This is a genomic window from bacterium, from assembly GCA_035380285.1.
Lineage (GTDB): Bacteria > Auribacterota > Erginobacteria > Erginobacterales > DAOSXE01 > DAOSXE01.
The window spans coordinates 1-115,343 of sequence record DAOSXE010000002.1 but is presented as its reverse complement, the minus strand read 5'-3'; the positions used below and the strand labels follow the sequence as shown (position 1 = coordinate 115,343).

Annotated in this window: 96 protein-coding genes and 1 tRNA gene (1 of these 97 running past the window's edge); 57 read left to right on the top strand and 40 right to left on the bottom strand. The window is 64.5% G+C overall.

What is annotated here, in order from left to right:
- The 3 genes from PLZ73_01620 to PLZ73_01610 all read right to left on the bottom strand — a co-directional run.
- Nucleotides 1–672, bottom strand: partial view of a M48 family metallopeptidase gene (locus PLZ73_01620; protein ID HOO76568.1) — the 5' portion only. The gene continues 225 nt to the left of window position 1, outside the view; the window shows 672 of its 897 coding nt (coding positions 1–672); the start codon lies at nucleotides 670–672; the stop codon falls past the left edge of the window.
- Between the two features lie 38 nt (nucleotides 673–710).
- The gene (locus PLZ73_01615) at nucleotides 711–1,265 is read right to left on the bottom strand and encodes a LemA family protein (protein HOO76567.1); all 555 of its coding nucleotides are present in this window, start codon (nucleotides 1,263–1,265) and stop codon (nucleotides 711–713) included.
- 100 nt (nucleotides 1,266–1,365) lie between these two features.
- Nucleotides 1,366–2,544 (bottom strand): SGNH/GDSL hydrolase family protein, encoded by a 1,179-nt coding sequence (locus PLZ73_01610; protein ID HOO76566.1) that lies wholly within the window; start codon nucleotides 2,542–2,544, stop codon nucleotides 1,366–1,368.
- A gap of 124 nt (nucleotides 2,545–2,668) precedes the next feature.
- Here PLZ73_01610 and PLZ73_01605 point away from each other — a divergent pair, with 124 nt between their 5' ends.
- The 5 genes from PLZ73_01605 to waaF are packed head-to-tail and all read left to right on the top strand — an operon-like array spanning nucleotide 2,669 to nucleotide 8,125.
- Nucleotides 2,669–3,739, top strand: a complete 1,071-nt coding sequence (locus tag PLZ73_01605; protein HOO76565.1) for a glycosyltransferase family 4 protein — start codon at nucleotides 2,669–2,671, stop codon at nucleotides 3,737–3,739.
- Nucleotide 3,740: 1 nt separating this feature from the next.
- A complete protein-coding gene (locus PLZ73_01600; GenBank protein ID HOO76564.1) occupies nucleotides 3,741–5,027 on the top strand; it encodes a 3-deoxy-D-manno-octulosonic acid transferase in 1,287 nt (428 codons plus the stop codon).
- 8 nt (nucleotides 5,028–5,035) lie between these two features.
- A complete protein-coding gene (gene lpxK, locus PLZ73_01595; GenBank protein HOO76563.1) occupies nucleotides 5,036–6,208 on the top strand; it encodes a tetraacyldisaccharide 4'-kinase in 1,173 nt (390 codons plus the stop codon).
- Between the two features lie 13 nt (nucleotides 6,209–6,221).
- Nucleotides 6,222–7,079 (top strand): lysophospholipid acyltransferase family protein, encoded by an 858-nt coding sequence (locus PLZ73_01590; protein ID HOO76562.1) that lies wholly within the window; start codon nucleotides 6,222–6,224, stop codon nucleotides 7,077–7,079.
- A gap of 20 nt (nucleotides 7,080–7,099) precedes the next feature.
- Complete coding sequence (gene waaF, locus PLZ73_01585; protein HOO76561.1) at nucleotides 7,100–8,125, top strand: lipopolysaccharide heptosyltransferase II; 1,026 nt, start codon at nucleotides 7,100–7,102, stop codon at nucleotides 8,123–8,125.
- Here the strand turns inward: waaF and PLZ73_01580 are convergent.
- Nucleotides 8,089–8,898: a hypothetical protein gene (locus tag PLZ73_01580; GenBank protein ID HOO76560.1), complete on the bottom strand. Its 810-nt coding sequence runs from the start codon at nucleotides 8,896–8,898 to the stop codon at nucleotides 8,089–8,091. The two genes, waaF and PLZ73_01580, sit on opposite strands and share 37 nt — an antisense overlap.
- A gap of 94 nt (nucleotides 8,899–8,992) precedes the next feature.
- Here PLZ73_01580 and PLZ73_01575 point away from each other — a divergent pair, with 94 nt between their 5' ends.
- Entirely contained in the window at nucleotides 8,993–9,844 is an 852-nt protein-coding gene (locus tag PLZ73_01575; protein ID HOO76559.1) for a glycosyltransferase family 2 protein, read from the top strand.
- Here PLZ73_01575 and hflK read toward each other — a convergent pair.
- From hflK to PLZ73_01550, 5 genes are all read right to left on the bottom strand, one after another.
- On the bottom strand, nucleotides 9,822–10,808 hold the full coding sequence (gene hflK / locus PLZ73_01570; protein ID HOO76558.1) for an FtsH protease activity modulator HflK: 987 nt from the start codon (nucleotides 10,806–10,808) through the stop codon (nucleotides 9,822–9,824). The genes PLZ73_01575 and hflK overlap by 23 nt on opposite strands.
- On the bottom strand, nucleotides 10,805–11,716 hold the full coding sequence (locus tag PLZ73_01565) for a protease modulator HflC (GenBank protein HOO76557.1): 912 nt from the start codon (nucleotides 11,714–11,716) through the stop codon (nucleotides 10,805–10,807). The genes hflK and PLZ73_01565 overlap by 4 nt, the downstream gene beginning before the upstream one ends.
- A complete protein-coding gene (locus PLZ73_01560; protein ID HOO76556.1) occupies nucleotides 11,713–13,410 on the bottom strand; it encodes a cation diffusion facilitator family transporter in 1,698 nt (565 codons plus the stop codon). Before PLZ73_01560 ends, PLZ73_01565 begins: the two co-directional genes overlap by 4 nt.
- A gap of 108 nt (nucleotides 13,411–13,518) precedes the next feature.
- Nucleotides 13,519–14,529 carry a hypothetical protein gene (locus PLZ73_01555; protein HOO76555.1) on the bottom strand — a complete coding sequence of 337 codons (1,011 nt, stop codon included), beginning with the start codon at nucleotides 14,527–14,529 and terminating at the stop codon, nucleotides 13,519–13,521.
- Between the two features lie 2 nt (nucleotides 14,530–14,531).
- A complete protein-coding gene (locus tag PLZ73_01550; GenBank protein ID HOO76554.1) occupies nucleotides 14,532–16,319 on the bottom strand; it encodes a glycosyltransferase family 39 protein in 1,788 nt (595 codons plus the stop codon).
- Nucleotides 16,320–16,415: 96 nt separating this feature from the next.
- Between PLZ73_01550 and PLZ73_01545 the strand changes: the two genes are divergently transcribed.
- The 6 genes from PLZ73_01545 (at nucleotide 16,416) to PLZ73_01520 (ending at nucleotide 23,969) form a co-directional block, all read left to right on the top strand.
- Entirely contained in the window at nucleotides 16,416–17,186 is a 771-nt protein-coding gene (locus PLZ73_01545; GenBank protein HOO76553.1) for a glycosyltransferase family 2 protein, read from the top strand.
- A gap of 118 nt (nucleotides 17,187–17,304) precedes the next feature.
- Nucleotides 17,305–18,432, top strand: coding sequence for a glycosyltransferase family 4 protein (locus PLZ73_01540; protein HOO76552.1), 1,128 nt, complete (start codon nucleotides 17,305–17,307; stop codon nucleotides 18,430–18,432).
- Nucleotides 18,433–18,451: 19 nt separating this feature from the next.
- The gene (locus PLZ73_01535) at nucleotides 18,452–20,323 is read left to right on the top strand and encodes a sulfatase-like hydrolase/transferase (GenBank protein HOO76551.1); all 1,872 of its coding nucleotides are present in this window, start codon (nucleotides 18,452–18,454) and stop codon (nucleotides 20,321–20,323) included.
- Between the two features lie 102 nt (nucleotides 20,324–20,425).
- Nucleotides 20,426–21,688, top strand: coding sequence for a hypothetical protein (locus tag PLZ73_01530; protein ID HOO76550.1), 1,263 nt, complete (start codon nucleotides 20,426–20,428; stop codon nucleotides 21,686–21,688).
- A 37-nt stretch (nucleotides 21,689–21,725) separates the two neighbouring features.
- A complete protein-coding gene (gene deoC, locus PLZ73_01525; protein HOO76549.1) occupies nucleotides 21,726–22,418 on the top strand; it encodes a deoxyribose-phosphate aldolase in 693 nt (230 codons plus the stop codon).
- A 9-nt stretch (nucleotides 22,419–22,427) separates the two neighbouring features.
- Complete coding sequence (locus PLZ73_01520; GenBank protein HOO76548.1) at nucleotides 22,428–23,969, top strand: glycosyltransferase family 39 protein; 1,542 nt, start codon at nucleotides 22,428–22,430, stop codon at nucleotides 23,967–23,969.
- 490 nt (nucleotides 23,970–24,459) lie between these two features.
- Here the strand turns inward: PLZ73_01520 and PLZ73_01515 are convergent, their stop codons facing one another.
- Entirely contained in the window at nucleotides 24,460–26,604 is a 2,145-nt protein-coding gene (locus PLZ73_01515; GenBank protein ID HOO76547.1) for a tetratricopeptide repeat protein, read from the bottom strand.
- A 79-nt stretch (nucleotides 26,605–26,683) separates the two neighbouring features.
- Here PLZ73_01515 and thpR point away from each other — a divergent pair, with 79 nt between their 5' ends.
- The 12 genes from thpR (at nucleotide 26,684) to PLZ73_01455 (ending at nucleotide 42,732) form a co-directional block, all read left to right on the top strand.
- Entirely contained in the window at nucleotides 26,684–27,751 is a 1,068-nt protein-coding gene (gene thpR, locus PLZ73_01510) for an RNA 2',3'-cyclic phosphodiesterase (GenBank protein HOO76546.1), read from the top strand.
- Between the two features lie 2 nt (nucleotides 27,752–27,753).
- Complete coding sequence (gene recA / locus PLZ73_01505; GenBank protein HOO76545.1) at nucleotides 27,754–28,767, top strand: recombinase RecA; 1,014 nt, start codon at nucleotides 27,754–27,756, stop codon at nucleotides 28,765–28,767.
- Nucleotides 28,760–29,239 (top strand): regulatory protein RecX, encoded by a 480-nt coding sequence (locus PLZ73_01500; protein ID HOO76544.1) that lies wholly within the window; start codon nucleotides 28,760–28,762, stop codon nucleotides 29,237–29,239. The genes recA and PLZ73_01500 overlap by 8 nt, the downstream gene beginning before the upstream one ends.
- Entirely contained in the window at nucleotides 29,236–31,890 is a 2,655-nt protein-coding gene (gene alaS / locus PLZ73_01495; GenBank protein ID HOO76543.1) for an alanine--tRNA ligase, read from the top strand. Before PLZ73_01500 ends, alaS begins: the two co-directional genes overlap by 4 nt.
- Nucleotides 31,891–31,896: 6 nt before the next feature.
- Entirely contained in the window at nucleotides 31,897–33,612 is a 1,716-nt protein-coding gene (locus PLZ73_01490; protein HOO76542.1) for a glycosyltransferase, read from the top strand.
- Nucleotides 33,609–35,105: a radical SAM protein gene (locus PLZ73_01485; GenBank protein ID HOO76541.1), complete on the top strand. Its 1,497-nt coding sequence runs from the start codon at nucleotides 33,609–33,611 to the stop codon at nucleotides 35,103–35,105. The genes PLZ73_01490 and PLZ73_01485 overlap by 4 nt, the downstream gene beginning before the upstream one ends.
- A 16-nt stretch (nucleotides 35,106–35,121) precedes the next feature.
- Complete coding sequence (locus PLZ73_01480; GenBank protein HOO76540.1) at nucleotides 35,122–36,408, top strand: oligosaccharide flippase family protein; 1,287 nt, start codon at nucleotides 35,122–35,124, stop codon at nucleotides 36,406–36,408.
- Between the two features lie 83 nt (nucleotides 36,409–36,491).
- On the top strand, nucleotides 36,492–37,754 hold the full coding sequence (locus PLZ73_01475; GenBank protein ID HOO76539.1) for a hypothetical protein: 1,263 nt from the start codon (nucleotides 36,492–36,494) through the stop codon (nucleotides 37,752–37,754).
- A complete protein-coding gene (locus tag PLZ73_01470) occupies nucleotides 37,751–38,584 on the top strand; it encodes a glycosyltransferase (protein ID HOO76538.1) in 834 nt (277 codons plus the stop codon). Before PLZ73_01475 ends, PLZ73_01470 begins: the two co-directional genes overlap by 4 nt.
- Nucleotides 38,581–39,714: a glycosyltransferase gene (locus PLZ73_01465; GenBank protein HOO76537.1), complete on the top strand. Its 1,134-nt coding sequence runs from the start codon at nucleotides 38,581–38,583 to the stop codon at nucleotides 39,712–39,714. The genes PLZ73_01470 and PLZ73_01465 overlap by 4 nt, the downstream gene beginning before the upstream one ends.
- On the top strand, nucleotides 39,702–41,501 hold the full coding sequence (gene asnB / locus PLZ73_01460; protein HOO76536.1) for an asparagine synthase (glutamine-hydrolyzing): 1,800 nt from the start codon (nucleotides 39,702–39,704) through the stop codon (nucleotides 41,499–41,501). Before PLZ73_01465 ends, asnB begins: the two co-directional genes overlap by 13 nt.
- The gene (locus PLZ73_01455) at nucleotides 41,494–42,732 is read left to right on the top strand and encodes a glycosyltransferase (protein ID HOO76535.1); all 1,239 of its coding nucleotides are present in this window, start codon (nucleotides 41,494–41,496) and stop codon (nucleotides 42,730–42,732) included. The genes asnB and PLZ73_01455 overlap by 8 nt, the downstream gene beginning before the upstream one ends.
- Nucleotides 42,733–42,738: 6 nt before the next feature.
- Here PLZ73_01455 and PLZ73_01450 read toward each other — a convergent pair whose 3' ends face one another.
- Both PLZ73_01450 and PLZ73_01445 read right to left on the bottom strand, forming a co-directional pair.
- Entirely contained in the window at nucleotides 42,739–43,857 is a 1,119-nt protein-coding gene (locus PLZ73_01450) for a glycosyltransferase family 4 protein (GenBank protein HOO76534.1), read from the bottom strand.
- Complete coding sequence (locus PLZ73_01445; GenBank protein ID HOO76533.1) at nucleotides 43,851–45,590, bottom strand: radical SAM protein; 1,740 nt, start codon at nucleotides 45,588–45,590, stop codon at nucleotides 43,851–43,853. Before PLZ73_01445 ends, PLZ73_01450 begins: the two co-directional genes overlap by 7 nt.
- A 78-nt stretch (nucleotides 45,591–45,668) precedes the next feature.
- Here PLZ73_01445 and PLZ73_01440 point away from each other — a divergent pair, with 78 nt between their 5' ends.
- From PLZ73_01440 to PLZ73_01300, 29 genes are all read left to right on the top strand, one after another.
- Nucleotides 45,669–46,598, top strand: coding sequence for a class I SAM-dependent methyltransferase (locus PLZ73_01440; GenBank protein ID HOO76532.1), 930 nt, complete (start codon nucleotides 45,669–45,671; stop codon nucleotides 46,596–46,598).
- Complete coding sequence (locus PLZ73_01435) at nucleotides 46,555–48,600, top strand: DUF2079 domain-containing protein (protein HOO76531.1); 2,046 nt, start codon at nucleotides 46,555–46,557, stop codon at nucleotides 48,598–48,600. The genes PLZ73_01440 and PLZ73_01435 overlap by 44 nt, the downstream gene beginning before the upstream one ends.
- 126 nt (nucleotides 48,601–48,726) lie before the next feature.
- Complete coding sequence (locus PLZ73_01430; protein ID HOO76530.1) at nucleotides 48,727–49,869, top strand: hypothetical protein; 1,143 nt, start codon at nucleotides 48,727–48,729, stop codon at nucleotides 49,867–49,869.
- Nucleotides 49,870–49,884: 15 nt separating this feature from the next.
- Nucleotides 49,885–51,297 carry a hypothetical protein gene (locus PLZ73_01425; GenBank protein ID HOO76529.1) on the top strand — a complete coding sequence of 471 codons (1,413 nt, stop codon included), beginning with the start codon at nucleotides 49,885–49,887 and terminating at the stop codon, nucleotides 51,295–51,297.
- Entirely contained in the window at nucleotides 51,297–52,193 is an 897-nt protein-coding gene (locus tag PLZ73_01420; GenBank protein HOO76528.1) for a glycosyltransferase, read from the top strand. Before PLZ73_01425 ends, PLZ73_01420 begins: the two co-directional genes overlap by 1 nt.
- A gap of 19 nt (nucleotides 52,194–52,212) precedes the next feature.
- Complete coding sequence (locus PLZ73_01415) at nucleotides 52,213–53,658, top strand: radical SAM protein (GenBank protein ID HOO76527.1); 1,446 nt, start codon at nucleotides 52,213–52,215, stop codon at nucleotides 53,656–53,658.
- Between the two features lie 68 nt (nucleotides 53,659–53,726).
- Nucleotides 53,727–54,833 carry a glycosyltransferase gene (locus tag PLZ73_01410; GenBank protein HOO76526.1) on the top strand — a complete coding sequence of 369 codons (1,107 nt, stop codon included), beginning with the start codon at nucleotides 53,727–53,729 and terminating at the stop codon, nucleotides 54,831–54,833.
- The gene (locus PLZ73_01405) at nucleotides 54,830–56,380 is read left to right on the top strand and encodes a radical SAM protein (GenBank protein HOO76525.1); all 1,551 of its coding nucleotides are present in this window, start codon (nucleotides 54,830–54,832) and stop codon (nucleotides 56,378–56,380) included. Before PLZ73_01410 ends, PLZ73_01405 begins: the two co-directional genes overlap by 4 nt.
- Complete coding sequence (locus PLZ73_01400; protein HOO76524.1) at nucleotides 56,361–57,530, top strand: glycosyltransferase; 1,170 nt, start codon at nucleotides 56,361–56,363, stop codon at nucleotides 57,528–57,530. Before PLZ73_01405 ends, PLZ73_01400 begins: the two co-directional genes overlap by 20 nt.
- On the top strand, nucleotides 57,527–59,233 hold the full coding sequence (locus PLZ73_01395) for a glycosyltransferase family 39 protein (GenBank protein HOO76523.1): 1,707 nt from the start codon (nucleotides 57,527–57,529) through the stop codon (nucleotides 59,231–59,233). Before PLZ73_01400 ends, PLZ73_01395 begins: the two co-directional genes overlap by 4 nt.
- Nucleotides 59,234–59,354: 121 nt before the next feature.
- Complete coding sequence (locus tag PLZ73_01390; GenBank protein ID HOO76522.1) at nucleotides 59,355–59,936, top strand: SIS domain-containing protein; 582 nt, start codon at nucleotides 59,355–59,357, stop codon at nucleotides 59,934–59,936.
- Entirely contained in the window at nucleotides 59,933–61,222 is a 1,290-nt protein-coding gene (hisD, locus tag PLZ73_01385) for a histidinol dehydrogenase (GenBank protein ID HOO76521.1), read from the top strand. Before PLZ73_01390 ends, hisD begins: the two co-directional genes overlap by 4 nt.
- Nucleotides 61,219–62,289 (top strand): histidinol-phosphate transaminase, encoded by a 1,071-nt coding sequence (gene hisC, locus PLZ73_01380; GenBank protein HOO76520.1) that lies wholly within the window; start codon nucleotides 61,219–61,221, stop codon nucleotides 62,287–62,289. Before hisD ends, hisC begins: the two co-directional genes overlap by 4 nt.
- The gene (gene hisB / locus PLZ73_01375; protein HOO76519.1) at nucleotides 62,286–62,876 is read left to right on the top strand and encodes an imidazoleglycerol-phosphate dehydratase HisB; all 591 of its coding nucleotides are present in this window, start codon (nucleotides 62,286–62,288) and stop codon (nucleotides 62,874–62,876) included. The genes hisC and hisB overlap by 4 nt, the downstream gene beginning before the upstream one ends.
- A gap of 60 nt (nucleotides 62,877–62,936) precedes the next feature.
- Nucleotides 62,937–65,198 carry a PAS domain S-box protein gene (locus PLZ73_01370; GenBank protein ID HOO76518.1) on the top strand — a complete coding sequence of 754 codons (2,262 nt, stop codon included), beginning with the start codon at nucleotides 62,937–62,939 and terminating at the stop codon, nucleotides 65,196–65,198.
- A 161-nt stretch (nucleotides 65,199–65,359) separates the two neighbouring features.
- Nucleotides 65,360–67,018 carry a UDP binding domain-containing protein gene (locus PLZ73_01365; GenBank protein HOO76517.1) on the top strand — a complete coding sequence of 553 codons (1,659 nt, stop codon included), beginning with the start codon at nucleotides 65,360–65,362 and terminating at the stop codon, nucleotides 67,016–67,018.
- 27 nt (nucleotides 67,019–67,045) lie between these two features.
- Nucleotides 67,046–67,765, top strand: coding sequence for a 1-(5-phosphoribosyl)-5-[(5-phosphoribosylamino)methylideneamino]imidazole-4-carboxamide isomerase (gene hisA / locus PLZ73_01360; GenBank protein HOO76516.1), 720 nt, complete (start codon nucleotides 67,046–67,048; stop codon nucleotides 67,763–67,765).
- 101 nt (nucleotides 67,766–67,866) lie between these two features.
- Entirely contained in the window at nucleotides 67,867–68,277 is a 411-nt protein-coding gene (locus tag PLZ73_01355; protein HOO76515.1) for a phosphoribosyl-AMP cyclohydrolase, read from the top strand.
- Nucleotides 68,278–68,318: 41 nt separating this feature from the next.
- Nucleotides 68,319–68,642: a DUF4282 domain-containing protein gene (locus PLZ73_01350; protein ID HOO76514.1), complete on the top strand. Its 324-nt coding sequence runs from the start codon at nucleotides 68,319–68,321 to the stop codon at nucleotides 68,640–68,642.
- A gap of 55 nt (nucleotides 68,643–68,697) precedes the next feature.
- Nucleotides 68,698–69,615 carry a sugar ABC transporter permease gene (locus PLZ73_01345; GenBank protein ID HOO76513.1) on the top strand — a complete coding sequence of 306 codons (918 nt, stop codon included), beginning with the start codon at nucleotides 68,698–68,700 and terminating at the stop codon, nucleotides 69,613–69,615.
- Between the two features lie 66 nt (nucleotides 69,616–69,681).
- Entirely contained in the window at nucleotides 69,682–70,926 is a 1,245-nt protein-coding gene (locus PLZ73_01340) for a carbohydrate ABC transporter permease (protein ID HOO76512.1), read from the top strand.
- Between the two features lie 7 nt (nucleotides 70,927–70,933).
- The gene (locus PLZ73_01335; protein HOO76511.1) at nucleotides 70,934–72,211 is read left to right on the top strand and encodes an ABC transporter substrate-binding protein; all 1,278 of its coding nucleotides are present in this window, start codon (nucleotides 70,934–70,936) and stop codon (nucleotides 72,209–72,211) included.
- A 108-nt stretch (nucleotides 72,212–72,319) separates the two neighbouring features.
- Nucleotides 72,320–72,547, top strand: a complete 228-nt coding sequence (locus PLZ73_01330) for a hypothetical protein (GenBank protein ID HOO76510.1) — start codon at nucleotides 72,320–72,322, stop codon at nucleotides 72,545–72,547.
- Nucleotides 72,544–73,620, top strand: coding sequence for a sugar phosphate nucleotidyltransferase (locus tag PLZ73_01325; protein HOO76509.1), 1,077 nt, complete (start codon nucleotides 72,544–72,546; stop codon nucleotides 73,618–73,620). Before PLZ73_01330 ends, PLZ73_01325 begins: the two co-directional genes overlap by 4 nt.
- Before the next feature lie 4 nt (nucleotides 73,621–73,624).
- Nucleotides 73,625–74,056 (top strand): Holliday junction resolvase RuvX, encoded by a 432-nt coding sequence (gene ruvX, locus PLZ73_01320; GenBank protein ID HOO76508.1) that lies wholly within the window; start codon nucleotides 73,625–73,627, stop codon nucleotides 74,054–74,056.
- Entirely contained in the window at nucleotides 74,049–75,320 is a 1,272-nt protein-coding gene (locus PLZ73_01315) for a pitrilysin family protein (protein HOO76507.1), read from the top strand. Before ruvX ends, PLZ73_01315 begins: the two co-directional genes overlap by 8 nt.
- 2 nt (nucleotides 75,321–75,322) lie before the next feature.
- Nucleotides 75,323–76,375, top strand: coding sequence for a signal peptidase I (gene lepB / locus PLZ73_01310; protein HOO76506.1), 1,053 nt, complete (start codon nucleotides 75,323–75,325; stop codon nucleotides 76,373–76,375).
- 10 nt (nucleotides 76,376–76,385) lie between these two features.
- Nucleotides 76,386–78,377: an ATP-binding protein gene (locus tag PLZ73_01305; GenBank protein ID HOO76505.1), complete on the top strand. Its 1,992-nt coding sequence runs from the start codon at nucleotides 76,386–76,388 to the stop codon at nucleotides 78,375–78,377.
- Nucleotides 78,374–78,586 (top strand): hypothetical protein, encoded by a 213-nt coding sequence (locus PLZ73_01300; GenBank protein HOO76504.1) that lies wholly within the window; start codon nucleotides 78,374–78,376, stop codon nucleotides 78,584–78,586. Before PLZ73_01305 ends, PLZ73_01300 begins: the two co-directional genes overlap by 4 nt.
- Nucleotides 78,587–78,890: 304 nt before the next feature.
- On the opposite strand, the gene PLZ73_01295 is transcribed toward PLZ73_01300, so the two are convergent.
- The 9 genes from PLZ73_01295 to PLZ73_01255 are packed head-to-tail and all read right to left on the bottom strand — an operon-like array spanning nucleotide 78,891 to nucleotide 85,440.
- Complete coding sequence (locus PLZ73_01295) at nucleotides 78,891–79,337, bottom strand: hypothetical protein (protein HOO76503.1); 447 nt, start codon at nucleotides 79,335–79,337, stop codon at nucleotides 78,891–78,893.
- A complete protein-coding gene (locus PLZ73_01290; protein ID HOO76502.1) occupies nucleotides 79,334–79,780 on the bottom strand; it encodes a zf-HC2 domain-containing protein in 447 nt (148 codons plus the stop codon). The genes PLZ73_01295 and PLZ73_01290 overlap by 4 nt, the downstream gene beginning before the upstream one ends.
- Before the next feature lie 5 nt (nucleotides 79,781–79,785).
- Nucleotides 79,786–80,403 carry a sigma-70 family RNA polymerase sigma factor gene (locus PLZ73_01285; protein ID HOO76501.1) on the bottom strand — a complete coding sequence of 206 codons (618 nt, stop codon included), beginning with the start codon at nucleotides 80,401–80,403 and terminating at the stop codon, nucleotides 79,786–79,788.
- Complete coding sequence (locus PLZ73_01280; protein ID HOO76500.1) at nucleotides 80,396–81,283, bottom strand: diacylglycerol kinase family lipid kinase; 888 nt, start codon at nucleotides 81,281–81,283, stop codon at nucleotides 80,396–80,398. The genes PLZ73_01285 and PLZ73_01280 overlap by 8 nt, the downstream gene beginning before the upstream one ends.
- A 1-nt stretch (nucleotide 81,284) precedes the next feature.
- Nucleotides 81,285–81,911 carry a HEAT repeat domain-containing protein gene (locus tag PLZ73_01275; protein ID HOO76499.1) on the bottom strand — a complete coding sequence of 209 codons (627 nt, stop codon included), beginning with the start codon at nucleotides 81,909–81,911 and terminating at the stop codon, nucleotides 81,285–81,287.
- Nucleotides 81,889–83,004: a tetratricopeptide repeat protein gene (locus PLZ73_01270; protein ID HOO76498.1), complete on the bottom strand. Its 1,116-nt coding sequence runs from the start codon at nucleotides 83,002–83,004 to the stop codon at nucleotides 81,889–81,891. Before PLZ73_01270 ends, PLZ73_01275 begins: the two co-directional genes overlap by 23 nt.
- 30 nt (nucleotides 83,005–83,034) lie before the next feature.
- Nucleotides 83,035–83,352, bottom strand: a complete 318-nt coding sequence (locus PLZ73_01265) for a tetratricopeptide repeat protein (protein ID HOO76497.1) — start codon at nucleotides 83,350–83,352, stop codon at nucleotides 83,035–83,037.
- 2 nt (nucleotides 83,353–83,354) lie between these two features.
- A complete protein-coding gene (locus PLZ73_01260; protein ID HOO76496.1) occupies nucleotides 83,355–84,041 on the bottom strand; it encodes a TrkA family potassium uptake protein in 687 nt (228 codons plus the stop codon).
- Nucleotides 84,042–84,093: 52 nt separating this feature from the next.
- Entirely contained in the window at nucleotides 84,094–85,440 is a 1,347-nt protein-coding gene (locus tag PLZ73_01255; GenBank protein HOO76495.1) for a potassium transporter TrkG, read from the bottom strand.
- Nucleotides 85,441–85,656: 216 nt separating this feature from the next.
- On the opposite strand from PLZ73_01255, the gene PLZ73_01250 reads away from it, so the two are divergent.
- Nucleotides 85,657–87,342 (top strand): PD-(D/E)XK nuclease family protein, encoded by a 1,686-nt coding sequence (locus PLZ73_01250; GenBank protein ID HOO76494.1) that lies wholly within the window; start codon nucleotides 85,657–85,659, stop codon nucleotides 87,340–87,342.
- Between the two features lie 30 nt (nucleotides 87,343–87,372).
- Here PLZ73_01250 and PLZ73_01245 read toward each other — a convergent pair whose 3' ends face one another.
- From PLZ73_01245 to PLZ73_01200, 10 genes are all read right to left on the bottom strand, one after another.
- Nucleotides 87,373–88,749 (bottom strand): tetratricopeptide repeat protein, encoded by a 1,377-nt coding sequence (locus PLZ73_01245; protein HOO76493.1) that lies wholly within the window; start codon nucleotides 88,747–88,749, stop codon nucleotides 87,373–87,375.
- A 34-nt stretch (nucleotides 88,750–88,783) separates the two neighbouring features.
- Entirely contained in the window at nucleotides 88,784–89,191 is a 408-nt protein-coding gene (locus tag PLZ73_01240; GenBank protein ID HOO76492.1) for a 4Fe-4S dicluster domain-containing protein, read from the bottom strand.
- A 12-nt stretch (nucleotides 89,192–89,203) separates the two neighbouring features.
- Complete coding sequence (locus PLZ73_01235) at nucleotides 89,204–90,409, bottom strand: homocysteine biosynthesis protein (GenBank protein ID HOO76491.1); 1,206 nt, start codon at nucleotides 90,407–90,409, stop codon at nucleotides 89,204–89,206.
- 68 nt (nucleotides 90,410–90,477) lie between these two features.
- A complete protein-coding gene (locus tag PLZ73_01230; protein ID HOO76490.1) occupies nucleotides 90,478–94,887 on the bottom strand; it encodes a lamin tail domain-containing protein in 4,410 nt (1,469 codons plus the stop codon).
- A gap of 44 nt (nucleotides 94,888–94,931) precedes the next feature.
- The gene (locus tag PLZ73_01225) at nucleotides 94,932–97,262 is read right to left on the bottom strand and encodes a C1 family peptidase (GenBank protein ID HOO76489.1); all 2,331 of its coding nucleotides are present in this window, start codon (nucleotides 97,260–97,262) and stop codon (nucleotides 94,932–94,934) included.
- Nucleotides 97,263–97,377: 115 nt separating this feature from the next.
- Nucleotides 97,378–98,106 carry a UPF0280 family protein gene (locus tag PLZ73_01220; protein ID HOO76488.1) on the bottom strand — a complete coding sequence of 243 codons (729 nt, stop codon included), beginning with the start codon at nucleotides 98,104–98,106 and terminating at the stop codon, nucleotides 97,378–97,380.
- Nucleotides 98,103–98,555, bottom strand: a complete 453-nt coding sequence (locus PLZ73_01215; GenBank protein ID HOO76487.1) for a helix-hairpin-helix domain-containing protein — start codon at nucleotides 98,553–98,555, stop codon at nucleotides 98,103–98,105. The genes PLZ73_01220 and PLZ73_01215 overlap by 4 nt, the downstream gene beginning before the upstream one ends.
- Complete coding sequence (locus PLZ73_01210) at nucleotides 98,552–98,995, bottom strand: tetratricopeptide repeat protein (protein ID HOO76486.1); 444 nt, start codon at nucleotides 98,993–98,995, stop codon at nucleotides 98,552–98,554. The genes PLZ73_01215 and PLZ73_01210 overlap by 4 nt, the downstream gene beginning before the upstream one ends.
- A gap of 99 nt (nucleotides 98,996–99,094) precedes the next feature.
- The gene (locus PLZ73_01205; protein HOO76485.1) at nucleotides 99,095–99,940 is read right to left on the bottom strand and encodes a hypothetical protein; all 846 of its coding nucleotides are present in this window, start codon (nucleotides 99,938–99,940) and stop codon (nucleotides 99,095–99,097) included.
- 50 nt (nucleotides 99,941–99,990) lie between these two features.
- A complete protein-coding gene (locus tag PLZ73_01200; protein HOO76484.1) occupies nucleotides 99,991–102,798 on the bottom strand; it encodes a hypothetical protein in 2,808 nt (935 codons plus the stop codon).
- 148 nt (nucleotides 102,799–102,946) lie between these two features.
- On the opposite strand from PLZ73_01200, the gene PLZ73_01195 reads away from it, so the two are divergent.
- Nucleotides 102,947–104,797 (top strand): tetratricopeptide repeat protein, encoded by a 1,851-nt coding sequence (locus PLZ73_01195; protein ID HOO76483.1) that lies wholly within the window; start codon nucleotides 102,947–102,949, stop codon nucleotides 104,795–104,797.
- On the opposite strand, the gene PLZ73_01190 is transcribed toward PLZ73_01195, so the two are convergent.
- The 4 genes from PLZ73_01190 to PLZ73_01175 are packed head-to-tail and all read right to left on the bottom strand — an operon-like array spanning nucleotide 104,794 to nucleotide 107,879.
- Nucleotides 104,794–105,525 carry a hypothetical protein gene (locus PLZ73_01190; protein HOO76482.1) on the bottom strand — a complete coding sequence of 244 codons (732 nt, stop codon included), beginning with the start codon at nucleotides 105,523–105,525 and terminating at the stop codon, nucleotides 104,794–104,796. The two genes, PLZ73_01195 and PLZ73_01190, sit on opposite strands and share 4 nt — an antisense overlap.
- Before the next feature lie 30 nt (nucleotides 105,526–105,555).
- Nucleotides 105,556–106,743, bottom strand: coding sequence for a PQQ-binding-like beta-propeller repeat protein (locus PLZ73_01185; protein ID HOO76481.1), 1,188 nt, complete (start codon nucleotides 106,741–106,743; stop codon nucleotides 105,556–105,558).
- Nucleotides 106,740–107,039 (bottom strand): acylphosphatase, encoded by a 300-nt coding sequence (locus PLZ73_01180; GenBank protein HOO76480.1) that lies wholly within the window; start codon nucleotides 107,037–107,039, stop codon nucleotides 106,740–106,742. Before PLZ73_01180 ends, PLZ73_01185 begins: the two co-directional genes overlap by 4 nt.
- Nucleotides 107,040–107,075: 36 nt before the next feature.
- The gene (locus tag PLZ73_01175) at nucleotides 107,076–107,879 is read right to left on the bottom strand and encodes an NUDIX domain-containing protein (protein HOO76479.1); all 804 of its coding nucleotides are present in this window, start codon (nucleotides 107,877–107,879) and stop codon (nucleotides 107,076–107,078) included.
- A gap of 81 nt (nucleotides 107,880–107,960) precedes the next feature.
- Between PLZ73_01175 and PLZ73_01170 the strand changes: the two genes are divergently transcribed.
- Nucleotides 107,961–109,319 carry an NCS2 family permease gene (locus tag PLZ73_01170; GenBank protein ID HOO76478.1) on the top strand — a complete coding sequence of 453 codons (1,359 nt, stop codon included), beginning with the start codon at nucleotides 107,961–107,963 and terminating at the stop codon, nucleotides 109,317–109,319.
- Between the two features lie 12 nt (nucleotides 109,320–109,331).
- Here the strand turns inward: PLZ73_01170 and smpB are convergent, their stop codons facing one another.
- Nucleotides 109,332–109,787 carry an SsrA-binding protein SmpB gene (smpB, locus tag PLZ73_01165; protein HOO76477.1) on the bottom strand — a complete coding sequence of 152 codons (456 nt, stop codon included), beginning with the start codon at nucleotides 109,785–109,787 and terminating at the stop codon, nucleotides 109,332–109,334.
- Nucleotides 109,788–109,806: 19 nt separating this feature from the next.
- On the bottom strand, nucleotides 109,807–110,235 hold the full coding sequence (locus PLZ73_01160; protein HOO76476.1) for a hypothetical protein: 429 nt from the start codon (nucleotides 110,233–110,235) through the stop codon (nucleotides 109,807–109,809).
- Between the two features lie 176 nt (nucleotides 110,236–110,411).
- Between PLZ73_01160 and PLZ73_01155 the strand changes: the two genes are divergently transcribed.
- Nucleotides 110,412–110,495 (top strand) — tRNA-Leu (locus PLZ73_01155).
- Nucleotides 110,496–110,512: 17 nt separating this feature from the next.
- Here PLZ73_01155 and PLZ73_01150 read toward each other — a convergent pair.
- From PLZ73_01150 to PLZ73_01140, 3 genes are read right to left on the bottom strand one after another with little or no spacing between them, the layout of a single operon-like run.
- Complete coding sequence (locus tag PLZ73_01150) at nucleotides 110,513–113,632, bottom strand: efflux RND transporter permease subunit (GenBank protein ID HOO76475.1); 3,120 nt, start codon at nucleotides 113,630–113,632, stop codon at nucleotides 110,513–110,515.
- Nucleotides 113,633–113,662: 30 nt separating this feature from the next.
- Entirely contained in the window at nucleotides 113,663–114,778 is a 1,116-nt protein-coding gene (locus PLZ73_01145; GenBank protein HOO76474.1) for an efflux RND transporter periplasmic adaptor subunit, read from the bottom strand.
- Nucleotides 114,779–114,806: 28 nt separating this feature from the next.
- The gene (locus tag PLZ73_01140; protein ID HOO76473.1) at nucleotides 114,807–115,223 is read right to left on the bottom strand and encodes a TolC family protein; all 417 of its coding nucleotides are present in this window, start codon (nucleotides 115,221–115,223) and stop codon (nucleotides 114,807–114,809) included.
- Nucleotides 115,224–115,343 lie beyond the last annotated feature (120 nt).

The following is a 115,343-nucleotide window of genomic DNA, read 5'->3' as shown; positions in this document are numbered from 1 at the left end:
ATACTCACGCTGCCGCGATATCGCCAGCTGGATCAGCTTGGCCGCGATCGGGGCCAGGACCGCCAGGACCAGGGCGGCGACGAGAATGAGGGTGTTGCCTCCGCCTCCGCCCCCGGATCGGTTCCTCCGGCCGCCGCCGCCCCAGAAGGTATAGCGCAGGAAAAAATCGCAGAGCAGGGCGATGATTCCCACCAGAACGCCGACCAGGGTGGCGAAAAGAATGTCGCGGTTTCCGACATGGCTGAGTTCGTGAGCCAGGACGCCCTGGAGTTCCTCGCGGTTGAGCCGCTCCAGCAGAGCGGTGGTGACCGCGATGGAAGCGTGCTCCGGATCCCGGCCGGTGGCGAAGGCGTTGGGGGCGTCGTCGTCCGCGATAATGTAGAGTTTGGGCATCGGCAGCCCCGAGGCCAGGGTCAGTTCCTCCACCACGTTGTAGAGCTGGCGGTACTGTACGGGATCGGCCTCGCGGGCGCGGCTGGCCAGGAGAACCATCCGGTCTCCGAAATAGTAGCCGTTGAGGGAGAAAACCACCGCGAAGACGAACGCCGCCGCCAGAAACGCGGGCGAACCCGTGGCGGCGCTCACCAGGTAGCCGATGCCCATCACCACCAGGCAGAAAACGGCGATCAGGAGCAGGGAATTACGCTTATTCCGGGAAATTTCCTCGTACATGAACGTTGTCTTTCGATGTTTGCCCGAGCTCGATTGAATTAAAAAGAGACCTTCACCGGTTCTTTTTCGGCGGCGGCCTCGGTTTCGAAGAAAGGCTCCCTGGTGAAACCGAATTTTCCGGCCACGAGGTTGCTGGGGAACGTTTCAATTCTGGTGTTGAGGATCATGACCTGGTCGTTGTAGTGCTGTCGGGCGAACGAGATCCGGTTTTCGGTGGAGGTGAGTTCCTCCTGGAGGCTGAGGAAATTCTGGTTGGCCTTGAGCTGGGGATAGTTCTCGGCCACGGCGAAAAGGCTTTTCAAGGTCTGGGTGAGCATGTTTTCGGCCCGCGCCCGCTCGTCCACCGAACCGGCCTGCTGAATGGCGGCCCGGGCCTCGGTCACCCGGGTAAAAACCTCCTTTTCGTGGGCGGCATACCCCTTGACCGTCTCCACCAGGTTGGGGATGAGGTCGAAACGGCGTTTAAGCTGGACGTCGATCTGGCTCCAGGCGTTTCTGACCCGCTGGCGGAGGCGGACCAGGCCGTTGTAGGCGCCCACCACCCAGATAGCGATTACTACGATCAACCCCACGATCACCCAGAGTGCGATCATCTCGTTTCCTCCTGTCGGACGGTTGAACCCGCTGCGCGAGCAGCCGGAAAAAGTTCCGGGAAAAGTATGTACCCGTTCCCCTCTCCTCTGGCAAGCATCTTTACAGGCCCTCGGCTCTACGTCTCCACGGGGGTCCCTGGAGAAGATACCCGGCGACGATCCGGGCCACCAGGTCGGCTCCCTCGACGGTGAAATGACAGTCGTCGTAAAAATGGCCGAGATCGCGGGGAAAGCCCTGAGCCAGATCGATGCATTCGACCCCCCTCCAGAGACAGTAATCCCTGAGAAGACGGTTGTAGCCGTCCAGCCCCCGGGCCAGGGCGGCGGGTGTATAGTAAGGCTGCCCCGGCGACTGTTTGAAGTTGCCGACGCCCCCCATCCAGAGGGAAGCCGTTTCCTCCGCGGGCATATTCGCTTTCCATAGGGCGGGCTGGGTGACGAGGATGAGCCGGTAATCCTTGCGGGCGGCGTAGTGCACGATCCGGTCGAGGTTGGCGATGAACTCGCGATGGGCTTCCTCCATCGGCGGGAGCGCGTCGAGGTATTCTCCGGCTTGTGCCCGCCGCTCCCTCCAGAACCGGACCACTTCGCCGTGGGGGTCCTGGGGCGGCGGTTGAAAGATCCGGTTGCGGATCCGTTTGGCCGCCCGCCAGAGCGCCGTTCTCCTCCAGAACGGGGGGGGAGGGATGGAATAACTGGGGGGCACCATCAGAAAAGCGTGGTCGATCTGGGTCTCGGCCGAATCGGGGTCGCGCAGATAATCCGGGTCGTAATACTCTCCGCGGCGCAGACGCAGGAGCAGGTCGTTGACCCCCGCCATGATGACGATGGCGTCGATGTCCATCTCCTTGAGGGGAAGGTATTCCACGTGGAAGATGTGGTCTCTGGTGGTCTGGCCCGACCTTCCCCCGTTGCCGACCCAGGTCCGGATTCCGGGTCTGGCCTGATGGAGCAGGGTCACCATGCGCCGCGGCCAGGTGTCGCGCTGGGTCAGGTAAAGACATTCGGCCGCGCTCCCACCCAGAACCAGGACACGATAATCGTCGTTGGGAGCCGGTTCGTAGGAACGCAACCCCAGGGAATTGGTCCGGAACCAGGCCTGCGCAGAGGTTCCGGGCATGATCTTCTGGTCGGGGAAAAAAGTTTCCTCCAGAAACGGGGGCCAGATGAAAAAACCGGGCGCCGCCGGGAAGAGCGCGCCGGCCGCCCCTTCCAGCACCGCCACGCAGAGCGCGGCCGCGCAGAGGAGAACCGCGAACCTGGCAAAAAGCTTACCCATCTTATTTAGTATAGCATCCGCGGTTACGTATTTCCCCTCTTTCGGGGCGCCGGGGAGATTTACCGGTTTCCAGAAAATCCCCTAAACGCCATAATGTCCCGGCGGAGACTCCCGAGACGTCCGTATGAAGATTCTCATGGCCAATTCGATCCGCCCCGAGGTATGGGGCGGGGGAGAAAAATGGTTTTTGACCGCCGCCGCCGGCCTGCGCCGCCGCGGGCACGAGATCACCGCGGCCGGGCGTCGGGGCTCTCTTTTCCTGGCCCGGATGGGCGCCGCCGGCCACAGGGTCGAAGGAATCCGGATCCGGTTGGATTACGGCTGGGGGAGCATTCGGCGGGTCCGGCGGATCATCCGTCGGGAAGGGATCGAGCGGGTGCTGCTCAACGTCAACAAGGACCTCCGGACGTTCGGCGTGGCCGCGCGCCGGGAGAGGGTGCCCCTGGTCGCATGCCGGCATGGGGCCAGGGTGTTCTCCGACCGCTGGAAGGACCGTTTCAGCGCTCGTTTCGTCGACCGGATCATCGTCAACAACCTGGCGCTGCGCGACGAGTACTCCCGCTACCCCTGGCTTCGGGGGAAACCGGTTATTCATCTCCCCAACGGAATCGATCCGGCTCCTCCGTCCCCCGCGGCGCCGCTCCGGGAGAAGTTTTCGATTCCCGAAAGCCATCTGCTGATCCTGGCGGCGGGAAGGCTTTCCTTCGAGAAAGGGTTCGACCTCCTCGTCTCCGCCGCCGCCCGTCTCGGATCAGATCCGCCTTTTACCGTGATCCTGGCCGGCGAGGGCCCGGAAGAAGAACGGATCCGGCGGGCGGCCTCGGACTTGAACCTGGGAAAGAAACTTCGGCTGGCGGGATTTCAGGAAGATGTCCGCCCCTGGATCGCGGCCGCCGACCTGGTGGTGTTGCCTTCCCGGCACGAAGGGATGCCCCATATCCTCATGGAGGCGATGGCGGAGGCGAAGCCGACGGTCGCTTTCCGGGTGGGCGGGGTCGAGGAACTCCTGGGGGAGGGGGCGGGCTGGCTGGCCGACCCCGGCGATCCCGGCTCCCTGGCCGGCGCCCTGCAAGCAGCGTTCGCTTCCGCCGTCGAGCGCTCTGCCCGCGGCCGCCTCGCCCGGGAGCGGGTCGCGGAGCGCTATTCCATGGAACAGATGCTCGACGGGCTCGAAAAAGCCTTGGAACTGGTATGAGATGATCGTCGTTTTCTATAACCTGCTCGGGTTGTGCGGCCTGCTTTTGGCCTTGCCGGTACTGGCCCTGAAAATGGCCACCACGGTCCGGTTCCGCCGCGGATTGGGCGAACGGCTGGGCCGCTATCGGATCGGCCCCTTGCCCCCCCCGGCGCGGGCGCCCCGGATCTGGATACAGGCGGCCTCGGTAGGAGAGGTCAACGCCGCGCTTCCCCTGGTCGCCGCCATTCGCCGCGACCTTCCCGAAGCCGAGCTGGTGGTCACCACCCAGACGGCCGCCGGCCGGGACACCGCCCGGGAAAAAATCGGGCAGGGGGCGCTCTGCCTGCTCTGCCCGCTGGACCTGTGGTTTTTCGTGAAAAAATTTGTCGACCGGTTCCGACCTTCCCTGTTGATTCTGATCGAGACCGAGATCTGGCCGGCCCTGATCGCCGAGACCTCCCGGAGAGGTATTCCCATCTGCGTCTGTAACGGCCGGGTTTCCGAATCCGCCTTTGCCTGGTACCGGCGCGGGAGGTTTTTTCTCCGTCCCTTTCTGCGCCGGATCGACCGTTTCTGCATGCGCGGGGAGGAGGATGCGCGCCGGGCGCGGGCAATGGGGGTTCCCCATGAGCGGATCCGGGTGACCGGGAACCTCAAGTACGACGTGCTTGACCGTGCGGCCGGAAACGGAGGGCCGGCCCCTGGCCTGAACCTCCGTATCGAGCCCGGCGACCGCTTCCTCGTGGCCGGGAGCACTTTTTCGGGAGAGGAAGAGATCGTCGGGGAAGCTTTTTCCGGATTGAGGAAACGCCATCCCCGGCTGCGGCTGATCGTGGCCCCGCGCCACCTCGAGCGGGTCGACGAAGTCGTGAAAAAACTGAGGCTGGCGGGGCTGGAACCGGTCCTTTATTCCGCGCTCGGCGACGCCCGGCCGCATCCGCCGGTTGTCGTCCTCGATCGTTTCGGTATACTATACCAAGCCTATGGCCTGGCGGATCTGGTCTTCGTCGGCCGCAGCCTGCGGGGAGGGGGAGGGCAGAATCCGATCGAGCCCGCATCGTTGGGGCGGCCGGTGGTATTCGGTTCGGGGATGAAGAACTTCAAGGCCGAGGCCGAGTTGCTGGTGAGCGCCGGCGCCGCGGCCGTGGTCGAACGGCCCGAAGATTTTGCCGAGGAGGTGGAAGCGCTTCTGAACGCCCCGGAGCGGCTGGAAGCGATGGGCCGCGCCGCCCGCCTGGCGGTGGAAAGCTGCCGCGGAGCCTCGGAGCGGAACCTGCAGGCGGTGCGGGAACTGCTCGAGGGCTGAAGGAAACTATGAGAGACAAGGTCGAACAGTTTTTCGTCGAGGTGGTCGAGGGCAGCCGCCAGGGGCCGGCCGCCGCCGCCGGGAGAGCATTTTTCCGGATATTATCCTGGATCTACCGGATCGTGGTTCAAGCCAGGTTTCTGTTCTATCGCCTCCGGATATTCAAGAGCCGCCAGGCCACGGCCTGGGTGATCAGCGTGGGGAATATAACCCTGGGGGGGACCGGTAAGACCCCGGTGGTGGAACGGGTGGCGGCGCTGCTGCATGAACGGGGGCGCAAGGTGGCCATCGTCAGCCGCGGCTACCGGCGCAAAACCGGGCCGTTGCTACGGAGGGTCAAGGAGAAAATCGCCGGGGCTCCGACCACGCGGGTGGTCTCGGACGGGGAGCGGGTGCTGCTGCCGGCGCGGGTGGCGGGGGACGAGCCCTACATGCTGGCCGGAAACCTGGAAGGGATTCCGGTGCTTATCAATCGAAAACGCTACAAGGCCGTCCAGTACGCGATCAAGCGGTTCAAAGCCGATACCATAATTCTCGACGACGGTTTTCAGCATATCGGGGTAAAAAGGGACCTGGATATCGTTCTGGTCGACGGGGGGAATCCCTTCGGCAACGGCCACATTTTCCCCCGGGGGATTTTGCGCGAACCCCGGGGCAACCTCGCCCGCGCCGATCTGATCATGATCACCAAGGCCGACGAAGCCGACCTCCCGAGGTTGCGGAAGCAGTTGGAGGCCATAAATCCCTCGGCCGAGCTGATCGAATGCCGGCACCAGCCCGTTTTTCTCAGGGACGTCAGAACCTCGATCCGGGCCTCCCTCGACTTCATTCGGGAAAGCCGGGTGGCGACTCTCGCCGGCATCGCCCGCCCCGACGGGTTCGAAAAAACCATCGAGAAACTGGGAGTCGAGATCACCAGGAGATACCGTTTCGCCGACCACTATTTTTACCGGCCCCAGGAGATCATCGATATTCTCGGCGGCGCCGCGGCGTCCGGGGCCCAGTTGCTGATCACCACCGAAAAAGACGCGGCCCGGCTTCCGCGGCTCCCTCGGGGAGGGCTTCCCGTCTATTCCCTGCGCGTCCGCATCGAGGGGCTGGAGGGAGAGCCCGAGTTCGACCGCCAGCTGCTGGATTCCCTGCGCCAGCGAGACCGCCAGCGACGCCGTCAGCCGGGGTGAGCGCGGAGGAGGTATGGCGGCCTATTGGGGAATCCTGGTTCTTCGCGCCCTGGCCTGCGTTCTCCCCGGGGCGCTGGTACGGGAGTCGGGGCGGTTGGCGGGCGAAGGAGCGTATTTCATTCTCGGTCGCCATCGGCGGATAGCCCTGAAAAATCTGAAGATCGCGTTTCCCAAGCAAGGCCCGCGCCGCCTCCATCGACTGGCCCGGAAATCGTTCGGAAATCTGGGGGTATCGCTGGTGGAGTCGCTGAGGCTCCGGGTGTTTTTAAAGGGGAGATGGCGCGACCGTTTCGATGTGGCGGGAGCCGATATCCTCCGCGAGTCCCTGGCGGAGGGGAAGGGGGCCATTCTTGTCCTGGCCCATCTGGACGCCTGGGAATACCTGGCGCTGGGCGCGCGCCTGCTCGGCGTGCGTACGGCCGCGATCGGCCAGGACATCAAGAACCCGGCTTTGGACGGCATGGTGAAAGATACCAGGGAAGCGCTGGGTCTGGAGCTTTTCCCCAAGTATGAAGTGGCTCAGGCCATCATCGATTATCTCGCCTCCGGCGGCGCGGTCGCGATTCTGGCCGATCAGCGGGCTCGGACCATGAGCGTCTCCGTTCCCTTCTTCGGAAAGAAAACCGCCACCACCGCCGCCCCCGCAGTGCTGGCGCTGAGAAGCGGCGCCCCCCTGATTCCCGTCTTCATCGAATCCGGAAAGGGCCGGTTCCTCGTCCGGATCCGGGAGGCGGTGGAAACGGAGGCCGGCGGGGGATTCAAGGAAGCGGTTCTGGCCGTCACCTCCCGGATCAACGGCATTTTGGAAGAAGAGATCCGGAGCCGTCCGGAACACTGGCTGTGGGCGCACCGGCGCTGGAGAGAAGCGTGAAGCGGGGAGCAAAAAAGCCGGTGCGCGCGATCCTGGTGAGGGAGCCCAACTGGGTGGGGGACAACATCTTCACGCTCCCGGCGGTTCGGGAGTTAAAAAAACGTTTCCCGGCAGCGGCCATTTCGATCGTCACCCGGCCCGGGATCGTCCCGTTCTGGCAGCTGGTTCCGGAGGTCGACCGGATCTTTTCCGCTCCCGAGCGCGGCGGCCTGCGCGATCTTTCCGGAAAACTGCGGTTGATCAGGAAACTGCGCCGGGAGCGTTTCGATCTGGCGGTCGTTTTCCCCCGTTCTTTCGAATCGGCGCTGCTGGCCCGGCTGGCGGGGGCTCGCGAACGCTGGGGCTACGCCGAGGAAGGGCGTTCGCCGCTGCTCACGCGCCGGGCCCGGTGTCCCCGGGGCTACCGGCATACCCACCGCATCGATTATTACTACCGCCTTCTGGACGGAGGCCGCGGCGAGACCCCCGCTCCCCGGGAGATCCTGTCGATCCCCGGCGCCTTGAGCGCCCGGGCCGGGAAGTTGCTGCAGGAGGAATTCGGTCCCCCCGACGGCTCGCCGTTGATCGGCTTCCACCCGCGCGCCAGCCATGGCCCCGCTAAATGCTGGCCCCTGGAGCATTTTCAGGAGTTGGGCGGGCGCCTGGCCCGGGAGCGGGGGGCGCGGATCGCGGTTTTCGGCACCGCGGTGGAGAATGAACTGGTGGAGCGGGTCGTCGCTGCCGGCGGCGACCGGGTGAGGAGTTACGCCGGCAAAACCTCCCTGGGCGAACTGGCGGCGCTTCTCGCCGCCTGCGACGTCGTCGTCGCCAACGATACCGGGCCCCTGCATCTGGCGGCGGCGGTGGGAACGCCGGTGGTCGCACTCTTCGGTTCCTCGGATCCGGCCGCCACCGCTCCCCGCGGCGAGCGGGTGACGGTTATGTTCCGGGGCTTGTCCTGCTCGCCCTGTCTCCGTCAGGTCTGTCCCGAAGATACCGCTTGTTTGCGGGATATATCCCCCCGGGAAGTCTACGAGCGGGTGGTCGAACTCCTGCCGGAGCGCTGACCGGCTCCATCCCCGCCGCCGTCGGTTGCCCCTGGATCTCCGCTCGGATGGGAAGACCCTTCGACCGGCACCGCCACCGGGTCGCCGGGCCTCGGCGGAGTCTTGAAGATGAAAACGTAGAAATACGCCAGGAACAGGTAGTAGATCAAAAGCTCCCGGAATTCGGATATCCGGTATTCCAGGGGGTTGGGGTGGGGGGGAAAATGGTTGTTGAGCCAATGGGCGCCCTTGGAGAACACGAACATGAGCGCCATGCCGGCCACGATCATCCGGTCGGGGCGGAGAAAGGCGACGATCCGGTTCCGGCTCCGGAAGAAAAACAGCGGGAAGACGACGAAGAGGACGACCATCAGGGTGTCTCCGACATGCTTGAAGCGCGAGGTGTTATCTCCGATGTTGTGCAGGTTGAGTGCGGGTCCGGCAACGGCGTCTTGAAGAGGAGCCCGGAAGAAGAAATAAAAATAATGGGTCCCGTAATCCAGTTCTTCGAGGAGGACGAAGAGTGCCCCTAGAAAGATCGCGGCGACCGTGGCTTTTCTGATCCGCGTGGACTGGAGTTTCCAGCCTACGGCCGCCGTTACCGCGATCCCCGCCAGAAAGAGGGCCTGGAGGTTTTCCAGCAGCCCGTATTCCCGGTTGAAGGGCGGGGCGATAACCGCGGAGAGGGCGGCGCCTCCGAAAAAATAGCCGAAGATCGTGAAGGCTCCCAAGGCGGCCGGAACCGCGGTGTAGACCGCGATTCTCCACGGCAAGGTTTCTTCGTTCGGCTTCACTCCCCGGCGCGCTTTCTAAAACAGGTTGAGGTCGGAAACGATCGGGGATAGAGTATCGTGTTTAAAAATCAATTGCAACGCGGGAACCCTCTCTATGGAGAAGATCAGCGGCATCGTCACCTGCTTCAACCGCGAAAACGAAATTGCGGACTGCCTGGCCAGCGTGGACTGGGTCGACGAACTGGTGGTGGTCGATTCCTTCAGCACCGACCGGACCGCGGAGATCGCCGGCCGCTACGCCGACGTCCTCCTCCGGCATGAATACCGTTCCGCCGCCGCCCAGAGGAATTGGGCGATGGAGCGCACGTCTCACGATTGGACCCTGATCATCGATTCCGACGAAGTCATGCCTCCCGAACTTCGGGACGAGATCCGGGAAGAGATGGCGGCGCCGCGTTACGACCGTTACCGGGTGTTCAGGCGGGGGATATTCCTGGGTAAAGAGATGCGCCACGGCGGCTGGCCCCGCGATACCAACAACATCCTTTTCCGCAAGAGCGTGTATCGCTTCAACGACGACGAGGTTCATCCCCTGCTGCTGCCGGAAGGCGCATGCGGCTGCTTCACCAACCGGCTGATCCATTACACCCACCGCTCGATCGACGAGTTCGTCTCCAAATCCCACACCTATGCCGGTTGGGCCGCCCGCAAGTACCGGCGCCGGGGGCGCCGGGGGGCGTTCGGGAAGATCTTCACCCACCCGTTCTACAATTTCGTCAAAATATACCTGCTGCGAGCCGGTTTTCTGGACGGAGCCCGGGGCCTGGTCAGCGCGGTTCTTTCCTCGGCATACGTAGCCGAAAAATACGCCAGGCTCTGGGAGTTGGACCATTGCCGGTTTCCCGACGGCGCCGGAAACGGGGGAGAAGGCGCTGGTGAAAATCTCGCCCATCCATCCCCCCCCGGGGGAGCGGAACCGGAACTCAGGGCGGGGAAAGAATCCTGAGCTTGGCGGCGGGGCGCCCTTCCTCCCCGTCGACCACGCACAGGGAACCGATCCGGGCCAGGATTTCGCGCGCGGCCCGAAGATACAGCCGCCGCCGGCTGATGTCGGGGGCCTTGGAATACTCGGCCAGCCTGGCGGCGAACCGTTCCGTTTCTCCCTGGGCCGATTTGACGGTGGTGTCGCGATAGGCCTCGGCCGAGCGCAGGAGCCGCTCCCGTTCCGCCCGGGCGCCGGGGATTTGCTCGTTCCGGTAGGATTCCGCGCGGCTGATCATCTTGCGTTTGTCCACCTGAGAATTGATGACGTCGTCGAAGTAAGGCTGCACCGTCAGCGGCGGCCTGATCTCCTTGATTTCCACCAGAGCCACGGAGATGCCGGTCAGGTTTCGGTCGAGGTCCTGCTGCGCTCCCGCTCTGAGCTTCTGCCCGATTTCCTTTTTGCCGTAAGTCAGAATCTCGTCGATGGGTCGTTCCGCCAGGAGTCCGATCATCCGGCGGCAGACGATGCTGCGCAGGAGTTCCTCTTTGTCCGCGCAACCGTAGAGATAGGCGTAAGGATCGCTGATGGTGTACTGAATCACGGCGGCGATCTCGACCGCGTTATTATCCCCGGAGAGGCAATACGATTCCAAGCCGGTGAGACGGTAGAAAAGGTAGGAACGCGATTCCTCGCCGGAATCCTGGAAAAACGTGTCCACCATCATCCGCTGCACTTCCTTGGCCGGAACCCGGTGCACCCGGCTCAGCGGCCAGGGCCAAGTCAGATGCAGTCCGGGGAGAACCCGGCGGTTGGCGACGGTCCCCATGAACTCCACCAGCCCCAGCTGGTTGGGTTTGATCGAATACAGCATGGTGGAAAGTTCGTAGAGAAGCAGCAGCGCCGCCAGGGCTCCCGCCACCAGGGCGGAGAACCGCCGGGCGTGCCGCCAGGCATCGCGCAGTTCTTGTCCCAGGGAAGTGCTCATGGCGTCGGGGAGGCTTCTGGGGGCGCGGGGGAGGGGAGAGGGGCCAAGTAGCGGAAGAGTTCCGAACCGGTGGATAAAATAAGAGTGGTCTCCTTGCCCAATATTTTCTTATACGTCTCCATGGTGTCGAGAAACCGGTAAAAGTCCGGATCGCGTCCGTAGGCTTCGGCGTAGATGCGGATGGCTTCGGCGTCTCCCTCCCCCTTGACGATCTCCGCCTCCTTGTACGCCTGGGCCCGGACCTCCGCCGCCTGTTTATCCGCGTCGGCTTCGATCGCGGCCGCTTCTTCCAGGCCTTCCGCCCGGTATTTTTTCGCCTCCTTTTCCCGCTCCGCCTTCATCCGGTTGTAGACGGCGTTGGTGACGATGCTGGGGTAGGAGAGACGGCAGATGCCGACGTCGACGATTTCCAGACCGTATTCCCGGGCGGCCTGGCCGCCGGCTTCGGTCAGAATCAGTCGCTCGATCTCGCCCAACTCCACTTTCTCGGGGTCGACGTTGATGATCTGGGAAAGGGTGAAATCGCCGAGGACGCTTCCCAAACGGGCGTTGATCATGTCTTCGAGTTTCTGGCGGGCGGTTTCCGCGGTGGTTACCGATTGAAAGAATTTCAGGGGGGAGGCGATCCTCCAGGTGACGTAGCAGGTCATGATGATCGGGTTTTTGTCTCCGAGGAGGAGCTGGATGGGCAGGGTCTTGAACACCTGAATCCTCCGGTCGAGTCGGTTGACCGTATCGATGAATCCGGGCAGTTTGAGGTGCGGTCCGGCTTCCGAAACGGGTTGGCCGATCGGTCGGCCGAAGCGGGTGATGATGACGATTTCGCGTTCGCTGACGGTGAAGATGCAGAGGCTGACCAACCAGACCGCCAGAGCGATGACGATCAGAACGACAAGGGTTTTTCTCATGGATACATGTTCTCCAAAGTAGCGCCGACGAGCGGCGGCCGGCCCGTCGCTCCCAGCCAGATATCCGGGGGTTCGACTTCGGGCGAAACCAGGATCAGGCGTTTTCCCCCCAGGGTTTCGCGCACGGTTCTCAGGTAGAGCAGGGTCCGGGAAAGGGCCGGCCGCATGGAAGCGGCCAGGCTGATCTCCCGGAATTTTCCGGCATCGCCGTCGGCGGTATCGACCTGGGAACGCACATAGGATTGGGCCTCGGCCCGGGTCCGGGAAGATTCGCCCCGGGCCTGGGGAAGCACCGTGTTCCGGTAGCCGATCGCCTGGTTGACGCTCTGCACCTTCTCCTGCATGGCGGCGATGACTTCCTCGAACGCGCCCGCGATCGAAATGGGGGGGTGGATATCCTTGGTGTTGACTTCCACCACCTCCAGGCCGGTTCCGAACCGGTCGAGGTGCCGCTGAAGCCGGCCCCGGATCTCTTCTTCGATCGGGCGCCGGGAAACGGTGGCGATGTCGTAGAACGTCCGCCCGGCGTAGATCTCCGTGATCAGGGAGTCGGTCAGGAGCGCCAGGCATTCTTCCGGCGCGGCTTGGCGGTAGAGGTAATCACGGACGTTTTTGACCCGGTAGTGGACGGTCAGGTACGGGTAAAAAAAGTTGTTGTCTCCGGAAAGAAAGGCCTGATCGACGCCGTGCTCCCTGGTCCAGATCAGCGCCGGCACCTGGGGGTTGCTGACGTTGCCCACGTCCATGGTCCTGATGCCGGTGGTGTCGACCTTGAGCACTCTTTCCAGGGGCGGGGGGAGTTTTAGGTAAAACCCCGGTCCCAGGGGCGCGTCGACATCCAGCGGGGTTCCCAGGCGCTCCCGGACGGCACGTTCGCGCGGTCCCACGGTGAAGAAGCACAGGGAGAAGAGCCCGACGGCGGCGACGGCGGCGAGAACGGCGCCGGCGGTTCTTTTTACCGCCCTGCGCCTTGGCTCCAGCCAGCTCCGCCAACCGGTTCCGCCTTCGGCTTCGGGGCGGCCGCGGGCTACGCCCTGGAAGATGTTCTCGATCAGTCTCAGGGAGGCCCGATCGGTCCACTCCGTTTCCCCGCGCAGCGCCCGCACGAAGTTGACGAAGGTATCGAGCGCGAAGGAGACAAGAAAGACGCAGATCACGATCGCCGCCGGTTTGTCCGCGTTCACGCCCAACTGCAGAAGGATGAGGGCGAACCCGGCGATCAGAGAACCGAGCATGTCGGCCTTGGAGTGAAGTCCGTCCGAGACCAGACCCGGCGACCTCGTCTGCTTTCCCACCCTGGTTTCGAACTGGTAGACGAAGAAGGAGCCGAGGGCAAAGAGGATGAAGAAGAGCCCGGAGATCAACGGATAGGTCACGGACGCGGCGGAGCTGCCGACGATCTTTTTAACCACCATGACGGCCGCGGCCAGGATGAAAAGGCCGATGACGAAGGAGATTCTGGCTTCCAGGGGCAGGCGGCTCCAACCGCGTCGGCGCCCTTCCGGCCCTTCCGGGGCGGGGCCCGACCCCAGCGAGAACAGCACCAGCAGCGAGGTGACGATGTCGGAGAGACTGTGCCAGGCTTCGGCCAGAACCGCCAGGCTGCCGGTCAGGAAGTAGATGGCAAACTTGAGAACGGTGAGGACCACGTTGAAGAGGGTGGAGAGGGCGGCGGTTTTTTTCTTGGCGTTCATGGCATCAGCACCGAAAATTCCGTTTCAGGGCCTTTGGCATCCCGGCCCGGGCCGTAAAAGGAACATAGACCTCGGCGGATTTTCAAAGCAAGGGCTAATTTCCGGCGATTACCGCTCAAGCCGCGGGGCCCGGAGACCTGGGCCGAAACCCGCTACGATCGTTTTGGTCCGCCGGGGGTATCCGTCCACCGCCGCCAGCCACCGGCCCGGTTCGGTTTCGACGGCGTCGACCTGATGCATGCCTTCCTGGTTCCAACCGTGCCCGGTCCCGCGGACGACGGGGCTCAAGGCCGATTCGTGTTCCCGGTACTCGTCCGGAGTGAGCCGGTCGACGATGAAGACCCTCACCGAGTTCCCGTAGACGGGGTCGCCGTCCTGGGCGAACCGGATAACGCGTCCCCGGTAATGGATCATTCTTCCTCCCGGCCGGGTGATGTCGTCGTCGCCCGCGATCAGGGGGCTTTTCGGGTGCTCGCGCCACGGACCCCGCGGCGCCGGTGCGGTATAGAGCAGTAGATCCTTGTTCGAGCCCCGGGCGAAGATATACCAGGTCCCGTCGTGGCGGATGATCGACGAGTCCTTGAGGGGACGCGGGATCAGAACCGTATCCCGCACCCAGCCTCCGGGAAAATCCAGGGCCCGATAAAGGAAAACGGCGCCGGCTTCGGCGCTTTCCGGGATCATGAACCACTCGCCGCCGTCGGAGAAGACGTAAGGATAGGAGAGGTGAAAAGGCTCGTTCAGAACCACGCGTTCGTAATTCCAGGACAGACCGTCGCTGCTGGAAGCCACGGCGATATCTCCCTGATCCGAACGGCGGTCGATGACCTCGAAAAAGAGGAACCAGCGGCCTCCGTCGCGGGCCAGGAAGGGATCCGCGACCATGGTCGCGGGGATATCGTCGACGTCGTTCGCGGTCAGAACGGGGATGTCGGCATCGGTGAGGGGGGAGAGCCGGAAAGGATCGGGTCCCCGGTAGATGGAGATCGACCAGATGCGACTGCCGGTGACGAGGTCGAGATAGGGGAGGGAGTAAGCGAGGCCGAAGATCGCCCGCACCCCGTAGGGCGCGGCCGCGGCCGCCAGGAGCAGGGCGATAAACGAAGCGGTTTTTTTCATGTTCACCGGTGTTCGGAAACAGCATGGTATCCCGCCGGAACGGCGGAATCAATCGGCTTCCCCGGGAGCGGCGGCGGTTCCGGGGACGCCGTTTTCTCCGTTTCCGGGGGACGGGGGACGAACTCGTAGATATCGTAGGTTTCGTGATGGGAGTCGATCCCGGCGTTGACTTGATAACGTCGATGCGAGACGAATTCATACTCCTCGGTCGTCGTTTCCAGCCAGTTCCGCCAACGCACTTCGTCGAGGGCGGCGTAGGGCTCGAACCGGTCGGGCACGCTGAATACCACGACGCGCAAGGGGCGCAGGGACCGCGTCGCCCCACCTCCGCCCGGGTCGTCGCGGAAGATTTCCTGGTGGCAGAGGTAGCGGGAAGAGTGGCCCCACTGAAACAGGCGTGGGAAAAATTCGATCCCCAGGTCGCGATAGACGCACACCGTTTGAACGTCCCGCGGTTGTCCCCGCCAGAACTTCCGGGCGAAATCGCGGGCGCGGACGTCTTCGATGTTCTTGTAGGGGTGGAAAAGGTCGACAGCCGCCGTCGCCGTTCCGGTTAGAGCCAGCAAGCCGAGAGCGGCTCCGGTGACGGGTTTCCGCAGCCGTGGCGAGGAGATCAAAGCGATGAGCCTGGCTCCCCCCAGGCCGGCGAGCAAACAGATGGCGGGGGCCAGATAGAGGTTGAAACGCGCGCTGTAGCCGTAGGGGTAGCGGTGGAGGATGGCGGCGATGAAGGTGAAGAGAAAGGGTGAGAGAAGCAGGGCGAGGGGCAGGCGCCGTCCCCGCCGGAAGAATACCGCCGCCCCGACCGCGAAGAGGACGAACGTCGCCGCGGATCCTCCGTTGTGGCCCCCGTTGGGGTAGGCGAAAAGCAGGCCGGTGTGCGTGCGCAGGAGCCACGCCGCCAGGCGCCCGGGGTGCCCCAGGGGCGGGAAGGTTCTTGTCCAGGCCTGGTCCTGGTTGAAGGAGCTGGTGGCGGGGTCTTCCTTCCGCAGCCAGCTCTCGCGCTCCAACTGGGGGCCGGTGGAAACGGCATAGACGACGAGAAAGCCGGCAATCAACGTCAACGGCAGGCAGCACCAGGCGATCCGGGAGCGGAGCCGGCCCCAGGCCGCGGGCAACAGGGCGACGACAATCCCCCCCCCGGTGAAAGCGGCGGGAAAGGAGAGGCCGACCGCGATCGGGGCAAAAACGACCAGAGCCCACAACGGGGCGGTTTTCTCCGGGTTCCGCAGCCACGCGACCGCCCCGAGGGTGAGGAGCAGGGATACGGCGAGGTCGACGGAATAGGGTTTGATTTCCACCGCGTGACGGATGGGGTAGTAGGAAACGGCGAAAAGGGCAACGGCCAGCAGGGCGGGCAGCCCTCCCAAAAGATTTCGGGCCACCCGGACGAACAGAAACACGGCGCCGATGCCGCAGAGGAAAGGGAACACGCGGAGCGCGTACTCGTTGAAGCCGAGAAGCTTGACCGCGGCCGCCTCCGTCCAGAGAAAGAAGAGGGGTGCAACCTGATGGTAGGCCAGGGGGCCGAGCAACCCGTCGAAGCGGGCGCAGATGAAATTGGCGGCGAGGAATCCTTCGTCGGGCCAGAGGGGGAAACAGAGAAGATAGCGGATGCTTCTGGCGGTTACGGCCAGGACGACGAAGAACGCGATCAGTCCGGCGACCTTCCGTGGCCCGATCTCGGGAAGGAAGATGTTCAGAGGAAGCAGCGGAGTCCGTTCATCGGGGCGACGGCTCCCCCCCGCCGCGGGGGCGCCGGATAATGGCTTGTCATTTTCATTTGCCATAGTAAACTATTATCCATATCGAGCGGGCGTTGGCAAGACTGCCGCCGTACGGCATATGAACTCCTCCTCGTAGATAAGAACAATGAGATAATAACAATGGTCGATATCAGCGCCATCGTTACCTGCTGCGACAATATGCCCTACATCGAGAGCTGTCTTCGCTCCCTGTGCTGGGCGGATGAATTGATCGTGGTGGATTCCGGCAGCCGCGACCGGACCGATGAAGTGGCCCGCCGCTACGCCCACCGCTTTTTTCGAAGGGAATACACCTCGGAATCGGAGCAGCGCAACTGGGCCATCGATCAAGCCACGCACGCCTGGATCGTCATCATCGATTCCGACGAAGTAATGCCGGAAGCGCTCCGGGACGAGCTGCTCGAGACGGTGCGCGACCCGCTTTACGGGCGTTATTTCGTCTTCCGCCGGGGAATTTTTCTCGGGCGCGAAATGCGCTACGGCGGTTGGAACCGGGATTTGAACAATATCCTCTTCCGCAAAGACCGCTACCGGTTCGACGGAGCCCGGGTCCATGCCCGGCTGGTGCCGGAAGAACCGGCGGGAGTGTTGAAAAATCGTCTGATCCATTACACCCACCGTTCGATCGACGAGTTCGTCCGGAAGTCCAGTCGCTACGCCGCCCTTCAGGCCGAAGCCTATGCTCGAGGCCGCCGCGGCGCCGCGGCGGCCCGGATCGCGGCCAATCCGGTTTTCAATTTTTTAAAAAACTACGTTTTCCGCCGCGGGTTTCTCGACGGCGCGCATGGCCTGATCAGCGCCGTCCTGTCTTCCTGCTATGTGGCGGAAAAATACGCGAGGCTCTGGGAGCTGGAAAATTCTACCCGGCGGTTTCCGGGCGCGCCGGAGTGATCCGGAGCGCGGGAGAAGCCGTTCCCGTCTCGCCGCCGCCGGTATGATGCCATGCCGGGAAGTCGGCCCCCGGCCGGACGGGTCTCGAACCCGCCCAAGAGGAGTTCGGCCGCCGGGAATGAAGATATTGCTGCTCACATGCCAGGGGGACATGGCCGGAGCCACCAACTCGATCGGGTGGCTGGCCGAGGGCCTGGCCGGCCGCGGCCACCGGGTGTGCGTGGGCTGCCGGAAGGAATCCGCACTCTATTCCCGGCTCGGCTCGGGACCGGTCGAACCTATTCCCATGACCTTCCGGGGCAAGTTCGACCGGCGCAACATGGGGCAGATCGCCGCCGCGGTGAGGGAGCGGGGGATCGAACTGATCAACGCCCAGGCGGGAAGAGACCGCTATACCTCGGTGCTGGCCCGCTGGCGCTACCGGCTTCCCGTTGTCGTGGTTCACACCCGCCGGACGATGCCCAGCAGCTCCGGAAATTTTCTGCAGGTGCGCTTCTACACCCGCGGGACCGACGGCATCGTCGCGGTCAGTTCCGGCGTGGCCGAGGCCCTGGCGGGGATGGGGATCCCCCCGGGGCACATCAGGACGATCCATAACGGGACTCCGCCCGAACGGTATCGGAATCTGGCTGCGGACGCCCCGGCCCGTCTGCGCGCCCGGTGGGGGATCGGAGCGGAAGAGACCGTGATCGGGTGCATATCCCGTCTCAAGCTGCAGGCCGACGTCCTCCGGGCCGCCGCCCGGCTCCCCGAGAAAAAACTGACCCTGGTTTTTTGCGGTTTGGAGGAAAACCCGGAGCTGGCCCGGCTCCGGGCCGGGCTTCCTCCGGGACGGAGGGTGATCTACGCCGGCCGCGTTCCCATGGACGACGTCCTCGATTATTACCGGATTTTCACCGTCAACGTGCTGCCTTCCGCCCGGGAGGGGTTTCCCCAGGCGCTTCTCGAGGCCATGGCCCTGGAAGTTCCGGTCATAGCCACCGATATCCCGGGAAACCGGGAATTGATCCGCGACGGCCGCGAAGGTTTTCTCTATGCGCCGGGCGACGAGGCCGGGTTGTCGGAAAAAATCGCCCTGGTCATACGGGATCGGCGCCGGCGCGCCGGCCTGGTCGCCGCCGCCCGTCGACGCGCGCTGAACGAATTCGGCATCGACCGCACCCTCGCCGGCCACGAGTCCTACTACCGGGAGCTGATGCGGCGGCGAACGAGGCCGGGGCTTGATTCCGGGCTCCGAAGCCGGTAGATTGTCTCTCCGGTGACCGATGACCGCGAAACGGGACAAAAAGCGCGCGCTCTACCGGGCGCTGTTCGTCGCCGGCGTGCTCAACGCCGGCTTTCTCATGCTCAGCGGAATGCCCTACCTCTCCACGGCTCCGTCGCAGGGGTGGGTGACCGTCTATAAATACTGCGCTTTTTTCTCCAATTTTCTCTTCATGGGGCTGGCCGCGTCCGGGGCGGCGATGCTGGTTCTCCTGGTCTTCCGCTCCCGGGCGGCGTCGGCGGCCGCAGGGGTCCTGTTCTTCACGCTCATCCAGGTGTACGTCTTCGTGGACGTGCGCGTGTTCCTCTTTCATCATTTTCACCTCAACAGCCTGGCGATCGAAGCCATGCTCACCCCCGGATACTGGGACTCGGTCCGCTTCGATTCCTCGGATCGCGCCGTCGCCCTGCTGGGCCTGGGGGGGGTGGTAGCCGTCCAGGGCCTGCTCCTCTGGCTCCTGGCCGGGGTCCTCTTCCGGGGGGGGAGGCGCGCCGGGCTGACCCGCCCCCTTCCGGTCGCGGGTTTCTTCGCGGTCTTCCTGCTCGCTTTTCTGGCGGAAAAAACGGCGTTCGGGTTGGCCGATTTTTACTCGTACGTGCCCGTCATCCGCTACCGGAAAGTCCTTCCCCTCTACCAACCCCTGACCTTCAAGCGGTTTCTGGAAACGTTCCTCGACCGTCCCGCCCAGGAAACCCTGCCGCGCGTGTCTCTCGAGTACTCCAGCCTCGATTACCCGCTTCCGGGATTCCGCTACGGCCGGCTGCCGCGGCCTCTGAATGTCGTCATTATCATGGTGGAGAGCATGCGGTTCGATATGTTCGCCCCCGAGACCACCCCCAACCTCTGCGCTTTCGCCTCCGACGCCCTGGTTCTGACCGATCATTATTCCGGAGGAAACACCAGCCGTTTCGGGGGGTTCGCCCTTGTCTACGGGCTTTACGGAACCTACTGGCACCCGGCTCTGGCCAGCCGCCAGGGCCCGGTCCTGGTCAAGCTCCTGCAGGAAAACGGGTACGACTTCAAGGCCTATTCCAGCACGGATATGGATTACCCCGAATTCCGCCAGACCCTTTTCGTGGACGTTCCCGAGGCGATCGAAGACCGGATGGGCCCCAAAAAGGCCAAGGACCGCGACCGGGTGCTGGTTTCACGATTTCGGGAGTGGCTGAAGAACCGGTCCGGCGCCCGGCCTTTTTTCTGCTTCGCTTTCCTGGACGCCCCCCACGCCCCCTACTCCTTCCCCGAAGATTCGGCCCACTTCACTCCCTTCTGCCGCGAGGTAAGCTACGTCAAGACCGACCTCAGGGACCAGCGGGAGGAAATATTCAACCGCTACCGGAACGCCGTCCGCTGCGCCGACGGGTCGCTGGGAGAGATGCTGGAAGCCCTGCGCGCCGAGAACCTGCTCGAAGACACCGTCGTGGTCGTGACCGGCGACCACGGGGAGGAATTCTGGGAAACCGGTTATTTCGGCCATAATTCGGCCTATACCGACTACCAGACCAAGGTTCCCATGGTTATCCGGATTCCCGGCCGGGCGCCCGGCGTCTTCTCCGAGCCCACGAACCACTTCGATATCGTTCCCACCCTCCTGGGGGTCTTGGGCGACGACAACCCTCCGGAGTTGTACAGCAACGGCAAAAACCTGCTGGCGGACGGAGGCGAGGATTTCATGGTCCTCGCCGGCTGGGACGATTGCTGTCTTTTCACGCCCCACGTCAAAATGAGGATGGCGTTGGAGGCCTATAACTTTTTCGAGGGCGGGGTAACCGACCGGTCCGACCGGTCCCTGGAAGACGGCGCCGCGGTGTCGGCCGCGAAACAAAGTTATCTGATGGCCGCCTTGAAGGGGATAGGCAGATTCCTGAGATGACGGAGCGCCGGCGCCCGGGCCGGCCGCGCTCCATCGTCTCCGGTCGGCGGAAGCGCACGGTTCCTGCGTCCGCCGGGGAGAACGGATTCGGATGGGTTCACGGTGATCGAAGGCGGCCTTAACTTCGAGGGGGCCTGGCTCTACGGCCTTCCCTGGTACTATATCCTTCCGCTCGTCACCGCGGCGTTGCTGCTGGCCCTGTCCCGGAGGGTGGCCGCCCGGGTCGCCCGTGCCTATCCGGGGAGGTTGGCCGCCGCTTGGTCGGTCTATCTGCCTCTGGCCGTGGTTTTTTCCCTGGGGATGGCTTCGCTCGACGATCTCAGCACCGGGACGCTTTTCCTGGTGGCTCTGATCTTTTACGGGCTCATGGTCATGAACCCGGTTCTCGATCTTGTCCTCGCGTTCCGCCGCCGCGGTCCGCGCGGGCGCCGCCTCGGTGCCGTTTTCAATATCTGTCTGCTCGCCCTCGCCGCGTATTCCTTTTTCGTCGAGCCCTACCGCATCGAGGTGACGTTCCACCGCCTGGTTCTGCCCGGCGCTCCGGCCCTGCGCCTGGTCCAGATCTCGGATATCCAGGCCGAGCGCTGGACCGGGCGGGAGGAGGCGGCAGTCGAGATCGTATCGGGTCTCTCTCCCGACCTGATCGTCGTCACCGGCGACTATTATACCGGTCTCCTCAGTTACCAGGCCCCCGGCGCCGCCGCCGCCCGGAGGCTGTTGGCTTCTCTGCGGGCCCCGCTGGGAGTCTACGCCGTTTCCGGCAGCAGCAACCCCGCCGCCGAGGATCCGGAGCTGCTTCGAGGTACCGGCGTCGAGTATCTTTCCAACCGGTCGGCGGTCGTGAACCGGGACGGAGGGAAGCTGGTGGTGGCGGGCCTGGATTACGTCGCTCCCGATCTGGACCGCGCGCTCGCGGGGGTCTCTACCGATCTTCCCATCGTCCTTCTGTATCACAGCCCGGCTTTCGGGTTCGACCCCCGGGGAGGGCCTCACGGTTGGACCGAAGCCCTGCCCCGTCTCTTTTCTCCGCCCCCGCCCCCCAATCCCCGGCTTAAGGCCCGGGGCGTCGATCTCCTGCTCACCGGCCACACCCACGGAGGCCAGGTCCGTTTCCCCCTCGTGGGAGCGGTGATGACCGGGACCCGGTTGGGAAGCCGCTTCACCAGGGGTTGGCACGACGTAGGGGGATGCCGCCTCTATATCAACCGGGGGTTGGGGATGGACGGGCGCTTCGCTCCCAAGATACGTTTCCTCTCCCGGCCCGAGATCGCGGTTTTCGACATCAATACCGCCGCGCCCGCCGGGACCGGGGGAGGGGCGGAAACGGAGTTAAAAGCCGTTGCCGGGCGGCCGCCCAACCGTTAGTATGCAGGCGAACCGGGCGGAACCCGAGGAGGTGCCCATGAACGAAGCCGCCTATGACCGCAAGCTGGCGTCGATCATCGATCATACCCTGCTCAAACCGGAGGCGACCAAGGAGGATTTCGACCGTCTGGTCGAGGAGGCGAAGAAATATCATTTCCGCTCGGTCTGCGTCCATTCCAGCAACGTCGAATACGTCGCCAGGCTCCTGGAAGGCTCCGACGTGATCCCCATAGCGGTGGTGGGTTTCCCCCACGGCCAGATGACTCCCGTCGCCAAGGCCTTTGAAGCCCATGACGCCATCGTCAGCCGCGGCGCCCAGGAAATCGATATGGTGATCAATATCAGTTCGCTTAAATCCAAGTACTACGTCATGGTCCTGGAGGACATCAAGCAGGTGGTAGGCGCCTGTGAAGGGAAACCGGTCAAAGTCATTCTCGAAACCGGCTTGTTGACCCGAAACGAAAAAATCTGCGGCTGCTGCCTGGCCAAGGCCGCGGGAGCCAAATTCATCAAGACCTCGACCGGCATGGTCGAGGGAGGGGCGACGGTCGAAGACGTGCGCCTGATCCGGGAGATCGTCGGGGACGAACTCCTGATCAAGGCCAGCGGCGGGGTCAAGACCCGCGAATTCGCCTACGAGCTGATCCGGGCCGGGGCCAACCGGATCGGAACCAGCCGCTCGGTGGAACTGGTCTCGGGGGACGGGGTCGCCCGGGCCGAAGGCTACTGATTGCCGGGAATGAGTCCCCGCCGGTTCCTCCTTCTCATCGCGCTCCTGGCCGCCGCCGCCGGGGTTCTTCGCGTAACCGGACTCGGTTTCGGGTTTCCCTATTTTTTTCACCCCGACGAGGCCACCGCCATCCGCCGCGTGCTCGTCATGCAGCGCGGCGATCTCAACCCCCATTGGTTCAGCATGCCCTCGTTCTATCTTTACCTTCTCTACTTTTCCCGGATCCCGGCGGAGAAGTTTCTGCCCGCCGGGCCCCAGGGACTGCACCTGCTCGGCCGGATCTGGGCGGCGGCGCTGGGGACCCTTACCCTATTTCCGGTTTACGCCGCCGGCCGGCGCCTCTACGGGCGCCGCTGCGGTCTGCTGGCGGCGGTGCTGCTGGCGACTGTGCCGCTGCACGTGCTGCTTTCCCACTACGCCACCGTGGACGTCCCCGCGACGTGTATGGTGGCGTTTTCTCTCTGGGGCGCGGCCGCGATCCTGACCGGCGGGGGGGGAGGGTGGTATCTGGCGGCGGGGGCGGCGGCGGGCCTGGCCGCAGGGACCAAATACAACGCCGGCTTCGTGCTGCTGCCCGTGATCGCCGCCCATTTCCTGGCGCCGCCGGCGCCGGGGCGCCCCCGTCGTCTGGTCTTCGCCCTGGGCGCCGCCGCCGGCGTTTTTCTTCTCTCCACTCCTTTTCTCGTCGGCGATCTTCCGGTGTTCTGGCGCGACCTGGCGGGCCAGTCCGCTTATCTGATCAGCAAGGGCCACGGCCCTATCTTTATCGACACATCTCCCGGCATCGCCTACCAGGTTTTCTACAATTTCTACTACGCGGGCGGGACCGGCTGGTGGCTTCTGGTCGTTGCCGGGGTGACGGCGGCGGCCATCCGCCGGCGGCGTTCCGACCTGGTGTTGCTGGCGTTCGTCGTTCCCTACCTGGTCCTGATATCGATCCCCACCGTCAAATTCATTCGGTTCCTGCTCCCCCTTGTCCCCGCGCTCTGCGTCGCCGCCGGCGGCGTGGCCTCCTCCTTCCCCCGGAACCGTCGCTTCGGCCGGGTTTGGACCGCTGCCGTGCTGGGGGTGGGGGCCTGGATGCTGCTCATCTCCGCCGCCTACGCGCGGATGCTGGCCGGCCCCGATCCCCGCGAGGCCGCTCTCGAATGGATGTTGAAGAACCTCCCCGCCGGAGCCGATATCGGCTTCATCAAGACCGAAACCGGGCTGGTTTACCTGGATGACCCCCCCCTGGAGCCCGGCGACACCCGCTTCCGCCTCCGGCGGTACGATCGCCTGATCCGGGCCCTGGCTCCGGGGGCCCGGCCCCGTTATCTGGTGGTGACGGACTTCGATTACCGGCAGATCCTGCGCCTGGACGAGCTCTACGACGACAAGCGTTGCGCTCTCTGGACCTCGTTTCTGGGCGAAAAAGAGGGTTACCGGCTGCTGCGGCGGTTCCGGGCCACCCCGGCGCTGGGGCCGCTGGTATTCGGGACGGGGTTCCCTCCCCACGACCTCAAATACAACCGGCCCGAGATCTCCGTCTTCATCAGGGAGAAACAATGAAGGGGGGCGAAGCCGACCGCTGCGCGCGGGCCCTGCGCTTGCTGAGCCGGGGAGGGTGGGAAGAAGCGGCGGGGATTTTCCGGGAGATCCTGGCGAGGGACCCGGTCGCGGCCGGCGCCCATGCCGGTCTGGGATTGATTCTTTTCCATCAGGCGGACTGGCGGGGCGCCCGGTTTCATCTGAAGCGCGCTCCCGACGCCGCCTTCCCCCCCGGCGACCGGCGGGCCATGCTCGCCATCGCGGGGCTCCATTCGAGCCGTCTCCGCGGTTCCGCCGGCTTGCCGGCGGCGTTGCTCCGGTCCCGGCGTCTGGCCCGGGCGGCCGACTACGCCGCCGCCGCCGAGCTTCTGGCGCTGCTCGACGCCCGGGAAGCCGCCGCCCGCCGGGACCTGCTCCTGATCCTGGATATCGTCCGGCCCGAGTCGGACCTGGGAGCCTTTATCCGCGGCCGCCTGGAAAAGGGAGCGGGAGCGGGCGGGAGCCGGGAAGGTCAGGGGAGGGCGGCTTCCGGGCGGTCGAGTCGTTCGCGGAAACGGGGGTCGTCGGGAGCGAGCGCGGCCCCTTCTTCCCAAAGAGCCCGGGCTCGTACGGCCCGGCCGGACGCGGCCAGGAGGTCTCCCAGCCAGAGGCGGGGGAGGGGGTCTGCGGGCCGCAACCGCACCGCCCGCTCCAGATAACGGGCCGCCAGGTTGGGATCCCCGCCGGTTTTCAGGATCAACCTCCCGGTTTCCCCCTGGAGCAGGCCGGAATCGGGGAGGGCCGCCGTTCCCCGTTCGACCGCGGCCAGGGCGCCGGGGAGATTCCCCTCCCCCTCCCGGGCCAGAGCCAGGTAGAGGAAAAACAGCTCGTTGCCGCCGTGGCGTACCAAGCCTTCTTCAAGCAGCGCCCCCGCCTTCCCCGGTTCTCCTTCCCGGATCAGGAGCCGGGCCAGTTGCAGCCAGGCCGAGGGGCTGCCCGGGAGGTTGGCGATGATCTCGCGGTACTTCGCTTCCGCCGCCGCCGTATCTCCGGAGACTTCGAAAATGTATCCCAGGGACAGGTGGGCGGATTCGTAGAAGGGGTTGATTCTGACCGCCTCCCGGAAATACGCTTCCGCTTCCCGATAGCGTTTCATTCTCAGCAGGGTCGACCCCAGGTTGAAGTTGGCTTCGGCCCGGTACGGTTCCAGCCGCCGGGCTTCGGTAAATTCCTTCAAAGCCCGTTCCAGATCTCCCTGCTGGGTATACCACGATCCCAGGTGGTTGTGGCCCGCGCCCATGTTCAGGTAAAACCGCGGGGAGGAGATTCCCAGCACCTGCGGGTTGACCACCCAGGTCAGGAAGGCCAGGACGGGAAGAGAAAGCAGGACGGGAACGAACCGGCCGCGCCTGAGGTTCGTCCAGCCCCGCTCGAGGGCGAAGCCGGCGAAGAGAAGAAGAAAAGGAACCAGGGGAAGGCGGTAGCGGGAGTTGATGAAATAGAGCACGGCCGAGAGATAATAGGCGAGAACGAAGGCGTAAAGCAGCCTCCGCTTCCGGCTGCCGGGCAGCGCGACGAACAACCCCAGAAGGCAGAGGGGAGCCACCGCCGAGAATACCAGGAAGGGAAAGGAGAGGATGGGGGCGAACTCCCGGTAGAAGAAGGGGTGGATGACGTCGGCGATCTCCAGGCCGTCCCAGAAGATGAGCGCTTTTTTCCCCATCAGCAGCAGCGCGGCCCCCGGGGAGGAACGGAAAAACGAGAGGCTCTTATCGAACCAGAACGAGGAGACCTCGGAAGGAGTGAGGCGCCGCCCCGTCTCCTTCTCGGCCACCCGGCGGGAATCTTCCTGCAGGGTGGCCCCTCCCGTGCGCAGGATGGGAGGGGGTTCGAACACGCCCCGGGACCCGGGGTTGTTGCCGATGTAGAAATTGATTCCACCGTGCGCTGTGAGGGGGACGAATTCGCCGCCGACCGCGTAGTTTCTCCAGGTGACCGCGCCGAGAACCAGGCCGACGCCGAGAAGGAACGCCCCGGCCGCGGCCGTCTTTCTCCCCCGGCTCTCCGGCCCGGGCCCGAAAGCCGTAAGCAGGGCGGCCGCGGGCAGGAAAAGAAGAACATGGGCGCCGGCGGTGCCCGTTATGCCCCCCACCAACCCGGCGCCCGCCCATCCCCAAAGGTTTCCCCGCGGTTTGAGGGCGCCCAGCAGGAGGAGGAGCAGGGCGGAAAGCGTGACGACCACCGTCGGGGACAGGACCGAGGAATCGTACACCACCAGCCACCCGTAGACGGCCATGATCGCCGCCCCGATCACGCCGGTGACGGCGGAGAAGAACCGTTTTCCCACCAGGAAGATCAGCCAGCAGTTGAGGGTGCCCAGGAGCAGTTGGACGATTTTGGCCGCCTCCAGGTGGGGGCCGAAGACCGTGTAAACGGCTCCCAGAAAATAGGGGTAGAAGGGGAGGGCGAAAAAAACCTCCCTGCCCAGCCAGTCGCCGCCGGCGATGTCCAGGGCCCATTGATGGTAAACCCGGGAATCTTCGACCAGCATTCCGGCGATGGGGCTGGAGTCGAACTGGAGAAAGAACACCAGCCGGAAGAAAAAAGCGGCCAGGATGACGACGCTCAGGCAGAGAGCGCCCGCGCCGGGCCGGGGGATGTTCTGTCTCTTGCCCATCTTGTCGGGTATAATAACGCGAATCGGGCGCCGAACCCACAAAAGGTTCCGGCGCTCGGGCGCCCGGAAGGGAGGAACCATGGACCCGCGCGGCCACATCCTCGAACTGGCGGCCCGGCTTCGTGAGCGGGCGCTCACGATCGCGGTCGCGGAATCCTGCACCGGAGGCATGCTGGGCGCGGCGCTGAGCGCTCTTCCCGGCAGTTCCCGGTATTTTGCGGGCGGAGTGATCGCCTACGAAAACCGGGTCAAATCCGGGTTGCTGGGGGTCCCCGAAGAGATCGTCTCCCGGGAGGGTGCGGTCTCCCGGCCGGTGGCGGAGCTGATGGCCTCGGGAGTGAAAACACTGATGGGAACCGACATCGGCGTTGCGGTCACCGGCATCGCCGGCCCCGGCGGCGGGACGGACCGGAAACCGGTGGGACTGGTGTATATCGCCGTCGCCGGCTCCCGAGTCGAATGCCGCCGCTTTCGGTTCGCCGGTTCCCGGGAGGAGATCAGGGTCCGGGCCGTGGAGGAGGCGCTGGCCCTGGCGGCGACCCCAGGTCTCGGCCCCTCCGCTTTCCGGGTGTTCGTGGCCGCCCCCCTGCCGCCGGATGTGGCCGCTCGATTTTCCGGGTTCTCCCGGCGTTTGGCCGTCTCCGGCGGCGGCGCGCGGCCGGTACCCCCGGAAAACCTGCACATCACGCTCCGCTTTCTGGGCGAAGTCCCCGCCGCCCGGGTGGATGAAATCGACGCGGTCGTCGCCGCCGCCGCCGGGATCGGGTCCTCTTTTTCCGCGGAGTTCGGCCGCTGCGGGTTTTTCCCGTCCCGGGGGCGTCCCCGGGTGGTTTGGGCGGCCCTGGTCCGTGGCGGCGCCGAGTTCGAGGCTCTGGCCTCGGCGTTGGACCGCGGCCTGGCGGAAGCGGGCTTCCCCGCCCGCGACCGGGAGTTTCTGCCGCACCTCACCCTCCTGCGGCCCCGCCCGGGCGCGTCGCCGGCACGGCTTTCCCGGGAACTCGAATCCCTGGAGCCCGAAACTGCTGGCCGCTTCCGGGTCGATCTGATAACTTTTTTCAGAAGCACGATCACGCCCCGGGGGGCGGTGTATCGACCGTTTTCGGAACATGCATTACCGGGGGGGAGCCTCCCCGCGGAAGGAGTTTGACCATGGCGAAAGAAGCCGCCGACGGAAAGATGAAGGCCCTCAACCTCGCTCTGGAGCAGGTTGAAAAACAGTTCGGCAAGGGTACCATCATGCAGCTGGGGAAGAAGGCCGCGGACGTCAAGGTCGAGACGATTTCGACGGGAACGCTGGCCCTGGACTCCGCCTTGGGCATCGGGGGAGTGCCCCGCGGGCGCGTGGTCGAGATCTACGGGGCCGAAGCGTCCGGGAAAACCACGTTGGCGCTCCAGATCGTGGCCAACGCTCAGAAAAACGGGGGGGTGGCCGCCTTCATCGACATCGAGCATGCCGTCGACCCCGCCTACGCGCGGACCATCGGAGTCAACCTCGACGATCTGCTGATCTCCCAGCCGGATTCCGGCGAGGACGCCCTCAATATCGCCGAAACCCTGGTCCGCAGCAACGCCGTGGACGTGATCGTCATCGATTCCGTGGCCGCCCTGGTTCCCCGCGCCGAGATCGAGGGGGAGATCGGGGATACGCACGTGGGGCTCCAGGCGAGGATGATGTCCCAGGCGCTGCGCAAACTGACGGCGGCCATCAGCAAGTCGAAGACCTGCTGTATCTTCATCAACCAGATCAGAATGAAGATCGGGGTCATGTTCGGGAACCCGGAGACCACCCCCGGCGGCCGGGCGCTCAAGTTCTATTCCTCGGTCCGGATCAACATGACGAGGATCGGGTATGTCAAAAACAGCGCCGGGGAGGTCATCGGTTCCAGGACCCGGGCCAAGGTGGTTAAGAACAAGATGGCCCCTCCCTTTCGTACCTCCGAATTCGACATCATGTACGATGAAGGGATATCCCCCTCGGGATCGCTGCTCGACCTGGGGTTGACCACCGGCGTTCTGGAGAAGAAGGGCACGTTCATAAACTTCGGCGATTCCAGCCTGGGGAGGGGCCGGGAACAGGCCCGGACCGTTCTCAGGGAAGATCCGCAACTGGCCGCCAAGATCGAAAAGGAGATCAGGGCCAAGCTTTTCCCTGGTCATGCCTGATCCCGAAGAACAGGAACGCCGAGCGGCCCGGGAATACGCCCTGCGCCTGCTCGACTACCGTGAACGCAGTTCCGGGGAACTGGCGCGGCGGCTTATGGAGAAAGGGTTCGGGGAGGCCGCCGCGCGCTTTGTCCTGGACGGTTTGAGAAAGTCGGGGCTGGTCGACGACGAACGCTTCGCCCGGCTCTGGGTAACTTCCCGCCTGCGGGCACGCCCCCGGTCCCGGCGCTTGATCGGAATTGAGCTTGCGCGCCGGGGCATTTCCCGGGATAGTATCCGGTCCGTTCTCGACGCGCTCATGCCCGAGGACGGGGAGGAGGAACTGGCCCGGTCGCTGGCCGCCGGCCGCGCCCGCTTCTACCGCGGCGACGATCCGCTCCGCCGTCGCCGGAAGCTGGGGGCGTGGCTTGCCCGCCGCGGCTTCGCCCCGGACCTGATCGGCCGGATTTTGGAGGAGATGGGGGAGGAATGAAGGCACAAGAGATCAGAGACGCCTTTCTCGGGTTTTTCCGGGAGAGAGGGCATACCGTCGTTCCCGGAGACGACCTTGTCCCGGCTTCGGACCCGACCCTCCTCTTCACCTCCGCCGGGATGGTCCAGTTCAAGCCGTTGTGGGTGGACGCCCCCCTCTCGTATGCCCGGGCCGCTTCCGTGCAGAAGTGTCTCCGGGTCGGGGGGAAACAGAGCGACCTGGAAAACGTGGGCAAGACCCTGCGGCACCATACTTTCTTCGAGATGCTGGGAAATTTTTCCTTCGGCGATTATTTCAAGCGCGAAGCCGTGGACTGGGCCTGGGAGTTCGTCACCGAAGTCATGGGTTTCGACCGGGAGCGGCTTTGGGTTTCCGTCTTCCAGGACGATCAGGAAGCCTTCGATCTCTGGCGCCGGCGGACCGGCATCGCCGCCCGCAAGATCGTGCGCCTGGGGGAGAAGGATAATTTCTGGGGGCCGGCGGGGAGCGAGGGTCCCTGCGGCCCCTGCTCGGAAATCTACTTCGACCGCGGAGAGTCCTGGGGGTGCGGCCGCGCCGAATGTGCCCCCGGCTGCGACTGCGAACGCTACATCGAATTCTGGAACCTGGTGTTTCCCCAGTACTACCAGAACGGCGACGGGACCCGCTCGGTGCTGCCCCGTCGCGGAATCGACACCGGGATGGGGCTGGAACGCCTGGCTCTCGTCGCGCAGGGAGCGGCGAGCAATTACGGCACCGACCTCTTTATCCCCATCGTCAAGGAGATCTCGAGCCTGGCCGGGCGTCCCTACGGCGAGGAGACGCAGACCCCCTACCACGCCATCGCCGACCATGCCCGGGCGCTGACGTTCACCATCGCCGAAAATATTCTCCCCGCCAACGAAGGCCGGGGTTATATCGTCCGCCGTCTTCTGCGGCGGGCGGCCCGCTTCGGCCGCTCCCTCGGGCTGGAGAAGCCTTTCCTGTATCGATTGGTCCCCTCGGTGGTGGGGGTGATGGAAGAGGCCTATCCCAACCTCCTGGAACGCCGCGAACACGTCGCCCGCATCGTCAAGGCCGAGGAGGAACGGTTCGGCGCCACTCTCAGCCAGGGCCTGGAGATCATCGACGGGCTCGCCGCCGAGCTGGCGGCGGCGGGGCGGGGAGCGGTCCCGGGGGCCGAGGTATTTCGACTTTCGGATACGTACGGGTTCCCCCCCGAACTTACCGAGGAGGTCGCGGCCGAAAAAGGACTGGAGGTCGATTGGGACGGGTTCCGCCGGGCGCTGGAGGAACAGCGCCGCCGGGGCCGGGAAGCCTGGAAAGGGATGGCGGAAGCGGAAGTTCCTCCGGTCTACCGGGCCCTGGCCGAGGAGCTGGAGGCCGTGCCGTTTACCGGCTACGAGCACCTGGCTTCCCGGGGGACGGTCGCGGCCCTGGTGCGAAACGGCGAAAGAGTCGAGAGCGCGGAGGCGGGGGAAGAGGCCGACGTCGTCCTGGATCGGACCCCGTTTTACGCCGAAGCCGGAGGACAGGTCGGCGATACCGGGACGATCGAAACGGCCTCCGGCGAGGCCGAAGTTCTCGGCACCGTCCGTCCCCTGGAAGGCCTGACCGTTCACCGGGTAAGGGTCGGCAAAGGCAGTCTCTCCTGCGGGGAAGCCGCTTCGGCCCTGGTGGATCAGTCCCGCCGCCGCCGCATTCAGGCTCACCACACCGCCACCCACCTGCTCCAACACGCGTTGCGGGAGATCGTGGGCGACCACGTCGCCCAGGCCGGGTCCTTCGTGGGGCCCGACTATTTCCGGTTCGATTTCACTCATTTCGAGGGGCTGACCCCCGTCCAGATCCGGAAACTGGAGGAACGGGTCAACGAAATGGTGACCGACGATTCCGAGGTGCGGATCTGGGAAATGCCCCTGGCCGAGGCCAAAGCCCAGGGGGCGCTGGCATTCTTCGGGGAAAAATACGCCGACCGGGTCCGGATGGTGGACGTGGGCGGCTACAGCCGCGAACTCTGCGGGGGAACGCACGTAGCCCGCACCGGGGAGATCGGTATGTTCCGGCTCCGGGCGGACAGTTCCGTCGCCTCCGGGGTACGGCGGATCGAGGCGGTGTGCGGTCCCAACGCCCGGGCCGACGCCGAGCGCGACCGCGAGGTTCTGGCGTCCGTCTGCGCCTGGTTGAAAACTTCGCCGGAGCAGCTCCTCTCCCGGCTGGAGAAACTCGGCGCCCGGGTCAGGGAACTGGAGAAAGAAAGAGACGATCTCGCCCGCTCCCGGGCCCGCGAAGAATCGGCGTCGCTTCTGGACCGGGCCCGGGAAGTGGCGGGCGTGCGCCTGGTGGCGGCGAACCTGGGATCGGTCGATATGGGGGCACTGCGGGCGGCGGCGGATATGCTGGTTCAGAAGCTGGTATCCGGGATCGCCGTTCTCGGCGCCGCTTCCCGGGACAAAGCCCATCTGGTGGCGGTGGTGACTCCTGATCTGGTAAAGGAAGGCTGGCGGGCCGGCGACATCGTCCGCGAAACCGCCCGTTTGGTCGACGGTTCCGGCGGCGGCCGACCCGACCTGGCCCAGGCCGGGGGAAAATCTCCCGAAAAACTCAACGAGGCCGTGGCCGCCGTCCCGGGAATTGTCGAAACCCTGGGGGAAATCCTGGCGCGGCGGTAGACCCCGGTGACGAAGGGCGATCCGGTCATATCTGTCCTGATGCCGGCCTTCAACGAAGGGCGGCACATCTGCCGCAACCTGGAGGAAACCGTCGCCGCGCTCCGCGCCCTGGGGAAATCCTGGGAGATCGTCGTCGTCGACGACGGCTCGACCGACGAAACCTGGGAAGAAGCCCAGCGCGCCGCCCGGCGGTTTCCGGAGATCAAAGTAGTCGGCTCTTCCGGGAACCGGGGCAAGGGCTGGGCGGTGAGGCGGGGTTTTTCCCGCTGCCGGGGCGAACTGGTTTTCTTCCTCGATTCCGACCTGGATATCCATCCGCGCCAGTTCCGCTCCCTCCTGGATATCCTGGAGAACGACCGGGTCGATATCGTCATCGGGGCCAAGCGCCATCCCGCCTCCACCGTCAACTACCCCCCGGCGCGCCGGGCGATCAGCGCGGGATACTTCTTTTTGGTCAAATTGCTTTTCGGCCTTCCGCTCCGCGATACCCAGACCGGGATCAAGCTTTTCCGGCGCCGGGCCCTGGAGAGCGTTCTGCCCCGGGTGATGGTCAAAAAATACGCCTTCGACCTGGAGCTGCTGGTCGCGGCCCACGTCTGCGGCTTCGCCATCGCCGAAGCTCCGGTGGTGGTGGATCTCAAGGGAAAGTTCGGGAGGGTGGGAGCGCACGCGATCTGGACGATGCTCATCGACACCCTGGCGGTTTTTTACCGGCTGCGGATACTGGGGTATTACGGCCGCACCTTGTTCGTTCCAGCTTCTTACCCCCCCGTTTCGGTGGTCGTCGCCTACCGCCGCCGCAACCCCTACCTGGAAGAGTGCCTGCGTCACCTGGAGAAGCTGAACTACCCCGATTTCGAGGTTATCCTCCTTCCCGACGAACGGGAGAGCTTTCCCGGGCCGTGGCGGGTAATACCCACCGGGCCCGTCTCCCCTCCCCGCAAACGCGACCTCGGCTGGAAAAGCGCCCGGGGGGAGATCGTCGCTTTCATCGACGACGACGCCTTCCCCGACGAAGAGTGGCTCCGCAACGCCGTCCGCCGGTTCGCCGAACCCGGCGTGGCCGCGGTCGGCGGCCCGGGGACCACTCCCGAAAACGATTCCCGGAACCGGAAGGCGGGCGGCCGGGTTCTGGCCAGCCTCCTGGTGGGCGGGGTCCATGCCTTCCGGGTCATCCCCCGAATCCCGCGGGACGTCGACGATTACCCCACCTTCAATCTCCTGGTGAAGAAGACGGTTCTGGAAGAAATCGGGGGTTTCGATTGCCCCTGGTGGCCCGGCGAAGATACGGTTCTCTGTCTGAAAATACGGGAAAGCGGGGGAAGGATCGTCTATGACCCCGACGTCGAGGTCCGGCACCACCGGCGCCCCCTCTTCCGGCCCCACTGGAGGCAGTTCGCCAGCTACGGGCTCCACCGGGGCTATTTCGTCAGAAAGTTCCCGGCCACTTCCCGCCGTCTCAACTATTTCCTCCCTTCGATCTGGCTGTTGTTCCTGGCCGGAGGATGGCTCCCGGCTCTGATCGTTCCCTGGTGGAAGTTCGTCTGGGCGGTTCCGGCGGCCCTTTACCTGGGGGCGGCTTTTCTCAGCGCGGCCCGCTATCTTTTCGATCCCCCGACCGCCGCCATGGTCCTGGCCGGGATCGTCACCACGCACGCGGTATACGGATGGGCTTTCCTCCGGGGGTTGCTGGCTTCCCGGATGCCGGAGGAGGAAGGGTGAAGATCCTGTTTTCATATCCGCCCCTGGACGGGGGGGAAGGGTACGCCACCCTGGGGCAGAACCGCCAGTTCCAGTACTTCGCCGACCCCACCTTCATCTACCCGGTGGTTCCGGCCGTTGCCGCCACCTGGCTGAAAAACCTCGGCCACGACGTACTCTGGCAGGACTGCCTGGCCGAAGGGCTGGGCCGGGAAGAATTTTTCCGCCGCAGCCGGGAATTCGGCCCCGACCTGATCGTCTTCGAAACCAAGACCCCCGTGGTCAAGGAGCATTGGCGGCTCATCGGCGAGATCAAGGCCGCGCCCCGCGCCCCCGGCGAAAAACCGCCGCTGATCGTGCTGATGGGCGATCACGTCACCGCTCTTCCCGAGGAATCGCTGCGTCGCTCGCGGGTCGATTTCGTCGTCACCGGAGGCGATTACGATTTCCAGTTGGTCGGGCTCTGCCGGCACCTCGAGGATCCGTCGCTGCCCCCGCCCGCCGGATGCTGGTACCGCGAGGGGGACGGGATCGCCACCACCGGCGCTTTCCTTCCGGCGGCGGACCTCGACGCCGCGCCGCCGATCGACCGGGACCTGACCCGATGGGAGCTCTACGCCTACCGCAACGGCAATTACCGGCGCACGCCCGGAACCTACCTGATGAGCGGCCGCGACTGCTGGTGGGGTAAATGCACGTTCTGTTCCTGGACCGGGCTCTACCCCTCCTTCCGGGTGAGAACGGTCGGCAATGTCCTGGATGAAATCGGTGATATCTGCCGTCGGCTGCCGGTCCGCGAGATCATGGACGACACCGGCAGCTTCCCCGCCGGCGCCTGGCTGAGGGATTTCTGCCGGGGCGCGGTGGAGCGAGGTTTCGACCGCAGGGTCGGATTCGACTGCAATTTCCGTTTCGGCGCCGCCGGGCCCCGGGAATACCGGTTGATGAAATCCGCCGGTTTCCGCTTTCTCCTCTTCGGCCTGGAATCGGCCAACCAGCACACCCTGGACCGGTTGAACAAGAACCTCAAGGTGGAGACGGTCGTCGAATCGTGCCGGGCGGCCCGCGCCGCCGGGCTCTACCCCCATATCACCATCATGTTCGGATACCCCTGGGAAAGCTATGAAGACGCCCGCCGCACCCTGGAACTGGGAAAATACCTGCTGCGCCGCGGGTATGCCTGGACCATGCAGGCGACCATCGTCATCCCCTATCCGGGAACGGAGCTTTTCCGGGAATGCCGGGAGCGAGGCTGGCTCGCCACCGAGGACTGGGACCGCTACGACATGAAACGCCCGGTGATGAAGGTGCCCTATCCGGAGGAAGAGCTGCTCAAGCTGGTCCGGAGCATGTACACGGTGGCATTCGATCCGGTCTTCGTCGCCCGCAAGCTTCTGGGGATCAGGAGCGTCGACGACCTGAGATTTCTGGGCCGGGCGGGCAGGAAGGTCCTCGGACATCTGACCGATTTCCGGAGCCTCCACCTTCGCCGCGGCCCCGCAAAGAAAGACTGACTTCGGTCCGGCGGTTATGAAAGGACGCGTTCTCAAGCTGTGGGAAGACGATTTCATCCGCCATACCGCGGTTATGGTGGCGGGTCTGCAGCTGGTCAACCTGCTCAACTTTCTCTTCCACTGGGTCATGGTCCGGAAACTGACCTGCGAGGAGTACGGGGCCTTCAACGCCCTGGTCATCCTCAGCTTTTACTTCTGCCAGTTCACCCCCCCGTTCCAACCCGCTCTCACCCGGTTCATCGCCCGGTTCATCGCCCGCCACGAGCCGGGCAAGGCTCGATACGTCTACCGCCGCGGCTTGCTCGACCTCGGGGTCGTTTCCATTGTCCTGGTCGCGCTCTCCGCGGTGTTATCCGCTCCCCTGGCGCGCTGGCAGAACCTGCCCGGGGCGGGGTGGGTGGCGGCGGCCGGGGTCCTGATCGCGGTCAACATCATGATCTCGGCCCCCTTCGCCTTCCTGCAGGGGGCCCAGTTGTTCGGAGCCTTCGCCGCCGTCAACGCCGCCTCGGCCCTGGTCAAGGTAGCGGTCGGTTTCGGGTTGCTGGCCGCGGGTTTCAGGGTGGCGGCGGGAGTGGGAGGGTTCATCGCCACTCCCGCATTCATCCTGGCCGCGGGAACCGTACTCATCGCCCGCCGCTTCCGGCTCCGGCCCGGCGCCTGGGCCCCGGAAAAGACCTCGATGCTTCCCGTCTACCGTTACTATCTTCCCACCGGCCTGGTCCTGGTTTCGTTTACGGTCCTGACCAACATGGACGTAACCCTGGTCAAACGGTTCTTTTCCCCCCTGGAGGCGGGGTACTACTCGGTGGCGCAGATGATCGGCAAGATCATCCTCTTCCTGCCCTGGGCGGTGTCGATGGTGGTTTTCCCCAAGGCGACCACCGCCGCCGTGGAAGCCCGTTCCAGTTTCCCCTACCTGCTCAAGGGGCTGGGGCTCACCGCCCTCTTCTGCGGCGCGGGGGTGGGGGTCTGCCTGGTTTCGCCTTCGCTGGTTCTCTTTCTCCTCACCGGAAAGACCGCCCCCGAAGCGGTGGCGCTGGTCGTGCCGTTCGCCACGGCCATGAGCCTTTACGCGCTGCTGTGGTTGACTGTTTACTATAACCTCTCCATCCACAACACCCGCTTCATCGCCCCCCTGGTCGCGGGCGCGGCGGTTCAGACCGCGATCATCTATTTCCGCCACCCCACGCTCCTCTCCATCCTTCATGTCATGAACGTCATGGGCGGCTGCCTGCTGGCGCTTTCGCTGGTCTTATCACGATCCCGGGCCACCGTCGCCGACCTCGACCGCGAAGTCCTCTGAAGACCGGTACGAAGGCTCCGCCCGGGGGATCTTTGGAAATCCCCAAGGCGGGATTCATGTGCTATCCTCCGGGGATACGGACGGTGAAAAAATTGCTGAAAAGCGAGTTTCTGCGCCACGCGGGAGTGGTGGTGGGCGGGTCCCAGGTCGTCAACGCCCTCAACCTCGCCTACCATCTCCTCGTGGTCCGCCTGCTCGACGTCGAAACCTACGGGGTTCTCAACTCGGTGGTGGCTCTCACCCTGTATTTCGGCCAGCTCACCCTGCCGTTCCAGCCGGTCCTGGCCCGTTTTTTCGCCCGCTGTCGCGAACTGGGGGATCCCGCTCGGATCCTTCGCGGAGTGCGCTCGGTAAGCTTGATGCTGGGAACGGCATCCCTGGCGATTTTTCTTTTCTTCCTCTTCGGAGCCGGTTTTCTGGCCCGGCAGCAGAACCTGAACGATCCCGGATACATGGTGCTGGCCGGCGCGCTGGTCGCGGTGGCCATCTTCGGGGTCGTCCCCCAGGCGTTTCTCCAGGGGAGCCAGATGTTTTCGGCCCTGGCCGGGCTGACCGTGGCCGCCGCCGCCGGGAAATTGCTGGTGGGGGCCGGGAGCATCGCCCTGGGCGCGGGCGCGGCCGGGGGGATGGCCGGTTATATTTCGGGCCCTCTGCTGCTGGCCGGGGCCGGTTACTGGCTGATCGCCCGATGGGGGCGCCGGGAGGGAGTCGCCGCCAAGGATTCTCCGCCGGTACCCCTGGCTCCGATCTGCCGCCATTACCTGCCGACCGCTCTTTTCCTGGTCTCTTTCGCGCTCCTGACCAACTTCGACGTCAACCTGGTCAAGAAATTCTTTTCGCCCGAAGAAGCCGGGTACTATTCGGTCGCGCAGATGGTGGGGAAAATCGTCTTCTATCTTCCCGGAGGCATCGCCGTGGTCGTCTTCCCCAAGGCCGCCGCCGCCCAGGCCGGGAAACGGGCCAGCCGCCACCTCTTGGTGAAGGGTCTGGGGACGGCGGGCGCCCTGGGCCTGATCGGGGTCGCCGCCGCCGCCGCCGCTCCCCGTTTTCTTCTGAGACTGCTTACGGGCAAGGACAACCCGGCCAGCGTCGAGCTGGTTTTCGCCTTCGCCCTGGCCATGTTCTTTTATTCCCTGGCCTGGACCGCCGGGTTCTATAACCTTTCCCTGCACCGGATGCGGTTCGTTCCCGCGATATTTCTTCTGGCCGTCCTTCAGGCCGCGGCCATAGCGCTGCACCACCCCGGGCTTCCGTCCGTGGTTTCGATCCTGGCCGTCGGCGGTTTTTTGACCATGCTTGTCTGCGTCGGATTCGCCTGGGGAGAGGAACGGGAGACGAGCGTGTGAGCCCGGCGGCGACGGTTCTGATCACGACTCGCAACGAGGAGAAGAACATCGGCCCCTGCCTGGCCTCCGTCCGGGCCCAGGGGCTGTCGCCCGGAGAACTGGAAATTCTGGTGGTCGACAACTCCTCGAACGATCGGACGGCGGAGATCGCGCGCTCCGGAGGAGCCCGGGTGCTGGAGCGGGGTCCCGAACGCTCGGCCCAGCGCAACCTGGGGCTGGCGGAGGCCCGGGGGGAGTTCGTGCTGATCCTCGACGCCGACATGCGCCTGGGCGCCGGCGTGATCGCGGAGGGCCTGAGCCGGTTCGAGCACGACGGCGCGGCCGCCCTCTATGTTCCGGAAAAGGTGGTCGGAAGCGGGTGGTGGGCAAGGGTGCGGAATTTCGAGCGGGGGTTTTACGACGGTACCGTCGTCGACGCCGTCCGCTTCGTCCGCCGGGCGGCGGCCCTGGCCGCGGGGGGGTTCGACGAGTCCCTCAACGGCCCCGAGGACTGGGACTTCGATCGGAGAATGCGCGCCGCCGGTCCGGTCGGTATCACCTCCGCCGTCCTCTACCATGACGAGGGGAATTTCGGAGTGAGGCGTTACCTGGCGAAAAAGCGTTATTACGCCCGGGGCTTCGACGCCTATATCGCCAAATGGGGTCGGGGGGATCCGGAGATCCGCAGGCAGTTCGGGCCGTATTACCGGTATTGCGGGGTTTTTTTCGAGAACGGCAAGTGGCGGCGCCTCGCCGCCCACCCCGGGCTGGCGGCGGGGATGTACTGCCTGCGGTTCGCCGTGGGTTTATCCTGCCTGGGGCGGATACTGCGGGGGGGGAGAGGGCGATGAGCCGTGCCCGGGAGCGCTGCGACTTTCTTTTCGTCGCCCACCGCCTGGGTGAGGTGGGGCGTCCCAAGCAGGGGGGGGTCGACCGGATCATCGAATACGTCGTCCGCAAAGGCCGTTCGGCGGCGCTGATCGAAAATCCCCTGGGGGGCAGGGGGCCCGCCGTCCTGAGCCTGGCGGCCGGAGAAGGCTGGAGGGAACTGGGCCGTACCCGGGTCCCTTTCTCCGGACCCGTCCGCTGGCTGGCGGAGATGCTGGCCACGCCCAATCTGGCCAACCGGCATCTGCAGGGCGATTTCACCGTCGTCTGCGCCGATCCCCTCAATTTCGCCGCGGTCGTCCCCTTGCTGCGGCCGGGGCGCCCCGGTATCTTTCTCGCGGTCGACTATTCCCCGCGCCGTTTCCCCGGCCGGATACTCAACGCCGCCTACCGGAAATTCTTTTTCCGGGCGGTACGGCGCGCCGCCGGGGTGTGGGCCGCTTCGGAACCGGTGGCCGAACTCTGCCGCGCGGCCGGGGGGGGAGGGAAGGTGGCGTGGCTGCCCAACTCCCCCTTTTACGACGAGATTCCCAGGATTCCGCCCGCGGAGAGAGACCCGGGGGAACTGGTTCTGATCGGGCACCTCTCCGCTTCACTCGACCGGGATATTGTTTCGGGAGCCCTACGCATCCTCGGCTCCCGCGGCATCCCCGCCCGTCTGACCGTCATCGGCTCGGGGGCGAGGAGCTTCGCTTTCCCTTCGGAGGGGCCGGTCAGGAACCTGGGGATGCTCCCGCGGTCCGAGGCCCTGGCGGCAATGGCCGGGGGAGGGCTGGGGCTGGCATTTTACGGGGGCGACCCCGACCTCGACCGCTACCGGGATTCCATCAAGATCCGCGAATACGCGGCCGCGGGCCTGCCCGTGCTCTGCGACGGCGCCACTCCGACCGCCCGGGAGGGAGCCGAGCGGGGAGCCTGTTGGATCGTTGCCGACTCCGCGGAACTGGCCGCCGCCGTGGAACGGTTGTGCGCCGACCGCGCTCTCTACGCCGAAGTCGCCGGGAAAGCCCTCGCCTGGGCCCGGGAGATGGATAAGGGCCGGATACTGGAGAAACTGTTGCCGTTGGAGGGAGACGGGCCGTGTGCGGCATAGCCGGGATAGTGGGCGCCGAGCCGGACGCCCGGGCTCCGGAGCTGGTGCGGCGGATGCTGGGGGCGCTCGGGCACCGCGGTCCGGACGATCGCGGGGTATGGAGCGATCCCGCCGGGACGGCGGTCCTGGGAACCTGCCGGCTCAGCATCCTCGACCTGTCCCCGGCCGGCCATCAGCCGATGGCGACGCCGGACGGGTCCCTGGTCGTGGCCTACAACGGCGAGGTCTACAACTACCGCGAACTGCGGGCGGAACTGGAGGCGTCCGGCGTTGAGTTCGTATCCGGCACCGACACCGAGGTGGTGCTGAAGGCCTGGGAGCGTTGGGGCGAAGCGGCGCTGGAGCGCTTCAACGGCATGTTCGCTTTTTTCGTCCTCGACCGCTCTTCCGGCCGCGGGTACCTGGTGCGGGACCGTTTCGGGATCAAGCCCTGCTTGTATCATCTCGCTTCCGGACGCCTGTACTTTGCCTCCGAAGCCAAGGCGTTCTACCGTCTCCCCGGCGAGGTCTGGGAGCCCCGGGAGGACCCGGAGGCGCTGGCGTCCCTGCTCGCCTTTCAGTTCCTGGACAGTCCGGGGGGGACGGTTCTGGAAAATCTTTCCCGCCTCCCCCCGGGGCATTTTCTCGAATACGACCCGTCCGCCGGAACGTGCCGGCTGCGCCGGTATTACCGGTTGGAGTCCGAGCCCCGGGCGCCCGGGGACCGACCTTCAGCGCTCGCGGCCGGGCGGGAGTTGCTGGAATCGTCGGTAAACCTGCGGCTGCGCTCCGACGTCCCCGTGGGCATCCTCCTCTCGGGGGGGCTCGACTCCTCCTTGGTGGCCGCTCTGGCCGCCCGGGGGCATCCGGGAAAAATCAAAACCTTCACCGCCGGCTTCCTTCACCGCCTCGACGAGCGCCCCTATGCCCGCGCGGTCGCGGAAACGATCGGTTCGGAGCACCACGAAGTGGTGCTCGACCCCGGGGAACTCTGCCGCCGGATCGAGGAAGTCATTCCGGCGTTCGACGCCCTCACCAGCCTGGACGCCGGGATTTTCACCATCTGGTTCATCCTGGAAAAGCTCAAGGAGCACCGGGTCAAGGTGATGCTGGTGGGGGAGGGGGCCGACGAGGTTTTCGGCGGCTACTCCTGGTTCCGGCTTTCCCGGCCGCCGTTCTCCATCCTGCCGTTGCCGCTGCGTTCCCGGCTCCACCACTACGCCGTCTCCCGCATGTTCCGGGGCGCGGCCGCCAGCGCGGGGAGGATGAGGGCGAAGATCGAGGCCTACCGCGATCCCGACATCTTCCGGCAGATTTCGCGCTGGGAGATCGAGGAACAGCTTCCCAGCAACTACCTGATGAAGGTGGATCACGCCACCATGGCGCATTCGGTCGAGGCCCGCGTCCCCTACCTCGACCACCGGCTGGTCGAGTTCGCCTTCGGACTGCCGCCCTCCTGGAAGATGAGCCCGGGGAGCGGTGGGGAGAAGGCCTTTCTCCGCGCCCTGGCCGAGGGACTTCTCCCCCCCCGGATCGCCTCCCGCCCCAAACTGGGATTTCCCCTCTCCATGGCGGAGGTGCTCAAAAGCAACCGCCGGAAGGTGCTCGACTATCTGCTGGCGCCGGACAGTTTCGCCCGGGAACATTACTCCCGGGAAAGGATCGAAGCCCTGGCCGATTTCCGCCCCCGCCGCTACTCCCCCCTGGAGAAGGAGAAGGAGTTTCTCCTCTGGAAACTCTTTTTGATCGAAGCCTGGCGCCGATGGCTGCTCGGCTTCCGCCGGGAAGCTTCGAACCGCGATGTCTAGAACGGACGTCAACGTGGTTCTCTTCGCCACCTACACGGTGAAGAAGGGGGGGGTGCGCCTGCGGACCTCGGGTCCGGTGCAGCCGTTCATCGATTTCTTCGTCCCGCGGTTTCCCGAGGTCCACATCCTGGAGCAGCCCCTCCCCGAATCCGAAGATCTTCTCCCCACCCTGGAAACCTATCGGAACGGGACCCTGGCGGAGCGGAGGACCCTGCCGCGGTGGCTGCGGCCCTGGTGGCATGTCTCCCGGCGACGCCAGGCCCGGAGCGGCACCATCCTCCGGCTTAAATTCCGGGACATCCTCTCGTTGCTCTGGGCGTCTTCGACGGCCTCCGGGCGCCCGATCGACCTTCTGGTGGGGATGGAATCGGTCAACGCCGCCCTCGGGGTCTGGCTCCGGCGGGCGGGGCGCGCCCGGAAGGTCGTCTACTACCTCTTCGATTTCACCCCCCGGCGCTATGGCGCCCCCCTGATGAATCGGGCATACCTGGCGCTGGACCGGTGGTGCTGCCGACGCTGCGACCTGGTCTGGAACATCTCCGAAGCTTACGCCCGGGCCCGCATCGACGAACTCGGTTACGATCCCCGCCTTCTCGCCCCCCAGGTCACGGTCAACTACGGCGTGGACGTGGAAAAGATCGACCTTCCCGCCGAAGACGAGATCGATCCCGACCGTCTGGTTTTCGCCGGCACCGTCAACTTCGAAAACGGGATCGAAATTCTTATGCAGGCCTTCCCCCTTATCCGCCGCCGGGCGCCGGCCGCGGTTCTGTGGATACTGGGCGGGGGGAGGCAACTGGAGCGGGTGAGGGAATGGGCCCGCGACCCGGAACTGGCCGGGTCGGTGCGGGTGTTGGGGATGGTCTCCGACCCGGCGGAGCTGACGGGGATATTGGCCCGCAGCGCCGTGGCCCTGGCCCCCTACCCGGACTACCCCCAGTCGACCAAGCGCTACGGCGACGTGATGAAGATCCGCGATTACCTGGCCTGCGGCCTTCCCGTGGTCACGACCGCGGTTCCTCCCGTCGCCCGCGCGATCGCGGAAGAACCGGCGGGTGCGGTGAGCCGCGCCGACCCCGGGGATTTCGCGGCGGCGGCGCTTTCCCTCCTCGATGATCCGCCGCTCCGGCGCCGTTGCCGGGAAAACGCCCTCAGGCTGGCCCGGGCAAACACCTGGGCGCGTAATTTCTCCCGGGGGCTCGCTCCCCTCGGCCTCGATTCCCTTGCCTGAACAGGGTCAGGTCCGGCCGCCGCCGGCCAGCTCGGCGTAGAGATCGACGATCTGCCCCACCACCACCGCCGCCGAATACGTTTCCAGGGCCCGGCGGCGTCCGGGTTTCCCGAAAACCTCGCGGGCGTCCGGCGCCAGCAGGCGTTCCAGCGCCGCCGCCGTCCGCGCCGGAGAAAGGACGTCCGCGGCCAGTCCGCCGCCGCCGATGATGGAAACGGTCGGGTGAACCCGGTTGCCCAGTACCGGGACCCCGCTGGCCATGGCTTCGATGAAGGCTATCCCGAAAGGCTCGAAGGGGCTGCAGAGGGCGAAGGCATCGGCGGCGCGGTAGACTTCGGGCATGAGCCGGTGGGGAAGGTTCGCGCGCACGTGCAGCGCCCCGCCCAGCCGGGTGCGGGCCCGGGCGACGATAGCGGCGGACTCGCTCTGTTCCTGCCCCACCAGCAGCAGCTCCGCGGGTACGCCCGCGTCCCGGCGCAGCCGTTCCATTCCCCGGGTGAGGAGGTCGATCCCCTTCATCCCCGTGATCGCTCCCACCGAGACGACCAGGGGGCCGGGAACGTCGATCTCCAGAGCGCGCCGCGCGGCGCCGGGGTCTCCGGGGCGGAACACATCGGTGTCCACGAAGTTGGGGACGACGTGGGCCCGGCCGCGGTCCCGCAGCCGGGCCCCGGGCCCCGTCAGATAGCTCTCGTCGAGGAACTGGACGTGGCCGACCCGGTTGGCGTACCAGCCCCATACCGGGCCGGGCCCCTGGTAGGAAAGGAGGGTTGCTCCCTTCCAGTACCCGGCTTTCCGGAAGTACACCGCCAGGGCGGCCAGGAAGGGGTCGGCGGTATGGAGGATATCGAATTCCTTGAGGCGCCCCAACAGGGCGGGGGCGAAGCTGAGCCGTTCGGCGTACATCCTCGCCGTCCAGGGGATGGGGGACGAGACCCCTCCCCAGATCCGGGCGTCCCGGCGCAGGCAGGGGAGTACCCGCTCCCCCCCGGCTTCCGTTCCTCCCCCCTTGAAGAGCACGGCCCGGCAACGTCCGCTCAGGCGGCGGTGGAGCGATTCGATCCAGATTTCGATGCCCCGGCGTATGTGCCCCGCTCCGCTGGCGGCGAGGGCGATGTTCAGCATCGGGTCTCTCCGGTTTCCGTCCGGGGAGAAAAGGCCCGTCGTCCCAGTCGTCCGAGCGTTTTCAGATAGTGAGGGTTAAAGAGGTTGGCCAGGTAGTAGAGGAAGACTCCCCGATGAATCGCCCGGATGGAGTGGGGGTTGTTCGCCGATTTGATCAACCCCAGGCAAGCCAGCAGCAAAGCGGCGACGCAACAGAAGCGGATGCCCTCGAAGCGGTCTTCGATGGGAAAAATCCGCTGCATCTCTTCTCCCAGGTCGGCGATCGTCTTGGTTCCGTCGCAGCGCCGGTAAAACCAGCGCAACCGTTTCCAGTGCCCGGCCAGGTTCCGCCGCAGCCGGCTCGGAGGCTGTTCCAGATCGAAGACTTCGTAACGTATCCTGAACATGGCCGCCAAGCAGATCGCGGCGCCGGACCAGGGCAGGATGCGCCGGGTGCGCACCGGCACGTCCCGGAGGAGGGAAAAGGGGGCGAAGTTCACGGTATCGTGGTGGTGGTCGTTCCAGTCCCGGGCCAGAACCATTCCTTCCCGGGGCGCTTCCCGGAAAAAGCGGGTGCCGGGGTAGGTGGTGGCGAACTGCCCCAAGTAAAGGGCGGGGAAGCGGGACCCGTTGAAGTATCTGTCCATCGTCCGGTTTTGGACCCAGAAACTGGTCAGGTCCTCTCCCGGCGAGAAAGCCATCAGGGTGTACAGGGCATGGAGTCCGGCCTGGCGCTGAAGCCGCAGAGCCTCCTCGATCTCCACCAGGGTCTGGCCCTTGTCCATCGCTTCCAGGGCTTTCTCGCTGGTGCTCTCGATGCCGATTTCCAAACCCAGGCATCCCGCCCGGCGCATGAGGGGGAGAATTTCCCGGTGTTTGATGATGGTCTCCGCCCGGGTCAGGGCCACCCAGTTGGTCTTGAGCCCGGAATCCAGCAGTTCCCGGCAGAAATGCTCCATCCACGTTCCCCCCAGCATGGAGTTGTCGTCCCAGAAATGGAAGCTGGAGATTCCGTACTCTTCGATACAGCGGCGCATTTCGGCGATGACGCCGGCGGGGCTGCGCCAGCGGACCTTTCTTCGCCACATGGCGGGGGAGCAGCAATAGGCGCAGTCGAACGGGCAGCCCCGGGAGGGGTACAGCGGAAAACGCGGCCCCCCCACCACATGCATGATATTTTCGCCCACCTGCCGGAAATAAGGTTCCAGATCCAGAAGATCGTAGGCGGGGAAGGGGGTGTCGTCGAGATTTTCCAGAAGAGGCCGCGTTTCGGTGAGGCGCACTGACCCGTTTTCACGATAAGCGATACCCCGGACCCGGCGAGGGTCGCCTTCCCCTCCCAGTGCCCGGAGGAGTTCGGCAAGAGTGATTTCCCCCTCGCCGAGCACGACGTAGTCGGCATGGGGCAGGGCGTCCTCCGGAACCAGGCTGGCATGGACGCCGCCGTGGACGATCGGGGTGTTCGGGCGCAGGCGTTTAAGCCGATCGGAAACGGCGTAAGCCTGCATGGCGAAAGCGGTCCAGTACGATAAGAGGTAGGCATCCCAGTCTTTCCGGGTCGCTTCCCGGACGATCTCTTCGACCCCGAGATTGCGGGCATGACCTTCGATCACGCCGATTTCGATATTCGCGGGCCCGAACTCCCGGCGCAGCCAGGCGCTCAACGCCGCGATTCCGGAAGGGAGAACGATTCCGGCATGCGATATATAGTTAAGGTTGCGGGTTGAAGGCGGATGTATGAAAAGGACTCTCATGCTCTTGGGCGAAAGCATAGCATAACGGACGGAAGCGGAAAACTTTTCCGGGAGCGGGAAATGGGGTATGGTGTGCGCATGAACGATCTTTCGCTTCCCGCCTGCCGAGTCTGTGGCGCTTCCGCCGGTTTTCGAAGCGTTCTCGACATTCCCGGGCTGCTCGTCGTCCGCTGTCCGGTCTGCGGGTTGGTTTTTGAAGTTCTTGAGGGGCAGGGGGAAACGGATGTCGGTTACGACAACATTTATCCCCGATCGCCTTCGAGCGGCCGCCCCCGCCGCGGTCTCCGCCGCCGCTTCGGCATCTGGGAATCGCGGTTGAAAGCGGCCCCGGGTTCGCGGGTGTTGGAGGTGGGTTGCTCCTACGGTTTTTTCGTAGAATACCTGGTCGAGCGGGGATGGCGGGCCCAGGGAGTGGACGTCAGCGCCAATGCCGTATCCTATGCCCGAGGCCGCGGGCTTTCGTGCCGGTGTCTCCGGATCGAGGATTTTCCCCCCGGGGAGACCTTCGACGCCGTGGTTATGATCCATGTCCTCGAACATCTGCCCCGGCCGGTGGAGATGCTCAAATTCGTCAGCACTCTGCTCGAACCCGCCGGCATTGTTTATATCCGGGTTCCCAACCTGGCGTCCCGTCTGGTGAACCGCGGCCGCACCGCTTTATTGGGCCATCTCAAGCCGCGGGAGCATCTCAGTTATTTCACTCCCGAGACCCTGACCCGGGCTTTGGGCGCCGCCGGATTTTCCGCGGAGGTCGGAGTGGAGGGAAGAAACAGCTGGGCCGATCTGGCCAACTCACGACTGAGGAGCCGGCTGGTATCGAGCCAAGCCTGGCGCGATTTTAATTATCGGACTCCCCTGCAGGAAAAGAACCTGTATACTTTTTTCAAGACTCTTTATGAAAATCATCTCCTGCGGTTTTTATCGGCTTTCCCCTGCGGCGGCGAAGATAGGGAGGTTGTAGCGGTTGGGCGGAAAAGAAAAGAAAACTCGGAGCCGGCAACGGAGTAGACAGCGGTGGCATCTCCCCGCGGTTGGGGCGGGGATACTGGTCTTTTTCGCGGTATTTTCCGCCGTTGCCTGGCGCAAATACGGTTCTTTCTCCTTCGGCGACATCGATCTGGCCCTGCTTAATCAGACCGCCTGGAACGCCGCCCACGGCTTCCTGGCGGGGGGGGCTCCCGGCCACGCCACGGTCTTTAACGGCGGTCATGTCTTTATCGTCCTGATTCTGCTGGCGCCGACGTACGCCCTTATGGGTTCTCCCCTCTTTTTGCTCACTCTCCAGGCGCTGGCCCTGGGGCTGGGGGCGTGGCCGGTGTACCTGCTGGCACGTAAAATCCTGGGAGATCCCTTCGGGCTGATCTTCGGCCTCGCCTACCTGGTGTTTCCGGCCATGAACTTCGTCTGTCTTTACGAATTCCATCCCATAGCCCTGACCACCCCGCTGTTGCTCGGAGCCGCCTGGGCCCTGGTTTCAGGACGTCGCTGGGGCTATTGGCTTTTAGTGGGGCTGGCCTTGAGTTGCCGTGAGGACGCGGCTATTCCCGTGGCGGCGCTGGGAATTTTCGCGGTGATCCAGGCCCGCGAACTCCGTTCCCTCGGGGCCGGTCGACAGGCGTGGGTCGGACTGGGGACCATCGCCGTCGCCGCCGTCTGGTTCGCCGTCTGCCTGAAAGCGATTCAGCCGGCGTTTCGTCCGGCGGTGATCGATCAGACCAGCGCTTCTCAAGCGGGCATGGCCTTTTTCAGCTGGTTGGGAAATTCTCCTCAAGAGATCGCCGTCAACCTCCTGACCCATCCTCTCGAAGTGGTTTCGGCCGTCTTCACCGGGCCCAAGCTTCTCTATCTGCTGCATCTTTTGGTTCCGGTCGCTTTTCTCGCCGTTTTCTCGCCCGCCGGCATGGCCGCTCTGCTCGTCAGCCTGGCCGAGGGGCTGCTCTCTCAGAGATTTTCCCACTACTCGATTCATTACCAATACTCCTCCATCATCACCCCCCTGGTCTTTCTGGGTTCGATCTTCGGGGCCAGGAACCTTCTCCGGGTCTTGTCCCTTCCTACCGGTCGCCGGGTCCTGGCGGGAGCGGTGATAATCGCCTCGGTTCTTTCCGCCTGGTTTTTCGGTCCGCTTTTCGAGCTTCCCCAAGGTTGGAGAACGTGGGCATATACCCGGGAAGACGCGGTTCGGGACCGGATGGTGGATGCGGTCCCGGCCGCAGCGCCGGTCATCGCCAGCTTCGCCTTCACCCCCAAGCTCTCCAGCCGTCCCTGGTTGTTCTACTTCTACCACCTCTACGCCTTTACCACCCACCCCGACTTTCGTCCGGAAATCCCGCCCGCGCGGGAAAAAGCCGAGTGGATCCTGGTTGATTTCGACGACTGGCTCACTTTTTACGACTTCTACACCCCCGGGGGGGACGAATCGGTCCGCGAATTTCTCCGGGAAGGACGGTGGCGCCTGGCGGCGTCGGTCAATTCCCTGGCTCTTTTCCGGCGGGGGGAGACTTACGAGCCCGGGGTGGTCGAGGCGCCGGCGCCGGCGGCCGGGGAGGAATTCCGGCCGGTGCCGGGGCTGCCCGGGCTGGAAATCGGCGCGGTGAAACTCGATCGGGGGGAGGAACTGGGTTTCCCCGTCGCCCGCCTCAGCGCCGAATTCATGGTCCGCCGCGCCCCGCTGCCGGATTTGCTGCCGGTCGTTCTTCTGACCGGCCCCTCCGGCTCCGCTCCTCTGGTTCAGCAGGCGCTGATGGCCCCGTACCGCATTTACCCCTCCTACCGCTGGCGGGCCGGGGAGCGGGTGCGCCTGCGGGCCAATATCCTGCTTCCCCCGGGGGCGTCCGGCAGCTACGACCTCCGGCTCCTGGCCCTGGCCCGGCGGTCCGGGACCGGGTTGAACCCGGCCCTGGATACGGCCATGATCCTCAACTACCTCCCCCGACAGGGGATCGCGCCGGCGGAACTGCTTGTGGAACTGCCGCTCTATTCGCGCCCCGGGGCCCTGAAACCGGACTAGCCCGCGGCCCGTCGTCCCGGGGCGGGGATGCTCCTTGCCAAAACGGCGCCGAGCCCCTAGAGTGACGGAACCGCGGTCCCGGGACGGGTACCGGGTCAGGCATGAGGTCAGGAGAAGACGGATAACATGGACGGTCTCCCCCCCAGAGTGGCTCGTGGAATCTGCCTGGCTCTGTTCTGCGCCGTTCTTCCCGCATCCGCCCGCGCCTCCTCCTGGGAGTTCGACCGCCCCGACGACGGGCGGGCCTGGAGCGGGGATGGGATCGCCGGCGCCGGGGTCGTGGGGGGAAGCTTCCGGTTCTGGGCTCAGAACCAGGCGGTGGTGTTCCTTCCGGGGCGCGCGGGACCGGAAGACCGGTACCTGCGGATCCGTTTCCGGGCCTTCTCCCCCCGCCTGGCGGGCGCTTTTTTCCAGGGACCGGGTCGCCCTCCCGAAGTTCTGGGCGAGGGCACGGCCGTCCGCGACCGCCGCTTCCACACGGTCTGGTTTCCTTTGCCGCCGGGCGCCGCCGAAGGGGTTCCAGGCCGTTTGGGGCTGTTCTTCAACGGCGCGCCGGGGTGGGTGGAACTGGATTCCGTGGAAATCCGGCCGTTCTCCCTCCCCGCCTACCTCTCCGACGGGTGGCGGGAATTCATGGCCCCCCGGCCCCTGCACCCCGGGACCGTCAATTCCCTCAACAGTCCCGTCCTCTACGGCCTGCCCCTGATCGATTGGGCGCTGGCCGCTGCCGCCCTTGCCGTTCTTATCGGTATCCTGTGCTCCATCGCCCGCGTCCGGTCCGGCGCGGGCGTCCGTGCCGTCGTCATTCGGACCGCGGCCGTTCTGGGCGCGGTCTGGGTGCTCTACGACCTCCGGGAGATGTACGGCATGGTCGAACTGGCCGGGGAGGTGAACCGGCAGTTCGCGGCTCCCCCCGCGCGGGAAAAAAACTATCCGGGGCTGGGGGATTTTTACCGCCTGGTCGACTTCGCCCGGGAGCATATCCCCCGGGACGCCTCGTACCATTTTTACCAGGGATGGCCCTACGATTGCCGGTTGATCTACTACCTCTACCCGCGCCGCCTCAACTGCGATACCGCCGCCAATATCGTTCCCGGGGAGAACATCCGTTATCACCTGATGTACGACAACCCCGAGATCGTCCCGGACCCGGTCTCACGCCGGCTCCGGCTGGTCGGACCGGGAGCGCCCGTCTTTATTTCCGGTCCGGGCCGCGTCGTGGCCAGGATGGACGAAAACACCTATGTCTTCCGCGAAGATGACGAATAAGGATTGAACAGCGGTATGGCTCTGCTCCTCAAAACCGCCGCCGCCTACCTCGTGCCCGGACTGGTCGGCTGGGTTCTGCTCGCCGCGGCCGAAGGACGCCGACCCCGGCTGACGCTCTGGGAAAAACTGCCGCTCGCCGTCGTCCTGGGCATGGGGGCCGTAGGGTTTTACCTGTTCTACCTGGGGGTGCTGGGCGTCGGCTTCTCCCGGCCGGTCGCCGCCGCCGTGTTGTTGCCGACGGCGGCGGTCGTCTGGGCGCTGGGGCGGCGGCGCGGTTGGCGGGCGTTGTGGGCGGCGGCGGCGCCTTTCCTTCCCCCTGACCGTTCGCGGGGAAGGCGCCTGCTGGCGGCGGCGGCCCTGGTGCTGGTGGGCGTCCACGCGGCGGTGGCGGCGGATCTTGTCGCCGTCAGCCCCAGTTATTTCGACGACAGCGTCTCGTTCTGGAACATGAAGGGGAAGGTTTACTTCGAACACCGCGGAATCGTCCTGGGCCGGGACGACCCCGATCTGCTGGGCCAGGCCAACCCCCATTATCCCAACGGGATCCCGCTCTTCAAAGCCTGGGTGGCCGTCTGGGCGGGGGAATGGAACGACAAACTGGTCAACCTCGACGCCCTCGTCTTGTATCTCTGCCTGGGCGCGCTGTTTTTCGGGGTCCTCTCCCGCTCGCTGCCGCCCCACCTCGGCGCCGTGTTCTCGTACCTGCTCATGAGCGTGCCCCTGCTCGCCTTTCACGCCGGTTTCGCCTACTACGACGCGGCGGTGGGGTTGTATTTCTTCGCCGGCATCGCCTACCTGGTCCGCGCCGCGGTGGAGCGGGACCGGCGGCTCCTGGCCGTCTCCGCCCTGGCTTTCGCCGCCGGCCTGTCCACCAAGGACGAAATGGTGGCCCTCTTCGGCGGCAGCGCGGTTCCGGTGCTGGCGCTGGTCCTGATCGCCGCCGGGATCGCCTGGCGGCGGAAGCTGGCCCTTTTCCTGGGTTTCCTGGCCCTGGCCCTTCTCCCCAACCTGCCTTGGTTCCTGGTCAAGGCCTCCTACAACCTTCAGCTGGGGCTTTCAGCCCAGGCCCGGGTGCTGGAATACCACTCCCAGGCGTTCGCCCTGCTGGAGCGCTATTTTTTCCACACCGGCAACTACAACCTCCTCTGGCCCTATTTCCTTCTGGCCGTCGCCGTTTCCGTTCCGGCCCTGATCCGGGACCGGGCGTACCGTCTGCGCTGGCCGGCCCTGGCCCTGTTCCTGGCCCTGGCCGTTTCTCTCGGGGTCTTCGTGTTTACACCCTTTTTCGAATGGCTGCTGGTGGGGACGACCATCAACAGAGCAATGCTCACGGTCATCCCGCTCATGGTATATTATTGCGCTCTGGCGTACTGGGAGGCGGCCCGTCCGGTTCCCGGGCCGCAACCGGAACCGAACAGGAAACGATAATGAACATCGCCGTGCTCATACCCTGCTACAACGAGGAAGCGACGATCGCCCGGGTGATCGGGGATTTCCGCCGGGAGCTCCCCGAGGCCGAAATTTACGTGGGCGACAACAACTCCGCCGACCGCACCGCCGAGCTGGCCGCCGCCGCCGGCGCCACGGTGATCCGCGATCCCCGGGTGGGGAAGGGGAACATGGTGCAGACCATGCTCGAGCGCTGCCGGGCCGACATCTACGTGATGGTCGACGGCGACGACACCTACTCGGCCGAAGACGTTCGCGCCCTGATCGAGCCGGTGGCCGCCGGCGAATGCGAGATGTGCATCGGCAACCGGCTCAAGATCTATCAGGCGGGCTCCTTTTCCGGCTTTCATCTTTTCGGGAACAAGGTCATCCGCTCCATCACCTACCGCCTCCACAAGGTCAACATCCCCGATATGCTCAGCGGGTACCGGGTCATGAGCCGCTCCCTCGTCGACGAGTTGAACCTGATCTCCGGAGGCTTCGAAATCGAGACCGAGATCAACATCAAAAGCGTCTGGCACGGGTTCCGGATCCGTTCCCGGGACATCGAGTACCGGAAACGGCCGGAGGGGAGCAGCTCGAAGCTGAAGACGATCAGCGACGGCTACCGGATACTTTTCAACATCTTCATGCTCCTGCGGGAACACCAGCCGATGACGGTGGGGGGCTGCGTCTTCCTGGGCGCGAACCTGGCCGCCGCCGCGCTCCTCGCGGCCGGCCTCGCGGACCGGAACCTTTTCGTTTTCGGTTCGGCTCTGTTCCTCTCCCTGGTCGGCTTGATCTCGCTGGGGATCGGAATCGTCCTCCATGCCATCAATATCGCTCACCGGGAGGAAGACAAGCACCTGCGCAAGCTCTCCGGCCGCGGTCTCTGAAGGTCCCGGGGGATTTCCCATGAAAGTAACGGTGATCAACGAGCCCTTCGTCCCCGATTTCTGCCGCACCCAGCGCTGGGCGGCCCGGACCCGGGGAAGGGTTCTGCGCCCGCCGGATTGGCTCGCCTACGCCACCGCGGTGCTGGAAAATTCCGGAATGGACGTGGAACTCTACGATTTCCCGGCGAGGCGCTGGGGAAAGGAGGAACTGCGTTGCCTGATCCGGGAGAAGCGCCCCGGGTACGCGGTGCTGGACTCTACCACCCCCTCGATCTATTCGGACATCGACTGCGCCCGGATCGTCAAGGAGGAAGCGGGGTCGGCGGTGATCATGGTGGGGCCGCACGCCAGCGCGCTCCCTGAAGAAACCCTGAAAGATGCCGCCGGCGCCGTGGACGTCGTCGTCCGGGGCGAATACGACTACGCGGTGCGGGACGTCATCGCCTGCCTGGACGCCGGGGAAGACCTGGCCGGGGTTCCGGGGATAGCGTATCGGCGCGGGGAGCAAGTCGTACATACCGGCCCCCGCCCCCTGATCGAGGACCTCGACCGGCTTCCTTTTCCGGCCTGGCACCAACTGGAGGTCATGTCCTACTTCGACGGAGGCAAGCTATACCCTTACTTCGATCTCATCTCCGGCCGGGGATGCCCGTTCCGGTGCAGCTTCTGCCTCTGGCCCCAGGTGATGCACGGCCGGCGTTATCGCCTGCGCTCGCCCGGAAACGTGGTCGACGAGATGGAGAACGACCTGCGCCTCTGGCCCCGGCTTCGCCGGGGGGAGATCTTTTTCGAGGACGACACCTTCACCGTCGACCGCCGCCGCGCCCGGGAAATCTGCCGGGAAATCCGGTCCCGCGGTCTCGGCGTCGCCTGGTCGGTCAACGCCCGGTCCGATACCGCAGACGCCGATCTTTTCCGGGAGATGAAGGAAGCGGGATGCCGCGAACTCCTGGTCGGGTTCGAATCCGGCGACCAGGAGGTTTTAAACCGGATGAAGAAGGGCATCACCCTCTCCCAGTCCGAAGAGTTCGTCCGCGCCGCGCACCGGGCGGGGCTGTCGGTGCACGGCTGCTTCGTCCTGGGCCTGCCGGGCGAAACCGTCGCCAGCATGGAACGGACCCTGGCCTTCGCCGGGTCCCTCAAACTCGACACCCTTCAATTCTCCGCGGCCATCCCTTTTCCGGGGACCGAGTATTACCGGTACTGCCGGGAGAACAACCTGATCCGGGCGCGGTCGTGGGAGGATTGGCTGGACGGCGGGGAACAGGCCACGGTGGTGGAGTACCCCGAGCTGAGCAAGGAGCAGATTCAGGCGTACGTGGACCGCGGGCTCAAATCCTTTTATCTGCGCCCCGGCTTTATGCTACATTTCCTCCTGGATACGCGCTCGTTCTCCGATCTTTACCGCAAGGTCCGGGGCGCAAAAAATTTTCTTTCGTATCTGTTTTCCCGGGACCGGGGGTAGGTCCGGGCCGGCGGTGCAACCGGGTTTTGCGGTCCGGCCGTCCCGGGCTCGATCCGGACGGGAATGATGTGAACGTTGTTTGGCTTGTTGCATGCGCCCTTTCGGGGAGCATCTGTCTTCTCCCTGTCGTCTACCGGGCGGTTCTGTCCTTTCGGGCCGCGGCCGCGTCCGGGGCCGGTTCCGACGCCGGGGACGGGGTCACTCCCTTTATCTCCGTGATCGTGGCGGCTCGAAACGAGGAGGCGGTTATCGGAAAAAAACTCCGGCAGCTGGCGGAATCGGACTACCCCGCGGCCCTGAGGGAAATCATCGTCGTCGACGACGCCTCCGACGACGGGACCGCGGCCGCCGCCGCGGGCGCCGAGGCGACGCTGCTCAGGCTTTCCCGGCCCTCGGGCAAAATCGGCGCCCTCAACCGGGGCCTGGAACGGGCTCGCGGCGAGGTCGTGGTCCTGACCGACGCCGACACCGACATCGGCCCGGGGTCGCTGCGGGGCCTGGCGGGGCGGTTCCGGGACCCGGAAATCGGAGCGGTCAGCGGGAGGCTGCGGGCGCGGCCGGGGGGACGCAGCGCCGGCTACGAACGGGCATACCTGGCCGAGGAGAACCGCCTGCAGGCGATGGAAAGCGCTTTTTCCTCGGTTCCGTTTATGTACGGCCAGCTCTGCGGTTTCCGCCGCGCCCTGGTGGAGCGTATCAACCCCGCCAGCGCGGTCGACGATATCGAGCTGGCGCTGGAGATCGTCGGGGGCGGGTTCAGGGTCGTTCAGGAACCGTCGGCGGAGGTGGAGGAGACGGCGCCGCCCACCGTTGGGGAACTGCTGAGGCAGAAACGCCGACGGGGGAGCTGCACCCTGGAGGTGGTCGTCCGCCACCTCCGCCTGCTCCGCCCCCGGTACGGTTTCTTCGCCTTGACCTTTCTCGTCCGGCGGCTGCTTCCCTTTTTTTTCCCGCTGCTGCTGGCGGTGTTCCTGGGTTCGCTGGCACTGTCGGCGGGGCCCTGGGCGGCTCTGGTGGCGGCGGTGGCGGTCTGGATCGCGGCTTTCGCCGCGGGCGGAAACTTCACCGTCTACATGACGTTGATGCAGGGCGTCATCGTCCTTATCTGGTATGATTACCTCTTCCGCCGCCACCCGGTCGGCGGCAACTGGAAGACGTCTGGCGGCGAACCATGAAAATACTGTTGGCCAACCCCCCGATTCTCCTCCCCCAGAAGGGGGACGAGGAACTTTACTTCATCAAAGCCGGGTCGCGCTGGCCGCACACCATCTTCAAAAAACGCTCGATGGCCTCGCCGTATCTGCCGTTCCCGTTTTTTCTCGGGTACGCCGCCGGGCTCCTGGAAGCGGACGGGTTCGAGGTCGAAGTCCTGGACTCGGTCGCCCTCAACCAGACCCCGGCCGAATTCTTGCGGGAGGCGGCCGCCCTCTCCCCGGACCTGGTCCTGATCGAAACCTCGACGCCCACCATCGACTACGACCTGGAGACGGCGAAGAGACTGAGGCAACAAAGCGGCTGCCGGACGGCCCTGGCCGGGCCCCATGTCACCGTCTTCGCCGCCGATGTGCTCGCCGCCAACCCCGAGATCGATTTTATTCTCCTGGGGGAGTACGAAACGAATTTCCTGGAATTGGCGCGGGCCCTGGCGGCCGGCGCCGACCCCGCTTCCGTGGGGGGCGTGGCCCACCGGCGGGACGGGGTTCCGGCGGTCGTTCCGTCTCCGGGCCTGGTCGAGCCTCTCGACCGGCTGCCGCATCCCGCCCGCCACCTCTTTCCCTCCAACCGCAGGAGCGATGCCGGAGCGTATTTCGACATCATCAACCGCCGCAAGCCCGCCGTCCAGCTTCATTCAAGCCGGGGGTGCCCCTTCCGCTGTTCCTACTGCCTCTGGGTGAACGTGATGTACGCCTCGGGCCGTTACCGGATGTTCACCCCCGGCTACGTGGTCGGGGAGATGGAGGAAGCGGTCGAACGCTTCGGAGCCCGGGAGATATATTTCGACGACGATACCTTCAGCATCAACCGCTCCCACGTCGAGGGTATCCTGGGGGAGATCGAAACCCGGGGCCTCGGGGTCTCCTGGTCCTGCATGGCCGACGCCGTCGGCCTGGACGGACCCCTGCTGGAACGGATGGCCCGGGCCGGATGCGTGGGGGTGAAGTTCGGCGTGGAGAGCGCCGCTCCGGCCGTGCTCGCCCATCTGGAAAAACCCGTGGACCTGGGCAAGGTGAGAGAGATCGTAAAGACCTGTTTCGATCTGGGCATCCGGACCCATGCCTCGTTCATGTTCGGCCTGGAGGGCGAGACTCCCGAGACCGTCGACGAGACCGTTGCATTCCTCGGAACCGTCCCCCTGGACTCGGTCCAGATCAGCTACCGGACCCCTTTCCCCGGAACTCCCGCCTATGACCGGCTCCGCAAAGACACCGGACGTTCGGTTGCCTGGAGCGAATTCGACGGCAAACGACGTTACGCCCCCGCCGGCGAGACTCCGGGCGAGTTCCTGGCCGGAGCGGAGAGCCGCGCCGTCCGGGCTTTTCTGAGAGGAACCCTGCGTAGCCCGCGCCGCCTGCTCCGCAAGGCGGGATACCTCGGCCGCTTTCTGGTCCGGGGCGACACCGTCCTCTGGCGCTACTACCTGCTCAAGATGCGGGAATTGATCCGCAGCGCCCGCAACCGCGGGAGCGTCGATTTTTCCGTCCATGAGAACGAACCGTCCTGACCGGCCGCCCCTGAAGGCCTCCGCCGCGCCGGGCCTCTTCCCCGCGGATGTCCTGGCCGTCAACGCCATGGATGACGGTTACGGCTCCACCCACCGTTTCCGCCACCTCCGCCGCGCCCTCCTCCGGGCCGGTTTCAAGGTGGCGTACGTCGAGTCCAATTACCGGGGAGACGATCCCGGCGTCATTTCCGTTGCCCAGGACCCGAGTCCGGCCGGTCTTGTCCGGGCTTCGTGGAAACGGATGAGGATCGTTCTCCGCGGCGGGTACCGGGTGCTGCTGCTGCAGACGTTCACCCCCCTGACCGTTCCTTTGCTGGTAGCGGCCAAACTCAGGGGAAAGGCGGTGGCGGTGGATTGGGACGATCTCGGGTATCCTCTTCAAGCCGGGCGTCTCCGTTCGGTTCTGGTTTGGATGTGCGAACGCGTTTTCCCCCGCTTCGCCGACTGCGTGACGACCCCCTCGCGCCACATCCGGGAATGGTCCGAGCGCCGGGGCCTGGGCAGTCCGGCGCTGGTTCCCCACGGCATCGATCGGGAGCTTTTCCGGCCCCGGCCGCCCGACCCCGAGCTGCGGGCGCGGTTGGGGCTCGGCTCCGGCCCGGTCCTGGTCTTCCTGGCCTCTTTTACCACCGGCGGCGTTTTGGACATCGACCTTATCCTGGGCGCGGCCGGCGAGGTCATGAAACGGCGCCACGACGCAAACCTGCTGGTGATCGGAGGGGGGCCGCTGTTCGCCGAGTGCCGGGCGAGGATGGAAGCGCCGGGGCTCGAGCGCTGCGTCACCACCGGCCTGCTTCCCCAGGAGGAAATCCCCTCCTACCTGGCCCTGGCCGACGTGGCCCTGGTCTTGATGCGGGACAACCTCGCCAACCGGATGAAGACCTCGCTGAAGGTGGGGGAGTACCTGGCGATGGGCAAGCCCGTCGTCGGGGCGGTGGTGGGGGAGACCGCCGATATTTTTTCGCCCTATCTTCATGCCTGTCCCCCCACCGTCCCGGGCCTGGCCGGGAAAATAATGGAGATTCTCTCCGGGACGCCGCCGCCCCGGAGGGAATTCGATCCCGAGGCCTACTCCTGGGAGCGCAGCGGCCGGCTTTTGACCGGCGCTCTTGAAAAAAAACTCGGCTTGAAGGGGAGGGGAGGGGAGTGAAAGGGGCGGCCAATCCGAAAAGGCCGGAGAAGTTCGCGCTGCCGGCGGTCGCGGTCCTGGCGCTGGGAAGCTTTCTCTTCACCTGGTTCTTCCTCATCCGCTCCCAGGGGCCGTTCTGCTGGGACGAGGCCCACCACTCCACCCTGAGCGCCTTGATCGCCCGGAGCCTGGGGGGCGCGGATCTCCGTGAATTCGGGCGCTGCACGAACATGCAGATCTATTGGCCGTTTTTCCATTCCTGGGTTTCAGCGCCCTTTCTCCTGGTCTTCGGATATTCCTACGCCGCGGCCCGGTCGGCGAGCGCGGTCCTGGGGGCCGGGGCGATCATGGCCGTCTTCGCCGCCGGCCGCGCTTTCACGGGGGGAAGAACCCTGGCGCCGGGGATGCTGGCGGCGGCGGGTCTCGCCCTTTCGCCCATGTTCTACACCATGTCCTCCACCGCCATGTTCGAGAACCTGGGGCTGCTGCTGACGTGTCTTCTGTGCGCGGTGTTTCTGGGATCGTGGCGCGGCCCTGGCCGCCGCCGTGCTGTCCTGGTCGGTGTTCTGCTGGCGGCCCTTTATTTCACCAAGTATATCTACGGAATTTTCACGGGCGTGGCCTTGGCCGCGTTCTGGCTCAGCTGCCTGCTCCCCGGCGGGGAGCGGGAAGACCGCCGAAGAATACTGAAAGGGATACCCTGGACGGCCCTGGGTTTCCTTCTCCCCTGGGGTCTCTGGATCGCCTTCCCCCCGCGCGACGCCAAGCTGGGGATGCTCTTCTACCGGATCGGGGATACCGGCGCCTGGAACCCCATGGGTTTGACGTTCTGGGAGACCCACCTCTTCTTCGTCCGGGCCCTGCTCTACGCCTACAGTTTTTCGTCCGTCGTCTACCTGGCGTACCTGGGGGGTATCGTGTACGGCGTCCTCGGCTGGCGGGGGCTCCGGAGCAGGTTTCTGCTCCTGCTGTTTCTCTCGTCGTTCGTTCCCATGTCCCTGATCGTCAACAGCCAGGAACGGTTCATCTACGTGCAGTTCCCGGCCCTGCTGCTGCTGTCGGCCGCCGCGGTCCTCTGGGCCTGGCGGAGGCTGTCCGGAAAGCCGCGCCTGGTCGCGGGCGCGGCGGCGACGGTGCTTCTGGCCGGCGATGCCGTTCATTTCCCTTCCCTGTGCAAGCAGACGATCAACACCGCCCTCGCGGTCAACCTCCAGCTCGACACGCTCTACCAGGATTACTCGGTATTTTTCGGGCTGGCCTCCTACCCGCGCTGGCTGCGCTTCCCCCGTGAGCACTTCAACCCCCGGGCCCCGCGTTCGGCTCCCCCCGAGGGGACCGAATCCGTGTACCTCTACGTCCGCGGGACCGTCGATCCCCGCTACGCTCTCTGCGCTCCCGCTCACCTGGGAACGCTCTCTCCCCACCTCTGGCACTGGAAAACCTTCGCCGAACCGTTTCCGGTCGCCACCGGCTGGGATCCGCGCTGCGCCTTTTTCCTCGGGCTCGAGGTCGGGGAAGAATCGCCTTACCGGCGGTTGGGCAACATGCACCTGGTTCGGGGAGCCGAGAGCTGGAACGATTATTACCGGACTCTGCGGGATCTGGGCCTGATCCGCGAGTATTCCCGGAGGACGTTTCCCGGCCTCGGCATCACCGCCGTGCTCTACGCCCGCACCGCTGCGCTCGACCGCCCGGAATGGCGCTGGGCGGGTTCGCCTCCCTGACCGGGGGCGCGCCGACGGCGCGGTTTCCGGGACGAATAAGGCGTTTACTCGGGGGCTCCCGATCCCATAGACTTGTGCCGGTTTCCCCCGGTTTGCCCGGGGGCACGAGAGGACGAAGAACATGGAGCAGTATCTGCAGCAATACGCGGCCCGGGTCTGCCAGGCCATCTGTGCCCTGGATTGGGGGGCGCTGGCCGGCTTGTCCCGGGTTCTGGGAGAAACCGTCCGCGACGGACGGAGAATATTCGTTTTCGGAAACGGCGCCTGCGCCGCCGCGGCTTCCCATTTCGTCTGCGATCTGGCCAAGGGCCTGACCGCCGATCCCGACATCCCCCGGGTCAAGGCCCTGGCGCTGAACGACTGCGTTCCCCTCCTCACCGCCTGGGCCAACGACGCCGATTACGCGGAGATTTTCCGGCAGCCGCTGGCCAACTATCTGGAGCGCGGGGATCTGGTGATCGGGCTCAGCGCTTCGGGCAATTCTCCCAACGTGGTCAACGCGCTCGCCTACGGCCGGGAACGGGGGGGAGTTACCGCCGCCGTGGCCGGAAAGGGAGGAGGCAAGGCCGCCGGTCTGGTCGATCATCTCATTCTCGTCAAAAACGATTCCTACGAAGAAGTCGAGGACGTCATCGTCGCCGTCACCCACATGCTCAAGATGGCGGTTCTCGATCACTACCGGGAGATCGCGGGAGGAGCGTGAACATCCGGGAATACAGGGGAGGGAAGCCGCCCGCGGCGCTGGAACGATCCGGGGTCGACGCCTTTCCCCCGGAGGCGGTCGCCGGGGTCCGCAAGATCGTGGCCGATGTCCGGGACCGGGGGGACGCGGCCGTGCGGGACTACACGCGCCGCTTCGACCGGGTCGAGGTCGGTCGCCTGCGCGTGGCGCGCGCCGAATTTACCGCCGCGCGCGGGCTTGCGGCCGAACCCGTGAAAAGAGTCTTCCGGCGGGTCCGGGACAACATCCGCGGCTACCAGGAGGCCGCCATGGCCCGCGACTGGACCGCCGTACGTTCCGACGGCGCCATGCTCGGAGAGAAGGTTTCGCCGGTGGCTTCGGCGGGCCTGTACATCCCCGGGGGCACGGCCCCGCTGGTTTCCACCGTTTTCATGACGGTCGTTCCCGCTCAGGTGGCCGGCGTTCCCAGGATCGCCCTGGCCACCCCCCCGGGGCCAGGGGGGAAGGTGAACCCCTGGATTCTGGCGGCGGCCGACTTCCTGGGGGTGGACGAGGTCTACCGGGCCGGGGGCGCGCAGGGCATAGCCGCCCTCGCTTTCGGAACCGAAAGCGTCCCTCGGACGGAGATGATCGCGGGCCCGGGGAACAGCTACGTCACCCTGGCCAAGATGGAGGTTTGCGGGTTTGTCCGGATCGACATGCCCGCCGGGCCCAGCGAAATAGCGATTATCGCCGACGGCTCCGCCCGTCCCCGGGTGCTGGCCGCCGACATGCTGGCCCAGGCCGAGCACGGCCCCGGTGGGAGTTGCGTACTGATCTCGACTTCCCGGAAGCTCCTGCGCGAGGTCGCGCGCGAGCTGAGCCGGGCCGAGCAGGAGCTGCCTCGCCGGCGCATCGCCGCCGCGAACTTGAAGCGGGGAGCGTTTCTCGTCAAGGTTCCGAGCATCGCCCGGGCGGTAGAACTGGCCAACCGGCTCGCTCCCGAACACCTCGAAATCGTGACCGGAAAACCGGAAGCGGTGCTGCAGAACATCGAAAACGCCGGCGCCGTCTTTTTGGGGGAAAGCAGCCCGGTGGCCGTCGGGGATTATATCGCCGGGCCCAGCCATGTCCTTCCCACCGGGGGCGCCGCGGCCGCGTTTTCCCCGCTGTCCGCCAACGATTTTCTCAAGAAAAGCAGCGTCGTCGGCTACAGCCGGGAGGCGCTGCGCAAGGAGGCCGAATCGGTGGCGCTGCTGGCCCGGCTGGAGGGACTGGAGGCGCATGCGCGCTCGATCGAGCTGAGATTGGAGGAAGGGGGGCGATGAATTACTTCCGGACGGCGGTGAAGGAGATGCAGGGCTACGTCCCCGGCTACCAGCCGGTGGGGGACGAGTACCTGAAGCTCAACACCAACGAGAACCCCTATCCTCCCGCTCCGGGAGTATTCAGCGTCTTGCGCTCCATCGATCCCGGTCTGCTGCGCCTGTACCCCGATCCCGTCCTCAACAGCCTGAGGGAGCGCATCGCCTCGAACTTCGGCGTCGCCCGGGAAAACGTCCTGATCGGCAACGGGTCGGACGAAGTCCTGACCATCGTTACCAGGTCTTTCGTGGAACCGGGGGAAACGGTGGTCTTTCCCGAACCGTCATACAGTCTCTACCCGGTCCTGGCCCGTATACAGGGAGGGGTTCCTCTGGGCGTTCCCCTGGGCCCGGACTTCGGTCTGCCCGACGAGTTCGTTTCCGTTCCCGCCCGCCTCAAGTTTCTGGCGTTTCCCAACTCGCCCACGGGCACGGCCTATCCGCTCGAACTGGTGGAACGGGTCCTGAAGGAGTCTTCCGGAGTGGTGTTGATCGACGAAGCGTATGCCGACTTCGCCGATGAGAACTGTTTCGGTCTGCTGGCCCGGCACCCCAATCTGATCATTCTCCGCACGTTCTCCAAGTCCTACGGACTGGCCGGGTTGAGGGTGGGGTTCGCCCTGGCATCCGAGGAACTGATCGCGGGGATGTTGAAGGTGAAGGATTCCTACAACGTCAACCGGCTCAGCGCGGCGATCGCCGAAGCCGCGCTCTCCGATCAGGATTACCTGCGCCGCACGGTCGCCGCCATCCGCCGGGAGCGCGGGCGCCTGAGCCGGGAACTGGAGGCCTTGGGGTTCGAAGTTTTTCCGTCCTCCAGCAATTTCGTGCTTGTCCGCGCCGGCACCCCCGCGTCCGCGCGCCGGATTTTCGAGGAGTTGCGGGAACGGCGGATCCTGGTCCGATATTTCGCCCAGCCCCGCCTGGACGATTGCCTGCGCATCACCGTCGGGACCCCGGAAGCCATGGACCGCCTGATCGGCGCCCTGCGGGAGATCGCCGGGGCGCACCCTGGAGGAGAAGAAAAATGAAAAACAGAACCGCCGTCGTCAACCGCCGAACCACGGAAACCTCGATCAAGCTCAAACTGGGCCTGGACGGGACCGGCCGCACCCGGATATCCACCGGCATCGCTTTTTTCGACCACATGCTCGAACTGCTGGCCCGCCACGCTTCGATCGATCTCGAAGTCGGGGCTTCCGGGGACCTGGACGTCGATTACCACCACACCGTGGAGGATATCGGAATCTGTTTCGGGGAGGCACTGAAGGCGGCGCTGGGAGAGAAGAAGGGAATCCGCCGCTTCGGGTCGGCCTGGATTCCGATGGACGAAGCTCTGGCCTCCGCGGCGATCGATCTCTGCGGAAGGGGCCTGCTGGTCTACCGGGTCAAGATGCGCAGGATCAAGATCGGGGATTTCAACACGGCTCTGGCCCGGGAATTTTTCCGGGCCGTGGCCGATCATGCCTTCGCGGTCGTTCACCTCGACCTCTCCTATGGAGACGATCCCCACCATTGCCTGGAAGCGGTCTTCAAGGCCTGCGGAAGGGCCCTGCGGTCCGCGGTGGAAAAAGACCCCCGGTCCGCGGGGGTCCCCTCGACCAAGGGGCGCCTTTGAGGCGGCCTTCCCGGGCTCGAACCGGGGGAGGCCGGGGCCGGCGGAGCGGGGATAATTCCTGTGAAGGAACCGAGCAAAGGAACCGATTGGATCCCGCAGCCGGTCTATGAGGCCGACGGCTCCGGCGCCATTACCTATACCAATCCCAGCGGGTTCCAGGTTACCGGTTACACTCCCCGCGATCTGGAACGGGGCGTTTCCATACTCGAGCTGCTGGCCCCTCAGCAGCGGGATGTAGCCGCCTCCCGGATCGGCCGTATCCTCGCCGGCGAGCAGCTGCCCCCTTACGAATACACCATCCGGCGCCGGGACGGGAGCGAGTTCCCCGCCCTGATCTATTCCAATCCTTTCACCACCGCCGAAGGAAAGCCGGGTTTGCGCGGAATCATGATCGACATCTCCGAACTGCGGGAGACGGAAAAGAACCTGCAGCGCAACCAGGCCCTGCTTATGGCGGTTTCGGAACATGCGCTCGACTCCATTTTCTGCAAGAACCTCGAATACCGCTACACCTTCGTCAGCAGAGCGATGGCGGAACTCGTCGGCCGTCCCGCCGGCGAGATCGTGGGAAGGACCCCCGTCGAAGTTTTCGGAGAAGCGATGGGGGTGATCATCTCCGAAGTCGACGCCGCCTGCGCCCGGGGGGAAACGGTGAGCGCGGTCCGAACGCTGGAAATCCAGGGCGCGACCCGGACCTTCCACACCATCCAGACTCCCATCCTGAGCGCCGACGGAGCCGTGAGCGGGATCTGCGGAATCGTCCGGGACGTTACCGAGAGCCAGCGCCGGGAGGCGCTTCTGCGGCACAGCGAAGCCCGGTTCCGTTCCCTCTTCAACAACGCCTCCGTGGGCATGGCCCTGGTCGATCCCCAGGGGCGGGTGGTGGAGGCCAACGAAGCCGATTGCCGTTTTCTCGGGTACGGGCGCGGAGAGCTGATAGGCATGCGGGCCTCCCGGTTCATACATCCCGACGATATCGCCATCGACCGCGATCTTTACCAGGAACTGCTTCGGGGCGAACGGGACAGTTACAGCGTCGACAAGCGCTACCTGCGCAAGGACGGAACGGTGGTCTGGGGGAGGCTGAGCGTCTCGCTGATTCCGGAGGACGAATGGGACCAGCGCTATACGGTGGTTGTCTGCGAAGACATCGACGAACGCCGGCGGATGGAGGAACAGCTGCGGCATTATGAAAAGACCCAGGCGATCGGGCAGATGGCGGGAGGGATCGCCCACGACTTCAACAACCAGCTGGGCGGCATACTCTGCTTCGCCGACCTCCTCCGCCGGGGCGTGGCCGACCGTCCCCGCCTGGAAGCCTACGCCGGGAAAATCGTGGAGAGCGTTCGTCATTCGGCGACCCTCACCTCCCAGCTGCTGGCGTTCGCCCGCCGCGAGCGCCTGCGGATGGAGGTCGTGGACGTCAACCGGCTGATCTCGGAAACGGTCGCCATACTGGAGAGGACGCTGGACAAGGCCATCGCCATCGACCGGCGTCTGGAGGCGAAATCCCCCTGCATCAGGGGGAGTTTTTCCCATCTGCAGAACGTCCTCTTTAATCTCGCCTTCAATGCCCGCGACGCCATGACCCGCGGGGGGACGATCCGGTTCGCGACCCGGGATTCGGCCTGGAGCGAGGAAAAGCGCCGTTGTCCCGACCCCGACCTGGCTCCGGGTCAGTACCTGGTTCTGGAAATTTCGGACACCGGAACCGGCATTCCCCCCCGGGACCTGGGACGGATCTTCGAACCGTTCTTCACCACCAAGGAGAAGAACAAGGGGACCGGCCTGGGTTTGTCCGCGGCTTACGGCACGGTGAAAAGCCACGGAGGCTCGATCTTCGCTTCCAGCACCATGGGGGAGGGGAGCGTCTTCACGATCCTGCTCCCCAGCGTTCCCGGCCCGGACCGGAAGGGCTCGGTTCCGCCGGCCGAGACCCGGGAGGAGGGCGGCGAACGCGTTCTTCTGGTCGATGACGAAGATATCGTCAGGGAAGGCCTGGCGGAAAGCCTCGAGCGTTCCGGCTATCGGGTGACTTCCTGCCGAAGCGGGGAGGAAGCCCTGGCGGCGTTCGAGCGCGGTCCGGGAGAGTTCGATGTGACGGTGATGGATATGGTGCTTCCGGGAATCGGGGGCCGGGAAGTCTGGGAACGCATACGGGAGGTCCGCCCCGATTTGAAATGCGTCTTCATCTCCGGGTGGTCCGGCGGCGACCGGTGGCCGGAGGGGGAATTGGTGACCAAGCCTTTCGCGACCGCGGACCTGATTCGGGCGATCAAGCGGACGTTGGGGGAGCCGCCGCTCTCCCCTCCCGATCCCTGAAAACCGCCTGAATTTCTCTTTTTCTTTCCCTCCTCCGGCCGGGGCGGGACCGTGGATTTTCCCGCCGGGACCGCGCCACCCGTATCGGGAAAAATTTGAAGCAATGGCGCGGTTAAGCGGATACACTTAACCAAATTCCACCCGGAAAGGAGACGGTTAAAATGACGTCCCGCAATTCTCGAAGCTGTTCGATCAGTCCCTCGGGGGAGAGCTTCCCCCTTCCCGCCCCCGAAGATTACGACGCTGAATACCGGCAACTCGAATCTCTGGCGGCGGCGGCCCGTAAAGAGGGGAAGGAAGTGGTGGTGGTGATGGGGGTCGGCTTCGTCGGCGCGGTGATGGCCGCGATTATCGCCGATGCCCGCGGCCCGGGGGGAGAGCGCAGCAAGTTCGTCATCGGCTGCCAGCGCCCGAGCGTGCGCAGCTACTGGAAAATTCCCCTGCTCAACCGGGGGGAGTCTCCGGTCAAGGCCGAAGATCCGGAGGTGAACGAACTCATCTCCCGCTGCGTGCTGGAGGAGAAGACTCTCATCGCCACCTATAACAGCGATTGTCTGCGGTTGGCCGATTGCGTTGTGGTCGACGTGCAGTGCGATTTCGTCAAAAAGGACCTGGGGCGGATGAAGACCGGAGAGGCGGATATGGCCGCCCTGGAAGCAACGATCCGGACCATCGGCGAGAGGATACGTCCCGAATGCCTGGTGTTGATCGAGACTACGGTCGCTCCCGGAACCACCGAGTTCGTGGCCTGGCCCATCTTGAAGAAAGCCTTCTCCCAACGGGGGATCGACACCGAACCTCTTCTCGCCCACAGTTTCGAGCGGGTGATGCCGGGAAGAAATTACGTCGCCAGCATCCGCGATTTCTGGCGGGTCTGTGCGGGGTGCTCTCCCGCCGCCCGCGACCGGGTGGAGAAATTCCTCAGGGAGGTCCTCAACACCGCCGACTATCCGCTCACGGTCATGGACAGACCGATAGAATCGGAGACGACCAAGATCGTCGAAAATTCCTACCGGGCCGTAATCCTGGCATTTCTCAACGAATGGAGCGTCTTCGCCGAACGCAACGGAGTCGATCTGATCAAGGTGATCCGGGCCGTACGGATGCGACCCACCCATAGCAACATCATTTTCCCCGGTCCCGGCATCGGCGGTTACTGTCTGCCCAAGGACGGAGGGTTGGGCTATTGGGCTTATCGTCACCTTCTCGGTTTCGAAGACGGAGACAGCCTTTTCAAGATCACCCCGGCCGCCATCGATATCAACGACACCCGGGCCTTGCATGTGGCCGAACTCACCCGCGACGCTCTGCGGAACATGGGGCGCTACATCGCGGGGTCCGAAGTGCTCCTCTGCGGCGCCAGTTACCGGCAGGACGTCGGCGACAGCCGCTACAGCGGGAGCGAGATGGTGGTAAGGAAACTGACCGAGATGGGGGCCGAGATCCGCGTTCACGACCCCTACCTGGAACACTGGTACGAATTCGAGAAGCAGGACGTCTACCCGGCGCCCGGACACTCCTGGTCGCGGTTTTTCCGTAACCAGGAAGGACTGCAGAACCTGCGCGTGAGCAAGGATCTTCCCGCCGCCCTGTCCGGGGTGGAGGCCCTGATCCTGGCGGTTCCCCATTCCCAGTACCTCGGTCTCGATCCGGACGAGGTCGTGGCCTGGGCCGGCGGCCCGATCGCCGTTATCGACTGCTTCGGCATCCTCTCCGATGACGACGTCAGGCGCTATTTCCGCAGCGGCTGCGAAGTCAAGGCTTTGGGGCGGGGCCATATCCAGCGGCTCAAGGAAGAAACCCGGAAACAGCGCCCCTGACGGACGCGGGGCAAGGGGGGCGATTCCATGATCGTTTATCCCGCGGTCGACATCAAAGGCGGCCGATGCGTGCGGCTCTACCAGGGCCGTCCCGATCGGGAGACGGTCTATGAAGACGATCCCCTGGCGGCGGCCGCGCGGTGGGCGGCCGCGGGCGCTTCCTGGCTTCATGTCGTCGACCTGGACGGAGCTTTCGCGGGTTTTCCGGTCAACCACCGCCTGATCGGGAACATCGCCGCCGCCAGCGGCGTTCGGGTCCAGGCCGGCGGCGGTGTGAGGAAGATGGAGACGATCGAAACCCTCCTGGAAGCGGGGATATCCCGGGTTATCGTCGGCAGCCGGGCGGTCCGGGACCCCGATTTCGCCCAAGCCGCGGTCCGCGAGTTCGGGAAGAGGGTGATACCCTCCATCGATTCCCGCGACGGGGAAGTGCTGCTGCAAGGTTGGTCGGAACGGGCCGGGGCGGGGGCCGAAACCGTGGGGATCGAGTTCCGGAAGATGGGATACGCATCGACCGTGCTCACCGACGTCTCCGGCGACGGAACCCTGGCCGGGCCGGATCTGCCCGGGATCGAGCGTTTCCTCGAGGCTACCGGTCTCAAGGTCATCGCCGCCGGCGGGGTATCGAGCCTGGAAGACATCCGCAACCTGAAATGCCTGGAAAGCAAGGGGTTGGAGGGGGTCATCACCGGGAAGGCGATCTACGACGGGACCCTCGACCTCCGGGCCGCCCTGGCCGTCGGCTGACGGGAAAGAGCTCCGGGAAAATCGTCGGAAGGCGGAATTGTCATTTTTTGATGGCGATTCGGGCTTTCCCGGAGTAAACTGAAATTTTACAGGAGTAAGAAATGAACGAGCGTGAAGAAGGAACCGAGCTGACGCTCGACTGGAGCAAAATCGCCAAGGTGGCGTCCGCCTGTCCGGATGTAATTCCGGTCGCGGTGCAGAACGCCGACACCGGCGAGATCATCCTGGTGGCTTACACCAACGAGCAAGCTTTTCACGAAACCTGCCGGAGCGGAAACCTGGTGCTCTGGAGCACGTCGCGCAACGAGCTCTGGGAAAAGGGAAAAACCTCGGGAGAAACCTTCGCCCTGGTGGACGCCCTGGTGAACTGCGAGCAGAATTCCCTGGTCTATCGGGTGCGCCCCCGCCGGGGAGGCATCTGCCACACCCGCAACGCGGCCGGAGAACCCAGAAACTGCTATTACCGGCGGATCGACCCCGAAACATTGAAGTTGGAAATTATCAACGCCTAAGCGCCGACGGGCGGCGCCGGCAGCTAACCAAGGAGGATACCATGGAGGAGAAGCAAGGCTTGATCGGGATGATCTTCGATCTCTCGTTCGAGAACTTCGTCACGGTCAGAGTCATCAAAGCGCTCCTGATCCTGGCCATGATCTTCAACGCTATCTGGACGATCGCCATCATCGTCATGGGCTTCAAGACCGGGGTTTTGGCGGGGATCGTGATCCTGATCCTCTCCCCGATCATCTATCTGCTTCTGATGCTGATCGCCCGCATTTACCTGGAGCTGATCATCGTCTTCTTCCGGGTGGCGGACGAGCTCAAGAGCATCAGGCTCAAGATCGGCGGGACCGCCGTCGAGAAGCTGGAAGAATAGCCGGGAACGAGAGCCCTCCCGGTCCGGAAAGACCGGACCGGGAGGGCTGAACATCTTGACCGATACCAGCCGCCAGCACCGCCGTTTAGCTCCGTATCTGTACATTCTCCCCGCCTTCGTCGTCATCCTCGTCTTTCAGCTTCTGCCCATGGTCTACGCTTTTTTCCTGAGTTTTTTCCGCTGGGACATGATCAACCGGGCCGGCCCCCAATTCGTGGGGCTGCGCAATTACATCATCCTTTTTCAGGACGGTGACTTCTGGCTCTCCCTGCTCAATACCTCCATCTTCGCCCTGGGCTCGATCGTGCTGGGACTGGGGGCGTCTCTGGCGGTGGCGATCCTCCTGAGCAAAGGCATCCGCTTCCTGGGGGGGTTCAGGACGGCCTACTTCATACCATACGTGGCTTCGATGACGGCCATCGCCATCGTCTGGAGAGGGATTTTTCAGCCACGCGGCCTGATCAACGCCGTGATCAAACAGGCGGCGGATCTTCTCCCCGGGCTGATCCCGGCCTCGCTTACCGAAATCCGCTGGCTCCAGGAACCGGGCTGGGCGCGCCTGGCCATCGTCATTTTCGTGGTCTGGAAGACCATGGGGTTCAACATCCTCATCTTCCTTACCCGCTTGCTGGAGATCAACCCCTCCTACTACGAGGCGGCGGAAATCGACGGCGCCAACTCTCTGGGCAAGTTCCGTTTCATCACCTGGCCCCAACTGATGCCGACCACGCTTTTCCTGCTCTCCATCTCCACCATCTTCGCTTTTCAGATGTTTATCCCCGTCTACATCCTCACGCCCGACGGAGGACCCCTGAAAAGCACCACCACCACCGTTTTTTATCTCTATAAAACCGCCTTCTCCAGCAACCTTTTCGGGTACGCCTGCGCCATCGCCTACGCCCTTTTCTTTATCATCCTCATCCTCACCCTGCTCCAACGCCGGATTCTGGGAACGGGGAATACCGGGGAATGAGGCGGTGAGAAGACACGATTTCGAGGACCCCGCGGCGCAAAGCGCCGGGGCCGGAAAGGCGCGGCGATGAAGATAGGTTTCGGAAAACCGATCAAGTATCTGCTGCTGGCGGGGGGGGCTTTGGCGATGGTCGCCCCCTTTCTCTGGATGGTGTCGACCTCCCTGAAATCGCCGTTGGAAGTGCTCTCCTCCCAGATCCGCCTCGTTCCTTCCCTGAAAAAGTATGTCGAGTACGGCGGGAGCGAGGAACAGGTGGAGTTCGCCTGGGAGGCGGACCTGCGCCGGGAGCTTTCGCTGGGGGAGGGCGGCATCGTCGCTTCCCTCGGCCCCGCATCCGGGGAGGCCGCGGTCTTGGCCGGAGCTTTCAAGCGATACCTGGAAGGCCTGCCCGATGTTTTTCTGGAGTTCGATTCCCGCGTCGCCGCCGGGGCCGGACTGGACGCGCTCTGGAACGAAACCCTGGGAAAAGCGGCCGTCGGCGGGCCCGCCGCGGAGTCGTTGGCGGCCCTCAAGCGAACCCTGGACGAGGTCGGGGCTTCGGCACGTTACCGCCAGCGGGAGGTGGAGGTGGTGGTCATCGGCGGGGAATTCCGCGGGCGTCGGTTCGAGGTCGCCCCCGAAAAAATCATCTATCGCCGTCTGCTTTGGTCCAATTACGTCCGGGCTTGGCTGTCCGCGCCGTTCGGCCGGTACTTTCTCAACAGCATCGTCATGTCGCTGGGGGTGACCGCCGGGCAGATCCTGACCTCGGCGTTGGCCGCCTACGCCTTCGCGCGGATGCGTTTCAGGTTCAAGGAGGGGCTTTTCATGATCCTGCTGGCGACGATGATGGTTCCCAAGCAGGTTATTCTCATTCCCGATTACGCCATTCTTTCCTCCCTGCACTGGATCAACACCTACTACGTCCTCATCGTTCCTTTCATCGCCGCGGTTTTCGGGATTTATTTTCTGCGCCAGCATTTCGAAACGCTCCCCCAGGATCTTTTCGACGCCGCCAGCATCGACGGGTGCTCGCAGCTGCGCACGCTTTTTCAGATCGTGCTCCCTCTTTCCAAGGGGGTTCTGATCACGGTGTCCCTCTTCACCTTCATCATGACCTGGAATTCCCTGCTCTGGCCCCTGGTCATGACCAACACGCCGGAAATGCGCCCGCTGCAGGTCGGTCTGGCGGTTTTCAACCAGGAAAGCGGGACCGAATGGGAGCTGTTGATGGCGGCCTCGACGTTTTCGATCCTTCCGCTTCTGGCCATCTTTTTCCTGGCGCAGAAGCAGTTCATCGAAGGAATCACCCGCTCGGGGATGAAGGACTGATCGGGCGGTGAATATTCGACCGGCGATAGGCACCCTGCTGGCGGTTCTCCTTCTCTGCTGCGGCTGTTCGGGAGCGTCACGGGAAGGAGGACCGGAGGAAGGAAAGGTAGAAATCCGCTTCTGGCACGCCATGGGGGGGCCGCTGGGGGAAGTTCTGGGCGAGATGATCGACGAGTTCAACCGAGCCCATCCCGAATCGTTCATACGCGCCGAGAGCATGGGCAGTTACGAGGCCCTGAAGCAGAAACTGCTGGCCTCGATCATCGCCGGGAACCAGCCCGACATGGCTCAGGCCTACGAAGCCTGGATCTCGACGCTCCTCGGGGGCGAGGCGTTGGTCGATCTCGGGGAACTCGACCCCGAATTCCGCGAGGAGGACCTGGACGATTTCTACCCCGTCTTCATCGACGACAGCCTCTACCTGGACAAACTCTACTCGCTCCCCTTCAACAAGAGCGTTCCCGTCATCTACTACAACCGGGACATGTTCCGCCGGGCCGGCCTCGACCCCGACCTTCCTCCCCGGACCTGGGACGAGTTCGTCGAGGTTTCGCGGAAACTGACCCGCGACCTGGACGGCGACGGGAAACCGGATCAATGGGGGCACAAGTTTACCGACCACGCCACCTATTTCGAGTGCCTGTTGGTTCAGAACGGAGGCAGCATCATCGACCCCGAAAGCGGCAGGATGGCTTTCAATTCCGAACGGGGGGTGGAGGCGCTTTCTTTCCTCGTCGACCTGGTCCGCACCTACGAAGCCGCCGATTTCTATCTGGGGGGATATCAGCACCAGGTGGATTTCGCCGCCCAGAACGTGGGAATGATCGTCGCTTCCTGCGTGTCCCGTTCCTTCATGACCAAGCAGCTCAACTTCGACTGGGGCATGGCCCCGCTTCTGGAAAAAGAACGCCCGGGTTCGCTGGTCTACGGAACCAACATCGTGATTTTCTCCCGTTCCTCCCGCCGGAAACAGGAAGCGGCCTGGCGTTTCATCAAATGGTTTACCTCTCCGGAGCAGACCGCCCGATGGTCGATCCGCACCAACTACGTTCCCGTCCGGCGCTCCGCGCTCGATCTTCCGGTGATGAAAAGCGCCATCGCGGAAAAACCTTCGACGGCGGTTCCCATCCGCGCCCTCGAGTATGGGTTTTTCGAACCGCGCATGGCGCAATGGCTCCGGGTGAGGGAATATCTGGGGGACGCCGTCAAGGAAGCGCTGCTGCTCAAGCTTACTCCGAAGCAGGCACTCGACCGGGCCGTGGCCAAGGGGGAACTCTGGTTGTAGGGGAGGGGGGGGCTTCGGGGATGGAGCGGTCCGACCCCTCTTCGCATTTCCACCGCCTTCTCGATTGCGGTTTGCGCCGGCGTGGGTTTGGTCTATACTGAACAACTTATGCGAGCGCTGGCGCTGACAATTGCCGGGATCGCGGTATTGGATAATGCCGCCGGTATGGTTTTCGGTCAGGACCATGCCCCGGTCGGTCCCGGAGGGTGGACCGCCCGGAACTGGCTGGGTTTTTTTCTTCAGATCGGTCTTTTTCTTCTGGGAGCGGTTCTGGTTTTCTGGGTTTCGGGCGCCTTTTCCCGGGACCGGGCGGAAGGGGAGGGGAGGGAAGAATGATACACGCGGTGATTATGGCGGGAGGGAAGGGGGAACGTTTCTGGCCGTTGAGCCGGGAAAAAACCCCGAAGCAGCTTTTGCGGATCGTGGGGGCAAAAACCATGATCGAGGCCACCGTTTCCCGGCTTTCCCCCCTGGTCCCTCCGTCGCGGATATGGATTGCCACCGCCGGAGACCAGGCCCCCGCTGTCGGGGCGCTGCTCCCCGAGGTTCCCGGTGAGCAGATAATCAGCGAGCCCGTGGGGCGGAACACCGCTCCCTGCATCGTTCTGGCGGCTCTGGCCATCGCCCGGGTGGACCCGTCCGCGACCATGCTCGTCCTTCCCGCCGACCATGTCATCTCGCCGGCCTCGGAGTTCCGCAACACCTTGCGCTCCTGCGCCGCCGTCGCCGAAAAGACCGGGCGCCTGGTCACCATCGGCATCTCGCCCCGTGGGCCCGCCACGGGATACGGATATATCAAGCGGGGGATCAAGCCCGTTATTTCCGGGCCCCGGCAATTCTGGCAGGTGGAACGGTTTATCGAAAAGCCCGATCTCGCCCGAGCCCGGCGCTTGGTGCGCAGTCCCCGCTATACCTGGAACAGCGGTATGTTCGTGTGGACCGTCGCCGCATTTCTCTCCTCGGCGGAAGAGCACCTCCCCGCCATCGTCAAGGGGTTGGCCCCCTACCGGAATCTTCCCGCCCGCCGGCTCGGATCGTTTCTCCGGGAAGTATATCCCCGCCTGCCGTCGGTTTCCGTGGATTACGGGCTTATGGAAAAGGCGCGGGGAGTCCTGGTGACGGGCGCCTCTTTTTCCTGGGACGACGTCGGCTCCTGGGACGCGCTCGCCGCCCACCTCCCCGCCGCCCCCGGGCCGGGGGGCAACCGGTGCCGGGGATCGTTCCTCGGTCATGACGCCGCCGGCTGCCTTTCTTTCAGCACCGGCCCGCTGGTGGCTCTGGAGGGGGTGAGGGACCTGGTCGTCGTCGCCACCGGGGACGCGGTCCTGGTCTGTCCCCGGGGCCGGAGCCAGGAAGTCAGGGAGATCGTAGCGGGCCTGAAAAAGGCGGGGAAGACGGACCTGCTGTAGGAGCATGCCCCCTCCGGCCACAAGGATTTTGGGAATCGACTATGGGGAAAAACGCATGGGATTAGCGTTGAGCGACCCCCTGGGAATCACCGCCCAGCCCCTGGAAACCCTGGAAGTGGAGAGCTTGGGAAAAACATTGAAGAGCTTGGAGGCGCTGCTCGGCGAAAAGGAAGTGGAGCGGGTCGTGATCGGCCTCCCCCTGAACATGGACGGAAGCGAGGGGGCCATGGCCGCCCGGGCCCGGAAGTTCGGCGCCCGGCTCCAGGGCCGCACCGGGCGCCCCGTCGACTACTGGGACGAGCGGCTGACCTCGGTCGCCTCCGAACGGGTGTTGATCGAGGCCGGACTTTCCCGGGACCGCCGCCGTCGTACCGCCGATCGCCTGGCGGCGGCACTCATTCTCGCTTCCTACCTGGAATGGAGACGTCGTGTCTAGAGCCGTACTCGAACGACTTTCCTGCGGGACCGCTGTTCTCTGCGATCGGATGGAGGGCATGGAGTCGGTGGCGGTCGGCGTCTGGGTTCCTTCCGGTGGAAGGCACGAGCCCGGGCGACTGCAGGGGGTTTCCCATTTTCTGGAGCATATGCTCTTCAAGGGGACGGGCCGCAGAAGCGCCCGGCAGATTTCGGAAGCCATCGAGGGCATCGGGGGTACCCTGAACGGGTTCACCTCGGAGGAGTGTACGTGTTTCCTCGCCCGGGTAAGAAAAACCCACCTTGAAGACGCCATCGACGTGCTGTTGGAGATGGTGACCGCTCCGCGCCTCGATCCTGCCGAAATCGACAAGGAAAAAGGGGTCATCCTCGAGGAATTGAGGATGTACCGGGACAACCCCGCATACCATATTCATGAGATGATCCAATCGGTAATGTGGGCCGGCCAGCCTCTGGGCCGGTCGCTGTTGGGAACGCCCGGCACCATCGCCGCCATGAAGCGGGAGGACATCGCGGCCTACCACCGCCGCAGTTACGCGCCTTCCCGGATATCGGTGGTGGCCTGCGGAGCTCTCCAGCCCGGCGAGGTCGTACGTTTGGTCGGCGAGCGCATGGGGGAGGGTTCTCCGCGGCGCCTCCGCGGACCGGTCCGGGCGGTCTTCAACCGGACCCGGGATCGGGTGGCGGTCGATACCCGGCAGGTCGAGCAGGTGAACCTGGCTTTCGGCTTCCCCGGCTATTCCCGCGGCCACCCCGACCGCCAGGCCCTGATTCTGCTTTCGATCATCCTCGGGGGAAACATGAGTTCCCGGCTGTTTCAGGAAGTCAGGGAAAAACGGGGATGGGTCTATTCGATCCGTTCCGAAACCGATACCTACCGCGACGGCGGCGCCCTGGTGTTCACCGCCGGTCTCCCCCCCGAAAAAGTCGGTCCCACGGTCAAGGTGATCCGCCGGATACTGGCCGGGATCGGGGAGCGGCGGATTTCCGCCCGCGAATTGACGAGGGCACGGGAATATTATCTGGGCCAGAAAGCCCTTTCGATGGAAGGGACCTCCTCGCGGATGCTCTGGCTGGGGGGGAACCTCTGTTGCGCGGACAAGGTGATGACTCCGGAGCAGGTTTTCCGAAATATCAACCGGGTCACGTCCGAGGACATCGTCAGGGTCGCCAACCGGGTGTTCCGCCCCGGGCGCTCCTGCGCCGCTCTGATCGGTCCGCCGGAGAGCGCCGGCCTGACGCCGGATGAACTGCTGCCTACCTAGCCATGACCATTATCGCGCGATATCGGGTCAAAAAGGCTTCGCGGGACGCGCTGCGCTCGTGCCGCTGGATACTGAGGCGACGCCGCCCGGACCTCTCCGACCGCCAGATTCAGCTTCTGGAAAAAGCCGCCGGGAACCTGAGGGAGTCGCTGCGCCGGGGAAAACCCGAGGAAACCCGCCAAGCGCTCAACCGGGTCGTGAATCTGCTCGACGGAGAGTTCAAGGGTTACCGCAAGAGCAAGGTCAGAGAGTACGCCGAAAGCATATTCTGGGCCCTCTTCGTGGTTTTCTTGCTCCGGACCTTCGTGGTGGAACCGTTCAAGATCCCGACCGGGTCCATGGAGCCGACCTTGCTGGGGGTGGAGCGCGTTTGTCCGGTGTGCGGTTACCACGGAGGGTACTACGACGAAATCTGTCCGCGGGACAAGGTGGAGCTCCGGAACAGCCGGATGGGCGACCGGATCCTGGTCAACAAGTTCCTCTACGGGGCCAAAACTCCGGACCGGATTCCGTTCACGTCTACGCTCCTTCCTTACCTGCAGCTTCCGGCACTGCGTTCGCCCCGCCGGGGGGATATCGTGGTCTTTCATTACCCAGAGGACGAGCGCCAGGATTACGTCAAACGACTGATCGGTTTCCCCGGCGAAACCCTCGAAATTTCGGAAGGCAAGGTCTATGTAGACGGGCGCCCCCTGGCGGCGAAACCGTTTTCCAAGGTATACTATACCAACGACGGACCGTTGGGGGCCGCCGGCCGCAAGGTCACGGTTCCCTACGCGGGAATGAGGGTGCCGTTGAGCGTTCCTCTTCCCGGTTACTGGCGGCGCTTGATCGCTTCCGAAGGGCACCGGGTGCAGGAGAGGGGAGGGGAGGTGCTGATCGACGGCACCGGCGCCCGGGAATACACCGTCGAAGGCGATTACTATTTTATGCTCGGCGACCACAGCGACAACAGCAGGGACAGCCGTTTCTGGGGTTTCGTCCCCGAGCGCAACCTGGTGGGGAGTGTTTTCATGATCTACTGGCCTCCTTCCCGGTGGGGTTTCCCCAGATAAAGGCGCGACAATGACCGAAGCTCTCGACACGGTCAAAGCACGAACAAAAACCGGCCACGGGCATTACCTGGGCCTGGGGGTCAAACTCACCATTCTCCTGGTCGGCGCTTTTGTATTTCTGATCGTCATCACCAGCGTGTTCTCGATCAAACAGCTCCGCTCCTCCCTCAGTCTGGGGATGCAGGAGATGGCCGACGGTTTGGGCAAGGTGGTCGGACTGGCTTCCGCCTATCAGGGCTTCTTCGACGTCGATAACCGCAAGCTCAACCAGTACGTCGAATCCGCCGCCAGTCTCCGAGACATAGAATACGCGGCCATCCTGGACCGGTCGGGAAGGATCATCACCGCCCGCGGGCTCAACCGCGACGAGCGCCAGGCATTGGAAACCGGCGAACTGCCGGTTCCCTCCGAAGAAGTGTATCAAACCCGGGAGGACATCGTTCTCGACGCCCCCATCGGGAAGCTGGGCACCATCGTCATCGGACTCTCAAAAATGCGCCTGAACGCCGCCGAAAACCGCATTATCGGCACCCAGCTCAAAGTCGCCGGTCTGGTCTTCTTCTTCACCCTGATCGTGCTCTGGCTGGTAGTGTTTTCCATAACCCGGCCGCTCAGCATTCTGGCGGAACAGACCAAAAAAATCGGGGAAGGAAATCTTTCAGAGCCCATCTACAGCCAGGCGTCCGATGAAGTCGGGATGCTGGCCCGCAGCATCGACGAGATGCGGATCAACATCTACCGCAATATCGAGAAGATAGGGTTTCTCGGTCATGTCGCCCACGAACTGAACACCGCTTCCGGCATCGCCGAAGCCGTCGAAATTCTCAAAGCCAGAATCGAACACTATCCCCTGTGGCCCTGGCACCTGGTCGGTCTGGCGCTGGTGGGAAGGAATATCCCCGATAAGTTTTTTCGTTATATTCCCATGCTCCCTCCGGGGGACGAGGAGAAGTTCTACCCGGTGGGGGCCACCGTTGGTGTCTGCCTCCGGGATGAGATCATGGCTACGGGCGACGCCCGCACGGTCAGCGCCGAGACCGATTTCGGACGGTTTATCGTAGCCAGAAAGATGACCACGGATCTGGCCATTCCCCTCACCGTGAGGGGAACTTTGCTGGGGGCGGTCTATGCCGGTTTTCAAGACGAAACCGCCCGCTCGCCCGAGTTCCAGGGGATACTGCAAAATATCGCCGACGACCTCTCCTCCACCATCGACAACATCTACCTGGTCGAGGACCTCAAGTTCAACCTGGATCAGCTTAAGCGCGCGCATCAGGAATTGAAGTCCCTGGACGACCTCAAAACCGAATTTATCTCAGGAGTCAGCCATGAATTGCGGTCGCCCCTGATGGCGATCAGCGGCTATGTGCAGATGATGCTCGACTCCAAACTCGGGGTTCTGACCGATCTTCAGCGGGAAGGGCTGGAAGTCTGCAGCAAAAGCCTGCAGCGCCTGACGGCGTTGATCGAGCAGATGCTTTCGTTTTCTTCCACGCACGCTCATGACGAACTGGCCTTTTCGCTGGTCGACATCGGACGGGTCATCGACCACTGTGTCAAAATGGAACAGGGCAGGGCGCGGCAGCGCGATATCGAAATCAGGGTCGGCGTCGAGCCCAGTCTTCCCCCGGTCAGGATCGACGAAGATCGGATTATTCAGGTATTCATCAACCTTCTGGACAACGCCGTCAAATTCAGTCCCGACGGCAGTTCCATCGAAATCAAGGCCCGCAAACCCTTCCAGGAATCCCCGGAAAAGCTGCACCGGATCGAGATTCTCATCAGGGACCACGGCCGGGGTATCCCTCCCGAGGACCTGGACCGGATATTCGATAAATTCTACCAGTCGGCCCGCGGCGTCGGTCAGCGTTTCTCGGGTATCGGCCTCGGGCTTTCTCTGGTGAAAAAGATCATCGACCAGCATGGGTGCGATATCCACGTCGAGAGCCGCCTCGGGTCCGGTTCCACGTTCATCTTCACGCTGCCCACTGCGGAGCCATGAACCCGGACCCCGCCGCCAGAACAACCGATCTGCTCATCGATTTCTGGAAACTCCATCGGGGACTCGATGCCAACATGAAAAGCCTGGCGGCGCACTGCGGCGTATCCCGGGATACCGTATACCGCTGGCTTAACCGCAGGGCGTTGCCTCGAGACGAGAAAGTGGATCTGGTCATCGAGTGGCTCCGCCGCCGGGGCGCATCCGCCTGACTCCGAGACAGCAGTCGATAGAACTGCGGAAGCCGATTTTGTCGATCTGACACTACTTCGTATAATGTACCTTATGTAAAACTAAGCATGGAGCAAAATCCTGCCAAAAACGCCATAACGCTATGCCAGCGATGATGATAGGCTCCATGTGAATAACTTGTGAGTAATTTGTGGATAGTCGGTTGAATAACTTCGGGGGCGAAAGCGCCCCTAGTCTAAGGCGTCATGGGCGCGGCAATGGAGCCGGCGGGCGCGAGGAAATGAAAACTCGTAGGTTGGGAGATCTCCGACCGCAGGCGTTTTGTTACCAACGCTCGGAGATGGCTATCATGAGGTAACCGGATCCAAAAGGAGGCCCTCCGACGAGGACCGTACCGTTGCGACCCAGTTCCAGTTCCGAATCCAGGAGCCGGATATCGCCCCGGGTAAGGCCCACCGAAATGGCGGAAGCGTCGTTGCCGATGGAACGGACCCGGATAGCGACCCGGAGGGGTTCCCCGATATCGAAGGTCAGGACCGCTTCGGACCCGACGGGGATCTCCGTGGAAGCGGTGCCCAGGGCTCGGTAACTGTTGAAACGGAAAGGCGTCGCCTGAAGCCGAGCGGAAAGATACTCGAGTTCGGGAGATATTCCTCCGGGTTCTTCCGAGGCGGTGAAGACATCGACCATGACGGGGAGATCCTCGGCCGCCGCGGTCCGGGATAAAATCAGAGCCAGACCCAGGGCCCCTGCCGACAGATATCTTCTCATGATTGCTCCTGCAGCCAAACGACCGTGAAACCGGTCTGCGGTTGATAGATGGTTATATCGTGTCCCGGGCTGTTGAGGGAGAGTATCTTGCTGGATGAGGCGGGGGGCGTTCCCGCTCCGGGGTGAAGAAGGAGAACGGCGGCGGCGGCCGCCGCCGCCGCCGCGCCCGCCCAGGCGGCGACGCGCAGGCGGATGATCCGGATCCGGCGGGGGCGGCATATGGCCTCCGCCACGGCATCCCAGACGGAATCAGCGTCCTCTTCCGCGGCTTCGACCGCGGCGGCGATGAGGCCGCGGTAGGCATCCGCCTGACGCTTTCGCGCCGCCAGCAGGTCCCGGCAACGGGCGCAGCCGCGAAGGTGTTCCTCGACCTCTCCGCAAGCGCCGGGATCGAGTTCGCCGTCGAGATAGAGGTCGATCAATTCTTCTTTACAGACGGGCATACGTCTCACCGCCCTCCCCTGCCCTTCCCCTTCGCCCCGGCCGGCCTCCGTTCCAGAAGTTCGGACAGCCTGCGGCGGGCGTAATGGAGCCGGGACATTACGGTTCCCAGGGAGCAATGCATGTTTTCCGATATCTCACGGTACGACATGCCCTCCCACTCCCTCAAGAAAAGGATCTCTCGATGTTCGGGTTTCAGGAGGGTCATGGCTTTCCTCACCTGTTCGTGCAATTCTTCCCGCTCGGCCTCCCGACCCGCCGGCCCCAGGCCCCCTCCGGCGGCGGAGGAGAAGATCTCCAGGTTCTCCTCCAGGGAGAATTCCGGGCGCCGGCGCCTCAGCGAGTCTATCGCCAGATTGCGGGCGATCCGGTAGATCCAGGTATAGAACCCGGACTGCTTTCTGAAGCCCCCGAGCGAACGGAAGGCCCGGATAAACGCCTCCTGGACGATATCCTCGGCGTGACCGTGGTCGAATACGATCCCGTAGACCATACCGTATACCCTGCCCTTGTACCTGGAGACCAGAACTCGATAGCGGTCGACCTCGCCGCCCAGGCAGGCGGCGATGACCTCGGCGTCGCTTTCCTGATCCTGTTCCTCGGTACCTTTTAGACGATCAGTCATGTGATTTATTCACCCCCGGGCAAAAAACCGTCAGGGCCCGGGGATGGATGCGGATCTCGGCGGGGGTGAATCCGATGAAATCGCCGTCGATCTGGATGGGGAGTCCGGGGTCTGCGATCCGGACCGACGTGGCCCGGCGGACGGAGACGTCGGGGTATTCATGGACTCGCTTCCTGAGGACGCCCAGAAAGTAACGCAGGGAAGCGGCGGCCCCCTTTCGGGAGAAGACGCAGATATCGAGAAAACCGTCATCGACACGGGCTTCGGGAGTAACGACATGCCGGCCGCCGTAAAAGCGGGCGTTGGAAATTATCGCCGAGGCGCCGGTCAGAACTTCCCCTCCGTCGATTTCGATCCGGAAAAGACCGGGGCGGAACGAGAACAGGGCCCGGAGCCCGGAAAGATGAAAAGCGTAGCGTTTCAGGCGTCGTTTGAGAACGGGGTTGACGGTTCTGCAGGCTTCGGCGTCGAGGCCGATGCTGGCCATGAGCGAGAAGAAGCGGCCGTTGATTTCCGCCAGGTCGATGGTTCTGGTCTCCCCGGCGACGATGACGTCGGCGGCGGCGCGGATTTCCGAAGGAATGCCCAGTTCCAGGGCCAATACGTTGCTGATGCCCGTGGGAATGACGCCGAGAGCCGTTTTTCCGCCGGCGATCCCGTTGATGACTTCGTTGAGGGTTCCGTCGCCGCCCATGGAGATGACGGGGTTCAACCCGCGCTCGGACGCCCGCGCGGCCAGTTCCCGGGCGTGAAGAGGGCCTTCGGTCTCCAAGACCGTAATGTCTTCGCCCGCTCTTCGGAAGCAGTGTTCGACTTTCTCGATGTCGGCGGGATAGCGGATCCGGCCCGAAGTGGGGTTGACGATCAGGGCGGCTTCCATGCTAGGGCTCCCGTACCGGTTCCCACCAGCGCGTCCAGAGAGAAATTTCACGGGGAAGATCGATCCCCGAGATCTCCCGTAACGACTTCCAGGCGGTGGCTTCTTCCAGGGTATTCCCGCTCGCCCTCCACCGCTCCAGAAGCGGCGGGATGCCTTCCAGTGCCTTCAGGCGCCCCAGGGCGGCGGTGGCGCCCAGGCGCACCTGGCGGCTGGGGTCTTTCAGACAGTCCGAGATCGGAAGCGCCGCTTCCAGATATTCGGATTCGGCCAATCCTTTGAGGGCCCGGGTGCGGATCAGGCTGTTGGAGTCGGCGAGGGCATTGAGAAACACCGGAGCGAAGGCCCGATCTCCGGCCGCCGCGGCGGCGGAAACGGTGATGAAACGTATCCGGGGATCTCGGTGAAAAGCGTTGTCGAACAGTACCGGAAACAGGGGCTCGATCCCCTCCTCGGTGACGGACAGGGTCGCGGCGCGCACTTCTTCGATCTTATCGGAGCGCAGCTGGCAGGTGAGGCGCCTCAGAAGTCTGCGGTCCCCGTCGCGGTCGGTCTCGCCGGATCCGCAGCCGATCAGGAAAAAAACGGACAGAGCCGCTCCGGCGATGCTAACGGGAACGCTCCCAATCATCCTCAAAATCCTCGGCGCTGATCAGAAATTCATCGGCGAACGCCTCTTTCCAGGTTTTCGAGCTCTGCAGCCGTTCCAGGAAGGAGTTGATTCTCCAGAAACCGTATTCGTCGATCAAAAACGAAACCAGGGACCATGCCTGCCGGTAAGCCGATCTGACCGTGGCGGCGCTGCCGGCGAACGAAAAGGACGCGTCCAGGCGGTCCCAGGGGATGGGGTCGGCCGGTGTTGCGCCGGCCTCTCCCTCGACCGGAATCACTTTGTTCTCCTCATATTGGGCCAGCCCTTCCTGGAGCCAGATCGGAGCTTTTCCCCCCGAGAGGTCGTGAACCGCGACGTGAGTATATTCATGCCATAGAATCCGTTTGAAATCCTCCCCTTCCCCCTCCCCCCCGGGAGAGGGCAAACGGATCTTGCCGTCGTAGAGTCCCGCCACCCATCCGGGCGTGCCGTGGAGGCGCCGGAACCGATCGGGAGGATAGAGAATGACCACGACGGGCCGATCGGGGTAGTAGTTGAAGTCGTAACCGACTTCCCGGTAAGCCTGATGCAGGAAGGTTTCCAGATCGCCGACCGTATCCGCGGGCATTTCCGTTTCGTAGCGGAAGATGAAGTTCCCCATCCGCGAAGAATCAAGATCCCCCTCCAGCCGGCTTTCCTTTCTCACCCGTTTCGACCATTCCGCGGCGTCCCGGTCCCCGGGGGCCAGAGCCAGAACCTTTTCCCAGGCCCGGAGGGAGTCCGTCATCTCCTGCCGGAAATAGGCGGAGACGCCCAATCCCTTCCAGGCCCCGACCAGCGTCGGGTCCCGGTCGAGCGCCTCCAGAAACAGGCTTCGGGCTCCATCGTAATTCTTACGTCGGAGCAGGCGGTGTCCTTCGGCGCAGAGAAGATCGTTTTTAGCCCGGTCGAGGCCCGGGTCGCGCCGGCCGACGGCCTCCAGACGGGAGATATACTCCAAGGCCCGGCCGTAATCCCCCGCTCCGGCGGCCTCTTCGGCCAGGGCCCACCACGTCCGTTCGGCTTGCCCGGAAGCGGCCGCCGGCTCGCCGGGAACCGCCAGCAGCAGGCTTGCCCATATCAACGCTCTCATCGTTTGCCGGAAGGTTCTTTCCATCCGGGACTAGAAGGACGTCAGGCGCTCCAACCGTTCTTGGGCGGATTGATTGTTGGCGTCCACTTCCAGGACTTTGAGATAGAGTTTCTTGGCGTCCTCGCAGCGTCCCTGTGCTTCCCGGGTGACGGCCAGGTTGAGAAGGATGCCGACGGAGTCGGGGTTATGCTCCAGTCCTTGGCGATATACCTCTCCGGCGCGGGCGAACTCTTCCTTGAGAAAGTAGTATTTCCCCAGATCCAGACATGCTTCCGCCCCGGCGGGGTTCGCTTCGAACGCTTTACGCAGCTTGCGTTCCTTCCTGGCTCCGGTTCCCTCTGCGCCCATGCTCAAACCATCCTGAAGGTTTCGATATCCTTGACCTTGCCGATCACGACCAGTACGTCGCCCTCGGCGAATACTTCCGAGGCCGACGGCGCTATTTCCATCTCTTCGCTGAGCCCGGTCTGCCCGTCTTTTTCGATTTGAGGTTTCTGGCGTTTGATCGCCACCACATCCACGCCGTATTGCGCCCGGATATTGGCTTCGGCCAGCGTTTGCCCGACCAGGTGTTCGGGTACCCTGATCTCGACCAGGCTGTAGCCGGAGGAGATATTTATATAGTCGGTGATGTCGGGCGAGAGGAGGCGGTTGGCCGTGCGCACGCCCATGTCCCGTTCCGGAAAGACGATGATGTCGGCCCCGACCCGGGCCAGTATTTTCTTGTGGGGCATGCTACCGGCTTTGGAGACCACCGTTTTTACCCCCATCTCCTTGAGTTTCATGGTCGCCAGAATGCTGGCTTCGAGTTTGCTGCCGATGGCCACCACCCCCACGTCCATCTCCCCCAAATCGAGGCTCTGCAAGGCTTTTTCATCGGTTACATCCAGTTGAATCGCCTGGGTGACCGTTTCCGCCATCTGTTGGACCCGGTTCTCGTCGGAATCCAGCAAGAGAACCTGACACCCGTTTTCGGCCAGGGTGGTCGCCACCGACCGTCCGAACCTCCCGGCGCCGATGACCACGAATTGCCTCATGTCCGAAACTCCCTCGTTTTCCGCTTTTTAGGTTCAGGGATCATAGCACAGGTTATCCGACGACCACCATTTCTTCGGGGTATTTGATCTTGCCGCCCGGCGTCGCCGCCACCCGGCCGATCATGAGCACGACCGCCAGGGGCCCGACCCGTCCCAGAAAGATGATGGAAGCGACGATCAATTTTCCCAATGCCGTCAGATGCGGAGTCAGCCCCACCGACAGCCCCACGGTTCCGAAGGCTGAAACGGTCTCGAAGAGCAGGTCGGTGGCGTGCCCCGCGGAGCTGACCACCGTCTGGTTGGGAAATTCCGTCAGCAGCAGGGCGGCGCACCCGATAAAAATGACCATGACCCCGATAACGGCTATCCCCAGGGATTCCAGCACCACTTTCTGGGGAATGGTCCGCCTGAAGATGACCACTTCCTTCTTTTGGGCCACCAGGGCGTAAACGGCGGCGGCCAGAACGACGAACGTCACGGTCTTGATCCCCCCGCCCGTTCCCCCGGGAGAAGCTCCGACGAACATCATGAAAAGAGTTATCCACAGGTTGAAGGGCCTGAGTTCGTCGACCGGAACCGTGTTGAACCCTGCGGTTCGAGGCGTCAGCGCCTGCAGCACCGTGCGGCTGAACTTCTCGCTGACGGGCATCCCCGACAGGGTGTTGTCCCATTCTCCGAGCAGGAGAGGAACGAACATCCCCAGGAAGAGGTAGAGGCTCATCAGCAGTGCCAGACGGGAATGAAGGCGCAGCCTGCCCCTCCGGGTCCGGTCCCTCTTCCAGAAACGGATGTTGATCAGGTTGAACAGAACCAGAAAGCCGATCCCGCCGAGGAAGATCAGGCCGCTGACGGTTCCGGTGACCCACCAGTCCTCGCCGAAGGCCATGAGGTTGTCGGAAAACAGGGAAAAGCCGGCGTTGCAGAACCCGGAAACCGAGTGGAATACCCCTTTGACGAGGGCTTCCTTCAACTCCATGCCGTGAAAAAGGTGAAAACGCCAGGTCAGAATCGCCGCTCCCGCGGTTTCCAGCAGCAGCGTGGTCATGACCACCATCCGCAACAGCCCCTTCAGGCCCCGGATCCGGACGTTCCCCATGGTATCCTCCAGGACCAGGCGTTCCCGGAGGCTCAGTCGTTTCCCCAGTAGCACCAGGAAAAAAGTGGACATGGTCATCAGGCCCAATCCGCCGATCTGAATAAGGATCAGAATGACCGCTTTCCCGAAGGGGGAGAAAAAGGTCCCGGTATCGACCACGATCAAACCGGTGACGCAGGTTGCGGACGCGGCGGTAAACAGAGCGTCGATCGGGTTCATGCACCCCGGCTGAACCGTCGACAGGGGAAGAATGAGTACGATGGTCCCCGCCAGGATTATCCCCAGGAACGAAAGGACTATCATCCGAGGCGGATTGGCTCTCGGCCCCATCCCCGGCAGCGCTATCGGCCCCCCTGCTTTCATGGCTTATTATTATACGCAAAGAAGGGAGGCCGAACGCGGTTTTTTTCCCGCCCGCCCCCAGATCGCTTTTTCTTGCGCTCACAATTCGAACGGTTTAGAGTAAAACCTCGAACCGGGGCGCTCGTACTGTTCCGGCGACAGCACAAGGAGGGCGGTATGGAAACGGTTAAACTTTCCCTGGGCAGGATCAAGACGTTCATAGCTTGCCCGCTCAAGTACAAGCTGGCCTATATCGATCAAGTCGAAGGGGACAAAAAGCCCGGAGCCGCGCTGAGCTTCTATAAATCCCTCCATGGAGCGCTCCAGTATTTTCACAAGCGCGGGACATCCCAGCTCCCCTCCCTCGACGATCTCATGCAACTGCTCGATCGCAACTGGGCTTCGGAAGGATATCGGGACCAACTCGAGGAAAATCAGTTCAAGACCCAGGCGCAGGAGATTCTGCGCAGGTTCTACCAGGACTTCTCCGCCGCTCCTCCCAAGGTTCGTTATGTCGACGTCACCGTGTCTTTCCAGACCCGCGCCGCCTCGGTTTCGTCCCGGGCCGACCGGGTCGATCTTCTCGAAGACGGCACGTATGAAGTCATCAACTACAAGACCGGCAAGAACACTCTCGAACCCGACGAACTGGCTCGCGATCTTCAAGCGGCGGTTCTTTTCCAGGGGGCCAACGCCGACAAGCATCTCCATGGGCGCGTTTCGAAAGTCGGTTTTTATTTTTTAAGAGCGAACCGCAAGGTAAGCGTCACCCCGACCGCGGACGATCTGAAGGCGGCCAACGCCCTGATCGATCAAACCGTCACCAGCATCGCCCGCATGACTCGGCCCCCTACCCTGCTGGACAAGGCCCTGCGCCGGCACAGTCCCCTGGAACACCCGGAATCGCTGGCGGAGAAAGGCCCGCTCTGCAGCACCTGCGAATACCTCGCCGCCTGCCCGGCCTGGCCGGTCACTCCCCTGACGCTGAGCGGGGATGCGCCGGAACGGTTTTCCGAACGTCTGCGGCTCAGTTACTCCAAGCTCAGTTCCTACCAGCGATGCCCCCGGGCCTGGAAAAAGGTGTACCTGGACGGTTGCGGAACCAGGTCGCGCCCCTTCTTCTCCTACGGGACCGCGGTCCATGACGCCCTGGAACGGTTTTATAACCCGGAATACCGGGGCAAGACCACCGCGGCCGCGCTTCTGGAACTCTGGGAGCGCTCTTTTTCTTCGTACCAGGAAGGTTACGCCGATCCCGAAGAAGCCAGGCGGTATCACGATCAGGGGGTGGAGATGCTTAAACGTTACTTCGCCCGTTACGTCGAGGGGGATAAGTACCGTCCCGCTTTCAGGGTGGAGGAGTATTTCGAACTCCCGGTAGGGGAAAACGCGGTTATGACCGGCTTTATCGACCGCATCGATCTTCTCGAGGACGGCACGTACGGGATCGTCGATTACAAGACCGAGCCCAGCCGCCGGACCCAGCGGCAGGTCGACGAAGACGATCAGCTTACGATTTATTTCCTGGCGTGCGAGTCGCTTTTCCGGCTGAAGATTTCCCGGTTGGCCCTGCAGATGCTGGCTCACGACGAAGAGATAGTGACACATCGCCGGCGGGAAAACCTCCCCGAGGTTCTGGCCGGGATCGACGCCACCGCCGGCGAGATCAAAGACAAGATCAAGAGCTACCAGGCGGCCGGGGCCAGCGAAGAGAGCGAATTCTTCCCCCCCCGGAAAAACCGCTACTGCAAAACCTGCGACCACCTCGAAACCTGCGCTCTTCGGGCGGATATCATGGGGGACAGCGAGTTGAGCGACGCCGAATACGCCGCGGACGCTCCCGTTCCCGAAGAGTACGAGTAACCGCCGTTCGAAACGGCCGGGGGAGAAACCTCACCATCCCCGAAGCTGCCGCAGGCGCCGCTTGACCAGTTCCGCCTGAGGGCTCTCCGGCTCCAGGGCGAGATAGCGCCGGAAATGATAGGCGGCGTCGCGGTTCATGCCCTTGGCTTCGGCCAGAATCGCGAAGTTGAGGTGGGCGGGCGCATAGTCCTCGTCGATGCGCAGCAGGCGTTCGTATTCGCGCAAGGCCGCCCCGGCGTCGCCCTCCGCCGCCAGGGAAATGGCCAGATTATAGCGGGCGGCGATGAAAAAGGGCTCGTCGTCCAGGATGCGCCGGTACAGCTCGGCCGCGGCTTCGGCCTGACCGGTCTCCTGCAAACGGCGCGCCTCTTCGAAGATACCGGCGTCGCGAGACGCCTCCCTCTGCTCCGGATCGAATCCTCCGGCTCGGGCCCATTCCTCCGCCGCTTCCTCCGGCTTCCCCATCTCGGAGAAGACGACGCCGAGATTGAAATGCCAGCGGGGGGTCTCCGGTTCGATCTCCGTAAGTTTCCGGAACCGGTCGCGGGCCAGCGCGAGGTCGCCTTCGGCGTAGGCGAGGTTGGCCGAAGAGATCAGGGCTTCACGGTACCCGTTGTCGACTTCCAGCGCCTGTTCGTAGCATCGCCGGGCCTCGGTTCTGTCGCCTCGGTCCTGGAGCAGACGTCCCCGGAGGTAAAGGGTTTCCGCATCCGCCGGCACCCGGGAGAGGAACCGCTCGGCCAGTTCCGGTCGGCCGGTCTCGATCGACATGACCGCGCCCAGGACGGCGGCGGGGCCGGCCGCTTCGTCTTCGGGAGCGATATTCTCCAGCGCCCGAAGCGCCCCGGCCGGATCTCCCGCCCGGCGCCGGCAGAGAGCGATCCTCAAAAGGACGGTCCCATTCCCGGGATCGAGCTCCGCCGCCTTTTCGAACCGGGCCAGGGCTTCCCGGTTGTTCCCCTGGCCGGACAAGGTGTCGCCGGCCAGGTAGAGGGAGTTGAAAAAATAGGGATGGGCCGGATCGTTGACTTCGAACCAGGATGCCGCCCGACTGAAACACTCCAGGGACCCCTCGCCGACGCCGTCCAGCACCCGGCGGCAGTAGCCCAGTTCGTAGAGGGTTTCTCCGTCCTCCGCACCCTGGCGCACGGCTTCCTCCAGGGCCCGGCGGGCTTCTTCCGGCCGCTCTTTTTGGAAGAGCAGTCTCCCCTCGCGGCGGGGAGTCAGCCACTGATGCCGAGCTTCCCAGGACCGCAGGTAATTCCAGGAAACATCGGGATGTTCCCGCATCCACCTGGTCTGGCTCCCCGCGGACGCCGCGGCCGCCAGGGCGCAGAAGGCGGCCGCGAACAGAGCCGCCCGGAAACGGTGCGGGTGCGACGGAACGTAATCGGCGCCGGTGTTCACGGAGGTCTCCTTGTCGTGGGCGCGGGCAGCGCCGTTAAAAGTGGATTTCCATGGCTCGGGCCGGGCAGGCCGGAACGCAGGCTTCGCAAGCGATGCAGCGGGTGTTGTCGAAAACGACCTTGTACGTTTCCGGGTCCACCGCCAGGGCCCCGGTCGGGCAGACGGCGAGACAAGCCCCGCAGTGCGTGCATTTGTCTTCGTTTTTGTTGATGTCGCTGCTGAGGGGTTGGACTTCCAGCCCCGCCTTGGCCAGGTAGGCCATTCCCGCCTGGCATTGATCGTTTTCCCCCGTGATTTCCAGTACCAGTATCGATTCCTGTTCCGGGTTGACCCGCGCCTGGAGGATGTTGAAGATCAGGCTGAAATCCTTGGCCAGGCGGTAGATGATGGGTTGATCGATTTTGAAAGGCGGAAACTTAACGACGATTCTGTGCCGGGGCATGAATTTCCGGGCTCAGATGTCCCGCCTCCGGATTTCCAGGGGTTTGAGGGTTACGGCCGATTCCGGTCCCGGCAGCCGGGCCGCCGGCTCGGTGAGGGAGAATGTCCCCTTCTCGATCCAGGATTTGAGCAGGGAGGCTATCTCCCGGGCGCCGGCGTAACTGGAGAGAGGAACGGTCGGCACTCGCTTCCCCTCGATTCCGATCGATCCCGAACGCAGCTCTTCGTAGGAGACTCGGCCCAATATCCGGGGGGAGCGTTCGGGGTAGTCGGAGGAATAATCCACGATCGGGGCCAGGATATCCCGATCCCGCACCGCCGTCCGGTGGGCGACCTCTCCGTCGAGAAGGGGAATGGGAACGCCGACGCCGACCATCAGGGATACGCCGTATCCGAGCAGGCTCAGCCCCACCAGCCAACGGGGGTTCATCTGCTTCAGGTCCCCGATCAGGGAGAGTGTGGCGGCTCCTTCGGTGGGAATCCCCCCCTCGTCCCGGGGCGCCCCCGGGTTGTGCTGGGTGCCCTGCCAGGCGATATAGCCCACCCCGCCTCCCAGGAAAATCCTGGTCCCGATCCCGATGGTCCGCAGGAAAGGATCGTTGAGCAGGGGGCTGAGCTGACCGGCGCTGGAATAATTGGCGTTTCCGCAGTGGGGTTTGAGCACTCCCAGGTAGGTGTAGATGGTTCTCCCGGCGCCGGCGTTGACCGCGACGTTGTAGTTCTGATAACAGTTGCGCGGATTGAACAGGGTGGCTTCGTTGATTTCGGCCAGAGAGATCGAGGTTTCCAGGTGTTTCCGGGGGTAGCAGTCGGTTCCGTAGGCCTCGGCGGCCAGGCGCACGGATTTACCCGCCACCAGATCCTGAATGACATGCCCTCCCCCGTAGCGGAACTCTCCGGGGAAGACCATGTTCAAGGGATCGTTCGTGGCCACCTGGGCCGCGCCCAGGTAGACGTCCACGGCGGCGATACCGCTGTAGGCCTCGACGTCGTTGATCCAGGCCCGGGAGATCTTCATCTTGGGACGCGTATGGCCCAGGTTGAGAAAGACCCCCGAAGAGCACATGGCCCCGAAGGTGCCGGTGGTGACCACGTCCACGGCGGCGGCGGCGGCGTCCGCGCCCCGTTCCTCGACGATCCCGATGATCTCCTCGGCGGTGCGGACCACCGCCGTTCCGGAACGGATTTTCTCGTTGATTTCGGCTATCGTCTTTGCCATCCGCCCACCGTTGCCGCCCGGAGAAAGCGCCCGCCGGCGGCGGACGCTTTCTCCGAACGGCGGAAGCGTTACCGGGTGGCCGGGATGTCTTCCGCGGTCCCGAAGTAGATTATCGCTCCGGTTTTTCCCTCGCCTTCCTCGATCGCCCAGAGCGATTTGGACGGGCGGTAGACCGCGGACTGAGCGGTGCCGTCGCCGTTGTAATCGGCGGGAAGCGGCAGGTCGCCCGGAGCGCCGAAGTAGGAAAGGCCCGCTTCTCCGGCCCAGAGCCCGGAGGAAGGACGATAGACGGCCACGTCGGCCCGCCCGTCGCCGTCGTAATCGGCGGGGACGGGAATATCTCCGCTTCGGCCCAGCCAGGTCTTGAAACCGCCCCGGACGGCCCAGAGTCCGGAACCTTCCCGGAAGACGGCGGGCACGGCGCCGGTTCCGAGGTAGTCCGCCGGAACGGCCAGATCGCCGGGAGCGCCGTAGTAGAAGCGCTCCTGTCCGTCGACGACCCAGAGGGCCGATGCGGGACGGAAGACGGCGGGATCGGTGATGCCGTCGCCGTTGTAGTCGCGGGGAACGGGAACGTCACCGCCGCGGCCCAGGTAGAGCCTGAGACCCGAGGCGGAGAGCCAGAGGCCTTTTTCGGGGCGGTACACGGCGGCGTCGGAAGTCCCGTCGCCGTCGTAATCCCCGGAGACGGGCAGGTCGCCGGGGCGTCCGAAGTGGAAGCTGCTCAACAGCCGGATCACCCAGAGCCCCGAGGAGGGACGGAAGACGGCGATATCGGCGATGCCGTCGCCGTTGTAATCGCCGTTGTCCAGGCGCAGGAACGCGGATCCGGGCGCGTAGATGCTGTTCTGGGCCCGGGCGGTACCCTTGACCGGGTTGTTGTTGGCGTCTCGGCCGTTCCAGGACGGTCCCGCCCAGGAGCTCCAGTTGGAGGAGAGGTTGCCGTATTCCTCGGGATCGATCCGTTCCATGGTGGCCTTGGTGGTGTTGTCGCCGCCCCACCAGCCCCCGGAACAGTCGAGTTCGTCCACCACTTCGGCCGCCCCGTTCTTGAGCTGCAGGTGCTCCCCGGTGTTGGAGAGGCCGGTGCCGAAACTGACCACCAGGTCGCCGGGGATGTCGCTGATGACGTTGTCGTCGGTGCGCTCGATCAGGTAGTAGGAGTGGGCACCGATCGACCCCGCGAGAGAGATGTTGGGGTTGCCGTCGGTGGAGGCCAGAACCCAGCCGGCCAGGCTGACGGCGCTGCCGGTGTTGTTGTAGAGCTCCATCCACTCGTCGCTGGTGGAGGCCGCGGTCCCGGCCCAGGCGACTTCGTTGATGACGACCGCCGGCGGCGGCGGCGTCGGGGGGGGAGTCTTGTAGCCGAACGGGGTCACGGTCGGGGTCGGCGTGATGGGGGATATGGTGGGGGTGGGAGTGATGACTCTCGGCGTCGGCGGAGGCGTGGGCAGGTAGGCGCTGTTCTGGGCCCGGGCGGTGGCGTTGAGGGGGTTCCCGTCGGCGTCGTGGCCGTTGGTCTGGACGCCGTTGTTGTTCTGCCAGTTTGAGGGGTTGGAACCGGAGTAGCCGGGGTAGATTCTTTCCATCGAGTAATACCCGGGGCTGGCCGAACCGGCGAACCAGCCGCTCAGGCAGTCGATGAAGTCCACGGTTATTCCGGTGTTGAGCAGGGCGACCGTCTCCCCCAGGTTGCTGATGGAACCGAAGTCGTAGACCATGTCGCCGGGGATGTCGCTGACGGCCGCCTGGTAGCGTTCCAGCAGGTAGTATCCCATGGGGTCGATGGACCCGGTCAGGTCGATGCTGACGCCGCCGATTTCGAGGAACCAGTTGGTGAGGTCGACCGTGCTCCCGGTGGCGTTGTAGAGCTCGATCCACTCGTAGCTCCCGCCGGCGGCGGTGCCGGACCAGGCGATCTCGTTGACGATGACCACCGGCGGCAGCGGAGTGGGGGTGGTCGAGGGGCTGGGGGTTTTGAAGCCGATCGGAGTCGTCGTCGGGGTCGGGGAGGCGATGGGAGAGGGCGACGGCGAGGGGGTGGTGAAGAAACAGCTGTTTTCGTAGCCCGGGCTGCCCAGGACCGGGTACCCGCTGCTGTCCTCGACGACGGGTACGCCCCCGTAGGTGCACCAGTTGGCGCAGACGGCGCCGTCCAGGCCCCAGTTCCTGCGCTCCATGCTGCGGCGGTCGGCCTCTCCCCCGCTGGACCCTCCGCACCAGACGGTGGCTCCGTCGGGGTTGACGGCGTCGACCAGGACCCCGGCGCCGTCGGGCTGGTTGTAAAGCCGGAACTGACCCTGGTTGTCGTTGTAGAGGGCGATGGACCCGGTGATATTGACCGTCGCTCCCGAAGAGAAGATCTGCTTGTCGGCGAAGACCCAGTAGCCGTGGGCCGGAATCACCAGAGAACCCTCGGCTTCGGAGAAGTTGAAGGAGTAGCGGGGGCTGATGATCGACCAGGAGCTGATGTCGACGGCGGTGTCGGTACGGTTGTAGAACTCGATCCACTCGTCATAATAACTGGCCTGGGTCCCGGCCCAGCAGACTTCGTTGATGACGACCGAACGCTCCACCGGGGGGGTGGGTGCCGGAGTGGGCGTGGGGATGCCGATGTCGTCGACCGGGTGGTTGTCCCAGGCGGTGTCGGTGATCGGGTCCAGGGAGGTATACCGGGAGATCGGGAGCGGGGAGGCGGTGGTGTAGTAGGCCGGGGCCAGGTCGGAACGGGGTTCGATCGAGTAGTAGTAGCCGTCGGTGAAGATCCGGATGGGGGCGTTGGCGGAGAGGGCGTAGGCGTTGCAGGGGTAGGAGCTGCTCCCCTCGTCGACCTGGAAGACCGACTGGCGCCCGGGGCCGGTTTCGGTGTACTGCACCACCCGGTCCAGCGTGGCGCAGGTGGGGTGGCCGTAATTGTTGTCCCAGCAGGCCACCATGGCCGCCTCGGGGAGGGTGCGCATGAGGAAGTAGGTGGGGGTGTGGTAACTGGACCCGTGGTGGTCGAGGAGGATGATGTCGAAGGAGCGGTTGAACGTGGTCCGGTACACTTCGCTTACGGCCTCCTCCACCCCCACGAAGGAGCTGAGGGAGCTGCAGGTCGAATCGCCGCCGATGTAGTAGTCGAAGCCCCCGTAGAGCAGGGAAACGACGATGCTCTTGGAGTTTTCGTCGATGTTGCCGTCGGCCGTGGTCAGGGGGGCGTGGTCGAGGACGTAGACTTCGTTGGTCTCTCCCGGAGCCCCGTAGTTGGGGTTCCCGAAAGCCAGCCAGCGCAGGACCGCCCCGCTGCCCAGGGGAATGTCGGTCCCCAGGACCGGGGTCTTGCGCTGGGAGATCCCAGCGGTGTAGAAGACCGAGAGGGGATCCCCGTCGACGTCGGTGGTGCCGCCTCGGTCGTACGCCACCGGGATCTGTCCCACCCCGTCCCGGACCAGGGGCGGGTCGCCGGGGTCGCCGGTGCCGTTGGCGATGGTGATGAATCCGTAACAGTGGTCGGCGTCGTAGTGGCTGACCACGGCGTAGTCGATCGAACTGTAGCCGAGGGAATCGAGGAGGTAGAGAACTTCCCGGGGACAGTCCTTATCCAGCTCCCCGGCCCAGTAGCGGTCGCCGCAGTCGAAGAGCCAGACCTTGTCGTTGGGGGCGATGACCACGGTGGCCTGGCCGATGCCGTCGCCCGGGTCGGAGGGGTAGCCGGGCCAGACCTGGTAGATCTGCAGCGGGGGCGGTTCCGGAGTTGGAGTGGGCTCGGGCTCGGGCGTGGGGGTCTTGCAGTAATCCAGTTCCCAGGGCCCGCTCAGGGTCCGCACTTCTCCCTTGGCGACCTGAAAAACGGTCGCGGACCCGAATTCGCTGTGCAGGTACCACTCCTGCTGGAAACATTTCCCCTCGGGGTTGGTGTAGTTGTAGGGCTGGGTGTAGGCCAGAAGCCGGTAGTAGCCGTCACGCAGGGGCTGGAGTTCGAAGATGCCGTTCTCGTCGGAGTTGTTCCAGAAAGCGGCTTTCTCGCCCAGGGTGTAGGCGGCGATCTTGAGCCCGACGACCACTTCCCCGGTGTGGGCGTCGGTCAGTTGCCCGGTGATGACCGCCCCCCGGTCCAGCTGCATATCCACTCCGGTCGTCTCCACCCCGTTTTCGGCCTTGATCGGATCCGCGGTCTCGAAGTAGTACTTCTGCGAGTAGTATTGGGTGGCGTAGCCGATGCCGGGGAACTCCAGGTCGGTGTAGGCTTGAAGCCGGTAGAGTCCGGGGATGAGGTTGCTCAGGGTGTAGTAGCCGCCGGCGTCGGTAACTCCGGCCCGGCCTCCCCCGGAAGACATGGCCAGCATCCTCACTCCGGCGATGCCCGCTCCGGTGGCGGCGTCGGTCACCCGCCCCTTGATCACTCCCGACCCCCACTGGGCCTGGGAAAACGCCGGGGGCAGAAACAACGCCAGGGCGGCGGCTGCGCTGAAAACGGTGCGTACAAAAACTCTCATCGACAACCTCGGCAGGTATTTGTTGCTTGTGACCAGTACGTTCATTATTTGGTGACGGGGGTATCCCCGGTGGCTCCGAAGTAGGCGCGGGTGACTTGCCGGACGACCCAGAGGCCGCTGGAGGGACGGAATATGCCCAAGCGCAGGGCGTCCACCCCCGAATAGTCGAGCGGCACCGGCGAATCTCCGGGAGCCCCGAAGTAGAGCCGGGAAAGGCCCTGGATCACCCAGAGCCCGGAGGAAGGCCGGAAGATCGCCGGGTAGGTGCTGCCGTCCCCGGAGTAATCTCCGGGGACGGGAATGTCCCCGTAGGTGCCCAGCCACCGGGAACCCATCCCCCGGATCATCCAGCCGCCGGTCAAGGGCCGGTAGACGGCGGCTTCGGCTCTGCCGTCGCCGTTGTAATCCCCCGGGAGAGGGACGTCCATGCGTTTGCCGTGGTAGAAGTGGCTGAGGTTCCGGACGCTCCAGGCGGCGGTATCGGGCCGGAAAACGGCGATGTCGGTTTTGCCGTCCCCGTTGTAATCGGCGGGAACGGCCTTGTCGCCCAGAATTCCGTAGTAGGCGGCGGTGACGCCGCGGACGGCCCAGAGGCCGGTGGAGGGCCGGAAAACGGCGATGTCGGCGGTGCCGTCGCCGTCGTAGTCGCCGGAGACCGGGAGGTCGCCGGCCGCGCCGTAGTATACGTTCGAAAATCCCCGGATGCTCCACTTGCCCCGGTAGGACCGCAGCACCGCGATATCGGATTTCCCGTTGCCGCTGTAGTCGCCGTCGACGATTCCGGCGGCGGAGCTGATCGGGGTAAAGGTGCGGGAGAGCACCCGGCGGGATTTGAGCACCCCGGGGCAGAAAGCCCCGGTGTAATTGTTGGTTTCGGGGAAATCGGACTGGAGGTTCCAGCGCCCGTTGCAGTCGGTAAGCTGAAAGTCGATACCGTTGCCGTCGGAGAAGCCGACGACCGGGTAGAAACCGGCGAAGATGTTGCCGTCGCCGTAGTTGATCTGGAAACTGCCGTCGCGGTTGAGAATGAGTTCGGCCTGGATGGCGATGGTGGGAAGCCCGGGCTGGATGGCGTTCCAGCGGATGGTGACGTTGTCGGTCTGCTCGTCGATGTAGATGTCCCGGCCCGTGTCGGCCGTGGAAAGGTCGATCCAGAAGGGAGCGATCATGCGGGTGGAGCGCAGGGTGTCGATATCGGCGTTCCAGAGACAGGTCCCGGCGGAGAAGGATATGTAGCCGTTGGAAGACACCCAGATATTGTTGTAGGGGCGCCGGTAGAAGGGGAAGGTGAAGGGCAGCGCGTACTGCCAGAGCGCCTCGTCCGCTTTCCAGTTTTGGGCGGTGCCCCCTCCCGTAAAATCGTTCTCGAACCGCCTCACACTGTAGGAGCGCCGCTGGGTCGAGGGCTGGAATTCGGCGTATTGAGCGTCGATCCCCACCCGGCTGGCGCCGTAGGCGATGCGCATGTAGCCCCGGTCGGGACCGGGGGAGATTCCGGTGCTGTAGCTCATGGGCTCGCCCCAGCCGGTTCCGAAGCTGTTGCGGAGGAACCAGACCCCGTGGTCGCCCTGGGAATCGTCCCAGCCGTACAGGACCACGGCCTGGACCGCTTCCGGTTCACGGATGTCGTAGTCGAAAATCCCCCCCGAATAGCCGCTGAAATAAATATCGGCGCCCAGCATGACCGAGACCGGGCCGGTTTCGTAGATGGCGCGCTTGATATCCTCGACCCGGGGCTCGGGGTCGCTGAGGTCGCCGTCGTCTCCCACCAGGAGAAAACTGTCCAGCCGGCCGACCTTGAGGTAAGGGTAGTTGGTGGAACAGGGAAGGACGTCGGTGTCGGCGTAGAAAAACTCGGATTCGGGGACGATCCCGGCTTCGCCGTCGAGGGCCGGCTGGTCGCAGAGAAACTGGTAGCAGAAGTAGGCGTCGTGGCTGGGGATGCAGTCGTACCCCAGGGTGTTGCACTCGATGATCCACTGTTCGGAGATATCCAGATCGAGGCCGTAGCTCATCTTGAAGAGAGATTCGACCACCCCCCCCATGGCGAAGGCCCAGCCGCCGGCGCAGACGTACCCCTGGTCCCGGACCGGGGTCAGGGCGTCGTAGTCCGCCCAGCTGAAGGCGGTCGGCAAGGGAGCGGCGGTACGGGGAGGAAGGGCCCGGGGCAGTCTGTCCTTGGCCGAGCGGTCCGGGGTGAACCAGGCGTCGGAGTTGAGGTGAGGATCCCAGTCCACGGTGAATCCGTAGCCCTGCGCCGCGATCTCCTGGCGCATTTCTTCCAAAAGCGCCTGGTCCTCCGGGGTGGGCCCCGCCGCCTCCGCTCGCGGCAACGGGGCGGATACGGCAAAGATCGCGAAGGCGCAAACCAGCATGAATACAGGCTTCCTGACCAAGGTTGTCATCTAACCCCCCTGTGGCGGTATGGAGCTTTTAGTCGTCAAATTATAGTACCATTCCCAGGGGCTCCCGAGCAACAAAATTTAGGCCCTAGGCCAGGGAAATCCGCCCCCGGAGGTGAACGGTTCCGCCGCAGACGATCAGGAAGCCGCGCACCCCGCCCGCTTCCAGCAGGTAGTCGCCCGTTCGGGGGTTGCGGGCCCGATCTTCCCGGGCGACGCGGTTGGCCAGCGACGTGGCGCCGGCGTCGGCCCAGATGGGGTCGTCGGCCACCACCGTGACCGAATCGGCGTTCCCGAAGCTGATCGAGCGGCCCCAGCGTCCCGAGGAAGTGGCTATGCCGATTCCTCCGGGGGCCGGGGGCACCGCCAACGTCAGTTTCCCCGCCAGGGGGTGGCCCGGGCCGGGAAGAATCTCCACGAAACGCCCGCGGGCGGAGCGGATGAAGAGGTCGCCGCCGTTTTCGACGATCGCTTCCGTTCCCGGCAGGGCTTGTCCCACCGCTTCGGCCACGGCGCCCGCCACCGCCGCCATGGGGCCCAGGTTGAACCGGGCCGCGGCCTCGGCCATGCGCCGCAAGGGGGCGGGGACGGCTCCGGCCGGGAACCAGGGGAGAAAGGTGGATCCGAACCGGGGCTCCCGGGCCGTGAACTCCTTGAGCCCTCTCCGGATCCGGGACAGAGCCGCCGCCGCTTCCCGGGAATAATCGCGCTCCGCCGCCACCCGCAGGTCGGATTCCCCCTCCCTTACTTCGAAAATAGTCAGGTCTCCGGCGCCGGTTTTCGTACGGTACTCCAGAGTGCCGACGGTTCGTTTCACCGGGAAACCTTGAATTTGGCCGAACAGTACGGGCAGGTTCCTTCCCGGGCGGCTCTGGGCACTTCGAAGACCTTGCCGCACTTCCAGCATTTAACCTCCATGCTCCCCGGCAGGGGTTCGGTCGAGCGCGGGCCCTGTCCGGAACCCGGGGACCCGGCCTCTGCCCGGGCCCCGGTTCCGATTTCGTCATAAAGGCAACAGAGGGGTTCGAGTGCTTCGAACGTTTTGGGGCCGATGCCGTAAACGTCCATCAGTTCTTCCAGCCGCCGGAAACCGCTGTGCTTTTCCCGGTACTGGATGATGCGTTCGGCCTTGACCTTCCCGATCCCCGGAAGGCTTTCCAGTTCGGCCTGGGTGGCGGTGTTGATGTTGACCTTGGCCCACGCCGCTGCGGCCGTAAACGCGATGACCAGGACGAGGAACGTTCGTCCCGGTCCCCTCCCCTTCATGGTCCCGGGACCGGGTTCGCTTGCGGAGAAAGGGCCCGGGTTCGTTCCAACTCGCGGCGGCTGCCGTCGAAATCGCGCAGGAGAAAGTACACGCGGCCCAACCGGCGGTGGATTTCCGGGTCGTCCGGCTCCAGGGCGGCGGCCGCCTCCAGGCAATCGGCCGCGGCCCGAAAAAGGTCGCGGTGCCCGTAGGTTATGCCCAGCTCGTAGTAAACGTCGGCCAGCTCGCACCGGGCGGCCAGGTACCCGGAGTCCCTCGCCAGCGCCTTGTTATAGCAGTCTATCCGGGTATAGGAGCATCGGGGGGCGGCCAGGGCCTGATTGCGCCAGAACACCGCCACGTCCATGTCCACCCGGCGTTCCAGGTACTGGCCCGAGCTGAACCCCAGCAGCTGCAGGAGAAAATTGACCAGAAAGAAACTCGAGGTGAAGCCGTTCACCCCCGTTCGCCTCCCCTCCCGTTTCCGCCGAACCCGCCGTTCCGGTCCCCATCCCGCGGCGGCCATGACTCCGCCCGGGCCTGTCCGCGGCGCGCGGGATTACTGCACGGCGGTTTTGGTCTCCGCCAGGCGCTTGCTCAGAAAGCCACCGGTCAGGGCATCGATGTTGGCGGTCAGACGGGCGATCTGCAGCTGCATGTCGATCCGGCTGGCGGTGTCGGTCGGAGGGGAAAAGAGCATATCGATCTGGGACCGGCGCCGGTCGAAGAAGTAGGTGTTGACTTCCTCCATCACGTCCTGGCGAAGCTCGACCAGTTCCCGCGCCTCCTTGCTGATCCGGGTCTGCTCCTCGCTGTAGAGGAAGTCGCGCAGGTCCCATTCCAGCATGACCCCCCACTCCTTGGTGTTGCCGTCCTCCTCGTAGGTGCCGATGTAGTCGCGGGTCCCTCCCGACTCTCCGTAGGCGTCCCGGGTCGACGCCGCCTGGCCGCTGCGGTTGGTGTACTCCTGGGTCATGGACCATTCCGGGACCGGCCAGCCGCTGCTGCCGGCCTGGCCGTAGCCGTCGTTGGTCCCCTGCTCGGAAGAGCTCATGACCTCGTAGTCGTAGGAGTACTCGAAGGAGATGCTGTCCTCGCTACCGGTCGAGATTTCGTCGGTCCAATCGTCGTAGACGTTGTACCGGTAGCTCACCCGGGGAAGAAAGGCGCGGAATTTTGCCCCCTGTCTCCAGCTTTCGATCTTGTCCGGATGGACCTCGGCGAACCTCATGGCCGCTTCCTGGATCTCGTTGTAGGTGGGCTCGTCGGCGAACAGGGCGTTGAGGTCGTCCAGAGTCTCCACCGGAGGCGGCTGGGTCACGATCTCCTGGCTGATGCTGAGGCTCAAGAGGATCGTCAAGAGCACGACTCCCGCCGTGATCGGCAGTGCGCTTCTTGGGGTCATGGCACCCTCCTTCTCGCTATTTGAAAATGCCGCATTGGGTTAATTGTTTCTCAATAGACCGGGAGTTCCGGGTACTGAGCACGTCTCTCCTTGATCGTGGCCGTGAAGAATCCCCCGGTGAGGGCGTCGAGGCTGGCGTCGAGCTGCTGCAGGCGCAGGAGCATGTCCAGCTTGGAGTAGGAGTCGGCCGGCGGGTTCATGATCATGTCGATCCGGGCGGCCTTGCGGTCGAAGTAGTACATGGTCACCTGCTCCAGGATGTCCTGGCGCAGTTCCACCAGGTCGCGGGCTTCCCGGCTGATGTAGAGTTGCTGCCTCTCGAAGAGGAAATCGCCCAGGTACCAGTCGAGCTGGAACTTCCAGGCCTTGGAGTTGCGGTCCCGGGCTCCGTCGCGGGTGCGGTGCTCGTCGCGGGAGGAGGTGCCCTCGTAATCCTGGTAGGACTGATACGCCGAGGACTCGTCGTAGGTGGAGTAGGAGTCGAACCATTCGTAGGTATCGGGCCATCCCAGGCTGGTGGAGGGGTAGAAACCCTCCGTGTACTCGTCTCCCCGGCTGCTGCTGACTTCGGAGTTGCCGCCGTAGGCGGTGTAGAAGTCGTATTCCCGGGAATAGGAATCATAGCTGTCGGTGGCCGTATCGTTATCCACCCGGTAGGTGTACTGGACCTGGACCTCGGGGAGAAACGCGCGGAAGCGGGCGCCTTCCCGCCAGTCCTCGATCATCTCGGGGTGAACTTCTCCCCAGCGGGAGGCGGCATCCTGGACCTCGACGCAGCTGGGCTCGGCGGCGAAGTACGGTTCCAGGTCCTCGAGCCCCCTGACCTCTTCGGCCGATTTCAGCTGGATGGACTCTTCCCGGGCGGATATACGCAGCACCTTGTAGATGGAGATCTTGGGTTCGCCCTGGTCGATCTTCTCCAGGGTGATGAGAGCGTCCTTGGTCCCGTCCCCGTTCAGATCGACCTCCGTGGGCACGCCCACTTCGAGGGTCAGGTCCTGGGGTTCGGAGCGCAGTTCGATCTTGACCGTCTTGGCCTGCGGATCGACGTTGAGGATGGTCAGGGTGTGGCGCTCGGTGCCCCCGAAACTGAACTCGCAGTTGCCGGTAAGGTAGGCTTTGCCGTCGCCTTCGACGTCGACCGTGGCGGGGCTTTCTCCCCGGAAGACATGGTCGTCGGTCAGCATCCAGATCGTTTCCGGGGCGAGCGGGTCGAAGAGGACGCGGTCCGCCCCCCGGTACTTGAGCCCGTAGGTCAGGCGCCGCCATTGGCTGCCGCCATTCATGGTGCCGAAGACACCGTCCCAGCTGGCCATGAGGACAGTGTTGGAATCGGTGGGGTCGATGGCCAGGTCGCGGGCGCCGTAGCTTCCCAGGCCCATGCCCGAGGCGGTGTCCCAGGTGGAACCGGCGTCGTGGCTGACGTAGATGCCGTTCTGGGTTCCGGCATAGACGATGTTGGGGTTGGCGGGGGCGAAGGCGACGGCCCCGATGTTCTGGGCTCCGGACGAGGGGTTGTTGAAGACCTTTTCCCAGCTGTCGCCCCCGTCCGTGCTCTTGAAGATGCCGTCCCCCTGGGTCCCGGCGAGGATGACGCTGGAGTCGAAGGGATGCACGGCGACGGCGGTGACGACGTCGTTGCTGAGGCTGCCCAGCGCCCGGGTCCAGCTGACGCCTCCGTCTTTGGATATTCCGACCCCGACCAGGGTCCCCAGCAGGATGATGTCGGGGTTGGAGGGGTCGATGGTGATGCAGAGACTGCATCCCTGGCGGGGGTTGGCGCCGGTGTAGATCGATTCCCAGGTCTGTCCCCCGTCCGGCGACCGGTAGACCCCGTCGAAGGTGGTGGCGAAGACATGGTCCGGATTGGCGGGGTTGACGGCCAGGTCGGTTACCCCGGTGAGATACCCGCCTTCGATCGCGGGGGTGGACTGGGCTCCCGGTTCCGGGGCGGAGGCGCCGGCCTCTTCGGACTGGAATTCTTCCGTCGCCGCCATCTCCTCCTGGTCCTCGGCCTGCCCCTGGGCGGCCTCGGCCTGTTCCAGCTGCGCCTTGAGGTTGTTGTATTCCCCCTCGGCGTTGGTGTATTGCGACTTGGCCGAGTCCACCGCCTTGGACAGGGTTTCGCCTTCGGCCTCGTGGGTCTTGAGGTAATCGACCAGGGTGTCTTTGCGCTCGGCCCCGTTGTCGGGGACGCTCAGGGAACGTTCGGAGAGCCAGTTGGCCAGTTCGTCGTACATGGGCTGTTCCACGAAGCCGCTGTCGTCTTCGGGAATCCCGTCCACCTCGGAGATGGTGAGCTCGTCCGGGGTCCATTCCATGTAGGCGTCCTCGGCCTGGGCGAGGGCGTCCTGGGTTTCCGTCATTTTCTGCAGCGCCGTCTCCACCTGGCCGGCCAGTTCGGCCGTCGAGCTAGTGCCCGACCCTCCCGTTCCGGAAGGAGCGCTTTCGCGGCCGCGCGGGGCTCTTTCGGCTTCCTTCGGAGCGCTTTCCTCCGCCTGGCCGGCGGGGGCGGACGCCTGGGCGGCGTCCGCTCCGATGTCGGTCAAAACCTGGATGGCTTCATCCGAAAGCACGTCGGAGATATCGATCTTGTCGTCGCGGAAGCTGTAGAGCTGGTTCCAGGTCTGGCCGCCGTCGGTGCTGCCGAGCACGGCCTGATCCGTGCCGACGTAGAGTATCTGGGGATCGAGGGGGTTGACGGCCAGGGCCCGGAGGTCGTCCTTGAGGTTGGTATACTTCATCTCCCAGGTCGAGGGGAGCGGGGAAGTGAAACCGCCCAAGGCGAACAAGAGGAAGACGAGAACACCCGCCGTGAATACACCCGAGGCCAGCGAAATGCTCCTGGCTCTGGTCATGAGCAACCTCCTTCTTGGATGATTGACAGGTAGATTCAGCCCCTATAGTATTTCCGGCCAGCGTCATGGTCAACATAAAATCTGACCGGAGAAAACGATTAAGCACTCCCGACTCTCCGTCCCCGCCGCCGCCGCCCTCGCCCTGATCGTGGTGGCCGGCGGGTCGATCTATCTTCCGGCCCTCCGCTACCCGCTGCTCTGGGACGACGTGCGGGTGGTCCGGGACAACAGCCTGCTGCGCGGAGCGGAATCTCCCCTGCTCTACTTTCAACCGGACTTCTGGCGCTGGCGCGTGCCGATCTCCCGCAACGACTACCGCCCGCTCCAGATGCTTGCGCTCAGCGTCCCCGCGTGGTGGGGGGGGGCCGATCCGGCTCCCTACCGGTGCGCCAACATCCTCGTCAACGCTCTGGCCACCGTTGCCGTGTTTCTGCTCGCCTTCCGCGTGGGGGGGAGCGCCGTCGCCGCCCTGGTCGCCGCCGCCCTCTACGCCGTTCATCCCGCCCACGTGGAAGCCGTGGTCAACCCCCGCAACATTTCCGAGCTGCTGCCCTCGCTGTTCATGACTCTGGTGCTGGCCGGCCTGCTTTCCGCCCGACCGCCCGGGGCGTTGCGGATCGCCGGTCTCTCGCTGATCTATGCCGCCGCGCTGCTGACCAAGGAGACGGCCCTGATCCTCCCCCCCCTGGTCGTGTTCACGGTCCTTCTCCGCGCCGGTTGGAAGCGCGCCTGGCGCCTCAGTCTCCCCTTCTGGGGCCTCGCCCTGGTCTCGGGGGCGTGGAAGGCGGTAATGCTTAAATCCGCGGGCCTGCCCCGGCCGGGAAATCTGGTCGATTACCCTCCGGACATGGTCCGGCTCTGGGCGCGCTATCTGCAGCTGTTGATTTTTCCGGTCCGCCTGAAGACGCTCTACAGCTTCAGGCTGCCGGTTTACTGGGGGGGCTGGCTCTGGTTGCTGCCGTTGTTGGGTGCGGTCGCCTTCCTGCTGGCGCTGGGCCGGGTCCGCCGCCGCCGCGGCATTTTCTGGGCGGGGGCCGGGTTGACGATCAGCCTGCTGCCGGCCTTGAGCAAGGTGGCCCAGGCCGGGCGGACCGTGGCCGAACAGCGGCTGTATTTTCCCTCGGTCTTCGGATGCATTCTGGCGGGCCTTTTCCTGGCTCCGCTTCTTTCCGGGGGGACGTGCCGGCGCCGGCGTTGGGCCGGGACGGTCCTGGGAATCGTGCTGGTCGCGTTGACTTTGGGGAGCGTCGACTATCTCTGGGCCTGGAAAAGCGAATTCAATCTCTGGCTTCGCGCCAGCATCTATTCGCCCCGGGCTTCCCTGGCCTACAACAACCTGGCCATCGCGTACCATGTCCGGGGGGACGACCGGGCCGCGATCGGCGCCCTGCGGGAAGCCCTGACCATCAACCCCCGGCACTGCGAGGCCCACAACAACCTGGGCGTGTTTTATCGCAACCGGGGGGCGTTGAAGAAAGCCGTCCGCCATTTCGAGCAAAGTCTTTCCGCGGACCCTCTCTACCACGTCGCCTCCCTCAATCTGGCCGAAACCTACCTGCGCATGGGCCGGATCGAAGAGGCGGAGACGATCATCCGTTCGGTCGTCGCCGCCAACCCCTGGGTCCCCGAAGCCTATAACGCCCTGGGCATTGCGTTGGAGCGGGAAGCGCGGTTTCCCGAAGCCGCCGAAGCCTACCGGAAGGCGGGGGAGATCAACCGCGAGTACGCGGTGCCTCTGCGCAATCTGGCCCTGTTGCTTCAGGAACGGGGTCGGTTTCCCGAAGCGCTGGCGGCCGCCGAAGAAGCGTTGCGCCGCGCGCCCCGGCATCCGACCGGGTTCGCGGTCCTGGCCCGCCTCTATGTCGGCCGGGGGTTGTTCGCCGAAGCCCGAAGCACCTTGCGGCGCGGACTGCGGCTCAACCCCGGCGAGACGAAACTGAAAACTCAGCTCCTGGCCCTGCCGCCGCCCACGCCCGGCCCCGGCGGCCCGGTTCCTTAATTGCCGCCGGAGCTGATCTCGTCCTTGACGTCTTCCACCGCCGACTCCACGTCCCCGATGCGGTCGGTGTCGTTTTTGATGTCCTCGACGATGCTGATGACCTGATCGAGCAGATCGCGGTTGTCCCGGATGTCCTGGAGGGAGTCGTCGATATTGCCGATATCGCTGGTGTTGTTGTCGATCTCGTCGACGGTGTTGAGCATCTCGGGAATGTCCTGGGTGTTGTCCTCGATACGGGCCAGGAGCCCCTCGAAGTCGAGAATCGTCTCCGAATTCGAACGGATGTCGTCGATCTCGTCGGACAGATTGGGTATCTCCGAGGTGTCCGCGCGTACCCCCTTGATCTCCTCGGTGAAAGCGGCGTTGGACTCCGCGACCTGAGCCAGTTTCTGCAGGATCAGCTGCTGCTGGTTGAGGATCAGCTCCTGTTGGCGCAACAGCTTCAGTTCCAGGTCGGTGGGCTTCGAGGGGAGATCCTCTTCTATCCGCAGCCGGGAAGAATCCAGTTCCGGGTCCGTTTCCGGGACGGAGGCGCCGGCCAGGGCGCGGAAGACGTCCAGGGCCTGCCGGTTCAGAGCCGCGGCCTGGTCCGCGCGGCCCGCCGCTTCGGCGGCGGTCGCTTCCCGCAGGAGCCGGTACCCGTCTTCGGGGGCGGCCGGTTCGGCCCGGACCGTTCCGACCGCGGACATCAACAACAGCAACAACGCCCCTGAACCCAATCTTTTCATTTCCCTCTCCGGGTTTAGGCTTGGGCCGCCCTAACGGCCCCGGTTCTGACGCAGACAATATATAGATTTGTCGGGAGAAGAAGCAAAGATTTTCCCTCCCCCGATGGAGACCAGGAGCGGTTCCTTGCGGGCCAGCGTCTGCTCCCACCTCCCCCGGCCGTCTTCCAGGCCGAAGGCGACCAGGGTTCCGTCGTCGCAGCCGGCCAACCCCGCGTCAGCGCCGGCGGCCAGGCTCCGGGCCATGCCCCGGGTCTCGAGCCGCCATTTCTCTTCGCCGTCCCCCCCCCGGAGACAGCGGATGGTGTGGTCGCTGCAGGCGAGGACGAGATCGTTGTGAACGATCATCGGCGGAGAAACCAGGAGCGCTTTGAGGTCCTTCTCCCAAACCTTCGTTCCCGCGGAAACGGTCAGGCAGTACATGGTCCCCGTCACGGTCCCGAAAAAAACCCCGCCCCGCGCCGCCGCCGGGGCGACCCGGATCGCGCCCGATGCCTTGAAACGCCAGAGCAGGGAGCCGTCGCCGAGGTCGAGGCAGTAAAGGTTGGCGTCGCTGGATCCGGCCAGGACCCTCCCCGCGGTGATGACCGGGGAAGCTTCCACCGGTCCCTCCGTTTTGACTTCCCACAGGTGTTTCCCCCGCTGAGCTTCCAGGCAGTAGATCTTGAAATCGCCGCTGCCCGCGACCAGGCGGTCTCCTTCCAGGGCGGGTGTGGCGTGGATGACCTTGGGAAACCGCCGGCTCCACAGCTTGCGCCCGTTCTCCAGGGCGTAACAGGCGATGGTCCCCCGCTCCTCGACCATGGACACGATCTGGTCGGCGCCGCCGGAAAACATCCCCCCGCTTTTAACGGTTTCCGTCCACTGTTCGCGGCGGGAGCAGGCGGCGTAGATCCGGCCCTCCGCCGCCACCGGGGCCGCGGCGTAGTACCCGGAGGACTTCCGGTCCCAGATCCGGTGACCGTCTTCGGCCGAAAAACAGGTCAGCCGTCCATGCTCGTCCCCCACCACCAGCCGGTCGCCGAGAACCGAGGGAGGGGTGAAAAAAGCGTAGCGCCCCGAATAGCGCCACGCCAGAACCGGGTCGGTGGGAACCCCCCCCTCCCCTCCGCCGTGGTCGGACCCTCCCCCCTGTTGCCTCCAGGCCGGGGCGCCGGCCGGCTCCGGGCCGGTTCCGGCCGCCTGAAGAAAAAGCAGGGCCGCCGCCAGGGTCCGGATCATCGATCCCACCTCCCGGCGATGCCGAACCCGGCGTATCCGCCCGGACCCGCGCCCCACTCCACTTCGACCGAGTCCACGCGGGCGCCGGCCGGCCCCCGCCGGGCCCAGGCCGCGAGCTCTTCCAGGGCCGGGCGGGGGCCTTCGGCCAGAACCTCCACGCCGCCGTCGGGGAGGTTGCGGACCCGGCCGGCCAGCCCCAACCCGGTTCCCACCTCGACGGTGGAAGCCCGGAAAAACACCCCCTGGACCCGCCCCCGCACCAGGATCCGGATCCGGGTTTCCCCCGAGGACTTCATTGCCGGACCCCGCCGGCGCCCGCCGCGGTCGGCCCCTCAGAATTTCCCATAGAATTTTTCCCGGGGGTACTTCAGCCGGTTCAGCCTCATCTTCCGGGTGACCGCCCGGCTGAGATCGATGTCGAGGGAATTGGCCAGGCTGAGAACGTAGGCGGCTATGTCCGCCACTTCCCGGCAGACTTCCTCGTAGCGTTCGGGGGTCTGGCCGATCAACCGGGATTCCTCGACCGTGTTCCACTGAAAAAGCTCCATGAGCTCGGCCGCTTCGATGGCGATGGACATGCTCAGGTTCTTGGGGGAATGAAACTGTCCCCAGTCGCGTTCTTCCACGAATTGCGAAACCACCTTCCGCAGATCGGCCACGGTCGTATCCCGGTCATGGAGGTCGGGGGTTTCGTCCGGTGCCGGCGCATCGGAGGGAGGGAGACCGTGGCGTCTCTGGAGCCGGTCGCGGATGACGAGGTCGGCGGCCGCCAGGTCGTAGGCGTCCAGTTCCCGGGTTTCGACCCAACGGAACCCGTGCACGTCGATCGCCGAGGGTTCCCCGCGCCGATAGGCGCAGTTGTAGGCCAGCATCATGATATGCTTGGCCGTCCCGTCGGGCCGGCTGTAGGTGTGGGAACTGACGCAGAAGATATCCCCGACGTCGATCTCGAAGCCGAGCTCTTCGCGGATCTCCCGGCGCAGGGCGGTGGGCGGATCCTCGGTGAACTCGATCTTTCCTCCCGGGAATTCCCACTTCAGGGGTTCGAGTCGCGAATCGGGCTTGCGCTGGGCGATCAGAAAACGGTTTCCCTTCCAGATGATCCCGCAGGTAACCAGGGTGATGGGGGCGCTCATGGTTCTCTCCCTCTTTACATGGACGAACGGTATGCTATCATAGCCGCCTTCGGGGAAACAACCGCGACCGGCGGCCGGGCCATGAACAGGCATTTCCTTTCGACATACTTCGGTTTCGCAGAACGCCGCACCGATCTCCGTACCGAAATCGGGGCCGGCATCACCACCTTCACCACGTTGGCCTACATCATCTTCGTGCAGCCGGCGGTGCTTTCGGGGAAAATGTTCGGCTTCGATTCGGGGTTGGATTTCGGGGCGGTCATGACCGCCACCTGTCTTTCCGGGGCCCTGGCCACCCTCCTCATGGGGGTTCTGGCCAACTACCCGATCGCCCAGGCCCCGGGGATGGGGGAGAATTTTTTCTTCGTTCTCACCGTGGTGGCCGAGGCGGGCACGCTGGCGGCGGTCCGCGCCGGAGAAACCACGGCCTGGCAGGTCGCTCTGGGGGTGGTGTTCATCTCCGGCGTCATCTTCCTCATCCTCTCGCTCTGCCGGGTGCGCCGCGTCGTCATCGAGGCGGTCAGCCCCAGTCTCCGCAACGGGATCGCCGTGGGGATCGGAATCTTCATCGCATTCATCGGACTGCAGAACGCCAAGATCGTGGTCGCCGACCCCGGAACCCTGATCGGTCTCAACCCCCGCCTCCACTCTCTGCAGATGCTGGTCTTCGGTTTCGTTTTCCTGGTCACGCTGGCGCTGATGACGCGCCGAGTGCGGGGAGCCATCCTCTGGGGGATTCTCTCCGGCCTGGCCCTGTCCCTGATTTTGGGCCGCACCCGGTTCAGCGGGGCCGTGGTCGCCCCTCCCCCTTCCCTCTCCCCCACCTTTCTGAAGTTCGACCTCGTTCACGCCCTCAGCCCCCACATGTGGTCCTTCATCGTCATCTTCCTGTTCATGGACGTGTTCGATACGCTGGGGACCCTGATCGGCGTCAGCGAACAGGCCGGGTTCATCAAGGATAACCGTCTGCCTCGCGCCGACCGGGCCCTGGTCTCGGACGCGGTCGGGACCGTGGTGGGGGCGGCGATGGGAACCAGCACGGTCACCTCCTTCATCGAAAGCATTACCGGGGTGGCTTACGGAGGGAGGACGGGTTTTACCAGCGTGGTCACGGCCGGTTGTTTTCTCGCCGCGCTTTTTTTCAGCCCGGTGGTGGGCATGGTCACCCAGGATCACGCCCTCACCGCTCCGGCCTTGATCGTGGTGGGGGCGATGATGATCCGCAACGTCCGCAAAGTGCAATGGGACGACCTGACCGAGGGGCTCCCCGCTTTTCTGGTCATGGTGGGTATCCCCCTCTGCTACAGCATCGCCGACGGGATCGCCTGGGGGTTCGTCTCCTACCCCGCGATCAAGCTCCTGGCCGGCCGGGGACGGGAGGTGCATTGGCCGCTCTATCCGGTGGCCGGACTTTTCCTGGCCAAATACCTTATTTTCTGAAAGCCGGGTTTTTCAGTTCCGAGCCCGTTTGACGGCCGCCGCCATCTCCCGGGCCCCTTCCCGTTCCCTGATCGTCTCCCGCTTGTCGTAGGCTTTCTTCCCCCGGGCCACAGCCAATTCCACCTTGACCCGGCCCCGGCTGAGATAGAGGGAAAGGGGGATCAGCGTGTGTCCCTTGATCGCGGTCTGGCCGATCAGTTTCCTGATTTCCCGCTTATGCAGAAGGAGTTTGCGCGGGCGCAGTTCCGGGGGGTTGAAGACGCTCCCATGGTCGTAGGGGGTGATATGCATCCCTTCCAGGAACACTTCCTCGTTCTCGACGCGGGCGTAACTTTCGGCCAGGCTCCCGCGCCCGGCGCGCAGGGATTTCACCTCCGAGCCCTCAAGGACGATGCCGGCCTCCGACGTTTCCAGGATCAGGTAGTCGCGACGGGCCTTGCGGTTGGTGATCAGGACTCGTCCCTTCACGTCCCGGTCCTTCCGGGGCTCAGGGCGGAGGCCCCCAGCCCTTCTCCAGGCTGGTGACGACGAGGATGAACCGCTCCAGCTTGATCCTTTCCTGGTTCCAGCCTTTGCGCTTGACCGTGATCTTGGGCTGGACCACTCTCCCCACTATGGTGACCTGATCCCCCGGCTGAAGGCTTGGGAGCAAGGCCGCCACCGGGGAACTCTTGCGCACGTAGCAGGGCATCCCCGACCGTCCGGCGGTAAAATGAAGGTAGTCCCGGGCGGAATATCCCGCTTCGGCCATGGCCGTCGGCACCGGGGTTTTGCGGGCGGTGAAGATGTCTTTCACGGTGATGGTGGCGTTTCGGTAAGGCCAGGGGTCGCTCCTCAGGGCCGCGGGATCGACGACCGGTTGAGCCGCCGCCGCCGCCGCCGTCAGGAGCGCGAACGCGCAAACCAGGGTTTTCATGGCACGCCTCCCGGGGTTGTGCTGCCGCCCGAGTTCGGGCTGAGATGACTTGTTCTTTAATAAGCATACCGAAGCGGAAGCGGCGGGAACAAGCGGCATTTTCGCAAGGAGCGCCGCGGCCGCCCGATTGGGCCTTGACAGCACCCGCCCGTTTTCGTAGTCTTTGCGCCGGTTGAGCCGAAGTGGCGGAATTGGCAGACGCGCATGGTTCAGGACCATGTGGGGGTAACTCCATGGGGGTTCGAGTCCCCCCTTCGGCAGGGCCCGGCAGCGCGGGTCAGGCGCCGGCTTCAAACGCCGCCTCGGTGGGGCCATCCTCGCTTCCGTACTCCACTCCCTTTCGGAATCGGATCCCGAAAAACGCCGAGTAGAGGATCGGCACGAAACCGAGGGTGAGAACGGTGGCGAAAAGGAGGCCGCCGATGATGGTCCAGGCCATCGATTCCCAGAGCGGCCCTCCCTGAAGCGCCAGCGGCAGGAGGCCTCCCAGCGTGGTGATGGTGGTGAGCAGAATGGGGCGCAGCCGTTTCTGGCCGGAGAGGACGATGGCGTCCTGGGGAGCCCTCCCCGCTTCGATTTCGAGGTTGATCCGGTCGATGAGTACGATGGCGTTGTTGATCACGATCCCGGCCAGGCTCACCATCCCCAGCATGGACATGAACCCGAATTCGCTGCCGGTCAGGAAGAGACCGAGGACGGCCCCGATCAGACCCATGGGGATGGTGCAGAAAATGATCAGGGTCTTGCGGAAGGAGTTGAACTGCCAGACCAGGAGCATGAGGATGATGAAAGACGAGATCGGCAGCTGCGCGAAGATCGATTGCGAGGCTTTCTCGTTCTCTTCGAACTCTCCTCCGTACTCGACGTCGTAGCCCGCGGGCCAGCCGGCGGCCAGCTCGTCGATTGCGGGCCTGACCTCTTTGAGCACGTCGGCGGCGGTCCGGCCGGAAACGTCGCATTTGACGGTCAGGGTTCTTTTGCGGTCGCGCCTCTCGATGGTGGAGACTTCGGAACGGAATTCGGGCAGGGCGATTTGAAGCAGGGGGATGCTCTGGCCTCCGGCCAGGGAATAAACGTTGAGCCCCTCGATCTTCCCCAGGTCGGTGCGGTTGGCCCGGGTCGAACGCAGTTCCACCGGGATGACCTGGTCGGCTTCCCGGTATTCGGTGGCGCGGTAACCGGCCAGCTGGGCCTGGAGCGAGACCGCGATATCCTGGCTGGTCAGCCCCGCCCTCCGGGCCCGGGCCTGGTCGATCCGGACGTAGAGCTTTTTAATGGCGGAACCCCAGCTGTCGCGCACCGAGACGGCGCCGGGAGTTTCACGCAAGGCGCTCTTGACTTCTCCCGCCAGGCGATAGAGGGTCCTGATCCCCCGGTCGCTGACGTCGTTTCCGCTGATTCTGATCTGGATCGGGGCTCCCACCATCGCTCCGGTTTCCAGTTTTTTAACCACCGGATTGACGGAGGGGATGGTTTCGATCATCATCCGGTAGACTCCGTCCATGAGCTCGTCCATGCCCTCGGTCGAGACGCAGTTGACCAGGAAGAAACCGTAGTTCTCGTTGCTCTGTTCCTGGTTGAGGGCCAGGTAGAAACGGGGGCTCGATTCGCCCACGTACATGGAGAAATTTTCCACTTCCTTGCGCCCGCTCAAATATTCTTCGACCGGGAGCATCTCCCGGTACGTCTCCGCGAGGTGGGTTCCTTCCGGCAGCCAGAAATCGACGACGAACTGGGGGCGGATCGACGGGGGGAAGAATATCTGGGGAATCGCTCCGAAAAGCTGCAGGCTCCCCGCGAACACGGCCAGGAGAACGGCTACGGCTACGGCCCGGTGGGTGAGGAGCCAGAGCAGGAAACCCCGATAACGCCGGTAGAACCCTTCCCCGAAACCGCGGGCCGAACCCGCCGTCGCCGGTTTCAGGAACCAGAGGCAGAAGAGGGGGATCATGGTCAGGGCCAGGACCCACGAGGAGACCAGGGACATGGTCACCACTTCGAAGAGGCTGGCGCAGTACTCTCCCACCGCGGATTCGGCCAGATAAATCGCCAGAAAGGCGGCGGCGGTGGTCAGCGTGGAGGTAAGAAGGGGGATCGCCAGTTCCCTTCCGGACGCTACGGCGGCCGCAAAACGCTCCTGGCCGGACCGGATGCGGACCATGATGTCTTCGCTCATGACGATGGCGTTGTCCACCAGCATCCCCAAGGCGATGATCAGCGAGGCGATCGATACCTGCTGAAGGCCGATCCCGAAGACCGACATGAGCAGGAACGTCACCACCATCGTCATGGGGATCAGGGTTCCGACCACCAGGCCGGTGCGCAGGCCCAGGAAGAGCAGCATGACCAGCACCACCGCCGCCACCCCCTCGATGAGGTTGATCATGAAATCGTTGATGGCCTCGGTCACGTATCGGGGTTGGAAGGCGGCGTAGCCGAATTCCATGCCCACGGGAAGGTCCGCCTCCGCCCGCCGCAGGAATTCGTCGATCCGGCGCCCCAAATCGACGATATTGCCTTCCTTGGTCATGTTCACGGCCAGAAGCACCGCCGGGACCCCGTTGAAATGAACGATGGTATCCGGCGGTTCCACGTAGCCGCGGGTCACCGAAGCGATATCCTTGAGGGCGATGAGGCTGTCCCCTCCCCCTCCGTGGGCGAGGCGGATGACGGTATCGCGCAGAGCGTCCACGTTCTCGTAGTTGCCGGTCGGTTCGACCACGATCTTGTCCGGCCCGATGTTGACGTAGCCCCCCGGGAGGACGATGTTTTCGGTCTGGAGGCTCTCGGCCAGCTGGAGCGGGCTGAATCCCAGTTCGGCCAGCCGGGCGTTGGAAAACTCGACGAAGATTCTCTCGTCCTGTTCCCCCACGATCTCGACCCGAGCCACGTCTTTGATCTGGAGAAGCTCCTTGCGCATGTTTTTGGCGGTTTCGTCGATCTCGGCCTGGGAGAACCCCTCGCCGGTCAGGGCGACCATGATTCCGAAGACGTCGCCGAAATCGTCTTTGACGTAGGGGCCGTCGATCCCCTCGGGAAGGGAGGCGCGGGAGTCGTCCACTTTGTCCCGGAGCTTGCGCCAGATCGGGCGCATATCGTCGTACTTTTCCTTGATGTTGACGAAGATCAGCGAAACCCCCGTCCGGGACTGGGACGATACGTTGTCCAGTTCGGGGATCTCCTGGATCTGCTGTTCGATCTTGTCGGTGACGAGTTGCTCCACCCGCTGCGGGGACGCTCCGGGAAAGTAGGTCGCGACCAGGGCCGTTCGTATGACGAAATCCGGATCCTCCGACTGGGGAAGGGAGAAATAGGCCGACACCCCCCCGATCAGGAGGACAAAAAGCACGACCACGGTCAGGCGGTTGCGTTGCAGGGCGAATTCGGTAAGGTTCATCGTCTTGCCGGCGTGTGCGGTCGGGGCCGGTCAGGGTTCGAGCCCGTCGCCGAGACGCACGCGCCGTCCTTCCTCCAGCCGGGATACCCCGGCGGTTACCACCCGTTCCCCTCCTTCGAGCCCGGAAGTCACTTCGACTCCCTCGGTGCAGAGCGTCCCCAGCGCGACCCTGCGCTTGTTCACTTTTCCGCCCTCCACCACCCAGACGTAATCGGCGCCGGTTTCCAGGTCGGAGAAAACGGCCGAGGTGGGGACCACGATTCCCTCCCCTTCCGGGAACTCGAAGAAGAAGGAAACCTCGGCCGCCATTCCCGGCCGCGCCCCGGCCGGGGGATCGAGGAGAACCACGGTGACCGGGTAGGTGCCCGTCATGTTGTCGAGGGCGATTTCCACTTCGCTGACGCTGCCGCGGAAGGTTTTCCCGGGAAAGCTTTCCAGGGCGACTTCCGCCCGGCGCCCGGGCTCGATTCGGGCGGCCAGGCTTTCCGGGACTCCCAGCCTGATCTTTATGGAGCGAGGATCGAGGATCCGCAGCACCGGCTGACCGGCGGTGACCGTCTCGTACTCCTCCACTTCCTTCCCGGATACGGAACCGGCGAACGGGGCCCTGAGTTCGGCGTAGGAAAGCTGGTTGCGGGCCTGCTCCAGCTGGGCTTCCAGGGCTTGCGTCTGGGCCCGGTCGGAATTGCGCTGAGCTTCGGCCTGATCGAGCGTGTCGCGGCTGATGTTGTTGTTTTCGTAGAGCCCCATGGCCCGCCGGTAGCTGTTCTCGGAGTTGCGGGCGGCGGCCCCCGCGCTTTCCAGGTTATGTTCCAGATTGCGGACGTCGAGACGGTAGTCGGTGTCGTCAAGCCGGGCGAGGACGGTCCCCTCGCCGACCTCGTCCCCGGCTTCGACCAGGATCTCCCGGATCTTCCCGCCCACCCGGAAGGCCAGCGTGGCTTCCCGCCCCGGACGGGCCACGCCGCTGAAGGAACGTTTCACGCCTTCGGCCGCGGGGGCGACCACCAGCGATTTCACCGGCCTGACGATCTCCGGGGGCTGTTCTTGCTTTTCCCCGCATCCCATCGTCCCCAGGCTGAGGCCGGCGGCCAGGGCCAGGAGCCGGCTTCCCTTTCGGGCGATCAGTCTGTTTGTTCCTCTCACCATCGCCTCCTTTCTCGGCGTGCGCTCCTCATGGGGCCGTTCCGGGGTGGGATTCCAGATAAGCGATCAGATCTCCGATGATGACTTCCGCCTCCTCCGGTTCGGCGGCGTACCGGATGAAGCCGATGCTGCGCTCCATCCGCACCAGGTCCGAAACCGCGGCGTAGAAGGAAGACACTTCCGTCGATTGAGAAGAGACGTATTCGGTCTGGGCGTCGAGCAGATCGATGATGGGCAGAGCGCCCCGTCGATACTTGTCCTCCACCAGGTCCAGGGTTTGACGGGCCAGCTCCCGCCGTTCCCGCTCCAGGTTCCAGGCGGTAAGGGAGGCGGCCAGGTCGAAGAACGCCGAGCGGATGGCCAGCCCCGTCGCCTCTTCCCGGAGGGAGAGGGCCTGTTCGGCCTTGCGCCGCGCGCTGCCGTTGCTGCCGTCACCGACATTCAAACGCAAGACTTGCGGGAGGCGCTGTAATGGCCCGCGTATTCGTTCCCAAGATTGCCACAGGCAACGACCTGCTCGAAGGCGGCGCGGCTGGCATCGTCCAGCGCCGCCCAGCCCTCGGTC

Bases quoted from the DNA above. Each gene is read 5' to 3' on its own strand.
- PLZ73_01535 (HOO76551.1), top strand. From the start codon at position 18,452: ATGACCGCGAAACGGGACAAAAAGCGCGCGCTCTACCGGGCGCTGTTC.
- PLZ73_01450 (HOO76534.1), bottom strand. From the start codon at position 43,857: ATGCTGAACATCGCCCTCGCCGCCAGCGGAGCGGGGCACATACGCCGG.
- PLZ73_01270 (HOO76498.1), bottom strand. From the start codon at position 83,004: ATGAGAGCGTTGATATGGGCAAGCCTGCTGCTGGCGGTTCCCGGCGAG.
- PLZ73_01255 (HOO76495.1), bottom strand. From the start codon at position 85,440: ATGATAGTCCTTTCGTTCCTGGGGATAATCCTGGCGGGGACCATCGTA.
- PLZ73_01215 (HOO76487.1), bottom strand. From the start codon at position 98,555: ATGAAGGGGAGGGGACCGGGACGAACGTTCCTCGTCCTGGTCATCGCG.
- PLZ73_01565 (HOO76557.1), bottom strand. From the start codon at position 11,716: ATGAGAAAAACCCTTGTCGTTCTGATCGTCATCGCTCTGGCGGTCTGG.
- PLZ73_01440 (HOO76532.1), top strand. From the start codon at position 45,669: ATGAACGATCTTTCGCTTCCCGCCTGCCGAGTCTGTGGCGCTTCCGCC.
- PLZ73_01605 (HOO76565.1), top strand. From the start codon at position 2,669: ATGAAGATTCTCATGGCCAATTCGATCCGCCCCGAGGTATGGGGCGGG.
- hisC (HOO76520.1), top strand. From the start codon at position 61,219: ATGAATTACTTCCGGACGGCGGTGAAGGAGATGCAGGGCTACGTCCCC.
- PLZ73_01295 (HOO76503.1), bottom strand. From the start codon at position 79,337: ATGAGAAGATATCTGTCGGCAGGGGCCCTGGGTCTGGCTCTGATTTTA.
- PLZ73_01265 (HOO76497.1), bottom strand. From the start codon at position 83,352: ATGGGCGCAGAGGGAACCGGAGCCAGGAAGGAACGCAAGCTGCGTAAA.
- PLZ73_01340 (HOO76512.1), top strand. From the start codon at position 69,682: ATGAAGATAGGTTTCGGAAAACCGATCAAGTATCTGCTGCTGGCGGGG.
- PLZ73_01260 (HOO76496.1), bottom strand. From the start codon at position 84,041: ATGAGGCAATTCGTGGTCATCGGCGCCGGGAGGTTCGGACGGTCGGTG.
- PLZ73_01190 (HOO76482.1), bottom strand. From the start codon at position 105,525: ATGAAAAGATTGGGTTCAGGGGCGTTGTTGCTGTTGTTGATGTCCGCG.
- PLZ73_01445 (HOO76533.1), bottom strand. From the start codon at position 45,590: ATGAGAGTCCTTTTCATACATCCGCCTTCAACCCGCAACCTTAACTAT.
- PLZ73_01150 (HOO76475.1), bottom strand. From the start codon at position 113,632: ATGAACCTTACCGAATTCGCCCTGCAACGCAACCGCCTGACCGTGGTC.
- PLZ73_01520 (HOO76548.1), top strand. From the start codon at position 22,428: ATGAGTCCCCGCCGGTTCCTCCTTCTCATCGCGCTCCTGGCCGCCGCC.
- PLZ73_01185 (HOO76481.1), bottom strand. From the start codon at position 106,743: ATGATCCGGACCCTGGCGGCGGCCCTGCTTTTTCTTCAGGCGGCCGGA.
- deoC (HOO76549.1), top strand. From the start codon at position 21,726: ATGAACGAAGCCGCCTATGACCGCAAGCTGGCGTCGATCATCGATCAT.
- PLZ73_01400 (HOO76524.1), top strand. From the start codon at position 56,361: ATGAGAACGAACCGTCCTGACCGGCCGCCCCTGAAGGCCTCCGCCGCG.
- PLZ73_01325 (HOO76509.1), top strand. From the start codon at position 72,544: ATGATACACGCGGTGATTATGGCGGGAGGGAAGGGGGAACGTTTCTGG.
- PLZ73_01575 (HOO76559.1), top strand. From the start codon at position 8,993: ATGGAGAAGATCAGCGGCATCGTCACCTGCTTCAACCGCGAAAACGAA.
- PLZ73_01540 (HOO76552.1), top strand. From the start codon at position 17,305: ATGAAGATATTGCTGCTCACATGCCAGGGGGACATGGCCGGAGCCACC.
- PLZ73_01365 (HOO76517.1), top strand. From the start codon at position 65,360: ATGACGTCCCGCAATTCTCGAAGCTGTTCGATCAGTCCCTCGGGGGAG.
- PLZ73_01355 (HOO76515.1), top strand. From the start codon at position 67,867: ATGAACGAGCGTGAAGAAGGAACCGAGCTGACGCTCGACTGGAGCAAA.
- PLZ73_01610 (HOO76566.1), bottom strand. From the start codon at position 2,544: ATGGGTAAGCTTTTTGCCAGGTTCGCGGTTCTCCTCTGCGCGGCCGCG.
- recA (HOO76545.1), top strand. From the start codon at position 27,754: ATGGCGAAAGAAGCCGCCGACGGAAAGATGAAGGCCCTCAACCTCGCT.
- PLZ73_01275 (HOO76499.1), bottom strand. From the start codon at position 81,911: ATGATTGGGAGCGTTCCCGTTAGCATCGCCGGAGCGGCTCTGTCCGTT.
- PLZ73_01615 (HOO76567.1), bottom strand. From the start codon at position 1,265: ATGATCGCACTCTGGGTGATCGTGGGGTTGATCGTAGTAATCGCTATC.
- hisA (HOO76516.1), top strand. From the start codon at position 67,046: ATGATCGTTTATCCCGCGGTCGACATCAAAGGCGGCCGATGCGTGCGG.
- PLZ73_01500 (HOO76544.1), top strand. From the start codon at position 28,760: ATGCCTGATCCCGAAGAACAGGAACGCCGAGCGGCCCGGGAATACGCC.
- PLZ73_01240 (HOO76492.1), bottom strand. From the start codon at position 89,191: ATGCCCCGGCACAGAATCGTCGTTAAGTTTCCGCCTTTCAAAATCGAT.
- PLZ73_01455 (HOO76535.1), top strand. From the start codon at position 41,494: ATGTCTAGAACGGACGTCAACGTGGTTCTCTTCGCCACCTACACGGTG.
- PLZ73_01205 (HOO76485.1), bottom strand. From the start codon at position 99,940: ATGACCCCAAGAAGCGCACTGCCGATCACGGCGGGAGTCGTGCTCTTG.
- PLZ73_01200 (HOO76484.1), bottom strand. From the start codon at position 102,798: ATGACCAGAGCCAGGAGCATTTCGCTGGCCTCGGGTGTATTCACGGCG.
- PLZ73_01390 (HOO76522.1), top strand. From the start codon at position 59,355: ATGGAGCAGTATCTGCAGCAATACGCGGCCCGGGTCTGCCAGGCCATC.
- PLZ73_01430 (HOO76530.1), top strand. From the start codon at position 48,727: ATGGACGGTCTCCCCCCCAGAGTGGCTCGTGGAATCTGCCTGGCTCTG.
- hflK (HOO76558.1), bottom strand. From the start codon at position 10,808: ATGAGCACTTCCCTGGGACAAGAACTGCGCGATGCCTGGCGGCACGCC.
- PLZ73_01415 (HOO76527.1), top strand. From the start codon at position 52,213: ATGAAAGTAACGGTGATCAACGAGCCCTTCGTCCCCGATTTCTGCCGC.
- lpxK (HOO76563.1), top strand. From the start codon at position 5,036: ATGAGAGACAAGGTCGAACAGTTTTTCGTCGAGGTGGTCGAGGGCAGC.
- alaS (HOO76543.1), top strand. From the start codon at position 29,236: ATGAAGGCACAAGAGATCAGAGACGCCTTTCTCGGGTTTTTCCGGGAG.
- PLZ73_01225 (HOO76489.1), bottom strand. From the start codon at position 97,262: ATGCTGGTTTGCGCCTTCGCGATCTTTGCCGTATCCGCCCCGTTGCCG.
- PLZ73_01405 (HOO76525.1), top strand. From the start codon at position 54,830: ATGAAAATACTGTTGGCCAACCCCCCGATTCTCCTCCCCCAGAAGGGG.
- lepB (HOO76506.1), top strand. From the start codon at position 75,323: ATGACCATTATCGCGCGATATCGGGTCAAAAAGGCTTCGCGGGACGCG.
- PLZ73_01480 (HOO76540.1), top strand. From the start codon at position 35,122: ATGAAAGGACGCGTTCTCAAGCTGTGGGAAGACGATTTCATCCGCCAT.
- thpR (HOO76546.1), top strand. From the start codon at position 26,684: ATGGACCCGCGCGGCCACATCCTCGAACTGGCGGCCCGGCTTCGTGAG.
- PLZ73_01300 (HOO76504.1), top strand. From the start codon at position 78,374: ATGAACCCGGACCCCGCCGCCAGAACAACCGATCTGCTCATCGATTTC.
- ruvX (HOO76508.1), top strand. From the start codon at position 73,625: ATGCCCCCTCCGGCCACAAGGATTTTGGGAATCGACTATGGGGAAAAA.
- PLZ73_01230 (HOO76490.1), bottom strand. From the start codon at position 94,887: ATGAGAGTTTTTGTACGCACCGTTTTCAGCGCAGCCGCCGCCCTGGCG.
- PLZ73_01600 (HOO76564.1), top strand. From the start codon at position 3,741: ATGATCGTCGTTTTCTATAACCTGCTCGGGTTGTGCGGCCTGCTTTTG.
- PLZ73_01515 (HOO76547.1), bottom strand. From the start codon at position 26,604: ATGGGCAAGAGACAGAACATCCCCCGGCCCGGCGCGGGCGCTCTCTGC.
- PLZ73_01590 (HOO76562.1), top strand. From the start codon at position 6,222: ATGGCGGCCTATTGGGGAATCCTGGTTCTTCGCGCCCTGGCCTGCGTT.
- PLZ73_01170 (HOO76478.1), top strand. From the start codon at position 107,961: ATGAACAGGCATTTCCTTTCGACATACTTCGGTTTCGCAGAACGCCGC.
- PLZ73_01305 (HOO76505.1), top strand. From the start codon at position 76,386: ATGACCGAAGCTCTCGACACGGTCAAAGCACGAACAAAAACCGGCCAC.
- PLZ73_01545 (HOO76553.1), top strand. From the start codon at position 16,416: ATGGTCGATATCAGCGCCATCGTTACCTGCTGCGACAATATGCCCTAC.
- PLZ73_01235 (HOO76491.1), bottom strand. From the start codon at position 90,409: ATGGCAAAGACGATAGCCGAAATCAACGAGAAAATCCGTTCCGGAACG.
- PLZ73_01160 (HOO76476.1), bottom strand. From the start codon at position 110,235: ATGAAAACCCTGGTTTGCGCGTTCGCGCTCCTGACGGCGGCGGCGGCG.
- PLZ73_01465 (HOO76537.1), top strand. From the start codon at position 38,581: ATGAGCCGTGCCCGGGAGCGCTGCGACTTTCTTTTCGTCGCCCACCGC.
- PLZ73_01555 (HOO76555.1), bottom strand. From the start codon at position 14,529: ATGAAAAAAACCGCTTCGTTTATCGCCCTGCTCCTGGCGGCCGCGGCC.
- PLZ73_01560 (HOO76556.1), bottom strand. From the start codon at position 13,410: ATGAACGCCAAGAAAAAAACCGCCGCCCTCTCCACCCTCTTCAACGTG.
- PLZ73_01175 (HOO76479.1), bottom strand. From the start codon at position 107,879: ATGAGCGCCCCCATCACCCTGGTTACCTGCGGGATCATCTGGAAGGGA.
- PLZ73_01180 (HOO76480.1), bottom strand. From the start codon at position 107,039: ATGAAGTCCTCGGGGGAAACCCGGATCCGGATCCTGGTGCGGGGGCGG.
- PLZ73_01425 (HOO76529.1), top strand. From the start codon at position 49,885: ATGGCTCTGCTCCTCAAAACCGCCGCCGCCTACCTCGTGCCCGGACTG.
- PLZ73_01420 (HOO76528.1), top strand. From the start codon at position 51,297: ATGAACATCGCCGTGCTCATACCCTGCTACAACGAGGAAGCGACGATC.
- PLZ73_01330 (HOO76510.1), top strand. From the start codon at position 72,320: ATGCGAGCGCTGGCGCTGACAATTGCCGGGATCGCGGTATTGGATAAT.
- PLZ73_01250 (HOO76494.1), top strand. From the start codon at position 85,657: ATGGAAACGGTTAAACTTTCCCTGGGCAGGATCAAGACGTTCATAGCT.
- PLZ73_01285 (HOO76501.1), bottom strand. From the start codon at position 80,403: ATGACTGATCGTCTAAAAGGTACCGAGGAACAGGATCAGGAAAGCGAC.
- PLZ73_01350 (HOO76514.1), top strand. From the start codon at position 68,319: ATGGAGGAGAAGCAAGGCTTGATCGGGATGATCTTCGATCTCTCGTTC.
- PLZ73_01290 (HOO76502.1), bottom strand. From the start codon at position 79,780: ATGCCCGTCTGTAAAGAAGAATTGATCGACCTCTATCTCGACGGCGAA.
- hisB (HOO76519.1), top strand. From the start codon at position 62,286: ATGAAAAACAGAACCGCCGTCGTCAACCGCCGAACCACGGAAACCTCG.
- PLZ73_01280 (HOO76500.1), bottom strand. From the start codon at position 81,283: ATGGAAGCCGCCCTGATCGTCAACCCCACTTCGGGCCGGATCCGCTAT.
- PLZ73_01550 (HOO76554.1), bottom strand. From the start codon at position 16,319: ATGGCAAATGAAAATGACAAGCCATTATCCGGCGCCCCCGCGGCGGGG.